Source organism: Pseudomonas sp. AO-1, from assembly GCF_019775695.1.
In the GTDB taxonomy this organism is placed as follows: Bacteria; Pseudomonadota; Gammaproteobacteria; order Pseudomonadales; family Pseudomonadaceae; genus Aquipseudomonas; species Aquipseudomonas parakoreensis.
This window is the reverse complement of record NZ_CP079947.1, coordinates 5,033,227-5,143,741: the sequence shown is the minus strand read 5'-3', so window position 1 is coordinate 5,143,741 and position 110,515 is coordinate 5,033,227. Positions and strand designations below refer to the sequence as shown.

110 protein-coding genes, 1 tRNA gene and 1 pseudogene (2 of these 112 running past the window's edge) are annotated in these 110,515 nt (G+C 60.5%); 60 read left to right on the top strand and 52 right to left on the bottom strand.

Going from position 1 to position 110,515, the window contains the following annotated elements:
• Both KVQ82_RS23385 and KVQ82_RS23380 read right to left on the bottom strand, forming a co-directional pair.
• Nucleotides 1–360 carry the 5' portion of a COG3650 family protein gene (locus KVQ82_RS23385; RefSeq protein WP_222016121.1) on the bottom strand. Its footprint begins 294 nt before the window's first position, so the window shows 360 of its 654 coding nt (coding positions 1–360); it begins with the start codon at nt 358–360; its stop codon lies beyond the left edge, outside the window.
• 59 nt (nt 361–419) lie between these two features.
• Entirely contained in the window at nt 420–1,019 is a 600-nt protein-coding gene (locus KVQ82_RS23380) for a short chain dehydrogenase (RefSeq protein ID WP_108181892.1), read from the bottom strand.
• Between the two features lie 104 nt (nt 1,020–1,123).
• On the opposite strand from KVQ82_RS23380, the gene KVQ82_RS23375 reads away from it, so the two are divergent.
• Nucleotides 1,124–2,038, top strand: a complete 915-nt coding sequence (locus KVQ82_RS23375; RefSeq protein ID WP_222016119.1) for a LysR family transcriptional regulator — start codon at nt 1,124–1,126, stop codon at nt 2,036–2,038.
• Between the two features lie 172 nt (nt 2,039–2,210).
• Here KVQ82_RS23375 and KVQ82_RS23370 read toward each other — a convergent pair whose 3' ends face one another.
• Genes KVQ82_RS23370 through KVQ82_RS23355 form a run of 4 tightly spaced genes read right to left on the bottom strand, consistent with a single transcriptional unit; the run spans nt 2,211 to nt 4,660 of the window.
• Complete coding sequence (locus tag KVQ82_RS23370) at nt 2,211–2,687, bottom strand: DoxX family protein (RefSeq protein ID WP_222016118.1); 477 nt, start codon at nt 2,685–2,687, stop codon at nt 2,211–2,213.
• Nucleotides 2,684–3,442, bottom strand: a complete 759-nt coding sequence (locus KVQ82_RS23365) for a DUF2063 domain-containing protein (protein ID WP_222016116.1) — start codon at nt 3,440–3,442, stop codon at nt 2,684–2,686. Before KVQ82_RS23365 ends, KVQ82_RS23370 begins: the two co-directional genes overlap by 4 nt.
• Nucleotides 3,439–4,326, bottom strand: coding sequence for a DUF692 domain-containing protein (locus KVQ82_RS23360; RefSeq protein ID WP_222016114.1), 888 nt, complete (start codon nt 4,324–4,326; stop codon nt 3,439–3,441). Before KVQ82_RS23360 ends, KVQ82_RS23365 begins: the two co-directional genes overlap by 4 nt.
• Before the next feature lie 25 nt (nt 4,327–4,351).
• Nucleotides 4,352–4,660 (bottom strand): DUF2282 domain-containing protein, encoded by a 309-nt coding sequence (locus KVQ82_RS23355; protein WP_007969475.1) that lies wholly within the window; start codon nt 4,658–4,660, stop codon nt 4,352–4,354.
• Between the two features lie 215 nt (nt 4,661–4,875).
• Between KVQ82_RS23355 and KVQ82_RS23350 the strand changes: the two genes are divergently transcribed.
• Nucleotides 4,876–6,249 carry a DUF2599 domain-containing protein gene (locus KVQ82_RS23350; RefSeq protein WP_222016113.1) on the top strand — a complete coding sequence of 458 codons (1,374 nt, stop codon included), beginning with the start codon at nt 4,876–4,878 and terminating at the stop codon, nt 6,247–6,249.
• A 30-nt stretch (nt 6,250–6,279) separates the two neighbouring features.
• Nucleotides 6,280–7,518 (top strand): DUF2599 domain-containing protein, encoded by a 1,239-nt coding sequence (locus KVQ82_RS23345; RefSeq protein ID WP_222016111.1) that lies wholly within the window; start codon nt 6,280–6,282, stop codon nt 7,516–7,518.
• Nucleotides 7,519–7,676: 158 nt separating this feature from the next.
• On the opposite strand, the gene KVQ82_RS23340 is transcribed toward KVQ82_RS23345, so the two are convergent.
• From KVQ82_RS23340 to KVQ82_RS23320, 5 genes are all read right to left on the bottom strand, one after another.
• Complete coding sequence (locus tag KVQ82_RS23340) at nt 7,677–8,378, bottom strand: ABC transporter ATP-binding protein (protein ID WP_003222380.1); 702 nt, start codon at nt 8,376–8,378, stop codon at nt 7,677–7,679.
• Nucleotides 8,379–9,146: a high-affinity branched-chain amino acid ABC transporter ATP-binding protein LivG gene (gene livG / locus KVQ82_RS23335; protein WP_007969480.1), complete on the bottom strand. Its 768-nt coding sequence runs from the start codon at nt 9,144–9,146 to the stop codon at nt 8,379–8,381. It abuts the gene before it with no gap.
• Nucleotides 9,143–10,399: a high-affinity branched-chain amino acid ABC transporter permease LivM gene (locus KVQ82_RS23330; RefSeq protein WP_047292126.1), complete on the bottom strand. Its 1,257-nt coding sequence runs from the start codon at nt 10,397–10,399 to the stop codon at nt 9,143–9,145. The genes livG and KVQ82_RS23330 overlap by 4 nt, the downstream gene beginning before the upstream one ends.
• Nucleotides 10,396–11,319 carry a high-affinity branched-chain amino acid ABC transporter permease LivH gene (gene livH / locus KVQ82_RS23325; protein WP_027614381.1) on the bottom strand — a complete coding sequence of 308 codons (924 nt, stop codon included), beginning with the start codon at nt 11,317–11,319 and terminating at the stop codon, nt 10,396–10,398. The genes KVQ82_RS23330 and livH overlap by 4 nt, the downstream gene beginning before the upstream one ends.
• A 230-nt stretch (nt 11,320–11,549) precedes the next feature.
• On the bottom strand, nt 11,550–12,677 hold the full coding sequence (locus KVQ82_RS23320) for a branched-chain amino acid ABC transporter substrate-binding protein (protein WP_047292128.1): 1,128 nt from the start codon (nt 12,675–12,677) through the stop codon (nt 11,550–11,552).
• A 351-nt stretch (nt 12,678–13,028) separates the two neighbouring features.
• On the opposite strand from KVQ82_RS23320, the gene KVQ82_RS23315 reads away from it, so the two are divergent.
• Entirely contained in the window at nt 13,029–13,334 is a 306-nt protein-coding gene (locus tag KVQ82_RS23315) for a DUF2288 domain-containing protein (protein WP_123586963.1), read from the top strand.
• Between the two features lie 295 nt (nt 13,335–13,629).
• Here KVQ82_RS23315 and KVQ82_RS23310 read toward each other — a convergent pair whose 3' ends face one another.
• Nucleotides 13,630–15,828: a hypothetical protein gene (locus tag KVQ82_RS23310; RefSeq protein ID WP_222016109.1), complete on the bottom strand. Its 2,199-nt coding sequence runs from the start codon at nt 15,826–15,828 to the stop codon at nt 13,630–13,632.
• 197 nt (nt 15,829–16,025) lie between these two features.
• On the opposite strand from KVQ82_RS23310, the gene KVQ82_RS23305 reads away from it, so the two are divergent.
• On the top strand, nt 16,026–16,922 hold the full coding sequence (locus KVQ82_RS23305; RefSeq protein WP_161794905.1) for an NAD(P)-dependent oxidoreductase: 897 nt from the start codon (nt 16,026–16,028) through the stop codon (nt 16,920–16,922).
• Here the strand turns inward: KVQ82_RS23305 and KVQ82_RS23300 are convergent.
• Nucleotides 16,813–19,095, bottom strand: a complete 2,283-nt coding sequence (locus KVQ82_RS23300; protein WP_222016107.1) for a bifunctional diguanylate cyclase/phosphodiesterase — start codon at nt 19,093–19,095, stop codon at nt 16,813–16,815. The genes KVQ82_RS23305 and KVQ82_RS23300 overlap by 110 nt on opposite strands.
• A 147-nt stretch (nt 19,096–19,242) precedes the next feature.
• A complete protein-coding gene (locus KVQ82_RS23295; protein WP_041070557.1) occupies nt 19,243–19,611 on the bottom strand; it encodes a YkgJ family cysteine cluster protein in 369 nt (122 codons plus the stop codon).
• 301 nt (nt 19,612–19,912) lie between these two features.
• Between KVQ82_RS23295 and KVQ82_RS23290 the strand changes: the two genes are divergently transcribed.
• The gene (locus tag KVQ82_RS23290) at nt 19,913–21,262 is read left to right on the top strand and encodes an MFS transporter (RefSeq protein ID WP_222016105.1); all 1,350 of its coding nucleotides are present in this window, start codon (nt 19,913–19,915) and stop codon (nt 21,260–21,262) included.
• A gap of 186 nt (nt 21,263–21,448) precedes the next feature.
• Here the strand turns inward: KVQ82_RS23290 and rapA are convergent, their stop codons facing one another.
• Entirely contained in the window at nt 21,449–24,295 is a 2,847-nt protein-coding gene (rapA, locus tag KVQ82_RS23285) for an RNA polymerase-associated protein RapA (protein ID WP_108181901.1), read from the bottom strand.
• A gap of 253 nt (nt 24,296–24,548) precedes the next feature.
• Between rapA and KVQ82_RS23280 the strand changes: the two genes are divergently transcribed.
• The 3 genes from KVQ82_RS23280 (at nt 24,549) to ccoM (ending at nt 25,426) form a co-directional block, all read left to right on the top strand.
• On the top strand, nt 24,549–24,890 hold the full coding sequence (locus KVQ82_RS23280; RefSeq protein WP_003222394.1) for a hypothetical protein: 342 nt from the start codon (nt 24,549–24,551) through the stop codon (nt 24,888–24,890).
• A gap of 19 nt (nt 24,891–24,909) precedes the next feature.
• Nucleotides 24,910–25,164: a hypothetical protein gene (locus KVQ82_RS23275; RefSeq protein ID WP_131669914.1), complete on the top strand. Its 255-nt coding sequence runs from the start codon at nt 24,910–24,912 to the stop codon at nt 25,162–25,164.
• 148 nt (nt 25,165–25,312) lie between these two features.
• Nucleotides 25,313–25,426, top strand: coding sequence for a cytochrome c oxidase subunit CcoM (gene ccoM / locus KVQ82_RS31835; protein ID WP_041070550.1), 114 nt, complete (start codon nt 25,313–25,315; stop codon nt 25,424–25,426).
• Nucleotides 25,427–26,381: 955 nt separating this feature from the next.
• Here ccoM and KVQ82_RS23270 read toward each other — a convergent pair.
• The 3 genes from KVQ82_RS23270 to KVQ82_RS23260 all read right to left on the bottom strand — a co-directional run bounded on the left by KVQ82_RS23270 (nt 26,382) and on the right by KVQ82_RS23260 (nt 29,094).
• Entirely contained in the window at nt 26,382–27,857 is a 1,476-nt protein-coding gene (locus KVQ82_RS23270) for an inorganic phosphate transporter (RefSeq protein WP_007963152.1), read from the bottom strand.
• 375 nt (nt 27,858–28,232) lie between these two features.
• On the bottom strand, nt 28,233–28,433 hold the full coding sequence (locus KVQ82_RS23265) for a hypothetical protein (RefSeq protein ID WP_003222398.1): 201 nt from the start codon (nt 28,431–28,433) through the stop codon (nt 28,233–28,235).
• Between the two features lie 481 nt (nt 28,434–28,914).
• On the bottom strand, nt 28,915–29,094 hold the full coding sequence (locus tag KVQ82_RS23260) for a hypothetical protein (protein ID WP_142579987.1): 180 nt from the start codon (nt 29,092–29,094) through the stop codon (nt 28,915–28,917).
• Between KVQ82_RS23260 and pcaR the strand changes: the two genes are divergently transcribed.
• The 11 genes from pcaR to pcaC all read left to right on the top strand — a co-directional run bounded on the left by pcaR (nt 29,083) and on the right by pcaC (nt 40,163).
• Nucleotides 29,083–29,925: a pca regulon transcriptional regulator PcaR gene (gene pcaR / locus KVQ82_RS23255; RefSeq protein WP_041070522.1), complete on the top strand. Its 843-nt coding sequence runs from the start codon at nt 29,083–29,085 to the stop codon at nt 29,923–29,925. The two genes, KVQ82_RS23260 and pcaR, sit on opposite strands and share 12 nt — an antisense overlap.
• Nucleotides 29,926–30,219: 294 nt before the next feature.
• Nucleotides 30,220–31,566: an MFS transporter gene (locus KVQ82_RS23250; RefSeq protein ID WP_086792080.1), complete on the top strand. Its 1,347-nt coding sequence runs from the start codon at nt 30,220–30,222 to the stop codon at nt 31,564–31,566.
• Nucleotides 31,567–31,829: 263 nt separating this feature from the next.
• A complete protein-coding gene (locus tag KVQ82_RS23245; protein ID WP_041070518.1) occupies nt 31,830–32,687 on the top strand; it encodes a CoA transferase subunit A in 858 nt (285 codons plus the stop codon).
• Nucleotides 32,687–33,466 (top strand): CoA-transferase subunit beta, encoded by a 780-nt coding sequence (locus KVQ82_RS23240; protein WP_222016103.1) that lies wholly within the window; start codon nt 32,687–32,689, stop codon nt 33,464–33,466. Before KVQ82_RS23245 ends, KVQ82_RS23240 begins: the two co-directional genes overlap by 1 nt.
• On the top strand, nt 33,463–34,668 hold the full coding sequence (gene pcaF / locus KVQ82_RS23235) for a 3-oxoadipyl-CoA thiolase (RefSeq protein ID WP_222016102.1): 1,206 nt from the start codon (nt 33,463–33,465) through the stop codon (nt 34,666–34,668). Before KVQ82_RS23240 ends, pcaF begins: the two co-directional genes overlap by 4 nt.
• A 37-nt stretch (nt 34,669–34,705) precedes the next feature.
• Entirely contained in the window at nt 34,706–35,410 is a 705-nt protein-coding gene (pcaH, locus tag KVQ82_RS23230; protein WP_222016100.1) for a protocatechuate 3,4-dioxygenase subunit beta, read from the top strand.
• 1 nt (nt 35,411) lies between these two features.
• Nucleotides 35,412–35,978, top strand: a complete 567-nt coding sequence (pcaG, locus tag KVQ82_RS23225; RefSeq protein ID WP_047292153.1) for a protocatechuate 3,4-dioxygenase subunit alpha — start codon at nt 35,412–35,414, stop codon at nt 35,976–35,978.
• A gap of 271 nt (nt 35,979–36,249) precedes the next feature.
• Nucleotides 36,250–37,545 (top strand): MFS family transporter, encoded by a 1,296-nt coding sequence (locus KVQ82_RS23220; RefSeq protein WP_041070509.1) that lies wholly within the window; start codon nt 36,250–36,252, stop codon nt 37,543–37,545.
• A 46-nt stretch (nt 37,546–37,591) separates the two neighbouring features.
• Nucleotides 37,592–38,956, top strand: a complete 1,365-nt coding sequence (locus KVQ82_RS23215) for a 3-carboxy-cis,cis-muconate cycloisomerase (RefSeq protein ID WP_222016098.1) — start codon at nt 37,592–37,594, stop codon at nt 38,954–38,956.
• 12 nt (nt 38,957–38,968) lie between these two features.
• On the top strand, nt 38,969–39,760 hold the full coding sequence (gene pcaD, locus KVQ82_RS23210; RefSeq protein ID WP_222016096.1) for a 3-oxoadipate enol-lactonase: 792 nt from the start codon (nt 38,969–38,971) through the stop codon (nt 39,758–39,760).
• Nucleotides 39,761–39,770: 10 nt separating this feature from the next.
• Complete coding sequence (pcaC, locus tag KVQ82_RS23205; RefSeq protein ID WP_041070503.1) at nt 39,771–40,163, top strand: 4-carboxymuconolactone decarboxylase; 393 nt, start codon at nt 39,771–39,773, stop codon at nt 40,161–40,163.
• A 92-nt stretch (nt 40,164–40,255) separates the two neighbouring features.
• Here pcaC and KVQ82_RS23200 read toward each other — a convergent pair whose 3' ends face one another.
• From KVQ82_RS23200 to emhA, 5 genes are all read right to left on the bottom strand, one after another.
• Nucleotides 40,256–41,062, bottom strand: coding sequence for a methyltransferase domain-containing protein (locus KVQ82_RS23200; protein WP_222016094.1), 807 nt, complete (start codon nt 41,060–41,062; stop codon nt 40,256–40,258).
• Between the two features lie 284 nt (nt 41,063–41,346).
• On the bottom strand, nt 41,347–42,606 hold the full coding sequence (locus tag KVQ82_RS23195; protein ID WP_222016093.1) for an OprD family porin: 1,260 nt from the start codon (nt 42,604–42,606) through the stop codon (nt 41,347–41,349).
• 437 nt (nt 42,607–43,043) lie between these two features.
• Nucleotides 43,044–44,504, bottom strand: coding sequence for an efflux RND transporter outer membrane subunit EmhC (gene emhC / locus KVQ82_RS23190; protein ID WP_108181911.1), 1,461 nt, complete (start codon nt 44,502–44,504; stop codon nt 43,044–43,046).
• A complete protein-coding gene (gene emhB, locus KVQ82_RS23185) occupies nt 44,501–47,650 on the bottom strand; it encodes an efflux RND transporter permease subunit EmhB (RefSeq protein ID WP_041070495.1) in 3,150 nt (1,049 codons plus the stop codon). Before emhB ends, emhC begins: the two co-directional genes overlap by 4 nt.
• Nucleotides 47,651–47,653: 3 nt before the next feature.
• Nucleotides 47,654–48,808, bottom strand: a complete 1,155-nt coding sequence (gene emhA, locus KVQ82_RS23180; RefSeq protein ID WP_041070493.1) for an efflux RND transporter periplasmic adaptor subunit EmhA — start codon at nt 48,806–48,808, stop codon at nt 47,654–47,656.
• A 267-nt stretch (nt 48,809–49,075) separates the two neighbouring features.
• Here emhA and emhR point away from each other — a divergent pair, with 267 nt between their 5' ends.
• Nucleotides 49,076–49,708, top strand: a complete 633-nt coding sequence (emhR, locus tag KVQ82_RS23175; protein ID WP_008080104.1) for an efflux system transcriptional repressor EmhR — start codon at nt 49,076–49,078, stop codon at nt 49,706–49,708.
• A 217-nt stretch (nt 49,709–49,925) separates the two neighbouring features.
• Here the strand turns inward: emhR and KVQ82_RS23170 are convergent, their stop codons facing one another.
• Genes KVQ82_RS23170 through KVQ82_RS23160 form a run of 3 tightly spaced genes read right to left on the bottom strand, consistent with a single transcriptional unit; the run spans nt 49,926 to nt 52,498 of the window.
• Entirely contained in the window at nt 49,926–50,975 is a 1,050-nt protein-coding gene (locus KVQ82_RS23170; protein ID WP_108181913.1) for an alkene reductase, read from the bottom strand.
• Nucleotides 50,976–51,005: 30 nt separating this feature from the next.
• On the bottom strand, nt 51,006–52,172 hold the full coding sequence (locus KVQ82_RS23165; protein ID WP_003222434.1) for an MFS transporter: 1,167 nt from the start codon (nt 52,170–52,172) through the stop codon (nt 51,006–51,008).
• A gap of 5 nt (nt 52,173–52,177) precedes the next feature.
• Nucleotides 52,178–52,498 carry a helix-turn-helix transcriptional regulator gene (locus KVQ82_RS23160; protein ID WP_003222436.1) on the bottom strand — a complete coding sequence of 107 codons (321 nt, stop codon included), beginning with the start codon at nt 52,496–52,498 and terminating at the stop codon, nt 52,178–52,180.
• A gap of 169 nt (nt 52,499–52,667) precedes the next feature.
• On the opposite strand from KVQ82_RS23160, the gene KVQ82_RS23155 reads away from it, so the two are divergent.
• Nucleotides 52,668–53,246: an ACP phosphodiesterase gene (locus tag KVQ82_RS23155; RefSeq protein WP_222016091.1), complete on the top strand. Its 579-nt coding sequence runs from the start codon at nt 52,668–52,670 to the stop codon at nt 53,244–53,246.
• Between the two features lie 125 nt (nt 53,247–53,371).
• On the opposite strand, the gene KVQ82_RS23150 is transcribed toward KVQ82_RS23155, so the two are convergent.
• Both KVQ82_RS23150 and olsB read right to left on the bottom strand, forming a co-directional pair.
• A complete protein-coding gene (locus KVQ82_RS23150; RefSeq protein WP_222016089.1) occupies nt 53,372–54,163 on the bottom strand; it encodes a 1-acyl-sn-glycerol-3-phosphate acyltransferase in 792 nt (263 codons plus the stop codon).
• Nucleotides 54,163–54,918 (bottom strand): L-ornithine N(alpha)-acyltransferase, encoded by a 756-nt coding sequence (gene olsB, locus KVQ82_RS23145; protein WP_007963187.1) that lies wholly within the window; start codon nt 54,916–54,918, stop codon nt 54,163–54,165. The genes KVQ82_RS23150 and olsB overlap by 1 nt, the downstream gene beginning before the upstream one ends.
• A 153-nt stretch (nt 54,919–55,071) precedes the next feature.
• Between olsB and KVQ82_RS23140 the strand changes: the two genes are divergently transcribed.
• From KVQ82_RS23140 to KVQ82_RS23120, 5 genes are all read left to right on the top strand, one after another.
• On the top strand, nt 55,072–55,953 hold the full coding sequence (locus KVQ82_RS23140) for an acyl-CoA dehydrogenase family protein (protein WP_222016087.1): 882 nt from the start codon (nt 55,072–55,074) through the stop codon (nt 55,951–55,953).
• A gap of 137 nt (nt 55,954–56,090) precedes the next feature.
• Entirely contained in the window at nt 56,091–57,170 is a 1,080-nt protein-coding gene (locus KVQ82_RS23135) for a serine hydrolase (RefSeq protein WP_222016085.1), read from the top strand.
• Entirely contained in the window at nt 57,167–57,472 is a 306-nt protein-coding gene (locus KVQ82_RS23130; RefSeq protein ID WP_222016083.1) for an amidase, read from the top strand. Before KVQ82_RS23135 ends, KVQ82_RS23130 begins: the two co-directional genes overlap by 4 nt.
• A 143-nt stretch (nt 57,473–57,615) precedes the next feature.
• The gene (locus tag KVQ82_RS23125) at nt 57,616–58,206 is read left to right on the top strand and encodes a YceI family protein (RefSeq protein WP_222016081.1); all 591 of its coding nucleotides are present in this window, start codon (nt 57,616–57,618) and stop codon (nt 58,204–58,206) included.
• 1 nt (nt 58,207) lies between these two features.
• A complete protein-coding gene (locus tag KVQ82_RS23120; RefSeq protein ID WP_041070472.1) occupies nt 58,208–59,365 on the top strand; it encodes a phosphatidylserine/phosphatidylglycerophosphate/cardiolipin synthase family protein in 1,158 nt (385 codons plus the stop codon).
• A 104-nt stretch (nt 59,366–59,469) separates the two neighbouring features.
• On the opposite strand, the gene bglX is transcribed toward KVQ82_RS23120, so the two are convergent.
• Entirely contained in the window at nt 59,470–61,761 is a 2,292-nt protein-coding gene (gene bglX, locus KVQ82_RS23115) for a beta-glucosidase BglX (protein WP_222016079.1), read from the bottom strand.
• Nucleotides 61,762–62,019: 258 nt separating this feature from the next.
• Here bglX and KVQ82_RS23110 point away from each other — a divergent pair, with 258 nt between their 5' ends.
• The 4 genes from KVQ82_RS23110 (at nt 62,020) to KVQ82_RS23095 (ending at nt 65,504) form a co-directional block, all read left to right on the top strand.
• Nucleotides 62,020–62,628 carry a LemA family protein gene (locus tag KVQ82_RS23110; protein ID WP_007963199.1) on the top strand — a complete coding sequence of 203 codons (609 nt, stop codon included), beginning with the start codon at nt 62,020–62,022 and terminating at the stop codon, nt 62,626–62,628.
• 13 nt (nt 62,629–62,641) lie between these two features.
• On the top strand, nt 62,642–63,394 hold the full coding sequence (locus tag KVQ82_RS23105; RefSeq protein ID WP_041070468.1) for a YgcG family protein: 753 nt from the start codon (nt 62,642–62,644) through the stop codon (nt 63,392–63,394).
• A 33-nt stretch (nt 63,395–63,427) separates the two neighbouring features.
• Nucleotides 63,428–64,045, top strand: coding sequence for a TPM domain-containing protein (locus KVQ82_RS23100; RefSeq protein WP_222016077.1), 618 nt, complete (start codon nt 63,428–63,430; stop codon nt 64,043–64,045).
• Nucleotides 64,046–64,286: 241 nt separating this feature from the next.
• Nucleotides 64,287–65,504: an SAM-dependent methyltransferase gene (locus KVQ82_RS23095; protein ID WP_222016075.1), complete on the top strand. Its 1,218-nt coding sequence runs from the start codon at nt 64,287–64,289 to the stop codon at nt 65,502–65,504.
• Nucleotides 65,505–65,642: 138 nt separating this feature from the next.
• Here the strand turns inward: KVQ82_RS23095 and KVQ82_RS23090 are convergent, their stop codons facing one another.
• Nucleotides 65,643–66,533, bottom strand: coding sequence for a DMT family transporter (locus tag KVQ82_RS23090; protein WP_222016073.1), 891 nt, complete (start codon nt 66,531–66,533; stop codon nt 65,643–65,645).
• Between the two features lie 292 nt (nt 66,534–66,825).
• Between KVQ82_RS23090 and KVQ82_RS23085 the strand changes: the two genes are divergently transcribed.
• The 3 genes from KVQ82_RS23085 to KVQ82_RS23075 all read left to right on the top strand — a co-directional run bounded on the left by KVQ82_RS23085 (nt 66,826) and on the right by KVQ82_RS23075 (nt 68,263).
• On the top strand, nt 66,826–67,407 hold the full coding sequence (locus tag KVQ82_RS23085; protein WP_047292206.1) for a DJ-1/PfpI family protein: 582 nt from the start codon (nt 66,826–66,828) through the stop codon (nt 67,405–67,407).
• A gap of 13 nt (nt 67,408–67,420) precedes the next feature.
• The gene (locus KVQ82_RS23080) at nt 67,421–67,732 is read left to right on the top strand and encodes a ribbon-helix-helix domain-containing protein (protein WP_047292209.1); all 312 of its coding nucleotides are present in this window, start codon (nt 67,421–67,423) and stop codon (nt 67,730–67,732) included.
• Between the two features lie 186 nt (nt 67,733–67,918).
• Nucleotides 67,919–68,263: a YegP family protein gene (locus KVQ82_RS23075; protein WP_041070456.1), complete on the top strand. Its 345-nt coding sequence runs from the start codon at nt 67,919–67,921 to the stop codon at nt 68,261–68,263.
• A gap of 136 nt (nt 68,264–68,399) precedes the next feature.
• Here the strand turns inward: KVQ82_RS23075 and KVQ82_RS23070 are convergent, their stop codons facing one another.
• Together KVQ82_RS23070 and KVQ82_RS23065 are read right to left on the bottom strand one after the other, a co-directional pair.
• Nucleotides 68,400–69,284: a dihydrodipicolinate synthase family protein gene (locus KVQ82_RS23070; RefSeq protein ID WP_222019438.1), complete on the bottom strand. Its 885-nt coding sequence runs from the start codon at nt 69,282–69,284 to the stop codon at nt 68,400–68,402.
• Between the two features lie 22 nt (nt 69,285–69,306).
• A pseudogene (locus KVQ82_RS23065) lies at nt 69,307–70,088 on the bottom strand (aldolase).
• A gap of 106 nt (nt 70,089–70,194) precedes the next feature.
• Here KVQ82_RS23065 and KVQ82_RS23060 point away from each other — a divergent pair.
• Nucleotides 70,195–70,737 (top strand): helix-turn-helix domain-containing protein, encoded by a 543-nt coding sequence (locus tag KVQ82_RS23060; protein WP_003222480.1) that lies wholly within the window; start codon nt 70,195–70,197, stop codon nt 70,735–70,737.
• Between the two features lie 88 nt (nt 70,738–70,825).
• On the opposite strand, the gene KVQ82_RS23055 is transcribed toward KVQ82_RS23060, so the two are convergent.
• Complete coding sequence (locus tag KVQ82_RS23055; protein WP_222016071.1) at nt 70,826–71,845, bottom strand: DUF4917 family protein; 1,020 nt, start codon at nt 71,843–71,845, stop codon at nt 70,826–70,828.
• 153 nt (nt 71,846–71,998) lie between these two features.
• On the opposite strand from KVQ82_RS23055, the gene yiaY reads away from it, so the two are divergent.
• On the top strand, nt 71,999–73,147 hold the full coding sequence (gene yiaY / locus KVQ82_RS23050; RefSeq protein WP_145593373.1) for an L-threonine dehydrogenase: 1,149 nt from the start codon (nt 71,999–72,001) through the stop codon (nt 73,145–73,147).
• Between the two features lie 144 nt (nt 73,148–73,291).
• Here the strand turns inward: yiaY and KVQ82_RS23045 are convergent, their stop codons facing one another.
• Entirely contained in the window at nt 73,292–73,780 is a 489-nt protein-coding gene (locus KVQ82_RS23045; RefSeq protein WP_222016069.1) for a DMT family transporter, read from the bottom strand.
• 77 nt (nt 73,781–73,857) lie between these two features.
• On the opposite strand from KVQ82_RS23045, the gene KVQ82_RS23040 reads away from it, so the two are divergent.
• The 8 genes from KVQ82_RS23040 (at nt 73,858) to KVQ82_RS23005 (ending at nt 79,684) form a co-directional block, all read left to right on the top strand.
• The gene (locus KVQ82_RS23040; RefSeq protein ID WP_222016067.1) at nt 73,858–74,769 is read left to right on the top strand and encodes a LysR family transcriptional regulator; all 912 of its coding nucleotides are present in this window, start codon (nt 73,858–73,860) and stop codon (nt 74,767–74,769) included.
• 22 nt (nt 74,770–74,791) lie between these two features.
• Nucleotides 74,792–75,526: a hypothetical protein gene (locus tag KVQ82_RS23035; RefSeq protein ID WP_222016065.1), complete on the top strand. Its 735-nt coding sequence runs from the start codon at nt 74,792–74,794 to the stop codon at nt 75,524–75,526.
• 37 nt (nt 75,527–75,563) lie between these two features.
• Complete coding sequence (locus tag KVQ82_RS23030) at nt 75,564–76,280, top strand: hypothetical protein (protein WP_222016063.1); 717 nt, start codon at nt 75,564–75,566, stop codon at nt 76,278–76,280.
• Nucleotides 76,281–76,285: 5 nt separating this feature from the next.
• On the top strand, nt 76,286–76,702 hold the full coding sequence (gene fos / locus KVQ82_RS23025; protein ID WP_041070434.1) for a fosfomycin resistance glutathione transferase: 417 nt from the start codon (nt 76,286–76,288) through the stop codon (nt 76,700–76,702).
• A gap of 60 nt (nt 76,703–76,762) precedes the next feature.
• Nucleotides 76,763–77,401, top strand: coding sequence for a LysE family translocator (locus tag KVQ82_RS23020; protein WP_041070432.1), 639 nt, complete (start codon nt 76,763–76,765; stop codon nt 77,399–77,401).
• A gap of 77 nt (nt 77,402–77,478) precedes the next feature.
• On the top strand, nt 77,479–78,828 hold the full coding sequence (locus KVQ82_RS23015) for a bifunctional diguanylate cyclase/phosphodiesterase (protein WP_222016061.1): 1,350 nt from the start codon (nt 77,479–77,481) through the stop codon (nt 78,826–78,828).
• A gap of 118 nt (nt 78,829–78,946) precedes the next feature.
• Nucleotides 78,947–79,105, top strand: coding sequence for a KGG domain-containing protein (locus KVQ82_RS23010; protein ID WP_080963245.1), 159 nt, complete (start codon nt 78,947–78,949; stop codon nt 79,103–79,105).
• Between the two features lie 75 nt (nt 79,106–79,180).
• The gene (locus KVQ82_RS23005; RefSeq protein ID WP_222016058.1) at nt 79,181–79,684 is read left to right on the top strand and encodes a DUF4142 domain-containing protein; all 504 of its coding nucleotides are present in this window, start codon (nt 79,181–79,183) and stop codon (nt 79,682–79,684) included.
• Between the two features lie 117 nt (nt 79,685–79,801).
• Here the strand turns inward: KVQ82_RS23005 and KVQ82_RS23000 are convergent, their stop codons facing one another.
• Complete coding sequence (locus KVQ82_RS23000) at nt 79,802–80,212, bottom strand: low affinity iron permease family protein (protein ID WP_222016056.1); 411 nt, start codon at nt 80,210–80,212, stop codon at nt 79,802–79,804.
• 187 nt (nt 80,213–80,399) lie between these two features.
• Between KVQ82_RS23000 and tam the strand changes: the two genes are divergently transcribed.
• Entirely contained in the window at nt 80,400–81,170 is a 771-nt protein-coding gene (gene tam, locus KVQ82_RS22995) for a trans-aconitate 2-methyltransferase (protein ID WP_222016053.1), read from the top strand.
• A 128-nt stretch (nt 81,171–81,298) separates the two neighbouring features.
• Here tam and KVQ82_RS22990 read toward each other — a convergent pair whose 3' ends face one another.
• The 5 genes from KVQ82_RS22990 to KVQ82_RS22970 form a co-directional block, all read right to left on the bottom strand.
• The gene (locus KVQ82_RS22990) at nt 81,299–82,027 is read right to left on the bottom strand and encodes a bifunctional 2-polyprenyl-6-hydroxyphenol methylase/3-demethylubiquinol 3-O-methyltransferase UbiG (RefSeq protein ID WP_222016051.1); all 729 of its coding nucleotides are present in this window, start codon (nt 82,025–82,027) and stop codon (nt 81,299–81,301) included.
• 459 nt (nt 82,028–82,486) lie between these two features.
• A tRNA-Gly gene (locus tag KVQ82_RS22985) sits at nt 82,487–82,560 on the bottom strand.
• A gap of 159 nt (nt 82,561–82,719) precedes the next feature.
• A complete protein-coding gene (locus KVQ82_RS22980; protein ID WP_198758606.1) occupies nt 82,720–83,604 on the bottom strand; it encodes an alpha/beta fold hydrolase in 885 nt (294 codons plus the stop codon).
• Nucleotides 83,605–83,920: 316 nt separating this feature from the next.
• Nucleotides 83,921–84,613 carry a pseudouridine synthase gene (locus KVQ82_RS22975; RefSeq protein ID WP_222016049.1) on the bottom strand — a complete coding sequence of 231 codons (693 nt, stop codon included), beginning with the start codon at nt 84,611–84,613 and terminating at the stop codon, nt 83,921–83,923.
• Between the two features lie 33 nt (nt 84,614–84,646).
• Nucleotides 84,647–84,877 (bottom strand): cysteine-rich CWC family protein, encoded by a 231-nt coding sequence (locus KVQ82_RS22970; RefSeq protein WP_041070414.1) that lies wholly within the window; start codon nt 84,875–84,877, stop codon nt 84,647–84,649.
• Nucleotides 84,878–85,235: 358 nt separating this feature from the next.
• Between KVQ82_RS22970 and KVQ82_RS22965 the strand changes: the two genes are divergently transcribed.
• Together KVQ82_RS22965 and KVQ82_RS22960 are read left to right on the top strand one after the other, a co-directional pair.
• A complete protein-coding gene (locus KVQ82_RS22965) occupies nt 85,236–85,499 on the top strand; it encodes a hypothetical protein (protein WP_041070412.1) in 264 nt (87 codons plus the stop codon).
• A 179-nt stretch (nt 85,500–85,678) separates the two neighbouring features.
• Complete coding sequence (locus tag KVQ82_RS22960) at nt 85,679–86,077, top strand: hypothetical protein (RefSeq protein WP_222016047.1); 399 nt, start codon at nt 85,679–85,681, stop codon at nt 86,075–86,077.
• A gap of 66 nt (nt 86,078–86,143) precedes the next feature.
• On the opposite strand, the gene KVQ82_RS22955 is transcribed toward KVQ82_RS22960, so the two are convergent.
• Nucleotides 86,144–87,256, bottom strand: coding sequence for an enoyl-CoA hydratase/isomerase family protein (locus KVQ82_RS22955; RefSeq protein ID WP_222016045.1), 1,113 nt, complete (start codon nt 87,254–87,256; stop codon nt 86,144–86,146).
• 132 nt (nt 87,257–87,388) lie between these two features.
• Here KVQ82_RS22955 and ung point away from each other — a divergent pair, with 132 nt between their 5' ends.
• On the top strand, nt 87,389–88,081 hold the full coding sequence (ung, locus tag KVQ82_RS22950) for a uracil-DNA glycosylase (protein ID WP_007963257.1): 693 nt from the start codon (nt 87,389–87,391) through the stop codon (nt 88,079–88,081).
• Between the two features lie 159 nt (nt 88,082–88,240).
• Here the strand turns inward: ung and KVQ82_RS22945 are convergent, their stop codons facing one another.
• From KVQ82_RS22945 to KVQ82_RS22925, 5 genes are all read right to left on the bottom strand, one after another.
• Nucleotides 88,241–89,275 (bottom strand): AbrB family transcriptional regulator, encoded by a 1,035-nt coding sequence (locus KVQ82_RS22945; protein ID WP_222016043.1) that lies wholly within the window; start codon nt 89,273–89,275, stop codon nt 88,241–88,243.
• The gene (locus KVQ82_RS22940; RefSeq protein ID WP_041070400.1) at nt 89,268–90,782 is read right to left on the bottom strand and encodes a tripartite tricarboxylate transporter permease; all 1,515 of its coding nucleotides are present in this window, start codon (nt 90,780–90,782) and stop codon (nt 89,268–89,270) included. Before KVQ82_RS22940 ends, KVQ82_RS22945 begins: the two co-directional genes overlap by 8 nt.
• A 1-nt stretch (nt 90,783) precedes the next feature.
• Nucleotides 90,784–91,242 carry a tripartite tricarboxylate transporter TctB family protein gene (locus KVQ82_RS22935; protein ID WP_041070398.1) on the bottom strand — a complete coding sequence of 153 codons (459 nt, stop codon included), beginning with the start codon at nt 91,240–91,242 and terminating at the stop codon, nt 90,784–90,786.
• A gap of 58 nt (nt 91,243–91,300) precedes the next feature.
• Nucleotides 91,301–92,278, bottom strand: coding sequence for a tripartite tricarboxylate transporter substrate binding protein (locus KVQ82_RS22930; protein WP_041070529.1), 978 nt, complete (start codon nt 92,276–92,278; stop codon nt 91,301–91,303).
• 94 nt (nt 92,279–92,372) lie between these two features.
• The gene (locus tag KVQ82_RS22925; RefSeq protein ID WP_222016041.1) at nt 92,373–93,665 is read right to left on the bottom strand and encodes an OprD family porin; all 1,293 of its coding nucleotides are present in this window, start codon (nt 93,663–93,665) and stop codon (nt 92,373–92,375) included.
• A 237-nt stretch (nt 93,666–93,902) separates the two neighbouring features.
• Here KVQ82_RS22925 and KVQ82_RS22920 point away from each other — a divergent pair, with 237 nt between their 5' ends.
• A complete protein-coding gene (locus tag KVQ82_RS22920) occupies nt 93,903–94,574 on the top strand; it encodes a response regulator (RefSeq protein ID WP_041070394.1) in 672 nt (223 codons plus the stop codon).
• Complete coding sequence (locus tag KVQ82_RS22915) at nt 94,567–95,952, top strand: sensor histidine kinase (protein WP_222016039.1); 1,386 nt, start codon at nt 94,567–94,569, stop codon at nt 95,950–95,952. Before KVQ82_RS22920 ends, KVQ82_RS22915 begins: the two co-directional genes overlap by 8 nt.
• Before the next feature lie 50 nt (nt 95,953–96,002).
• Here the strand turns inward: KVQ82_RS22915 and KVQ82_RS22910 are convergent, their stop codons facing one another.
• Both KVQ82_RS22910 and KVQ82_RS22905 read right to left on the bottom strand, forming a co-directional pair.
• Nucleotides 96,003–96,824, bottom strand: coding sequence for an HDOD domain-containing protein (locus tag KVQ82_RS22910; RefSeq protein ID WP_145593349.1), 822 nt, complete (start codon nt 96,822–96,824; stop codon nt 96,003–96,005).
• A gap of 35 nt (nt 96,825–96,859) precedes the next feature.
• The gene (locus KVQ82_RS22905; RefSeq protein ID WP_222016037.1) at nt 96,860–97,801 is read right to left on the bottom strand and encodes a folate-binding protein YgfZ; all 942 of its coding nucleotides are present in this window, start codon (nt 97,799–97,801) and stop codon (nt 96,860–96,862) included.
• Between the two features lie 149 nt (nt 97,802–97,950).
• Between KVQ82_RS22905 and KVQ82_RS22900 the strand changes: the two genes are divergently transcribed.
• Nucleotides 97,951–98,205 carry a succinate dehydrogenase assembly factor 2 gene (locus KVQ82_RS22900; RefSeq protein WP_007963266.1) on the top strand — a complete coding sequence of 85 codons (255 nt, stop codon included), beginning with the start codon at nt 97,951–97,953 and terminating at the stop codon, nt 98,203–98,205.
• On the top strand, nt 98,189–98,641 hold the full coding sequence (locus KVQ82_RS22895; protein WP_222016035.1) for a protein YgfX: 453 nt from the start codon (nt 98,189–98,191) through the stop codon (nt 98,639–98,641). The genes KVQ82_RS22900 and KVQ82_RS22895 overlap by 17 nt, the downstream gene beginning before the upstream one ends.
• On the opposite strand, the gene nadB is transcribed toward KVQ82_RS22895, so the two are convergent.
• Nucleotides 98,610–100,226 (bottom strand): L-aspartate oxidase, encoded by a 1,617-nt coding sequence (gene nadB, locus KVQ82_RS22890; protein WP_086792017.1) that lies wholly within the window; start codon nt 100,224–100,226, stop codon nt 98,610–98,612. The two genes, KVQ82_RS22895 and nadB, sit on opposite strands and share 32 nt — an antisense overlap.
• A 558-nt stretch (nt 100,227–100,784) precedes the next feature.
• Between nadB and rpoE the strand changes: the two genes are divergently transcribed.
• The 4 genes from rpoE (at nt 100,785) to KVQ82_RS22870 (ending at nt 104,596) form a co-directional block, all read left to right on the top strand.
• Nucleotides 100,785–101,366, top strand: coding sequence for an RNA polymerase sigma factor RpoE (gene rpoE / locus KVQ82_RS22885; protein WP_003172477.1), 582 nt, complete (start codon nt 100,785–100,787; stop codon nt 101,364–101,366).
• A gap of 30 nt (nt 101,367–101,396) precedes the next feature.
• On the top strand, nt 101,397–101,984 hold the full coding sequence (locus KVQ82_RS22880; RefSeq protein ID WP_041070379.1) for a sigma-E factor negative regulatory protein: 588 nt from the start codon (nt 101,397–101,399) through the stop codon (nt 101,982–101,984).
• An 8-nt stretch (nt 101,985–101,992) separates the two neighbouring features.
• Complete coding sequence (locus KVQ82_RS22875; RefSeq protein WP_222016034.1) at nt 101,993–102,955, top strand: MucB/RseB C-terminal domain-containing protein; 963 nt, start codon at nt 101,993–101,995, stop codon at nt 102,953–102,955.
• A gap of 210 nt (nt 102,956–103,165) precedes the next feature.
• On the top strand, nt 103,166–104,596 hold the full coding sequence (locus KVQ82_RS22870) for a DegQ family serine endoprotease (RefSeq protein WP_047598084.1): 1,431 nt from the start codon (nt 103,166–103,168) through the stop codon (nt 104,594–104,596).
• 80 nt (nt 104,597–104,676) lie between these two features.
• On the opposite strand, the gene KVQ82_RS22865 is transcribed toward KVQ82_RS22870, so the two are convergent.
• Entirely contained in the window at nt 104,677–106,110 is a 1,434-nt protein-coding gene (locus tag KVQ82_RS22865; protein ID WP_041070373.1) for a M48 family metalloprotease, read from the bottom strand.
• Nucleotides 106,111–106,208: 98 nt separating this feature from the next.
• On the opposite strand from KVQ82_RS22865, the gene KVQ82_RS22860 reads away from it, so the two are divergent.
• Both KVQ82_RS22860 and KVQ82_RS22855 read left to right on the top strand, forming a co-directional pair.
• Nucleotides 106,209–106,448, top strand: a complete 240-nt coding sequence (locus KVQ82_RS22860) for a sulfurtransferase TusA family protein (RefSeq protein WP_007963279.1) — start codon at nt 106,209–106,211, stop codon at nt 106,446–106,448.
• 32 nt (nt 106,449–106,480) lie between these two features.
• Entirely contained in the window at nt 106,481–107,551 is a 1,071-nt protein-coding gene (locus tag KVQ82_RS22855; RefSeq protein ID WP_027614463.1) for an AI-2E family transporter, read from the top strand.
• A 94-nt stretch (nt 107,552–107,645) separates the two neighbouring features.
• Here the strand turns inward: KVQ82_RS22855 and KVQ82_RS22850 are convergent, their stop codons facing one another.
• Both KVQ82_RS22850 and KVQ82_RS22845 read right to left on the bottom strand, forming a co-directional pair.
• Entirely contained in the window at nt 107,646–108,119 is a 474-nt protein-coding gene (locus KVQ82_RS22850) for a peroxiredoxin (protein WP_108181946.1), read from the bottom strand.
• A gap of 10 nt (nt 108,120–108,129) precedes the next feature.
• Entirely contained in the window at nt 108,130–108,690 is a 561-nt protein-coding gene (locus tag KVQ82_RS22845; RefSeq protein ID WP_007963284.1) for a glycine cleavage system protein R, read from the bottom strand.
• A 325-nt stretch (nt 108,691–109,015) separates the two neighbouring features.
• Here KVQ82_RS22845 and dapA point away from each other — a divergent pair, with 325 nt between their 5' ends.
• Nucleotides 109,016–109,894, top strand: a complete 879-nt coding sequence (dapA, locus tag KVQ82_RS22840) for a 4-hydroxy-tetrahydrodipicolinate synthase (protein WP_047292292.1) — start codon at nt 109,016–109,018, stop codon at nt 109,892–109,894.
• Between the two features lie 17 nt (nt 109,895–109,911).
• Nucleotides 109,912–110,515: the 5' portion of an outer membrane protein assembly factor BamC gene (bamC, locus tag KVQ82_RS22835; protein ID WP_041070366.1), read on the top strand. Its footprint extends 512 nt past the window's final position; the window shows 604 of its 1,116 coding nt (coding positions 1–604); the start codon lies at nt 109,912–109,914; its stop codon lies off the right edge, out of view.

Below are 110,515 nucleotides of genomic sequence, written 5' to 3'. Positions count from 1 at the left end.
GATCAACAGTTTGAAGTTCGGGTCATCGCAAGCGGTGCCGGAACGTTCGACGCGATACAACTGACCGAGGTCGAGGCGGTCGCCGGCGATCTTCCCGCGTACATCGGCAAACAGCTTGCTCTGCTGATCGGCGAGGGTCGCAGCCTCTTGCAGCACGCTGGTGCCGCCGATGTCATTGACCACGTACTGACGCTGTTCGCCACACGGCTGGAACACCAGCTTGCCGTCGGCTGCGGTCAACTGCCCCTGCATCCGGGATTGCCCGACATGGGACGCACTTTCGCGCGGGCCATCGAGCAATTGGCAGGCGGCGAACAATGGCAGCAGGGCAACAACGATCAACGAACGGGCAACACGCATCTTCGGCTCTCCAGACAAGTGCCGCCACGTTACGCAGGCTGACCGTTGATCACAAGGGTTTAGCCCACGTGAAAGGTCTGACCGGTTTGCAGGCCTTCGACACTCTTGGCGTAGGCCAACGCTACATCGGCTGCCGGAACCGGCTTGTAGCCACGGAAGTACGGGGCGTAGCTGCCCATGGCTTCCAGCAGCACGGTGGGGCTGATGGAGTTGATGCGCAGGCCACGCGGCAACTCGATGGCGGCCGCTTTGACGAAGCTGTCCAGTGCACCGTTGACCAATGCCGCCGAGGCGCCGGTACGGATCGGGTCGTGGCTGAGCACGCCGCTGGTGAAGGTGAACGAGGCGCCGTCGTTGGCATATTCGCGGCCGATCAGCAGCAGATTGACTTGGCCCATCAGCTTGTCTTTCAGGCCCAGGGCGAAGCTGTCAGCGTTCATCTCGCCGAGTGGGGCGAAGGTAACGTTGCCGGCGGCGCAGATCAGCGCGTCGAACTTGCCGGTTTGCTCGAACAGTTTGCGAATCGATGCGCTGTCGCTGATGTCCACCTGGAAGTCGCCGCTGCTGCGACCAATGCGGATCACTTCGTGACGCTGGCTCAGCTCTTTATCCACGGCCGAACCGATGGTGCCGGCGGCACCGATCAACAGAATCTTCATGGGACTGTTCCTCAATGGGTTGAACGAGGTTTCAGTCTAGAGTGGTTTTTTCTGCGGATAAGCGCACTAATAGGCAACCTTTGGTTTTCAAATGGAAACAATCCATGAGTGAAATGGATGATCTCGCGGCGTTCGCGGTGTTGATCGAGGCCGGCAGTTTTACCTTGGCAGCGCAACAGTTGGGTTGCAGCAAGGGCCAGTTGTCCAAGCGCATCAGTCAGCTGGAAGCTCAGTTTTCCGTGGTGTTGCTGCAACGCACCACGCGCCGCTTGAGCCTGACAGCGGCGGGCGCCGCATTGTTGCCGCAAGCCCAGGCGCTGGTGGTGCAAGTGGAGCGGGCACGTCAGGCGCTGGCGCGTTTGAAAGACGACATGGCCGGTCCGGTGCGGATGACAGTGCCGGTGTCGCTGGGGGAAACGTTTTTCGACGGCTTGCTGCTGGAGTTCTCGCAGAAGTATCCAGAGGTGCAGATCGAGCTGGAGCTGAACAACCACTATCGCGACCTGTCCCGGGACGGCTTCGATCTGGCGATTCGCTCCGAGGTGGCCAATGACGAGCGGTTGGTGGCCAAACCCCTGCTGGCGTGGCAGGAGTTGACCTGCGCCAGCCCGATATACCTTGAACAATTCGGCGCACCGCTGACCCCGCAGGAGCTGGCCGAACACCGCTGCCTGCTCAACAGTCATTACAGTGGCCGTGAAGAATGGCTGTATCACCAACAGCACGAATTGCTCCGGGTGCGGGTGTCGGGGCCGTTCGCCAGCAACCATTACAACCTGCTGAAGAAAGCCGCCCTGGCCGGCGCCGGTATCGCACGGTTGCCGTCGTATCTGTTGCAAACGGAACTCGCTGACGGCCGGTTGCGCTGGCTGTTGCGCGATTTTCAGACGCGCCGGATGCCGATGTATCTGGTGCACCCGTACCAAGGTGGGTTGCCCAAACGCACGCAGGTGTTGGCGGATTATCTGATTGGCTGGTTCAAACGCAGCGGCGAGGCGCTGGATCGCCTGGCGCATTGACCACGATGCCTGTGATATCCCTGATGTCCCTGATGTCCCTGATGTCCGTGATACCTGTGATACCCGTGTAGGAGCTGCCGAAGGCTGCGATCTTTTGATCTTGAAAATCAAAAGATCGCAGCCTTCGGCAGCTCCTACAGAGACATCAGAGACGACAGGGACATCAGAGACATCAGCGTTTGCAGTATTTGGCGATCAGGTGATCAATCGACAATCTGCCCGGCCCGGTCGCCATCAGGTACAGCAACACCGCCGCCCAAGTGCCATGGGTCGGGTAGGCATCGGGATAGACGAACACCTCGATGACCAGCGTCATGCCCAGCAGCGCCAGCGCCGAAAACCTCGTGGCGAAGCCGATCAATATCAGCACCGGAAAAAAGTGTTCGGCGAACGCTGCCATGTGCGCGGCGATTTCCGGTGACAGCAACGGCACGTGGTATTCGCTCTGGAACAACGGAATCGTCGAGTCCGCCAAGCGTGGCCAGCCGAGTTGAAAGCTGCCATCGACCAAATCGATGGCCAGTCCCTCGACCTTGGTCTGCCCGGACTTCCAGAACACCGCGGCAATCGAGAACCGTGCGATGCAGGCGATCAGGCTGTGGGGAATCTTTTCCATTAGCCCGATGGCGCGAGTGATGAGGTTGTTCATGGCGATACCTTGTTGTTCAGGTCGGTGATGGCATGGTGGCCGATCAGCAGGGCGAGGGTCTGCGGCAGATCGAAGGGCGGGCTGTCTTGCGCCGCTTGCAGCAGCGGTCGGTGATGGAGCAGATGGTGGATGAATACGCTGGCGCCGTGATCGAGGGCAAAGACCTCGACCTCCAGACCGTTGCGCAGCACCAGTGCGTGTTGCCCTTGATGGATATCGATACCCGCCAGGGTGGTGTCTTGCTGATGCGCGGCCCAGATCGAAACCACTGCGTAGGCGGAGTCGAGCAGGTGCAGCGAGGGGTGCAGGGCGATGTGCAGTTCGGCCAGCGTTTGCGGTTCGGCCAGTGCTGCACTGATCTGTTGCGCACTGACCGTCGCGGCATCGGCGGCGTGATAAGCGCGGGTGCGCAAGCGTTCGAGCCGTGCGACATCGGCCAGATACGGCACCCCGGCCGCCGGTTCGAATGCATCAATGAAGTCCGCCAGTCCGTCACCATAACGGCTCATCAACGGACTGTGCGGCGGCTGCTGCTGGATGAAAATGCTGGCCATGCCGCGAAAGAATTCCTCGCCGACCAATTGCTGCACCACCGGATAACTGTCGGCCAGCGCGTTGATCAACGAACCTTGCACGTTATTGCGATACACCAGGAATCGGCTGGCAGGATCGGCCCCGTTGGCGCTGCACAGGCCAGCGGGGCAGGGCCGGCGAGTGTCGAGCAGGGCGGCGCTGAAGTCGGCTTGAGTGCTCATGGCTGACTCCTTGCGTGCCGCAGCAACGCTTCGGCCTGCTGCGCCTCGGCCAGCAGCACGTTGAACGTCGGGAGGTGATTGTCCCGTTCGATCAAGGTTGCCACCGGGCCAACACGTTCGAGTGCCTGTCGGTATAACGCCCAGACGGCATCATCAACCGGCGCGCCGTGATCATCGATCAGCAAGCGGTCGCCGAGGCTGTCGGCGTCTTCGGCGAACCCGGCCAGATGAATCTCGCCAACCGCGTGTAAGGGCAGTGCATCAAGGTACGCCAGTGGATCGCGTTGATGATTGATGCACGAGACGTAGACGTTGTTGACGTCGAGTAGCAGACCGCAGCCGCTGCGACGGATCACCTCGGCGATGAACGCCGGCTCGTCGATGGTCGAGCGCTCGAACCCAAGATAGGTCGCTGGATTTTCCAGCAGCATCGGGCGCTTGAGGGTGTTCTGCACCTGGTCGATATGCGCGCAGACACGGTCAAGCGTCGGCGTGTCATACGCCAGCGGCAGCAGGTCATTGAGGAACACCGGGCCGTGGCTCGACCAGGCCAGGTGTTCGGAAAAGGCTTGCGGTTGATAACGCTCGATCAGTGTTTGCAGGCGTTGCAGGTGTTGCAGATCCAGTGGTCTTTCGGCCCCGATCGACAGCCCGACGCCGTGCAGCGACAGCGGATACTGCTCGCGGATCAACCCGAGAAAATGATGAAACGGACCGCCGTCGACCATGTAGTTTTCGGCGTGGACTTCGAAGAAACCGATGTCCGGTCGGGTGCCGAGCACTTCACGAAAGTGCCCGGTCTTGAGTCCCAGCCCCGCGCGGGGCGGGAGCCCGCAGAGGGCTGCCCGAGTGCGCGGTGGGACAGGTTCGTTGAGGGTGAACATGAGCGTCACTCGGGCAGGTCGTGGATCAGGACTTGGCTTTGAAGGCTTCCATCTGACCGAAGCCGGTCGGCGAGGTTTTGCTCTCGGTGGTGGTGCAGGTGCCTTTTGGCACGAACTTCCAGGAGTTGGCCTGGTAATCCATTTTCGCGGTGCCGGCACATGTGGTGCCTGCGCCCGCGGCGCAATCGTTGTGACCCTTCATGGCCACACCGAAGCATTTTTCCATGTTGCTGTTGTCGGCGGCATTGGCGCTGGAAACGGCAGTCATGCTCAGGGCGGAACCAAGAGCCAGAACCAGTGCAGCGGCGGACAGGGTGCGAGTGGTAGCAGTCATGATGTTTCTCCAGAATTGAGCTTGGGTTTTACAAGCGAAGTGCGCTTGCTTACCCCACTAGAGAACGCCCATGGCGATGCGTTACAGCGCCACCGAAATTTTTCAGAAAAAAATGCAAAACCCTGTAGGAGCTGCCGCAGGGGATTTCTGTGGTTGCGCGTCTATAGTCATTGCAACGGCCCCTGTCACAGGCCGATTTACCAGGACGGTATCTCATGACGAAGGATCGCTCAGCCCGCGCTGTGCTATTGCGCACGGCTTCATCTTTTACGCTCGCCTGCACGCTGCCCCTGCTGTCTGGCACGGTTTGCGCGCAGACGCAGATTGATCCGCTGGACACGCTCAAGCGCATCAATCACAACTACAACACCCTCAAGGACAGCTGTCAGGAACCGGATACCGGCGCCGCGCGCGGGCTGTATTACTGCAGCGGCGTGACCCTGCGCATGGTCAATGACGGGCCCTTCAATCCGTGGGATTACAGCCCTTATGCAATCAAGATCGGCGCGACGTCCTACTCGTGGATTCGCAAGGATCTGAGCACGCGCATTCTCATTCACCCGGCCGGTTTCATCCTGCGCACACCCACCGATGCAGCGGCGCTGAAGCTGCCGGTCAAGGAGCAAGGCTTCACCTGCATCTATGCGTTTGATGGCGGTACCGGGCCGGAGCGCAAGTGGTATGGCTGCGGCTTCTTCGACAGCCGCGAACCGCCGCGTGCGGCGCAAGGCACGCTGAACAACCGCAATGCCGCACTGGCCTACGGCACTTGTGCCGAGGCGGGTGTCACCACCGCCGAGCAGTGGACGCAGAAATACACCGGGCTGATGAAGGGGCCGATCCAGTACAGCCAATGTTCGTGGAACGCGGAAAAACCCAGCGACTGGCACGCGATGATCCGCGTGCATGAGTCGCGCCCGAACACCACCAACAGGGACCCCTTTGCCTTCAGTGCCCAGGTCAACGAGTTCATGTTGAAGAACGCCACCGCGAGCAACGACGGCAGCGAAAACATGAAGTACATCGATGCCTTTATCTACAACGTCAACAGCACGCAGAACTTCGCCACTCGCGGAGATCAGGCGCCACCGAAACCGGAGAACGGCTTGAACAGCGCGCGCAATTTCCAGAAAAAACTTCAGGCCCAGGGCTACAGCGTGCCGATCCTGCGCCTGGATTTCACCCAGCCTGCGGAGCGGCGTTTCAGCTATGTCGCCGCCGATCAGGCGATCGCCGAGATGGTGGTGGGTGGCGCCCCGGCGCCGCAATACATCGCCTCCGCCAACTGGGTCAAACGTTACGATCCCGGCACCCGCAAGGATGAATGGAGCCTGAGCGTTGTGCCCACGGCAGCGGGGCGCGCCTTGCCCGGTGAGCAGGTCGACGCTCTTTACGATCAGTTGTTCGCCCTCAAGGGGCCGGACAGCAACTGGCGCGACAACGAAAAGTCCGCTGGCAGCATGCGTCAGCAACTGCGCTGCGTGCTGGTCAATTACCGCAACAAGACGCCATGGAACCTGGAACCGTTCCGGCCGGCGTTGTCGGACAGCGAGACTCGCGCCGCGGGTTGCAACCCGGTCCCGCGTTGAGTGTGTTGGCTAATCAAGGAGATGCAAGCCATGAAGAAACGTTTGAACAGGATCGCCCCGTTGCTCGTGTTGCCGCTGTTGGTGCATGCGGCATGGGCCAATGCCGAGTCATGCGACGAGACGCTGAGGAAGGTGGAAAAGCTCTATAACAATACCGTCGACAGTTGCGGGCAGGACCCCGCATCGGACTGCTCGGGGCTGCTGGTGCGCGGCACGCACCGGGCCGATCCGGCCAAGGGGCAAAAGTGGGACGTGTGGAACCCCAGTCCGAAAGCCGTGGAGCTGGGCACGTTTGCCGCCTCGTTCATGCGCGCCGACGGCATCAGTTATGAAGACCCTGGCATGAGCACGCAGAACGGCTACCTGATTACGCCCCGGGATCTGGTGAAAGACCCCGAGACGCCGGTGCATGTCTATTGCGCGTTTCCCAACGATGCCTGGACCGACTTTCGCAACGATCGTGGCTGTGGCGACAACAAGAACACTGCCCCGACCGAGGCAGTCTGCCAGGCCATGAAGCCACCTATCACGAGTCCGAATGCCTGGGTGGCGCACTTCACCCAGTACAACAACAATCGCCAGCAGGACCAGTTACAGTGCGGTTTCAACATGCGCAATCCGATGAGCAGCAAGGAGCGGGTCGACGCCTTCCGCAATTTCATGGGCGCGCGCAAAGTCATCAACAGCCGTGAGTTTCAGACTCAGACGGAGCTGCGCCTGGGCAATCCGAAAACCGATGAACTGCCGATTCTGGCGTTTTTCTACAGCGATCAGCGCGGCTTGAATGATGCCTTGGCCAATCAAAAGGATTACAAGGCCAAGACCGGCAAGGATCGCAACATCATCAAGATCGACTTCCCGAGAACGCCGGTGGCCAAGGCCTCTTTCTCGTGCATCCAGACCTCGACCCCGACAGAACCGAAATTCTGCGACAAGTACATCGAGTCCAGCACCTGGGTACAACGTCCCGATCCGAAACTGGGGCCGAAGACCTGGTCGCTCTCGGTAGTGCCGACCGCGTGCGGGCGGGCAATCAAGGACGACCAGACCGACCGGATGTTTGCCGAGCTGTACAACAAGCACAAGGACGATGCGCAATGGCGCGAGTACAGCGTCAATGGCGGGTCGTTGCGGCGGCAGATGGTTTGTCATCTGGCGGCAACCTACGAGGGCAAGCCAGTGCGCAACAAGCCTGAGTGGAACCTTGAACCGGCCCGGCCGTATGTCGATCAGGCGACGGCGGTGGCGCAGTACTGCAACCCGTACTGACATCGCTTCCCTGTAGGAGCTGCCGCAGGCTGCGATCTTTTGATCTTGCTTCTAAAAGGCAAAGTCAAAAGATCGCAGCCTGCGGCAGCTCCTACACGGGGGATGTGTGAGGTATAAAAAAACGGCCCGAAGGCCGTTTTTCTGTTCAGCGAAAAGCCTCAACCGCCGAGGTACGCCTCGCGCACTTTCGGGTCGGTGAGCAGCGCTTCACCGGTACCTTGCATGACCACGCGGCCGTTCTCCAGAACATACGCACGGTCGGCGATTTTCAGCGCCTGGTTGGCGTTCTGCTCGACCAGGAACACCGTTACACCGTCCTTGCGCAGTTGTTCGATGATGTCGAAGATCTGCTGGATGATGATCGGTGCCAGGCCCAGCGATGGCTCGTCGAGCAGCAGCAGTTTCGGCTTGCTCATCAGCGCGCGGCCGATGGCGAGCATTTGCTGTTCGCCGCCGGACATGGTGCCGCCGCGCTGGTTGAAGCGTTCTTTCAGGCGCGGGAACAGGCCGAGGACCTTGTCCATCTGCTCCTGATAGTCGCCCTTGTCGGTGAAGAAACCGCCCATCGACAGGTTCTCTTCAACGGTCAGACGGGCGAACACCCGACGACCTTCCGGCACCACGGCGATGCTCTTGCGCATGATCTGCGACGAGTCCTGGCCGACCAGTTCCTCACCCATGTAGCGGATGCTGCCGCTGTGCGCCTGCGGCGAACCGCAGAGCGTCATCAGCAGCGTGGACTTGCCGGCACCGTTGGCGCCGATCAGGGTCACGATCTCGCCCTGACGGACTTCGACGTTGACGCTGTGCAGGGCCTGGATCTTGCCGTAGAAGGTGGAAACGTTTTCGAACTGCAGCATTTACGCTTCCCCCAGGTAGGCTTTGATCACTTCAGGATTGTCGCGGATCTGTTCCGGCGTGCCATCGGCCAGCGGCGTGCCCTGGTTGATCACGACGATGTGGTCGGAAATGCTCATGACCAGTTTCATGTCGTGTTCGATCAGCAGCACGGTCACGTTGTGCTCTTCACGCAGCACGCTGATCAGCGCCTTGAGGTCTTCGGTTTCCTTCGGGTTCAGGCCGGCGGCCGGTTCGTCGAGCATGAGGATCCGCGGACGGGTCATCATGCAGCGGGCGATTTCCAGGCGCCGTTGCTGACCGTAGGCCAGGGTGCCGGCGGTACGGTTGGCGAACTCTTTCAGGTTGACCTTTTCCAGCCAGTACTCGGCATATTCCATGGCCTCGCGTTCGCTCTTGCGGAACGCCGGGGTCTTGAACAGGCCGGACAGGAAGTTGGTGTTCAGGTGACGGTGCTGCGCGATCAACAGGTTCTCGACCGCCGTCATGTCCTTGAACAGCCGCACGTTCTGGAAGGTGCGGACCACGCCCTTGAGGGCGATTTTGTGCCCCGGCAGACCCTGGATGGGCTCGCCGTCGAGCAGGATGCTGCCGCCCGATGGCTGGTAGAAACCGGTCAGGCAGTTGAACACGGTGGTCTTGCCCGCGCCGTTCGGCCCGATCAGCGCCACCACTTGCTTCTCCTTGACGGTCAGGGCCACGCCATTGACCGCCAGCAAGCCGCCGAAGCGCATGCTCAGGTTTTCGACTTTCAGGATCTCGCGGCTCATTTTCGCAACTCCATGTGTGGGCGTTGCATCGGCAGCAGACCTTGTGGACGCCAGATCATCATCAACACCATCAGCGCGCCGAACATCAACATCCGGTATTCGCTGAATTCACGCATCATTTCCGGCAACAGGATCATCACCACGGCCGCGAGAATCACGCCCAGCTGCGAGCCCATGCCACCCAGCACAACGATGGCGAGGATGATCGCCGACTCGATGAAGGTGAACGACTCCGGTGTCACCAGACCCTGACGGGCGGCGAAGAAGCTGCCGGCGAAACCGGCGAAGCTCGCGCCCAGGGTGAACGCCGACAGTTTGATCACGGTCGGGTTGAGGCCAAGTGCGCGGCAGGCGATTTCGTCTTCACGCAGCGCTTCCCACGCACGGCCGATCGGCATGCGCAGCAGACGGTTGATGATGAACAGCGCCGCCAGTGCCAGCAATAGAGCAACCAGGTACAGGAAAATCACCTTGTTGATCGAGTTGTATTCGAGGCCGAAGTACTCATGGAAGGTTTGCAGGCCTTCCGCCGCTTTGCGTTCGAAGGTCAGGCCGAAGAACGTCGGTTTCTCGATGTTGCTGATGCCGTTCGGACCACCGGTGATATCGGTCAGGTTACGCAGGAACAGACGAATGATTTCGCCGAAACCGAGGGTCACGATCGCTAGATAGTCACCGCGCAGACGCAACACGGGGAAGCCCAGCAGGAAGCCGAACGTCGCCGCCATCAGGCCGGCAATCGGCAGGCAGATCCAGAAGCTCAGGCCGTAGTAGTGCGACAGCAGCGCGTAGCTGTAGGCGCCGACGGCGTAGAAACCGACGTAACCCAGATCGAGCAGGCCGGCCAGGCCCACCACGATGTTCAGGCCGAGGCCGAGCATCACGTAGATCAGGATCAGCGTGGCGATGTCCACCGCGCCACGCGAGCCGAAGAACGGCCACACCAGCGCACCCAGAATCAGCGCAATGATGATGTAGCGTTGCGTGGTCGGCAGGGTCAGGAAGTTGCTGGCCTTGGCCGGGATCAACGGCAGGCCCGGCGAGGATTTCCACGCCTTGCTGATCTGCTGGTTGAACAGCACCCGCAGGAACATCAACACCGAGCAGATGGCGATGGTCGCCAAAATGGCCGGGCTGGTGCCGTGCACTTCGAGGTTGATGCCGACGATGGTCAGTTTCAGACCGAGTACCGGGTAGGCCACGGCCCACACCAGCAAGGCACTGAACAGTGCCTGTTTAAGATTCCTAGTCATACTTTCTCAACCTCCGGACGGCCCAGAATGCCGGTCGGACGGAACAACAGCACCAGAACCAACAAGCCGAAAGCCACGACGTCCTTGTACTGGTCGCCAAAGATATCGGCGCCAAAGGCTTCCGCCACCCCAAGCACCAGCCCGCCGAGCATGGCGCCGGGGATGCTGCCGATCCCGCCGAGTACCGCAGCGGTGAAGGCCTTGAGGCCGACGAGGAAACCGGCGTTGGGGTTGATCACGCCGTACTGCATGCTCAGCAGCACAGCCGCAACGGCCGCCAGCGCAGCACCGATGACGAAGGTCAGGGCGATGATGTTGTTGGTGTTGATGCCCAGCAGGTTGGCCATCTTGATGTCTTCGGCGCAGGCGCGGCAGGCGCGACCCAGGCGAGAGCGGGAGATGAACAGCGTGAGGCCGAGCATGGCGACCAGGGTCACCACGAACACCACGATTTGCATGTAGGAAATCAGCACTTCATGTGCGCCACCTGGCCCGATGGAGAAGTTGCCGGGGATCAGGTTGGGGATGGATTTGTCCTTGGAGTCTTGCGCGAGCAGAACCGTGTTCTGCAGGAAGATCGACATACCGATCGCGGAAATCAGCGGGATCAGACGGTTGCTGCCGCGCAGAGGGCGGTAGGCGATCCGTTCGATGCTGTAACCGTAGGAACTGGTGACGACGATGCTCGCGATGAACGCGGCGGTCATCAACAGCGGGACGTTGTCGATTCCCATCATGGCCAGCCCGGCGATGGCGATGAACGCCACGTACGAACCGATCATGTACACCTCGCCGTGGGCGAAGTTGATCATTCCAATGATGCCGTAAACCATCGTATAGCCGATGGCGATCAGGGCATACGTGCTGCCAATGGTCAGGCCATTAACCAGCTGTTGGAAGAAGTGATAGATGTCAGGCATTACAACGCTCCTAAAAACCTGATACGCATTTCACTGGTGGAGTCATTTTCCCGCCCGGCCCCGTGGATCTTTATCCACTTCGAATCCGGGTTTTGCCAGCGAACCGCTGATGACGGTTTTGAGATTTTCAGGTGGGGAGACTGGCGGATCACGCCAGCGCGGCCCATACATTCGTAAAACAAAGCCCACGGCACGCCGTGGGCTTTATTGGCAGTCAGTCAGGGCGCGCCTTACTGAGGCGAAACTTCAGTTTTCGGTTTGCCGAAGTGCCACTCGTAAACCACAAATTTGAAGTCCTTCAGGTCGCCCTTGGCGTCGAAGCTCAGGTCGCCGGTAGGGGTCTTGAAGGTGCCGGCGTGAATGGCTTCGGCCACTTTGGCCGCGTCTTCGGATTTGGCTGCCTTGATGCCTTCGGCAATCACTTCAACCGCCGAGTAGGAAGGGAACACGAACGGGCCGCTCGGGTCTTCTTTCTTCGCCTTGAAGGCATCTGCCAGGGCAACGTTGGCCGGATCCTGGTCGAAGGATTTCGGCAGGGTCACCAGCAGGCCTTCGGAGGACTCTTTGGCGATCTGCGAAATGGAGTCGTTACCCACGCCTTCCGGACCCATGAACTTGGCTTTCAGGCCTTTTTCCTGGGATTGACGCAGGATCAGACCCAGTTCCGGGTGGTAGCCGCCGTAGTAAACGAAGTCGACGTTGGCTTGTTTGAGCTTGGCGATCATCGAGGAGAAGTCTTTGTCGCCGGCGTTGACGCCTTCGAACACGGCGACTTTCACGCCTTTCTTCTCAAGAGTCGCCTTGACGGCGGTGGCGATGCCTTCACCGTATTGCTGTTTGTCGTGCAGTACGGCAACGATTTTCGGCTTCACGTGATCGGCAATGTAGTTACCGGCGGCAGGGCCCTGGGCGCTGTCCAGACCGATGGTGCGGAAGACCATTTTGTAACCACGGGCGGTGATGTCCGGGCTGGTGGCAGCCGGGGTGATCATCACCACGCCTTCGTCTTCGTAGATGTCCGAAGCAGGCTGAGTGGAGCTGGAGCACAGGTGACCAACCACGAACTTGACGCCGTCGTTGACGACCTTGTTCGCGACCGCTACGGCTTGTTTCGGATCGCACGCGTCATCGTATTCAACGGCTTCGAGTTTCTTGCCGTCGACGCCGCCCTTGGCGTTGATCTGCTCGATGGCCATTTTCGCGCCACTGAACTGCATGTCGCCGTATTGGGCTACAGGACCGGTTTTAGGGCCGGCGATACCGATCTTGATGGTGTCAGCGGCGAACGAATGGCTGGCAACCCCGGCCAGAACCATAGCGGCAAACAGTTTGGAAATCTGCTTAGTAGCCTTAGTCATAGTGCTCCACTCTTACTGTTGTAATTTTTTTGAGTTCTGGCGCCGTAGCAGCAGAACCGGGTCAGATATCTTGGCGATACCCTCCGGAAATGCCCCCGGCAACTGTACCGGTACAGTGTAGAGCGCCGGTTGTTGGCCTGGGAAGCAGGCGCCGAGGGACAAAACTTGGGGGTGTCGCATTTTTGAATGAAAAAGACAGAATTGCGGCGGGGCTTTCGCGGGCATATATCCCAAACACCAGCATTCCTTGGCGTTCCTGCTCTTTTCGTTCGGTGAAGCCATTTGCAACCGGGTTTTTCTGCCGGACCACCGACGTTATCATTCGCGTCGATTTCTTTTCCGGACAGTCCCATGAATCAAGAACCTAGCACCCTCTATGCCAAGCTGCTTGGTGAAACAGCATCTATTACCTGGAAAGAGCTGGAGCCGTTCTTTGCCAAGGGTGCCCTATTGTGGGTCGACCCGGCTCTGGATTTGATCGCCGCCGCCGAGGCCGTGGCCTCGGATGATGGCGAGAAAGTCGCCGCCTGGCTGGCCGAAGACAAGGTCGCCAAGCTGTCTGAAACGCGGGCGCTGGATATTTTCGAGCGTGATCCACAGCTGTGGGCGGTGGTGGTGAGTCCGTGGATTCTGATCCAGGAAAGGGCGGCCATTTGAGACTGGGCACCTTTATGGTGCGCCTGGCCAGCAGCGAAAAGTGTGTAGCCGAGTAGCGTGATGGCACGTTGCCGTAGAGAAAGGCCACAAGCGTGGGTGGCCTCACGGTGACGTAAACGTAACGGGAACAGTTTATTGAGCAGCCGGAGGGCTGCTTAATTGTTTCTGGATGTTGGAAGGGCTGCAATCTGCAGTGAATGTGCCGGCCCCTTCGCGAGCAAGCTCGCTCCCACAGGGGAACGCATTTCAAATGTGGGAGCGAGCCTGCTCGCGAAGGGAGCGACTCGGTCTTCTATCAGACCGAGTAAGTCTTCCCGGTATGGTTATTCAGGGAAATAACCTTGGTCTTGCCGATCCGGTGACGGTAGATCTCGCGCAGGTACTTGATCGACTTCTTCACGCAATCGCGCGACAGGCGAATGTCGTTGATCGAAACAAACTTGTCCTTGTCGTTGATCAGCTCGCGGTACTTCTTCTCGTACATCGGCTTGATCGCGTACCAGTTGGTGTCGAGGATCTTCGCCGGGTTTTCGAACTCGTTGAGCAGGTCGTCGATGCGGTCTTCGTCGAACTCTTCATTAATGATGAAGTCGAGGATCGAGTTGTCCAGGGTCTCGTCGAAACGGTACGGGGTCTTGGCGAAGCAACGCTTGATGAACGCCACGATCAGGGTCAGGAAGTCGTCCGACAGGCACGGACTCTTGGCGATCAGGGTGGTCAGCGACAGGTTGGCCGACGCACCGATCACCAGCGCATAACGCTTGAGTGTGGTGTTGGGGAACAGGCTGTTGAGGTGGGTCTTCAACCGGTTCAGATCCATGTAGGACAGCTTGTAGTCTTTCGGCAACGAAACGATCGACACCACCGACGAGCAGTTCTTGAAGAAGTGCAGGTCGTGCAGCGCGGCGGCGTCGTAGCCGGAATTCTTGTACTGCTCCAGCGACGCGCGATAGCGCTTGGATTCGATTGGCAGCAGGCTGATGCCTTCGATCGCTTGGGTGACCTTGTTGAAGTGCGGCAGGTCGATCGAGCGGAAGAACAGATCGTCGATGTTCAGGCGCTGCGGCTCTTTGTCGAATACCTTGAACTTGTCGCTGCTCGGCGGCGGGGTTTCCGGCACCACCGATTCGGCGTAGGCAATCGCCACCGGGCCGGCCAGGCTCATGAACAAGTCGTTGGCATCCAGGCGAATTGTTTCGCCGATGTCGATGCCGGCGCGACGGAAGTAGTTCTGGTCGTAGTCGGTGGTCACCGCCTGCGCCGTCAGAATGTTGAAGATCTGCTGGGAGATGTACTGGTTGGCGTGCTTCTCCATCGCATTGACATCAATGTTCTGGATGTTGCCGTCATCGCTCTCTTCGGCGTAACGCATGATGTCGTTGGAGATCAGCATCATCGCGTTCCAAGGACGAATACGGCCCATGACGCTGGCTTCGCTGCTGTCTTCATTGGCGAAGTTGTAGGAGAAATCCCATTCTTCCGACAGGTATTTGCACAGCAGGCGGCCGGCGTTGATGTGCAGCGCCTCGGACATTTCGCTGCGGTGATCGGAAATGTTCGGCAGCACGCAGATGCCGCTGGTGAAGATCGGCTCGAACACGAACGAATGCCCGCTCTTGCCGTCATGTTCGTCCATCGGCTTGGTGTCGAACGTCTTGTTCATGTACGAGTGCTGCTGGGCCAGGCCGAACTCCGAAGCCATGCCCGAACCGGTACCGCCGCCGGCACTGAAGATCGAGAAGTACAGGCGCGACTGGTTGGCCTTGATGCCGCAGCTGTCGATCAGGTACGAGTGGATCATTTTCCAGTCAGGGCTGGAGAAACGCTGGGTGTCCTTGTTGAGGATGATCTTGGCCAGGTATTGACCGAGGATCGGCGCGTTACCGGCGCCACCGGCATGGACTTCGGACAAATCCATGATCTTCATTTTGCTGTAGTCACGCAGAAAGCCGCTTTTCTCGCCCTTGCGCGAGAACCGGATGCGCCCGGCGATGTCCTTGTCGAGGTCGCCGAGCATCACCAGCGGTTCGACCAGGAACACCGGTTTGCTCGACTTGTTCGGGCCGATCCGCAGATTCTGCTTGATCCACTGGGCCGGGCTGTAGCCCTTGTCGGCCAGACGCCGGTCAGCGGCGCGGTCTTCGTTGTTGAATTCGTTGAGGTAGAACTTGCGCGCGTTGTACACCAGCTCCGCGACGTCGAGGGCGATGTTCGAGCCGCAGCGACCGAGGCCGATCAGGCATACCGACGGGAATTCCTGGTCGTTGTGCTGTTCGTTGTCGCCTTCCAGATGCGGCGGGCGCGGGAACACTAGATCGCGCAGCCCGTCCAGGTTGTCGAGGATGCGGTCGGTGTTGGTTTCGGTGTAATACAGATATTGCTGAGTGCCCAGCGGGCGCGAAGGAGGCAATGGCTTCATCGGAGCCGGGCTGTTCGCCGCAGGGCTCAGGGGCAGATCGGATACCGCAGTGGCCGGATTGTTTTTAGAAGTCATTGTGCGCCATATACCTGGACAGGGTTGGCTCGGCGACCGTTGTCATCGAGCCTCACGGAAAGAGGATCTCGCGTCTTTGACTGCGCGTATTTGGCCCGGGCGTCAGGGGCTTGGCCTGATCGTCGCGCGGGGGAATCCTTTCCTGATCGTTCATGAATCGGCCATTATTCGGTGATCTTTAATCGAAAAGAGGCAAAATGATGTCAACGCTACCTTCGTTGGGCTTTGCCGGAATCGGCCTGATGGGCTTGCCGATGTGCCACCGTTTGCTGGCGGCGGGCTACCCGTTGACCGTGTGGAACCGCAACCCGGCCAAGTGCGCGCCCCTGGTTGAAGCTGGCGCCCGGCAGGTGGCGACTCCAGCCGAGCTGTGCGAACACGCGGACGTGGTGATGCTGTGTCTGGCCGATACGGCGGTGGTGCGCGAGGTGGTGTTTGGCACTGGCGGCGTTGTTGAAGGTGCGAAAAACGGCCAGTTGCTGGTGGACTTCTCCAGCCTCGAACCGACGGCTACGCGCGAGATGGCCGCCGACCTGGCAGGCAGAACCGGCATGGCCTGGCTTGATTCACCGGTGTCCGGCGGCGTGGTCGGTGCCGAGGCGGGCAGTCTGGCGATCATGGTAGGTGGTGCGGTGACGGATCTGGATCGGGTGCGCCCGGTGCTGCTCAGCCTCGGTCAGCGTGTCACGCACATGGGGGGCATCGGCGCCGGGCAGGTGACCAAGGCCTGCAACCAGATGATTGTTGCCTGCAACGCGTTGGTGATTGCCGAAGTGGTGGCGCTGGCCGAGCAGGCCGGAGTCGATGCGCGCCTGATTGCCGAGGCGCTGGCCGGTGGTTTTGCCGATTCGAAACCGCTGCAGATCCTCGCCCCGCAAATGGCCGAAAGCCGTTTTGAACCGGTGAAATGGCACGTGCGCACGTTGCTCAAGGATCTCGATACGGCGGTGAAATTCTCCCGCGAACAAGGCTCGGCTACGCCGATCAGCGGATTGGCCGCACAACTGATGCGCTTGCATGGGGCGCAGGGTTTTTTGCAGAAGGATCCAGCGACTCTGGTACACATGTACCGCGCGCCAGACTCAGTGGATTGACCGCATGCGCGTGTTTGCGCTGATTGATTTCCTCGAGCACCGGACGGAGTTCATCCAGTGGCACCGGGCGGCTGAGCAGATAACCCTGAATGAAGTCGCAGCCCGAACGTTCGAGAAACTCGTATTGCTCCAGGCTTTCCACGCCTTCGGTCACCACCTGCAAGTGCAGGGTGTGGGCCATGACGATGATCGCCTGGACGATCTCCATGTCGGCGGTCGCCGCAGGAATGTCGAGAATGAACGAGCGGTCGATTTTCAGCGTATTGAGCGGCAGACGTTTGAGGTAGGCCAACGATGAGTATCCGGTGCCGAAGTCGTCGATCGACAGCGATACGCCGAGGGCCCGGATCTGCCGCAACAGCACCAGCGTGTTGGCGATGTTGCCCATCAGTGCGTTTTCGGTGACTTCCAGCTCCAGCCGTTCCGGCGCGACGCCAGCGCTGCGCAGTGCACTTTCGATTTCGTTGGCCAGTTCTTCCCGGGCGAGGTTGAGCGGTGAGCAGTTCCAGGCGATTTTCAGTTCGTTGCAGCCGTGGCGCGTCAGTTCGCCGAGGTCGGTGCAGGCGCGGCGAAGCACCCAGTTGTCCAGTTCGGCGATCAGGCCGTTGGTTTCGGCAATCGCGATGAAACGGTCCGGGGCCAGCAGGCCATGCACCGGATGCTGCCAGCGAATCAACGCTTCGAGTTTGGTCACCCGGCCGGTTTTCAGTTCGAAGATGGGTTGGTAATACAGCGTCAGCCCGTGGTCTTCACGCAAAGCCTGGCGCAGTTCTTCTTCCAGTTGCAGTTCGAGGCTGGCGCGGGTCTTCATGTTCGAACTGAAAAAATGCAGGCCGTTACGCCCGGCACCCTTGGACTGATACAACGCCAGATCGGCGTGCTTGAGCAGTTCTTCGCAGCTGGTGCCGTCGTTGGGGAACAGGCTGATACCGATGCTGGTGGTCATCACCATACGACGTCCGGCCAATTCGATCGGCTCCTTCATTTTCTGCATGATCCGTTGCGCCATGCTGCGCGCTTCCTCGCGGTCGTGCAGGCCGATCAGGATGCAGAACTCGTCACCGCCAAAGCGTGCGACCACGTCTTCATGGCTGCGCACCGAGCCTTTGATGTGGTTGGCGATGACTTTGAGCAGGGCGTCGCCGGCGTCATGGCCGAGGCTGTCGTTGATCCGCTTGAAGTGGTCGATGTCGAGAAACATCACCGCGAGCATGCCGCCTTCGCTGGTTTTCTGGCTGAGTTTCTCGGCGAAGATCTGGTTGAAACCGCGACGGTTGATCAGGTTGGTCAGGGCGTCGTAATTGGCCACTTGTTGCAGCGACATCCGAGCCTGATCGAGCTGGCTGAGCAGGGCATTGACTCGGCGCAGATCCTGCTCCTTGCTTTGCAGTTTCTTGTCGGCAAGTGCCGCGCTGATCGCGCTGCCGAGAATCAACAGTGTGATCAGCGCGATGGTCAGGCCCAGTTGCAGGTGATTGGTTTCGGCACTCAAGATGGGCGTGGCGCCTTCGGGCAACACCAGATGCAACGCGGCCATCCCGGTGAAATGCATGCTGATGATGCCGGCGCCGAGGATGATCGCGGCGGTGTATTTGAACAGTTGATGAAAACGCCCACTGCCTTCACGCAAGTAACCGGCGACCCACAGCGCGGCGAAACTGGCGCTGATCGCAATCACGATCGACAGGCAGAACAACAGCGGCTCGTAATAGGCGGTGGCCACCGAGTGCATCGCCGCCATGCCGACGTAATGCATGCCGGCGATGCCCAAGCCAATGACGATGGCGGTTTTCAGGTAATGCACCCGTGAGGGATGGGGCACGCTCAGGGTGTGCATCGCCAGCCACGAAGCGAGCAGGGCGATCACCAGGGAAAACAGGGTGGTGGCCAGTTCGTAATGGATTTCGACCGGTGTCTGGAACGCCAGCATGGCAATGAAGTGCATCGCCCAGATACCGCCGGCCAGGCAAGTGGCGCCGATCCAGCGCCAGACCCGTTGTGAGCCCGGGTCTTCGGCATGGCCGACCCGCTCGGCCATGTCGAGGGTGGCAAAACTCGCGGCGCAGGCGACCAGATAAGCCACCAGCACCAGCAAGGGATTGTGTGTGCAATCGAGAATGACCTGCCCGCCGTCCGGCAGCTCGGTAACAAACTGCAAACCAAGCCACTCCATAGCATCCCCGTCTCTGAAGTCGTCCCTTCTGCGTCAGAAACGCAGGCGAATGAGAGGAGTATAGAGGCCGTTTTTATCGTGCAAGCGATAGTGGCATATTGGCGCCAACCATTTCGGCATGAGCCTCATAGCGATTGGCGCTATGCGTCAGGCGCTCTGGTCGTAGGGGATCTGATTCCAGTCCTTCTCAAGGGGCGGCAAGCCGAAGCGGGCGCGGGCCTTGTCGCAATCAACATTCTGTTCGCCGTTCTCCCAGGACGATTCGAATTCGCGGCAGGGGCTGGAGCGCTGCTCATAAATCGAGCACTGCACCTGACTGCCCACCTCGCCGACCAACGCCGTACAACGCGGTGACTTGCAGTCGGTGCCGTTCATCGCCACCCGGCTGGGGCTGATCTGCGTCACCAGCTCATCGGGCACTGTGCCGCCGGAGGAGGCGCATTCACCCCAGAAAAAAGACACGCGAAAATGGGAACAGCAGGCACCGCAATTCAGACACGGACTGACTTCGGACATTAGGAGGGCATCAAAGGGGTTGATCGGCGAATCCGGACGGATCCGGCGGCTATTCTAGGCTTCGCCATGAACTTGGGAAGGGGGGCGCGAAAGTATTTTTTTGTAGCCGGGTTTTGCCGCTAAACCCCCGGTTTACGGGGGATTGCTGCGTTATCAAGGGCTTACGTTTCTTTACAGTGCCATGGCTCATTATCAGCTTGACGAATGATCACAGACAGCTACGCACCGCCTGTCTAGATTGCAGGTTCCGGGCTCGGATGCGTCGGCAGTGAAGCCCTCATAACAATAAAGAGACGGACCCATGCAGAACTCGACCCAAGCGGCGAATGCCTGGCGCATTCTGTTCCTGTTGTTCCTTGCCAACCTGTTCAACTTCTTCGACCGCACCATTCCGGCGATCATTATCGAGCCGATCCGCATGGAGTGGCACCTCAGTGACTTTCAACTGGGGATCGTCGGTACCGCGTTTACCCTGGTTTATGCGATTGCCGGTCTGCCGTTAGGCCGCATGGCCGACACTGGCTCGCGCAGCAAACTGATGGGCTGGGGCCTGGCGACCTGGAGCGCACTGACGGCGGTCAACGGTCTGGTTGGCAGTTTCTGGAGCTTTCTGCTGGTGCGCATGGGGATCGGCATTGGCGAAGCCAGTTATGCACCGGCCGCCAACTCGCTGATCGGCGACCTGTTCCCGGCGCACCGCCGGGCGCGGGCCATGGGCATTTTCATGCTCGGGCTGCCCTTGGGATTGTTGCTGGCGTTCTTCACCATCGGTGCGATGGTCAAGGCGTTCGACAGCTGGCGTGCGCCGTTCTTTATCGCGGCGGTGCCGGGGCTGATCCTCGCGGTATTCATGTTCTTCATCAAGGAACCCAAGCGCGGCGCGGCGGAAACCGTGCAGGTGTCCCAGGATAAAGTCGACAGACCGATCCGCCGTGTCCTCGCCGTGCCGACATTCCTGTGGCTGGTGATGGCAGGCTTGTGTTTCAACTTCGCCACCTATGCCTGCAACTCGTTTCTGGTGCCGATGCTGCAGCGGTATTTCCTGATGCCGTTGCAGGACGCGGCGGTGGCAACCGGGGTGATTGTGGGGATCACCGGGTTGATCGGCCTGACACTCGGCGGCTGGATCGCTGACAAGATTCATCAGCGAGTCGCCAACGGCCGGCTGCTGTTTGCCGGCTTCAGTCTGATCATCTCGACCCTGTGCACGGCGTGGGCGTTGCACGCCGGACGGGTCGAGATTGGCGTGTTCGTCGCGGTGTTCAGCGTCGGCTGGCTGTTTGCCTATAACTTCTACACCTGTGTGTACACGGCGATTCAGGACGTGGTTGAGCCGCGCCTGCGAGCGACGGCAATGGCGTTGTTCTTCGCCGGGCTGTACTTGCTCGGCGGCGGATTGGGGCCGGTGGTGGTGGGGGCCTTGTCCGATCACTTTGCCAAGTCGGCGATGCTTTCGGCGGGGGCTGAGCAGATGACCGAGGCGTTCAAGGCTGTCGGGCTGCATGACGCGATGTATCTGATTCCGGTGGCGCTGTTCTTGACCATGGTGTTTCTGTTTCTGGCCGCGCGGTGTTTTGTGCGGGATGCGCAGCGGATGAAGGAGGGGTTGGTGGCAGTGGTTGAGCCTGATGTTTCTGTGGCGACTGCATGATTGCTATCGCTGGCAAGCCAGCTCCCGCAGTGACCGAGTCACACGCATAATTTGTAGACACTCCAAACCCTGTGGGAGCTGGCTTGCCAGCGATGGGGCCATCAGAATCAGCTGATAAATACCAGCCAAACAAAAAGGCCCGCATCACTGCGGGCCTTTTCATTTACAGCGGTGGGGCAGGGTGGTTTAACCCGCCACCAACACCCGAATCGCTTCCAGACGCAGCGCCGCTTTATCCAGCATCGCCAGACCCTGTTCACGCTGCTGGCGCAACGCATCGAGTTCGCTGTCGCGCACGGTCGGGTTGACCGCTTGCAACGCGGTCAGGCGCGCCAGTTCTTCTTCGGTGTCGGCTGCCAGACGGCGCCGGGCCTCGGCCACGCGCTCGGCGTGACGCGGAGTGACCTTGTCTTCACCCGCGTTGATCCGTGGCGTCAGCTGATCGCGCTGGGCCTGGATGAACTTGTTGGCGCTGGCGCGAGGTACGCTTTCCAGTTGATCGTTGAGGGTTGCGAACGAGACCCGTGGCGACAGGTCGTTACCGTTGGCATCGAGCAGGCAGCGCAAGGCGGCCGGCGGCAGGTAGCGGCCCAGTTGCAGCGAACGTGGGGCAACCACTTCGCTGACATAGAGCAGTTCCAGCAGCACGGTGCCCGGTTTCAGTGCCTTGTTCTTGATCAGCGCGACGGCGGTGTTGCCCATCGAACCGGACAGCACCAGGTCCATGCCGCCCTGCACCATCGGGTGTTCCCAGGTGATGAACTGCATGTCTTCGCGCGACAGCGCCTGGTTGCGGTCGTAGGTGATGGTCACACCTTCGTCGTCGCCCAGCGGGAAGCTGGCGTCGAGCATCTTCTCGCTCGGCTTGAGGATCAGGGCGTTTTCCGAGTGGTCTTCGCTGTCGATGCCGAACGCATCGAACAGGGTTTCCATGTAGATCGGCAGGGCGAACTGGTCGTCCTGTTCAAGGATCGCCTCGACCAGCGCATCCCCTTCGCCAGCACCGCCGGAGTTGAGTTCCAGCAAACGGTCGCGTCCGGTGTGCAGCTCTTGTTCCAGACGCTCGCGCTCGGTGCGGGCCTCGTCAATCAGTGCTTGCCACTCGCCGTCATCGGCTTCTTCGAGCAGCGGCAGCAGGCGCGGGCCGAACTGATGCTGCAAGGCGTTGCCGGTCGGGCAGGTGTTGAGGAACGCGTTCAATGCTTCGTGGTACCACTGGAACAGGCGCTCTTGCGGGCTGGTTTCCAGGTACGGCACGTGCAGTTCGATGATGTGCTTCTGGCCGATCCGGTCGAGACGACCGATGCGCTGCTCGAGCAGGTCCGGGTGCGATGGCAGATCGAACAGCACCAGGTGATGAGCGAACTGGAAGTTGCGACCTTCACTGCCGATTTCCGAGCAGATCAGCACTTGCGCGCCGAACTCTTCGTCGGCGAAGTAGGCGGCGGCGCGGTCACGCTCAAGAATGTTCATGCCTTCATGGAACACCGTGGCCGGAATGCCGGAACGCACGCGCAGGGCGTCTTCCAGGTCCATCGCGGTTTCGGCGTGGGCGCAGATCACCAGCACTTTGGTGCGCTTGAGCATTTTCAGCTGATCGATCAGCCACTCGACGCGCGGGTCGAATTTCCACCAGCGCTCTTCTTCGCTGGCGTCCGGCTGGGCCTGGAAGCTGACTTCCGGGTACAGCTCGGCGTGATCGCCCAGCGGCAGTTCGAGGTATTCGTCCGGGCATGGCAGCGGGTAAGGGTGCAGTTTACGCTCGGGGAAACCCTGCACCGCGGCGCGGGTGTTACGGAACAGTACGCGGCCGGTGCCGTGGCGGTCGAGCAGCTCACGCACCAGACGGGCGCTGGCTTCGCTGTCGCCATCGTTGACCGCGGTCAGCAGGGCTTCGCCTTCGTTGCCGAGGAAACCGTGGATGGTCTTGTGCGCTTCGGGCGACAGGCGTCCCTTGTCGAGCAGCTCCTGCACGGCTTCGGCCACCGGGCGATAGTTCTCGCTCTCGGCGCGGAAGGCGGCCAGGTCGTGGAAACGGTTCGGGTCGAGCAGGCGCAGACGGGCGAAGTGGCTGTCCTGACCGAGTTGTTCCGGGGTCGCGGTGAGCAGCAGCACGCCGGGAATCACTTCCGCCAGTTGCTCGACCAGCGCGTACTCCGGGCTGACCTTGTCTTCGTGCCACACCAGGTGATGGGCTTCGTCGACCACCATCAGATCCCAGCCGGCGGCGAACAAGGCGTCCTGCGCCTTCTCGTCGTCGACCAGCCACTCCAGGGCAACCAATGCCAGCTGGGTGTCTTCGAACGGGTTGGTGGCATCGCTTTCAATGAAGCGTTCTTCGTCGAACAGCGCGACCTGCAGGTTGAAGCGGCGGCGCATTTCCACCAGCCACTGGTGCTGCAGGTTTTCCGGCACCAGAATCAGCACGCGATTGGCGCGGCCCGAGAGCAGTTGGCGATGGATCACCAGACCGGCTTCAATGGTTTTCCCCAGGCCCACTTCGTCTGCCAGCAGAACCCGTGGCGCGATGCGGTCGGCGACTTCACGGGCGATGTGCAACTGGTGCGCGATCGGTTGCGCACGCACGCCGCCCAGGCCCCAGAGCGAGGACTGCAATTGGCGGCTGGTGTGTTCCAGGGTGTTGTAGCGCAGGGAGAACCATGGCAGCGGGTCGATCTGTCCGGCGAACAGACGGTCGCTGGCCAGACGGAACTGAATGAAGTTCGACAGCTGGGTTTCCGGCAGGGTGACGGCTTCGTTCTGCCCGTTGAGACCGTGATAGACCATCAGCCCGTCGACATCGTCGACTTCGCGCACGGTCATCTTCCAGCCTTCGAAGTGAGTAATGGTGTCACCCGGCGAGAACCGAACGCGGGTGAGGGGCGCATTCCGTAGCGCGTACTGGCGGGTTTCGCCAGTGGCCGGGTAAAGCACGGTCAACAAGCGGCCGTCCTGTGCCAGAACGGTGCCTAAACCAAGCTCTGCTTCGCTGTCACTGATCCAGCGTTGCCCCGGTTGATACTGCTGCGCCATGCTGCCTGACTCCCACCTTGAAAAAGCGGGCTATCTTAACGGAATGCAGGCCTCCAGACCAAAGGTTTACGAGTGTAGGAGCTGCCGAAGGCTGCGATCTTTTGATCTTCGGGAACGCTTGCGTTCTACGGTGTTCCATTAAAGATCGCAGCCTGCGGCAGCTCCTGCAGTGCCAACCCGATCACAGATTTGCGACGGATGGCTCAAGGCGCCTTTGCCGCAGCCGATAGCCTGCTGACAGGAGACCCTTTATATGCTGCCACCGATGCTCCCCCTGAGCGCTGTGCCGATCACTTCCCAGCAGGATCCGATTCGCCAGCGGCCGGACATTCCTCCGGTGGTGCCGGTGCAGGAAAGCTCCAACGAAAGCACGATCGACCTGCAAAAGCGCGACCCGGAAGAGGACCGTCTGCTGGCGCGCGAAGAACAGCGCCGTCAACAGGAACGCGATCGGCGCCGTCGCGAAGCCGATGAAGACCCGGAGGAGCATCTGGCCGTGCCGGGCACCGAGCTCAATGCCGACAACACCGTGCCGGTGGTGCCGCTGATGGAAGACCAGCCGCGCCAGGGCTTGTGGGTCGATATCGAGATCTGAGTCCGCCGATTTACACGAATTGTTGTCGGGTGCTGGTGTCAGGCTGCATGATTGGCGCAGCCCTGCCGCTGATGCGGCAGTTGTGTTTTCTTCAAGTGATGCGCTGAACGCCATGAGCCAAGATGAAAAACTGATCGACCTCGGCACTGAACGCGCCAAGCGTGTGCATGATCTCAACGAAAAGCGCCTGAACGAAGTGCGCAAGGCTTTCGAGCAGGCCATGCCGTTGGGAAAAACCCAGAAAAAGCCGAAAAAGAAACCGAAAAAGCGTTGATCTTCCCCTGCATCCTTTGATGCAGGTCAGTTATTTTCCCGCCTTTAGCCTCTGTGTTGACCGGACTTGATCCTGGTCAATTTCTGCGCCTGCGCGATTGGTTAACTTAGCTCCATCGCAGCAAAGCAGGGGCCAGGAGGCCACAGTCATGTTTTTCGATAACGTGGTGTTTGCCGGGGTTCTGACCGTAGGTCTCATGGTTCTGTTTTTTGCAGGGTTTGGATTTTTTATCTGGAAGGACGCGCATAAGCGCAAGAAGTAGTCCTTTCTGGATTGAATGAGCACGCAAGGCATTTTGGGCGACTTCGGTTGCCCTTTTTTTTTGTGTTCTTGGCGGCCTTTGGGCCGACCATGTTGTGGGTTGTTGGGTGTGAATATCCGTTGCTGCGGGTGTTGCTTATTACGGTTCCGCCCTTACGGCGGGTCACTTTGGCAAACGCCCCAAAGTAACCAAAGGGCTTTACCCTGACGTTCGGCCCTCGCTTAGGCTCGGGTTCCTTCGCTGCGGGATTCATCCGGGGGCAGCGCCTACGGTTTGCTTCGCTGCACCTCCTCTCGCTGTGTTTGGCTGCGCCAAACGGTCGCTGCGCTCCCACCCCCGGATAAATCCCTCCACTCAGCCTGCCGACGGGCCCTGAGATCAAAAGCTTTACTCGAGCTAACGCTCATCGTGTTGAGTGGGGCGGCTTCGCCGCATGGGGTGTGCACGAATAAAGTTGTGGGAGCTGGCTTGCCAGCGAAGGCGGCCTGATAGCCGACCAATTTCTAACTGAAAACACTCAATCCCCTGTAGGAACTGCCGAAGGCTGTGATCTTTTGATCTGGCTTTGGCTTTGGCTTTGGCTTTGGCTTTGGCTTTTGATGTGGCTTTTGATCTTCAGCCCCTTCGGCAGGCCGAGCGTAGGTGTCCATCCGGGGGGGGAGGCGCGCAGCGCCATGCGGCGAAGCCGCATGCATCGAGAGGAGGTGCAGCGAAGCAAACCGTAGGCGATGCCCCCGGATGGACACCGTAGCGAGGGAACACTGAGCCTAAGCGAAGTGCCGTTCGCCGGGGCAAAGCCTTTTGGGTTACCTTTTCGGCGTCTGGAAAAGGTGACTCGCTGTAAGAGCGAAACCGCCAGCAGCCGTTACCGCAGCAACGGATATGCTCACAAATCCAAACCCAAAAAAAAGGCGCGATCCTTACGAATCACGCCTTTCTCATGTGCAGCGGTCTATCAGCTACCCAACGCTTTGGACGCCAACCAGAACAACCCGGCCGACAGCGCCACCGTCGCCGGCAAGGTCAGAACCCACGCCAGCAGGATAGTGCGAACAGTCCCGCCTTGCAGGCCGCTCTTGTTGGCGACCATGGTGCCGGCCACGCCCGAGGACAGCACGTGAGTGGTCGATACCGGCAGGCTGAAGATGTTGGCCATGCCGATCAGACTCGCGGTGGTGATCTGCGCCGACATGCCCTGGGAATAGGTCATGCCTTGCTTGCCGATCTTCTCGCCGATGGTCAGTACCACGCGTTTCCAGCCAACCATGGTGCCCAGGCCCAAGGCCAGCGCGACCGCCAGAATCACCCAGAACGGGGCGTATTCGGTGGTGGTGGTCAGGTCTTTGCGCAGTTTGTCCAGGTCAGCCTTTTCACGCGCTTCCAGGCCTGGCAGCTTGCCGACTTTCTTCGCAGTGTCGTCCAGGCACAGCAGGTAGCGGCGCACTTCGATGCGGCTTTCCGAGGACAGCGAATGGTAGTCCGCTACACCTTTAAGCGTATCGAGCAGGGCGTTGATGGTCGGTTCGGTCTGCTGCGGGTTGCAGCGGAATTTCTCCGGCAGGTCGCCTTCAACGCTTTTGCCCAGGGCCAGGAATTCGCCCAGGGAATCAGCATTGCGCTTGTAGAACTGGCTCAGGTGCAGGGTCGCATCACGGGTGCGTTCGATCTGGTAAGTGGTGCTGCTCAGGTCGAGGACGAACTGCGCAGGCACGATACCGATCAACACCAGCATGATCAGGCCGATGCCTTTCTGGCCATCGTTGGAGCCGTGCACGAAGCTCACGGCCATGGCCGAGATCACCAGGACCAGGCGGTTCCAGAACGGCGGATGTTTCTTGTCGTCGATCTTGCGGCGCTGTTCCGGGGTCTTGTGCATCTTCGACAGCGGGCGCCACCACTTCAGGCCGATCAGGATCAGCGCGGCGATCAGGAAGCCGGCCATTGGCGAGAACACCAGCGAGGCGCCGATATCGATCGCTTTCTGCCAGTTCACACCGTCGGCCAACGGGATGTTGTTGATCAGGGCGTTGGCCAGGCCAACGCCAAGGATCGAACCGATCAGGGTGTGGGAACTGGAGGCCGGGATACCGAAGTACCAGGTGCCCAGGTTCCAGGTGATCGCCGCGGCGAGCAACGAGAACACCATTGCCAGGCCATGGCCGGTGTTCACATTGATCAGCAATTCTACCGGCAGCAGGTGAACAATGGCATACGCCACGCCAACGCCGCCCAGCAACACGCCGAGGAAGTTGAACACACCGGAGAAGAACACCGCCAGGTGAGGCGGCATGGCTTTGGTGTAGATAACAGTGGCTACCGCGTTAGCGGTGTCATGAAATCCATTGATGAACTCGAAGGCGAGGACAAACGTCAGGGCGAGCAAGAGGCTCACAAGCACCCAAGCATCCAGTCCGCTGAATAAATCGATCATGAAGGTTTTCTGACCCGGTCATAAGGGGGCGCGATTATGCCAGAAAAGACTGGAAATCGATCCCCTACCTGCTCATCGGTAGCAATCAATGTCGAATTAAATTGTTGCAAGGTGCAAAGCCCGAGCGTGTTGCAGGGTTTTTCAAGTGTTTGATTATCTTGAAAAAACCTTCAGGCAGCAGGCGTTCCGTCGAGTGCGCGAGGGCCTCAAACGCTTGTGTGAAATATCTCTGAAACGAGTCAGACACGCTCCTTTCCCGCGCAACACGGGGGAGGTGGCCGCTGCCCGCGGGTAGCGGGCGCGCAAGGCATTGTCGGGTCACCGCGCTTGTAGCCGGTGGCGACGCAGACCCTCGAAAAACTCACAATCGCCGGTTCATGGCTCTTCGGTTTTGAGTTCTTCTTCCATCTTTTTCAGTTCTTGCTGGAAAACCTGATCCTGAACAGTGGGGCGTTTACGCCATGCTTTGCGTTCCGGTTCCGGTTGAGCGGCGTAGGTGGTGACTTCCCCGCCGTAAACTTCCTTGTAACGTTGTTCCTGGCGCTCAAGTTCCGCGCGCAGTTCGTCTTTCGTCACAGTGCTACCTGTTTGAGTTGAGATGAATGTCTGGTGAAACGCACGGCAACGAGTCGATTGAGCGCGTCCACCGAAAGGTCATGCCCGTAAAGGCATTGGAGTTATCGGCAGGGCGGTCAAGACTTCCATGTTGCAGGCGGCTGCGACACCAGATTAAAACTGACGCAGCATCAGTTGCCTGTTCAGCGGGCGCTGTCGTTGCATGAGTCATGCGCGTCAGCGCTGGCCGGAGCTGTCGGCGATTGGCATCGCTTCGGCAGGTGGCGGCTTCGGTGAATAAAACCGGCCCCACTGAGAGGCATTATAGCGGTCGATTCGGGATTGACTATCTTTGCCAAATTAAAAACGGTTCCGGATGTGTGATTGTTTTTGTGACTGACAATTTTTATCGCTAGTTGAAATCCGCTGAAACCTTTATGCGCTCAGTGTTGTGTTTCTGACGCCATTAAGTCGAACAACTAACGCACGATGGAAAGTTGGATTAACCCGCTCCATGGTCGATCAGGCAAACCATGAAGAGCCTGTGCCGCGGATTGCGATAATCGGTCGACGGTTCGATAATCGCCCAATCTTGGCGTCCCGGTCCTTGTGCATTTGCCGGCGAGCCGCTTGTATAGCCATTGATCCGCGCCGCAAAAAAGGACAAGAAATGAACGATCAAATGCGCAACTCCTTCACCTCCGTGGCGCCGCCGATCGTCGCGTCGCCAGCCAAGCGTATCCAGGCGCTGACCGGCGATCCGGATTTCATGACCTCGCTGGCCCGTGGCCTTGCGGTGGTGCAGGCGTTTCAGGAGCGCAAGCGGCACCTGACCATCGCCCAGATCAGCCATCGCACGGAAATTCCCCGCGCCGCCGTGCGCCGTTGTCTGCACACCTTGATCAAACTGGGTTACGCCACCACCGATGGCCGCACGTACTCGTTGTTGCCCAAAGTGTTGACCCTCGGCCACGCATATCTGTCGTCGACGCCGCTGGCGGTCTCGGCCCAGCCGTACCTCGACCGCATGAGCGAGCAACTGCACGAAGCCTGCAACATGGCCACGCTCGAAGGTGACGACATTCTGTACATCGCCCGTTCGGCAACCACACAACGGCTGATCTCGGTGGATCTGTCGGTGGGCGGGCGTCTGCCGGCCTATTGCACCTCGATGGGCCGTATCCTGCTGGCGGCGCTGGACGACACTTCGTTGCGCGAATACCTCGACCATGCCGAACTGGTGGCCAAGACCAGCCGCACCCTGCATACCCCGGAAAGTCTGCTCGCATGCCTGCAGGAAGTGCGGCAACAGGGCTGGTGCATCGTCGATCAGGAGCTGGAGCAGGGCCTGCGCTCGATTGCGGTGCCGGTCTACGACGCGTCGGGCCAAGTGGTGGCGGCGCTCAACGTCAGTACCCACGCCGGCCGCGTCAGCCGCACCGAGCTGGAACAACGCTTCCTGCCGGGCCTGCTCAGCGCCAGCCGCGACCTCAGCGCACAACTGTTCGCCTGATGAAGCTGTTCGATAAACGCACAGTGTTGCGTTTATCGAATTGACGCTAAAACCCTCGGATCATTAATGTCGCGGCAGCGTCATCCGGCGCCGATATGAATGAGCCTGCCGGATTGTCGACTCCCATAATAATGACAAGAGGCAACTCACCATGCGCATGCTCCCCGACTGTCTCAGCTCCGTTCCCTGTTGCCGGATTCACCGCAACGCCTGATCCCGACCTTCTATTCTTGTGACCGTGCCGCTCTCTGGCCGGCCGCCGTTCGACTGCGTTTTTTGCGTGGAATAAAAATAATGAACCAGCCTCAGTCCGCTGTAGGTAACTGCCTCGACGTGCAGACCTTCATCAATGCCCAACCGATCTCGCGCTATCAGTGGCGGGTGGTGATCCTGTGTTTCCTGATTGTGTTTCTCGATGGCCTCGACACAGCGGCGATGGGCTTTATTGCCCCTGCGCTGTCTCAGGATTGGGGCATCGACCGCGCCAGCCTCGGCCCGGTGATGAGTGCCGCGTTGATCGGCATGGTCTTTGGCGCTCTGGGTTCGGGCCCTCTGGCGGACCGTTTCGGGCGCAAAGTGGTACTGGTCGGCGCGGTGCTGCTGTTCGGCGCTTTCAGCCTGGCCTCGGCCTACAGCACCAACGTCGAGCAATTGCTGGTGCTACGTTTTCTGACCGGTCTCGGCCTGGGCGCCGGCATGCCCAACGCCACCACGCTGCTCTCGGAATACACCCCGGAGCGCAAAAAGTCATTGCTGGTGACCAGCATGTTCTGCGGCTTCAACCTCGGCATGGCCGGCGGCGGTTTCATCTCCGCCAAATTGATCCCGGCGTTCGGCTGGCACAGCCTGCTGCTGATCGGCGGGATCCTGCCGCTGATCCTCGCGGTGGTGCTGCTGTTCTGGCTGCCTGAGTCGGCGCGTTATCTGGTGGTGCGCAATCGCGGCACCGACAAAGTGCGCAAGACCCTGTCGCCAATCGATCCGGTCGCCGTGGCCCAAGCCTCGAGTTTCAGCGTTCCGGAGCAGAAAACCGTCAAGGCGCGCAACGTCTTCGCGGTGATTTTCTCCGGCACTTACAGTGTCGGCACTTTGTTGCTGTGGCTGACCTACTTCATGGGCCTGGTCATCGTCTATCTGCTGACCAGTTGGCTGCCGACCCTGATGCGTGACAGCGGCGCGAGCATGGAGCAGGCGGCGTTTATCGGCGCGCTGTTCCAGTTCGGCGGGGTGTTGAGCGCGGTCGCTGTCGGCTGGGCGATGGACCGCTTCAATCCGCACAAGGTCATCGGCACGTTCTACCTGCTGGCCGGGGTGTTTGCCTACGCGGTGGGGCAGAGCCTGGGCAATATCACATTGCTGGCGACCCTGGTGCTGGTGGCGGGGATGTGCGTCAACGGTGCGCAATCGGCGATGCCTTCGCTGGCGGCGCGGTTTTATCCGACGCAGGGACGCGCGACCGGAGTCTCGTGGATGCTCGGGATTGGCCGCTTTGGCGCGATTCTCGGGGCGTGGATGGGCGCGACGTTGCTGGGGTTGGGCTGGAACTTCGAACAGGTGCTAACGGCGCTGGTGATTCCGGCGGCGTTGGCGACCACGGCGGTGGTGATCAAAGGTGTGGTCAGTCATGCGGATGCGACCTGATATTTCGATGTAAAGCGAAAAGTTCGCAGCCTTCGGCAGCTCCTACATGTGAACGCGTAACCCTGTAGGAGCTGCCGCAGGCTGCGATCTTTTGGCGGTCAACACGGAACGATAGGGTGATAACAATCCGTTCGATAAACGAACACTCAGTCGATTATCGGATTGTTTGGCGATTTTCAGCGGCTTAATCTGCAGTGACTCCGGCGCTGAACCTCGCGCCTTTTTCTCACTGGCGATTCACTACAAAAACGGGAGCCTGCTCCATGGCTGAGATCCTTTCGCTGCACGACGCGGTGAAGCAATTCGTCAACGACGGCGACACCGTCGCGCTCGAAGGCTTCACTCACCTGATCCCTACGGCGGCGGGTCATGAAATCATTCGTCAGGGCAAGAAAGATCTGACCCTGGTGCGGATGACGCCTGACCTGATCTACGACCAACTGATCGGTGCCGGTTGTGCACGCAAGCTGATCTTTTCCTGGGGCGGCAACCCCGGTGTGGGTTCGCTGCACCGCCTGCGCGATGCAGTCGAGAAGCAATGGCCGCATGCCCTGGAAATCGAAGAACACAGCCACGCCGACCTGGCCAACGCCTACGTTGCCGGCGCTTCCGGCCTGCCGTTCGCAGTGCTGCGAGCCTACGCCGGTTCCGACCTGCCGAAGGTCAACCCGCTGATCAAATCCGTGACCTGCCCGTTCACCGGTGAAGTGCTGGCCGCGGTGCCGTCGGTGCGTCCGGACGTGACCGTGATCCACGCGCAGAAAGCCGACCGCCAAGGCAACGTGCTGTTGTGGGGCATTCTCGGGGTGCAGAAAGAAGCCGCGCTGGCAGCCAAGCGCTGCATCGTCACGGTCGAAGAAATCGTCGACAACCTCAACGCGCCGATGAACGCCTGCGTGCTGCCAACCTGGGCCTTGAGCGCGGTCTGCCATGTACCCGGCGGCGCGCATCCGTCCTACGCCCACGGTTACACCGAACGCGACAATCGTTTCTATCAGGCGTGGGATCCGATCGCCCGCGACCGTGAGACGTTTACCGCGTGGATCAACGAATACATCCATGGCTGCGCTGACTTCAGCGCGTTCCAGGCCAAGTTGGCCGCTGCTTCGGAGGCCAAGTAATGACTTACACCACCAATGAAATGATGACCGTCGCGGCGGCCCGGCGCCTGAAGAACGGCTCGGTGTGCTTCGTCGGCATCGGCCTGCCGTCGAAAGCTGCCAACCTCGCGCGCCTGACGTCGTCGCCGGACGTGGTGCTGATTTACGAATCGGGCCCGATTGGCGCCAAGCCAAGCGTGCTGCCGCTGTCGATCGGTGATGGCGAGTTGGCGGAGACCGCCGACACCGTCGTGCCGACCGGTGAGATTTTTCGCTACTGGCTGCAGGGCGGACGCATCGATGTCGGTTTTCTCGGCGCGGCGCAGGTCGACCGTTTCGGCAACATCAACACCACTGTGGTCGGCGATTACCACGCGCCGAAAGTGCGTTTGCCGGGTGCCGGTGGCGCGCCGGAAATCGCCGGTTCGGCGAAGAGCGTGTTGATCATTCTCAAGCAGTCGGCGCGTTCGTTCGTCGACAAGCTCGACTTCATTACCTCGGTCGGCCACGGCGAGGGCGGCGATTCGCGCAGGCGTCTGGGCCTGCCGGGTGCCGGCCCGGTCGGGATCATCACCGACCTGTGCATCATGGAGCCGGAAGCGGGCACCCACGAATTCGTGGTCACCGCCCTGCATCCGGGCGTGACCCGTGAACAAGTGGTCGCCGCCACCGGTTGGGCCATTCGCTTTGCCGACAACGTGGAAACCACGGCGGCACCGACCGAGACCGAACTGACCGCGCTGCGCGATCTCGAAGCGCGCACCGCCGCCGCCCACGGCCAGGCACCGGGAGAAGCATGATGCGTGACGTGTATATCTGCGACGCAATCCGTACGCCCATCGGCCGTTTCGGCGGTGGACTGGCCGCCGTCCGTGCCGACGATCTGGCCGCTGTGCCGATCAAGGCGCTGATGGAACGCAATCCGTCGGTTGACTGGAATGCAATCGATGAAGTGTTCCTCGGCTGCGCCAACCAGGCCGGCGAAGACAACCGTAACGTGGCGCGCATGGCGCTGTTGCTGGCCGGTCTGCCGGAGAGCGTGCCGGGCGTGACCCTCAACCGTCTGTGTGCTTCGGGCATGGACGCGGTTGGTACTGCGTTCCGTGCCATTGCCAGCGGCGAGATGGAGCTGGCGATTGCCGGTGGCGTCGAGTCGATGTCCCGCGCGCCGTTCGTGATGGGCAAGGCGGACGCAGCGTTCTCGCGCAACATGAAGCTGGAAGACACCACCATCGGCTGGCGTTTCATCAACCCGCTGATGAAGGCCCAGTACGGCGTCGATGCGATGCCGCAGACCGCCGACAACGTCGCCGACGACTATAAGGTGTCGCGCGCCGACCAGGACGCGTTCGCCCTGCGCAGTCAGCAACGCACGGCTGCTGCACAAGCGGCGGGCTACTTTGCCGAAGAAATCGTCGAAGTGCGGATCGCCCACAAGAAGGGCGAAACCGTGGTCAGCCAGGATGAGCATCCACGCGCCGACACCACGCTTGAAGCGTTGGCCAAATTGAAGCCGGTCAACGGCCCGGACAAGACGGTTACCGCTGGCAACGCGTCCGGCGTCAACGACGGTGCTGCTGCGCTGATTCTCGCGTCTGCCGAAGCGGTGAAGAAACACGGCCTGACCGCCCGCGCCAAAGTACTCGGGATGGCCAGCGCCGGCGTTGCGCCGCGCGTCATGGGAATCGGCCCGGTACCGGCGGTGCGCAAACTGATCGAGCGCCTCGGCGTGGCGGTCAGCGATTTCGATGTGATCGAACTCAACGAAGCCTTCGCCAGCCAGGGTCTGGCGGTGCTGCGTGAATTGGGTCTGGCCGACGATGCGCCGCAGGTCAACCCGAACGGTGGCGCGATTGCCTTGGGCCATCCGTTGGGCATGAGCGGCGCACGACTGGTGCTGACTGCGTTGCATCAGCTGGAAAAGACCGGCGGCCAGAAAGGTCTGGCGACCATGTGCGTCGGCGTCGGGCAGGGTCTGGCCCTGGCCATCGAACGCGTCTGACGCAGCGCGTCGACTGATAAGAACAGAGGAAAGCGAAATGACTGACAAGCCTGGCTACCGTCGTCCGCAGGAAGGCACCCAGCCTGAATACCTGCACCCGACGTATCAATCCACCAACCTGCGCTCGCCGTCCAAGCCGTTGGTGTTTCTGCCGCATTCGTTGTCGGAGATCACCGGCCCGACCATCGGTGCCGAACATGTCGCCGACAAGGACAACGACCTGACCGCGCAGCACGACGGCGAGCCGTTGGGCGAGCGCATCATCATTCACGGCCGTGTGCTCGACGAAAACGGTTTGCCGGTGCCGGGGATTCTGGTGGAGATCTGGCAGGCCAACGCCGCCGGTCGCTACAACCACAAGCGCGACCTGCACGACGCACCGCTGGACCCGAACTTCACCGGCACTGGCCGCACCGTGACCGACGCCGATGGCTGGTATCAGTTCCAGACCATCAAGCCCGGCGCCTATCCGTGGGGCAACCACCACAACGCGTGGCGTCCGGCGCACATCCATTTTTCGCTGTTCGGGCCGAGCATCCTCACCCGTCTGGTGACGCAGATGTACTTCCCCGGCGACCCGCTGCTGGCCTACGACCCGATCTACAACTGCGTGCCGGACACCTCCGCCAAGGAACGTCTGATCGCCGCTTTCGATCTGGAAAAAACCATTCCGTCCTACGCCCTCGGCTATCGCTGGGACATCGTCTTGCGCGGCCGCGACGCCACGCCGATGGAGAAATAAGATGACGCTGACTGCCACCACGTCCCACACCGTCGGGCCGTACTACCACATCGGCCTGACCTGGCTGAATCGCGAAAACCTCGCGGTCGAACAAACCCTCGGCGAGCGCGTGGCGATCACCGGCCAAGTGGTTGACGGCAACGGCGATGTGGTCAACGACGCGATGCTCGAAGTCTGGCAGGCCAACGCCGCAGGCAAGTACGCGCACCCGGAAGACGAGCAGGACAAACCGCTGGATCCGCACTTCGAAGGTTTTGGCCGGGTGCCGGTGGACGCCGAAGGGCGCTTCCGTTTCACCACGATCAAACCAGGCACGGTCGAGGGCCTGAAGGGCACGACCCAGGCGCCGCATCTGGTGGTGCTGGTGTTTGCCCGTGGCTTGGTCAAGCACTTGCTGACGCGCATCTACTTTGAAGGTGAGCCGGCGAACGTCAATGATCCGCTGCTCGAATGTGTGCCGGCCGAGCGCCGCGCTACGTTGCTGGCGAAGCCGGATGCGGCGGGTGTGTATCAGTGGAATGTGATTTTGCAGGGCACTGAGGCGGAGACGGTGTTCTTCGATTATTGATCGCACCTCATTCCAGTGGAGTGAGTTTGTGGTGAGGGGATTTATCCCCGATGGGCTGCGAGGCAGCCCCAAGACCGGAGTTCACGGTGAAACTGACACACCGCGTCTGCCGGATTTGCGAGTGCTGCGCACTCGATCGGGGATGAATCCCCTCGCCACAAAAGCCCTCTTTCAGAAGAGGGGCTGTGTAATGCCTAGTGGATGTATCTGTGGAACGGGACTGTTGCGAAGTGTGTCTAGACTCTCACCTGTCCCTTCAGAGTAAAAAACAATGACAACTACCACCGCTCATTACACCGGCGAGGAGCGCAGCAAGCGCATCTTCGCCATTGTCGGTGCCTCGTCCGGCAACCTGGTCGAATGGTTCGACTTCTACGTCTACGCCTTCTGCGCGATCTATTTCGCTCCGGCGTTTTTCCCCTCCGACAACCCCACGGTGCAACTGGTCAACACGGCCGGGGTGTTCGCTGCCGGGTTTCTGATGCGCCCGATTGGCGGCTGGATCTTCGGGCGGCTGGCGGACAAGAAGGGCCGCAAGACCTCGATGATGATTTCGGTGCTGATGATGTGTTTCGGCTCCCTGCTGATCGCCTGCCTGCCGACTTACGCCAGCATCGGCGTCTGGGCACCGCTGCTGTTGCTGTTCGCGCGTCTGCTGCAAGGCCTGTCGGTAGGCGGCGAGTACGGCACCACCGCGACCTACATGAGTGAAGTCGCACTCAAGGGCCAGCGTGGCTTTTTCGCCTCGTTCCAGTACGTGACATTGATCGGCGGCCAACTGCTGGCGGTGTCGCTGGTGGTGATCCTGCAACAGTTCCTCAGTGAAGATGAGCTGCGTGCCTACGGCTGGCGGATTCCGTTTGTGGTCGGTGCGGTGGCGGCGGTGATTTCGCTGTTCCTGCGTCGCTCCCTGAAAGAAACCACCAGCAAGGAAATGCGCGAGAACAAAGATGCCGGCAGCATCCGCGCACTGTTCCGTGATCACAAAGCCGCGTTCATCACCGTGCTGGGTTACACCGCCGGTGGCTCGTTGATTTTCTACACCTTCACCACGTACATGCAGAAGTACCTGGTGAACACCGCCGGCATGCACGCCAAGACCGCCAGCTACATCATGACCGGCGCGCTGTTCCTGTATATGTGCATGCAGCCGCTGTTCGGCATGCTTGCCGACAAGATCGGCCGACGTAATTCGATGCTCTGGTTCGGCGCGCTCGGCACGTTGTTCACCGTGCCGATCCTGCTGAGCCTGAAAAGCATCAGCAGCCCGATTCTGGCCTTCGTGCTGATCACCGTGGCGCTGGCGATCGTCAGTTTCTACACCTCGATCAGCGGCCTGGTGAAAGCCGAAATGTTCCCGCCGGAAGTCCGCGCCCTTGGCGTCGGTCTGGCCTATGCGGTGGCCAACGCGATCTTCGGCGGTTCGGCGGAATACGTGGCCCTGAGCCTGAAAGCCGGGGGCATGGAAAACGCCTTCTACTGGTACGTCACGGTGATGATGGCGGTGGCGTTCCTGTTCAGCCTGCGCCTGCCGAAACAGGCGGCGTACTTGCACCACGATCTGTAAACCGATGTGCGCGGGCCGCATAGGCCCGCGCCGGCAAGGACTGTTTATGACTCAGCGACCGGGCAATCAATTGTTCGATGCCTACTTCACGGCCCGCGATATGCGCGAGGTGTTCTGCGATCAGGGCCGGGTGCAGGCGATGCTCGATTTCGAAGCGGCGCTGGCCCGGGCCGAGGCGCGGGTCGGGGTGATTCCGGCGTCCGCTGTCGCGCCGATTGCCGCCGCCTGCGACGCCGGTCTGTATGACTTCGCGGCGCTGGGCGAGGCGATTGCCACGGCCGGCAACTCGGCGATTCCACTGGTCAAGGCCTTGGGCAAGCAGATCGCCGCGCGCAGTGCCGAGGCCGAGCGCTATGTACATCTGGGCGCCACCAGTCAGGACGTGATGGATTCCGGGCTGGTCCTGCAATTGCGGCAGGCGCTGGAGCTGATTGAAAGCGATCTGGCAGCGCTCGCCGATTCGCTCTCCACCCAAGCCAAACGTCATGCGACGACGCCACTGGCCGGGCGCACCTGGCTGCAGCACGCCACGCCCGTGACCCTCGGGATGAAGATTGCCGGTTGGCTCGGCGCGGTAACCCGCAGCCGTCAGCGTCTGCGCGAACTCAAGCCGCGGCTGCTGGTGCTGCAATTCGGCGGTGCTTCCGGCACCCTCGCGGCGCTCGGCGAGCAAGCGCTGCCGATCGCGCAGGCGCTGGCCGAAGAGCTGCAATTGGCCTTGCCTGAACAACCGTGGCACACCCAGCGTGATCGCATCGTTGAGTTCGGCGCGGTGCTTGGTTTGATCGCCGGCAGCCTCGGCAAATTGGGGCGCGACGTCAGTCTGTTGATGCAGACCGAAGCGGCGGAAGTGTTCGAGCCGTCGGCGCCGGGCAAGGGCGGTTCGTCGACCATGCCGCACAAGCGCAATCCGGTCGGCGCGGCGGTGTTGATCGGCGCGGCGACGCGGGTGCCGGGGCTGGTCTCGACGCTGTTCAGCGCCATGCCCCAGGAGCACGAACGCAGCCTCGGTCTGTGGCATGCCGAATGGGAAACCCTGCCGGAGATCTGCTGCCTGGTGTCCGGTGCGCTGCAACAGGCGCGCCTGCTGGCCGATGGTCTGGAAGTCGACGCCGAACGCATGGCGCGCAATCTGCAATTGACCCAAGGCCTGGTGCTCGCCGAAGCGGTGAGCATCGTCCTCGCCCAGCGTGTCGGCCGCGACACCGCGCACCATTTGCTCGAACAATGCTGCAAACGCGCGGTCGCCGAACAGCGCCACCTGCGTGCGGTACTTGGCGACGAGCCGCAAGTGACCGCCGAACTGAGCAGCACCGAACTGGATCATCTGCTCGACCCCGCGCATTACCTCGGCCAGGCGCAAACCTGGGTCGAGCGCGCGGTGGCCGAACACAACGCATTGTCTGTCTGAAAGGAGAGGGCTGTGGCTTTCGTTCAACTCGCCGATGGCGAACTGCATTACGTCATTGAAGGCCCGGTCGATGCGCCGGTGCTGGTGCTGTCCAACTCGCTGGGCACCGACCTGCACATGTGGGACGCGCAGATGCCGGCGTTCACCGAGTACTTCAGAGTGCTGCGTTTCGACACCCGTGGTCACGGTCAATCCCTGGTGACGCCGGGGCCGTACAGCATCGAGCAATTGGGCCACGATGTGCTCGGCTTGCTCGATGCGCTGCACATCGAGCGCGCACATTTCTGCGGACTGTCGATGGGCGGGTTGATCGGTCAGTGGCTGGGGATCAATGCCGGCCACCGTCTGCACAAACTGATCGTGTGCAACACCGCGGCGAAGATTGGCGATCCGTCGGTGTGGAATCCACGCATTGACACCGTGCTGCGTGATGGCCCGGCGGCGATGGTCGCCCTGCGTGATGCGTCGATTGCCCGTTGGTTCACCCCGGACTTTTCCGCGGCCAATCCGGCTGCAGCGAAGAAGATCACCGACATGCTCGCGGCCACTTCGCCTGAAGGTTATGCGGCCAATTGCGCGGCGGTGCGCGACGCCGATTTCCGCGAGCAGCTGGCGTCGATCAACCTGCCGCTGCTGGTGATTGCCGGCACCGAAGATGCGGTGACGCCACCGTCCGGTGGGCATTTCATTCAAGAGCATGTGCGCGGCGCCGAGTACGCCGAGTTCCATGCCGCGCACCTGTCCAACGTGCAGGCGGGTGCCGCATTCAGTGATCGTGTGTTGGCGTTTCTGAACGCTCAGTGAGGAAGTTTTTGTGGACGAGAAACAACGTTATGACGATGGCATGCAAGTACGCCGTGCGGTGCTGGGCGATGCACATGTCGATCGCAGCCTGACCACGCTGACCGAGTTCAACTCGGAATTTCAGGAGATGATCACCCGTCACGCCTGGGGCGACATCTGGACCCGCCCGGGCCTGCCGCGGCATACCCGCAGCCTGATCACCATCGCCATGCTGATCGGGATGAACCGCGAAGGCGAACTGAAACTGCATTTGCGCGCAGCGGCGAACAATGGCGTAAGCCGGGGCGAGATCAAGGAAGTGATCATGCAGAGCGCGATTTATTGCGGGATTCCGGCGGCCAATGCGACGTTCCATCTGGCGGAGTCGGTGTGGGATGAGCTTGGGATTGAGTCTCGGGAGTAGGCATCAGAATCAACAGATCGCAGCCTGCGGCAGCTCCTACAGGGGAGTGCATTCCAATGTAGGAGCTGCCGCAGGCTGCGATCTGTTGATCTTCAAACCCTGACGACAATGAAAATCCGCTTGAACGGAAACAGCGTCTGCCCGTTTTTCTCCGGCGGATAATACTCATGCACGCGCATCAGGAAGTGATAGATAAACCGCGCCTGCTCCTGTGACGTCAGCGCCTGCATCACCGGTCGCAACGCCGAGACCTTTACCCAGTCGTACACCGGCGACTTGCCGTCCACCACTTGCAGTTGCTCGGTTTCCCAGATGTCCAGCGACGTGGTCAGCGGCGCCAGCAAGCGGTAGTAATCCTCCAATGCCAACAACGGCCGCGCGGCCATGCGCTGGCGCAACTCCGGTGTGCCGATGGGGGTGTGTCCCGGTCCGGCATCGTCGAGGGTGTCGAGCATCAGTCGATACCACAAGGCATCGCGCCAGTCCGGCATGTGTGCTGCCAGACAGCCACCGGGCTTGAGATGACCGAGCAGGCGCGGCAGCCGTTGTTGATGATCGCCAATGAAATGCAGCACCGCCGCCGCGAGCAGCAGGTCGGCGGGTTGCTCGGGGTGCCAGTCGAGCAAGTCGCACTCTTGCCATTGGGCGTTGATCGGCAGACATCGGGCCTGATCAAGCATCTGCCGTGAGCTGTCGACGCCCAGCAACTGCGCTCGCGGCCAGCGCTCGGCCAGCAACTGCGTGGCAATGCCGGTGCCGCAGCCCAGGTCATAAATGCGTTTGGGGTCGTGCAGATCGATACGGTCGAGCAATTCGTTGACCGGGCGCTGGCGTTGACGAGAAAACTGCTGGTAGGCCTTGGCGTCCCAGTCGGGTGTTGCGTTGAGACGAGTGATCATGAGGTGGTCCTCCGATGATCAGCAGTGTCTTCCGATGACAATCTGGCCAAATCTTGAGGACCAACAACTTTGGATAGCGGAAGCGGGGAGGGTGTGGCACCTGAGTCCTTCAGGTGTTTCCTACTCTACCCGAGGCTTAGTGAAGTGCCACAGATCCTGACGGATGGCTCCCTGATATCCCTTTCCCTGCAGGAGCTGCCGCAGGCTGCGATCTTTTGATCTTGAAAAAGCAAAAGATCGCAGCCTGCGGCAGCTCCTACAGGTAATCCGGGGCGATTTTCGAATCAGAGCAGGCTGATCGGATAGCTGATGATCAGGCGGTTCTCGTCGAACTCGTTGTTGCTGAAGTCGCGGCGCATGGTCGAGTTGCGCCAGCGCACGTTGAGGTCGCGCAGGGTACCGCTTTGCACGGTGTAGCCCAGTTCCGATTCGCGGCCCCATTCCTTGCCGTCGGTGATGGTTCCGGTGTGCACGTTGTCGCCGCTGATGTAGCGGTTCATCAGGGTCAGGCCGGGGATGCCCAGGGCGGCGAAGTTGTAGTCGTGGCGCACCTGCCAGGAACGTTCCTGGGCGTTGTCGTAGCTGGAGTTGTAACTGTCGTTGGCCAGGGTGCCGCCGCTGGTGCCGTTGACGCGCATCCAGGCGCTGTCGCCGGTGAGTTTTTGCAGACCGACATAGAAGGTGTTGCCGCCGTAGCGGGCCGAGAACATCCCCGACCAGGTCTTGTTGTCGAGTTCGCCGGCGCGGGCGCTGCCGTCATCCTTGCCGTAGAAGAAGCCGAGGTTGGCGCCCAGCGTCCAGTTACCGAGTGGCTGGCTGTGAGTCAGATTGACGTATTGCTGGCTGTAGATGTCTTTGAGTTCAGCGTTCCACAGACCGATCTGTGTGCGTTTTTCGTTGAACTGGTATTCACCGCCCTGGAAGTTGAAGCGATCAGAGGTGAACGCCGCTTTGCCGAACATCGACATGTCGCTCATGCTGCTGTCGTCGCGCGGGCTGTTGGCGCGGAACTGGCCGCCGTAGAGGGTCAGGCCGTTGATCTCCTTCGAGGTGATCTGGCCACCACGGAAGGTTTGCGGCAGCGAACGACCGTCGTCCGAACGCAGGATCGGCAGCACTGGCATCCATTCGCCGACCTTGATTTCGGTCTGCGATAGCTTGGCCTTGAACGCGACGTTGGTGCGACCGAAGTTGTCCGCCGGACGCCCGTCGTGATCCAGCGGCAGCAGTTGCGTGCCGCCGGTGCCTTTACCGCCATCGAGTTTTACCGAATACAGACCGAGCACGTCCATGCCGAAACCGATGGTGCCCTGGGTGAAACCGGATTTGGCGTCGAGGATGAAGTTCTGCGTCCATTCTTCAGCCTTGCCCTGCGCCTTGGTCGGGTTGGTGAAGTTACGGTTGATGTAGAAATTGCGCAGATTCAGGTTAGCGCTGGCGCCCTCGATAAAACCGGCTTCTTCGGCGGCGGCGGGCAGGGCGGCGCCAGTCAGGGCCAGGGCGATCAGGCCGGGGAGTGCGTACGGCGCAGTGGGATGAGTCATCGCAGGGTCTCTTGTTATTTTTTTGGGGACGAACGGGTTCGCTGCAGCCACTTTGGGGCGAGCACGACATTGCAGATCAGGAATGGAGCGGCGGCGATCAGCCGGGCGGGGCAGGGCGCGGGAGCATGGTATCGAACCTGTTGTTATTGGTTTTGTGGAGCGAATGGTGCGGGGGGCGGATGTTTTGATTCAATTGGTAAAAGCGGGTTCTGGGCGATTATCGAACGCAAGATTCAGTTGGATTTCAGGGTGCCTGTGAAGGCCTCATCGCTGGCAAGCCAGCTCCCACAAGGATCTTCAGTGAACACATATTTTGCGGACCCCTGAAAACCTGTGGGAGCTGGCTTGCCAGCGATGGGGCCAGTGCAGGCACCTAAACTTTTCCTGAGGCAACAAAAAGCCCACCAATCGGTGGGCTCCTTGTATTCAACCGATGATCAGAACAGCTTCATCTTCGGTGCTTCTTCTTTCAGCGGTTCGTTCTGCGCGGTCTGCGCATTCCAGCCACCACCCAGGGCCTTGTACAGGTTGACTGCACTGGTCAGCTGCGCGAGGCGGTCGGTGATCAGTGCCTGTTGCGCGCTGAACAACTGACGCTGGGCGTCGAGGAAGGTCAGGTTGCTGTCGACACCGATGCGGTAACGACGCTCGGCCAGGCGGTAGTAATCCTGGTTGGCCGCGACGAAGTCACGCTGCGCTTGCAACTGCTCGGTGTAGGTCTGGCGTGCGGCCAGGCCGTCGGCGACTTCCTGGAAGGCGGTCTGAATCGACTTCTCGTAGTTCGCCACGCCAATGTCCTTCTGGATCTTGGCGTAGTCGAGGCTGGCGCGCAGGCTGCCGGCGTTGAAGATCGGCAGGTTGATCTGCGGCTGGAACAGCCATGTGCCCGAACCACCTTTGAACAGACCGGACAGGTCCGGGCTCAGGCTGCCCGCATTGGCGGTCAGGCTGATGCTCGGGAAGAACGCTGCACGGGCGGCGCCGATGTTGGCGTTGGCCGCTTTCAGGTTGTACTCGGCTTGCAGGATGTCCGGACGACGTTGCAGCAGATCCGAAGGCAGGCCGGCCGGTACGTCGCTGAGCAGATCATCCGACAGCGGTTTGGCCGCTTGCAGATTGGCCGGGATGCCGGTGCCGAGCAGCAGGGTCAGGCTGTTCTCGTCCTGAGCCACCTGACGGGTGTACTTGGCCAATTGTGCCCGGGCGTTTTCCACCGAGGTGCGCGACTGCGCCAGGTCCAGCGCCGAGGCCACACCGACTTCGTTGCTGCGGCTGGTCAGCTTGTAGCTTTCTTCGAAGGCACCGAGGGTGTCTTGCGTCAGCTTGAGCAGTTCCTTGTCGGCCTGCCAGGTCATGTAGGCGTTGGCCACACTGGCCACCAGACTGATCTGGGTGCTGCGACGCGCTTCTTCGGTGGCGAAGTATTGTTGCAGCGCTTGTTCGCTCAGGCTGCGCACCCGACCGAACAGGTCGAGTTCGTAGGCGCTGATGCCGACGGTCGCGGTGTAGGAGCTGCTGATGTTCGCTTCACCGGTCTGCGACGCACGGGCCGGAACCCGCTGACGACTGCCGCTGGCATTGGCCGAAACCGCCGGGAACAGATCCGCTCGCTGGATGCGGTATTGAGCCGCATAAGCGTCGATGTTCAGCGCCGCGACACGCAGGTCGCGGTTGTTTTCCAGTGCCACCTGGATCAGCTGCTGCAGGGCCGGATCATGGAAAAACTGCTTCCAGCCCTGCTCGGCAGCGGCTTGCGCCGGCGCCTGGGCCGGCGAATAGGCCGGCCCTTGCGGGTACTGACCTGCGACAGGAGCCTCAGGCTGCTGATAATCGGGGATCAGCGAGCAACCGCTCAGCACGAAGGCGGCGACTGCGATGGAGAGTAGCGACTTGCTCATTGGCCAGCCTCTTTAGGAGTTTCAGTCGTCTCGTCCGGATCGGCGATTTTGCGCTGGCCCATGGACGAAACCGTGACGAAGAACAGTGGGACCCAGAAGATCGCCAGGATCGTGGCCGTGAGCATACCGCCAATCACGCCGGTACCGATCGCATGCTGGCTACCCGAACCTGCACCCGTGGAGATCGCCAACGGTACTACACCGAGAACGAACGCCAGCGAGGTCATGATGATCGGTCGCAGACGCATGCGGCACGCTTCGATCGCCGCATCGCGCAGACTGCGTCCTTGCTCGTGCAGCTCTTTGGCGAACTCGACGATCAGAATGGCGTTTTTAGCCGCAAGACCGATGGTCGTCAACAGACCCACCTGGAAGTACACGTCGTTGGACAGCCCGCGCAGGCTGGTGGCCATCAGCGCGCCGATGATCCCCAGCGGTACCACGAGCATCACGGCGATCGGAATCGACCAGCTCTCGTACAGCGCCGCCAGACACAGGAACACCATCAGCAGCGACAAGGCATACAGCGCTGGCGCCTGCGAGCCGGACAGCCGTTCCTCATAGGACAGACCGGTCCAGGAGATACCGACACCGGCCGGCAGCTTCTTGGCAATCGCTTCGACTTCGGCCATCGCTTCGCCGGTGGAGTAACCCGGCGCCGGAGAACCGAGGATCTCCATCGCTTCCACACCGTTGTAGCGCGCCAGTTTCGGCGAACCGTAGATCCACTCGCCCTTGGCGAATGCGGAGAACGGCACCATGGTCCCGGCGCTGTTGCGCACGTACCACTTCTTCAGGTCTTCCGGGCTCATGCGAGCGCCAGCCTGACCTTGCACGTACACTTTTTTCACCCGACCGCGGTCGATGAAGTCGTTGACGTAGCTACTACCGAAGGAGATCGACAGCGTGCTGTTGATGTCGGAAATGCTCACGCCCAGGGCGCGGGCCTTCGCATCGTCGATTTCCAGGTGGTATTGCGGCTCATCGTTCAGACCGTTCGGACGCACCTGGTAGAGCACCTTGCTCTGTGCAGCCATGCCGAGGAATTGGTTACGCGCTTCCATCAGTTTTTCGTGACCGATACCGGCGCGGTCCTGCAGGAACACGTCGAAACCGGTCGCGTTACCCAGCTCCAGTACCGCTGGCGGGGCGAAGGCAAACACCATCGCGTCGCGGAAGCTGAAGAAGTGCTGCTGGGCGCGCTGGGCCAGGGCAAACACGCTGTTGTTCGAATCACGCTCGTGCCACGGCTTGAGCATGATGAACGCCAGACCCGAGCTCTGCCCACGACCGGCGAAGTTGAAGCCGTTCACGGTGAACACCGAGGACACCGCTCCCGCTTCTTTCTCCAGCAGATACGAACGCATTTCGTCGATCACGACCTGGGTCCGTTCGGCACTGGAACCCGCCGGGGTTTGCACTTGGGCGAACAGTACGCCCTGGTCCTCTTCCGGCAGGAACGCAGTCGGAATGCGGGTGAACAGCCAGATCATGCCGACCACGATCAACAGGTAGGCCAACAGATACGGCGCCTTGCGCTGCAGGATGTTGCCGACGCCGCGCTCGTAGCTGCGCACGCTGCGGTCGAAGTTGCGGTTGAACCAGCCGAAGAAGCCTTTTTTCGGCGTGCCGTGCTCGCCTTTCGGGATGGCCTTGAGCATGGTCGCGCAGAGCGCCGGGGTGAAGATCAGCGCAACCAGCACCGACAGGGCCATAGCCGAGACGATGGTGATCGAGAACTGACGGTAGATCACACCGGTGGAACCGCTGAAGAACGCCATCGGCAGCAATACTGCCGACAGCACCAGGGCGATACCGACCAGAGCGCCCTGGATCTGACCCATGGACTTCTTGGTCGCTTCTTTCGGTGACAGGCCTTCTTCGGCCATCACCCGCTCGACGTTTTCCACCACGACGATGGCGTCGTCCACCAGCAAGCCGATGGCCAATACCATACCGAACATGGTCAGGGTGTTGATGCTGAAACCGGCAGCCGCGAGGATGCCGAACGTGCCGAGCAATACCACCGGCACGGTCATCGTGGTGATGACGGTGGCGCGGAAGTTCTGCAGGAACAGGAACATCACCAGGAACACCAGCGCGATCGCCTCGACCAGGGTTTCAACCACACCCTTGATCGATTCGGTCACCACTGGCGTGGTGTCGTACGGGAACACCACTTCCATGCCTTGCGGGAAGAACGGCTTGAGTTCGTCAATCGTCTTGCGCAGCGCCTTGGCGGTGTCGAGGGCGTTGGCGCCGTTGGCCAGTTTGACCGCCAGACCGGACGACGGCTTGCCGTTGAACTGCGCCGAGATGGTCGAGTTTTCACCACCCAGGCCGACGTCGGCGACATCGCCGATGTGCACTTGCGAACCGTCCTGGTTGACCTTCAGCAGAATCGCCTTGAACTGCTCGGCAGTCTGCAGACGGGTCTTGCCGATGATCGTGGCGTTCAGTTGCTGGCCTGGCAGCGCCGGCAAGCCGCCGAGCTGACCGGAAGACACCTGAACGTTCTGCGCCGAGATCGCGCTGCTGACATCAGCCGGGGTCAGGTTGTACTTGTTCAACTTGGCCGGATCGAGCCAGATGCGCATCGCGTACTGGGCACCGAAGACCTGGAAGTCACCGACACCGGCAGTCCGCGAGATCGGGTCCTGCATGTTCGACACGATGTAGTTGGACAGGTCGTCCTTGGTCATGCTGCCGTCACGCGATACCACGCCGATCACCAGCAGGAAGTTCTTCACTGCCTTGGTCACGCGGATACCCTGTTGCTGCACTTCCTGCGGCAGCAGCGGGGTGGCCAGGTTCAGCTTGTTCTGGACCTGAACCTGCGCGGTGTCGGAGTTGGTGCCTTGCTCGAAGGTCGCGGTGATGGTCATGCTGCCGTCGGAGTTACTTTCCGAGGACACATAACGCAGGTTGTCGATACCGTTGAGCTGCTGCTCGATCACCTGGACCACAGTGTCCTGCACCGTTTGCGCCGAAGCGCCCGGGTAGGTCACGGAGATCGCGATGGCCGGCGGTGCAATGCTCGGGTACTGGTTGATTGGCAATTTCAGGATCGATAGTGCCCCGACCAACATGATCACCAGGGCGATTACCCAGGCGAAAATCGGACGGTCGATAAAAAATTTCGACATGAGTTACTCCCCTTTGCCGCCGGCGGCTTTGTCAGCTGCTTGAGCGGGGGCCGGGTTCTTGGCTACGTTGGTCGCTTCGGTCGGGTTGACCTGGGCACCTGGGCGAACGTATTGCAGGCCTTCGGTGATCAGACGATCGCCGGCTTTCAGGCCATCTTCGATCAGCCACTGGCTGCCGACGGTGCGGCTGGCCTTGAGCTGACGCAGCTCGACCTTGTTGTCCGGGCCGACAACCAGTGCGGTCGGGGTGCCCTTGAGGTCACGGGTCACGCCTTGTTGCGGCGCCAGAATGGCCGCGGCGTTGACGCCGGCCTGCAACTGGGCGCGGACGAACATGCCGGGCAGCAGGGTGTGATCCGGGTTCGGGAACACGGCGCGCAGGGTCACGGAACCGGTCGTTGGATCAACCGACACTTCGGAGAATTCCAGTTTGCCGTCGAGCTTGTACTGGCTGCCGTCTTCCAGGGTCAATTTGACCGCTGCCGAGTTGTCGCCAGCCTTCTGCAGGCGACCGCTTTCCAGCTCGCGGCGCAGTTCCAGCAGTTCAACCGAGGACTGGGTGACGTCGACATAGATCGGGTCCAGTTGCTGGATCGTCGCCATCGCGTCGGCCTGACCATTGCTGACCAGCGCACCTTCGGTCACCGCAGAACGGCCAATACGACCGGAGATCGGCGCGTAGACCTTGGTGTATTTCACATTGATCTGCGCGCTTTGCAGCGACGCTTCCGATTCCATGCGGTTGGCCACGGCGGTGTCGTATTCCTGACGGCTCACGGCCTGCTCGTCGACCAGTTGCTTGTAGCGGTCGGAGATCGACTTGGTCGAACGCAGATTGGCTTCGGCGCTTTTCAAGGTCGCTTCATAGACTGCCGGATCGATCTGGTACAGCTGCTGACCGGCTTTGACGTCGGCGCCTTCCTTGAACAGGCGCTTGAGAATGATGCCGTTGACCTGTGGCCGGACTTCAGCGATGCGGTACGCACTGGTGCGCCCCGGCAGTTCCGACGTGAGGGTGAACGCTTGTGGTTGCAGGGTGACGACGCCGACCTGAGGAGGCGGAGCGGCCGGGGCCGCTTCTTCCTTTTTACATCCGCTGAGCAGCGATGCCAGGGCGACGGCAGTGACCAGAGCGGTAACAGCTGGCTTGAATTGCATGAAGATCCTCGGGTCAGGCGCGCAAAATGCGCACAAGAAGTGTGGAAGGGTAAAAAAATCGGGTCGGGTGGATAAGTAGCTTGCTAAGGAATATACTTACGTTCATGGTTGTTTGTAAATAGCTTGGCGTCGTACCCACCCTGTTACAAAATGCGTCGCAAGGTTTGAAATTGTAGGCCGGGGAGCCGATTCGTGAGAAATCGGCCCCCTCTTTATTCAGCGGATATTCAGCCATCCCTGAAACATCCTGTTTGAGGTTTTACTGCCATGGTCCGTCGTACCAAAGAGGAAGCTCAGGAAACGCGCAGCCAGATTCTCGAAGCGGCCGAGAAAGCGTTTTATGAAAGGGGCGTGGCCCGCACGACCCTGGCGGATATCGCGACAATGGCCGGCGTTACGCGCGGTGCCATTTATTGGCACTTCAGCAACAAGGCCGATCTGGTGCAGGCGATGCTCGACAGCCTGCACGAACCGCTGGATGAATTGGCCAAGGCCAGCGAGAGCGAGGATGAACTCGATCCGCTGGGGTGCATGCGCAAGCTGTTGATCCATCTGTTCCATCAGGTTGCCCTGGATCCGAAGACCCGTCGCATTAACGAGATTCTGTTTCACAAGTGCGAATTCACCGATGAAATGTGCGATCTGCGCCAGCAGCGCCGCACGGCCAGTCTCGATTGCAATCTGCGCATCGGACTGACCCTGCGTAATGCGGTCAATCGCGGCCAGTTGCCGGAAGATCTCGACACTGCCCGCGCGGCCATCAGCATTCATGCGTATATCGATGGCCTCCTGTATGGATGGCTATTGGCGCCGGACAGCTTTGAGCTGCATGCCGAGGCCGAGCGTTGGGTCGATACAGGGTTGGATATGCTGCGCCTGAGCCCCAGCCTGCGCAAATGAAACAAAATGCGTAATTGACACAGGTTATGTCAATTGGCCTGCTTTTACAGACGCCCGAACCGCGAGTTTAAACGTAGCGAGCTACGGATTTTGTAGGGATTTTGTGTCGTCCCTGTGAACGAATGTTAGCTGCCCCGTACCGGACGCCCAAGAAAAAGCCCCCGGCTCTCACGAGTCGGGGGCTTTTGCGTTTCGGCTGCTTTGTACTGAATAACGTTTACAGCGTCGGGTAGTCGATGTAACCGACCGGGCCCTTGCCGTAGAACAGCTCTGGGCGCGGATCGTTCAGCGGGGCATCGGCCTTCAGGCGCGCCGGCAGGTCCGGGTTGGCAATGAACGGTACGCCGAACGCCACGGCGTCAGCCTTGCCTTCAGCCAGCCACGCATTGGCGCTGTCTTTGGTGAAACGCTCGTTGGCGATGTACGCACCGCCGAAAGCTTCTTTGAGCTGTGGACCGAGGCTGTCGGCGCCTTCTTTCTCGCGGGAGCAGATGAAGGCGATGCCACGTTTGCCCAGCTCGCGAGCCACATAAGTGAAGGTCTCGGCCAGATTGTCGTCGCCCATGTCGTGGGAGTCGGCGCGGGGTGCCAGGTGCACGCCGACACGGCCGGCGCCCCAGACGTCGATCGCCGCGTCAGTCACTTCCAGCAGCAGGCGCGCACGGTTCTCCAGGGAGCCGCCGTAGTTGTCGGTACGCTGGTTGGTGCTGCTTTGCAGGAACTGGTCGAGCAGGTAGCCGTTGGCGCCGTGGATTTCCACGCCATCGAAACCGGCGGCTTTGGCGTTCTCGGCGCCGGTACGGTAGGCGTCGACAATCTCGGCGATTTCAGCGGTTTCCAGCGCGCGCGGGGTCGGGTAGTCGGCCAGTGGGCGCACCAGACTGACGTGACCTTTGGGCTGGATGGCGCTCGGCGCGACCGGAGCTTCACCGTTGAGGTACGACGGGTGCGAGATGCGGCCGACGTGCCACAGTTGCAGAACGATCTTGCCGCCGGCAGCGTGCACGGCTTTGGTCACGTTGGTCCAGCCGCGCACCTGGTCGTTGGACCAGATACCCGGGGTGTCCGGGTAGCCGACGCCCATCGGCGTCACCGAAGTGGCTTCGGACAGGATCAGGCCAGCCGACGCGCGCTGTACGTAGTATTCAGCCATCAGCGCGTTCGGCACGCGGCCTTCGTCGGCGCGGCAGCGGGTCAGCGGAGCCATGATGATGCGGTTGGACAGCTCGAGGTCGCCCAGTTTGATCGGATCGAAAATAGTTGCCATGTGTACAACCCTCGTCAGTGAAGTGGTTAATCAGTGGGTAGCAGGGGCCAGGCCGGCATCGCCGTTCTGACGGAAAGTGATCAGGGTCACCAGCAGCGCGAGCACGGCCAGCGCGGCGGCGGCCAGGGGCACGCTGGTCAGGCCGAAACCGTGGGCGATAACGCTGCCGCCGACCCAGGCGCCCAAGGCGTTGCCGATGTTGAAAGCGCCGATGTTCAGGGTGGACACCAGATTCGGGGCCGCCTTGCCAAAGGTCACCACGTTGACTTGCAGCGCCGGGACGGCGGCAAACGAAGCGGTGGCCCAGAGGAACAGGGTGATCTCCGTCGGGATCAGCGCGACGCTGGTCCAGCTCAGCACGGTGGAAACCACCGCCATCGCCACGAACACGCCGATCAGGGTGGCGCCGAGACGCTTGTCCGCCAGTTTGCCGCCAATGATGTTGCCCACCGTCAGACCGAGGCCGATCAGCAGCAGGGTCCAGGTCACGCCTTTTGGCGAGACACCAGTGACATCACCGAGCAGCGGCGCGACGTAGGTGAAGAGGGTGAACATCGACGCGGCGAACAGTGCGGTCATGCTCAGCGACAGCCAGATGCCGGCGCCTTTGAGGGCGGCGAGTTCGGCGCGCATGTCGAGTTTTTCCTCGTCACGTTTGGCCGGCAGGAAGCGGATCAGACCGATCAGCGCCACGACACCAATCACGGTCACCGCCCAGAAGGTCGAACGCCAGCCGGCTTCCTGACCCAGCGCCGTGCCCAGTGGCACGCCAAGCACGTTGGCCAGGGTCAGGCCGGTGAACATCAGCGCCACGGCGGATGCGCGCTTGTTTGGCGCGACCAGCCCGGCAGCTACCACAGAACCGATACCGAAGAACGCACCGTGGCACAGCGCGGTGACGACACGGGCAAACATCAGCACGTTGTAGTCACTGGCGATGGCACACAGCAGGTTACCGACGATGAAAATCCCCATCAGCGCTACCAGTGCGGCCTTGCGTGGCAGTCTGGCGGTGGCCAGTGCCATGAACGGCGCACCGATGGCCACGCCCAGGGCGTAACCGGTCACCAGCCAGCCGGCGCCGGGAATCGACACACCGAGGTCGGCCGCCACATCGGGCAACAAACCCATGATGACGAACTCGGTGGTGCCGATGGCGAAGGCACTCAAGGCCAGGATGAGTAGCGAGAGGGGCATTTGAATCAATTCCTTGTGGGAGCGCTGAGCTCTTTGACGATGGCGTCGAGGAACGCCTGGATCACGTCCTCGTTGCGTTTGAAGAAGTGCCACTGGCCGGCTTTCTGGCTGCTGATCAGGCCTGCACGTTGCAGGGTCGCCAGGTGGGCGGAGACGGTCGACTGCGACAGGCCGCAGCGTTGATCGATCTGCCCGGCGCAGATGCCGTACTCGTGGTTGTGAATCTGCTCAGGAAACTGGGCTTTGGGGTCTTTCAGCCAGATAAGGATGTCTCGCCGTACTGGGTGTGCCAGGGCTTTTATTATTTCGTCGAGGTCGAGGTTCATGGCTTTGTGCTCGTGATGTGTAGCGCTATATCGCGATGAGGCGAACTTTAAATCGGTATTTCGCGATATACCAATATGAATTTGATCTGACGTCCGCATAAATCGGTATATCGGGTTATAACGATACGTGTGTTGTAACGATGAAAGCGCGCAGTGCTAAGCTGCGCCCATGAACTATCTCGCACATTTACACCTCGGAGGCCAGCTCCCCGAGCAATTACTCGGCAGTCTGTATGGCGATTTCGTCAAAGGACGCCTGCAAGGGCAATTTGCGCCGCAGATCGAAGCGGCGATTCAGCTGCATCGGCGGATTGATGTGTTCACCGATCGCCACCCCGTGGTGGACATCGCCCTCGGGCGTTTCACCGCGACCCGGCGGCGCTACGCGGGGATTGTCCTCGATGTGTTTTTCGACCATTGCCTGGCGCGGGACTGGACGCTGTACGCCGATCAGCCGCTGGAGGACTTCACCCGCGACGTGTACCGGGTGCTGTCGAATGAACGGCAATTGCCCGAACGCCTGGCGAAGATCGCACCGCACATGGTTGCCAATGACTGGTTGGGTTCGTATCAGGCGTTTGAAGTGCTGGAGCAGGTGCTGCGCGGGATCTCCCGGCGCCTGACCCGGCCGGAGGAACTGGCGATGGCGATGCAGGAGTTGCGGTGTTTGTATGAGCCGCTGAGTGAGGATTTCGCGTTGTTCTACCCGCAATTGCAAGACTTCGCACAATCCTCAACAACACCCTGAATCCCTGTGGGAGCTGGCTTGCCAGCGATGGCGTCGGCACATTCAACATTCGTGTCGGCTGGTCTACCGCTATCGCTGGCAAGCCAGCTCCCACAGGGGCCGAGGGTGATTTTAGCGGTTGTATTTCAGGCGGCGATGGCCGGGCGCATCGGGGATTTTTGCTTTTCCGGAATCGCGCCAAACAACGCCTTCTGCACCGCCTGCTGCGCTTCGAACGCCAGTGCCGCACGCTCGCGGCCCTGACAGGCGATCGGCTTGAGCAGATGCACTTCGACATCGGCGCAATCATTGCTGAACAGCCGCATCAGGTGCGACAGCAAATCATCGTCACCAATGAACGGCGCCAACGCGTCGATTTCGCCATTGCGCAGATAACGGATCGCCACCGGTTGCAGCATCACCTCCGAATCAATCGCCGCCGACAGCAGGCGACCATGAAAGGTGCGCAGCGAGCGGCCATCGGTGGTGGTGCCTTCCGGGAACATCAGCAACGGATGTTGCGTTTGCAGGTGACGGGTCATCTGTTTGCGGATCAACTGGCTGTCGCCCGAGCCGCGACGGATAAACAGACTGCCGGCCTTCGCCGCCAGCCAGCCGGCCACCGGCCAGGTGCGCACTTCGGCCTTGGACAGAAACGACAGCGGCGTGAGCATGCCCAGCAGCGGAATGTCAGTCCATGACACATGATTGCTGACCCACAGCATCGGCTGCTGCGGCAACTCGCCGTGCACCGTTACGCGAAAGGGCAGGGCATTGCTCAAACGTGCCATGAAGAAACGCGACCAGCGCTGCCGACGTTGCATCGAGTGCGCCAGGCCCAGACGTTCGAATATGTCGAACACGCTGGCCATGGTCAGGCCCAGTGTCACCACCAGCAGCACTCGCGCGATTCGCGCGTACACCCGCAGCCGGCTCATCACACGGCCGCCTTGAAGTGCTTGGCGTAACGCGGGCAGAGTTCGTCGCGCTTGAGCAGGATGAACACGTCGGCGACCTGGAAGTCTTCGTCCCAGCACGGCTCGCCGCAGATCTTCGCGCCCAGGCGCATGTAGGCCTTGAGCAGCGGTGGCATTTCGGCGATCACGTTCGACGGAATGTCCAGCGACGGCAACGGATTCTTCGGTTCGGCGCGCAGGTGTTCGGTGCACAGGTAGCGTTCGCGCAGACGCTGCATGATCGCGTGAGCCTGCACGCCGCCGTCCTGCATCGGGATGCTCGCGCAACCCATCAGGTAGCTGTAGCCGCCCTGATTCAGCACTTCGGCCAGTTCACCCCAGAGCACGGCGATGGTGCCGCCGTTGCGGTAGGCCGGATCGACGCAGGTACGGCCGATTTCGAGGATCGGACCTTGCAGGTGCGCCAGGCCATGCAGGCTGAATTCTTCTTCGCTGTAGAACTTGCCCAGGCTGCTGGCGGCGGTGTGATCGAGCAAGCGGGTGGTGGCGACCAGACGCCCGGTGTTCAGGTCACGCACGCCGATGTGGCTGCAGTGAACATCATAGTCATCCATGTCCAGACCCAGTTCCGCGCCTTTCAGCTTGGCGTTGAATTCGCCGCTGAAGACGCTGAAGCGCAAGGCCTGGGCTTGCTGCAAGGCCTCGGCGCCGATCAGGCGTTCGGCTTGCAGGCGGCGTTCATTGCCGGTGTCGCTGATGCGGGCGATCTGAGTCATTTGAATCTCCGTACGGGCCTTGAACCCGTCGTGGGTTGCAGCCGATCGACTTTCTTTATGCAGCCATGTTGTGCAAAGTCAGGCTATGTAGCCCCGGTGTCATCACCGTGAACGTTTGGTGATGCTTGTATGACAGCCCTCAAGGAGCCTCTTATGCCCTGGCCCAGCCTGCTCGAAAGCCATGAACGCCTGCCCGCCGTGACTGATCTGGCGGAAGGTTTCGCTACCTTGCTGCATCAATTGGGCAACGTGACGCCGTTCGAACTGGCGGTGGCCGGAGGGCGGCGCATGGCGACGCCGGGGCTGGCGTTTCTGGTGGGGTATCAGGCGGCGTTGCGCATGCTTTGGCCGAGCGCGCCGCCGAGTCTTGGCGCGTTGTGTGCGACCGAACAGCGCAGCCTGCGCCCGGCGGACATGCAGACCCGGCTCAGCGATTTGCGCTTGAGCGGGCGCAAGGATTTCGTCACCGCCGGGGACGCGGCGGACTGGCTGTTGATCGCCGCGCGCAGTGAAGAGCCCGGTGAAAAACCGCGTCTGAGTCTGGCGGTGGTCTATCCCGGCGAGCCCGGCGTGCGTGTGGAAAAGCTCCCGGCGCTGCCGCTGATGCCGGACATCAGCCACGGTCGTCTGCACCTGGACGGCGCGTTGTGCGAGTTGCTCGCGGGGGATGGCTGGGATGCTTATGTGAAGCCGTTCCGCAGCCTGGAAGATGTCTATGTGTTGAGCGCGATGACCGCGTGGCTGTATGGCGTCGGTCAGGACAGTGGCTGGTCGCAGCCGCTGCTGTTGCGTTTGCTGGCGCTGCTGGCCGGCTGTGCGGAAGCGAGTCGCCAGCCGCCGAACAATCCGGCCGGACACGTGTTGCTGGGCGGGTTGTTTGCGCAGTTTGATGCGCTGAAGAACGAGATCGATCAGGCGTTGGCCGAGGGCAACCCGGAGTGGGCGCAGATGTGGCAGCGTGATCAATCGGTGATGCAATTGGCGGCCGCCGCGCGGGCCAAGCGCTTGGCCAAAGCCCTGCACATTCCGCTGTAGGAGCTGCCGCAGGCTGCGATCTTTTGATCTTTAAATGCACAATCAAAAGATCGCAGCCTGCGGCAGCTCCTACAGTGATCGGGAGATTGTCATTTTTCTGGGCCATGATCTTTGCACCCGTCCGTTGAGATTTTTCCATGATCAAAGGCCTGTCCCTGTTCCTGCTGCTGATCAGCTTCACGGTCCAGGCCGAGCAATGGCCGGATGAACAATGGCCAACGGGCGCAAAAAACAGTGGCGCAGCAGTCGAGGCATTAGAGGCCTATGCCTTCCCACCCCGCGACGACGACACCCGCCAGGGCATCCGCACCGACGCCTTGCTGGTCATTCGCGACGGTCAGGTTATCTACGAACGCTATGCCGGTCCGACCCGTGCCGAAACCCCGCACCTGACCTGGTCGATCAGCAAGAGTCTGATGGCCACGGTGCTTGGCGTGGCGTATGGCGAAGGCTTGTTCAAACTGGATGATCCCGTTTCAAAGTTTTATCCGGCGTTGGAAAAACACCCGGCGATCACCATGGCGGACCTGCTGCACTGGGCTTCCGGTCTGGACTGGCAGGAAGATTACGAATACGCCCCGCTGAAATCCTCGGTGGTGGCGATGCTCTACACCCGTGGGCAGCGCGACATGCCCGCGTTCACTGCCGATCACGACGCCTACGCGCCGCCGGGGCAGGCGTTCCGTTATTCCAGTGGCGACAGCAATCTGCTGGCGGCGGCGCTGAAGAACATGGTCGGCCCCGAGCGTTATCCCGACTATCCGTGGACGGCGCTGTTCGAGCCGTTGGGCATTCGCCATGCCGTGTGGGAAACCGATGCCGGCGGCACGTTTGTCGCGTCCTCTTACGCGTATCTCACCGCCCGTGATCTGGCGCGGGTTGGCCTGTTGATGCTGCGCGACGGACGTTGGCGCGACCGGCAATTACTGCCCAAGGATTGGGTGGCCTTCAACCGAACTGCTTTTACCGGCTACAAGGCGCATCAGGACGAAGCGGTGCCCGGCGGCCAGTGGTGGCTCAATCGCCCGGCGGATGGCGCCGCCGCGCCATGGCCCGACGCGCCGTCCGACACCTTCGCCGCCCTCGGTCATTGGGGGCAGGCGCTGTATGTGGTTCCCAGCGAGAACCTGCTGATCGTGCGTTACGCCGATGACCGCGACGGCAGCTATCGCCACAACGAATTGCTCAAACGCGTGCTCCAGGCGGTGCAGCCATGAAGCTGTTGAAGCGGGTGTTGCTGCTGGCGCTGATCGTGCTGCTCGGCTGGATCTGGCTCGAACGCGACAATCTGTGGGCGTTCCCCGACATCATCAGTGCGTACACGGCCAAGGAATATTGTTCGTGTCGCTACGTGATGAACAACCAGGCTGAATATTGTCGGGGTTATGTGAAACAGTGGCTGCCGACCAGCGGTTTTACCGATGACAGCGCGAGCAAAACCGTCACCGTCAGTGGCATGGGCCGCAGCAATCGCGCGCAGTGGCTGGGTGAACGGCAAGGCTGTCGTTTACAGCCTTGAAAGATCGCAGCCTGCGGCAGCTCCTACAGGTTTTGCATTCCTTGTAGGAGCTGCCGCAGGCTGCGATCTTTTGATCTTGATGTTTGCAATAAACCTATGGGCGGTTAATGTTCGTGCAGGTTTATCGCCCCCACGAGTATTCAATGTTCAACCGCTCCCTCTATACAGCCTTCGCCAGTCTGCTGCTGGCCGCCGCCGCGCTGCCGGCGCAGGCCAACTGGTATCTGGATGGCGAGTCGTCGCGGCTGTCGTTCGTCAGCACGAAAAACGCCCACATTTCCGAAGTGCAGCGCTTCCTGGTGTTGCACGGCAAGGTCGATCCGGATGGCCGCGCCGAAGTCGAAGTCGAGCTGGATTCGATCAACAGCGGCATCCCCCTGCGCGACGAGCGCATGCGCAAGGAGCTGTTCCAGATCGAGCAATTCCCCGAAGCGACCATCAGCACCCGGATCGACCTGCGCCCGATCAACGATCTGGCCCCCGGCGCGCAGCTGGAATTGCGTTTGCCACTGACCGTCAACCTGCACGGCAAGCAACATGAATACCCGGCGCAGTTGCTGGCAACCCGCCTCGATGACCGGCGTTTTCAAGTGGTGACCCTGGAACCGCTGGTGATCAACGCCGAGGATTTCGACCTGGTGCCGGGCCTGGAAACCCTGCGTAACCTCGCTGGCCTGTCGGCCATCAGTCTGTCGGTGCCGGTGGGTGCGGTGCTGATTTTCACGGCGCGCTGACATGCGCGGCGCGGTGTTCCCGTGGCGGGACGGCAACCGCTTCGAACTGTTGATTGACGGCCCGCAATTCTTCCCGCGCATGCTGGTGGAAATTGCCCGCGCCGAAGAACAGGTCGAACTCGAGTTGTATCTGGTGGAGGCGGGCGCCTGCGCCGAAGCCGTGGTGCAGGCGCTGGTGCAGGCTGCCGAGCGCGGGGTGCGGGTACGCTGCCTGTTCGATGACTACGGCAGCCTCGCGTTTACCCTGCACCTGCGTCAGCGCCTGATCAAGGCCGGGGTTGAACTGCGTTTTTACAATCGCCTGAGCTGGCGGCGTTGGGTCGGCAACTTTTATCGCGATCATCGCAAACTGTTGCTGGTTGATCAGCGTCTGGCGGTGGTCGGCGGCACGGGTGTCACCGATGAGTTCTGGACGCCGGGTCAGGACAGCAGCGAATGGCATGAAGTGATGGTGGAAATCAGCGGTCCGCTGGTGCTCGACTGGCAAGTGCTGTTCGACCGTCAATGGATCGCCAATCGCCATCGTCGGGCCTGGAAACCTTCGGCGCATGTCGGCCTGCCACGCTTGCCCAAGGTTCCGGACATGGGCGAGGGCATGGGCCGCGTGGCCTACGCCGATGCCCGCCAGCATCGCGACATTCTGCAGTCGCTGTTCCGCGCCTTGAACAGCGGACAGAAACGCATTTGGATGGCCACGCCTTACTTCCTGCCGACCTGGAAAATCCGCCGCTCGCTGCGCAAGGCCGCTGCCCGGGGTGTCGACGTCCGATTACTGCTGACCGGGCCGCGCACCGATCACCCGTCGGTGCGTTACGCCGGGCATCGCTACTACCCGCGCCTGCTCAAGGCCGGGGTGCAGATCTTCGAGTATCAGCCGTGTTTCCTGCACCTGAAAATGGTGCTGGTGGACGAGTGGGTGAGCATCGGATCGTGCAACTTCGATCACTGGAATCTGCGCTTCAATCTGGAGGCGAATCTGGAGGCACTGGACCCGTCGTTGACGGCAGCGGTGGTGCAGAGTTTCGAGAAGGACTTCGGCCTGAGTCAGCAGGTCAGTCTGGAGGAGTGGCAGCGCCGGCCGCTGTGGCGGCGGGTGAAGCAGCGGATCTGGGGCTGGGTGGATCGGCTGGTGGTCAACATTCTCGACAGACGCGGATAAGGCAAAAGCAAGATCAAAAGATCGCAGCCTGCGGCAGCTCCTACAGGGTGCACACCCTCCCAATGTAGGAGCTGCCGAAGGCTGCGATCTTTTGCTTTTAACGGTTACAGCAACTCAAAGCTCTGCTGCGTCACATCCTGCGAATCCAGGCCGATCTGCACGTTGAACTTGCCAGGCTCGGCCGCGTACTTGAGCTGGGCGTTGTAGAACTTCAGGTCATCCTCGGTGATGGTGAAGTGCACGACTTTCTGTTCGCCGGCCTTGAGCATGACTTTCTGGAAGTTCTTCAGTTCTTTCACCGGACGAATCATCGAGCCGGTGACGTCCTGAATGTACAGCTGCACCACGGTTTCGCCGTCACGTTTGCCGGTGTTTTTCAGGGTGACACTGGCGTCGAGCTTGCCGGTGGCGTTCAGCGTGGTTGACGACAGCGCCATGTCGCTCAGGGCGAATTGGGTGTAGCTCAAGCCGTAACCGAACGGGAACAGCGGGCCCGTGGTGTCATCGAAATACTGCGAGGTGTAGTTGCCCGGTTTGCCCGGCGTGAACGGCCGGCCAATGCTCAGGTGGTTGTAGTAGGTCGGGATCTGGCCCACGGAGCGCGGGAAGGTCACCGGCAGTTTGCCCGACGGGTTGTAGTCGCCAAACAGCACGTCGGCGATGGCGTTGCCGCCCTCGGTGCCGCTGAACCAGGTTTCCAGAATTGCATCAGCCGACTGGTTCTCTTCGAGGATGGTCAGCGGCCGGCCGTTCATCAGCACCAGTACCAGCGGTTTGCCGGTGGCTTTCAGGGCACGGATCAACTCGCGCTGGTTTTCCGGGATGTTCAGGTCGGTGCGGCTGGAGGACTCGTGGGACATGCCACGGGATTCGCCAACGGCGGCGACGATCACGTCGGCGTCCTTGGCCGCTTTCACCGCCTCGTCGATCAGCACGTTGGCCGGGCGCGGGTCATCGACCACTTCCGGAGCATCGAAGTTGAGGAAATTCAGGTAATCCAGCACTTTTTTGTCGCTGGTGATGTTGGCGCCACGGGCGTAGATCAGGTTGGCCTTGTCGCCCATCACCGAGCGCATGCCGTCGAACAGCGTGACCGACTGCGCCGGTTTACCCGCAGCGGCCCAACTGCCCATCATGTCGATAGGTGCCTTGGCCAATGGACCGACCAGCATGACTTTCGCGTCTTTCTTCAGCGGCAGGGTGTCGTTCTGGTTCTTCAACAGCACCAGGCTGCGACGTGCCACGTCACGGGCTTCCGCGCGGTGCAGACGGCTTTCGGCGTAAGTGTCGGCCGGGTCATCCTCGGCCTTGCCGATACGCAGGTACGGGTCCTTGAACAGGCCCATGTCGTATTTGGCGGCGAGCACTTCGCGCACCGCGTTGTCGATGTCTTTCTGTTCGATCTCGCCGGACTTGAGCAGCCCCGGCAGCTCTTTGCCGTACAGGGTGTCGTTCATGCTCATGTCGATGCCGGCCTTGATCGCCAGCTTCGCCGCTTCACGACCGTCGGCGGCCACGCCGTGCTTGATCAGTTCGAAGATCGCTCCGTGGTCGCTGACGGCCAGGCCCTTGAAGCCCCAGTCCTTGCGCAGCAGGTCGTTCATCAGCCAGGTGTTGGCGGTGGCCGGAATGCCGTTGATCGAGTTCAACGCCACCATCACCCCGCCGGCACCGGCGTCGATCGCCGCGCGGTACGGTGGCAGGTAGTCCTGGTACATCTTCACGGGGCTCATGTCGACGGTGTTGTAGTCGCGACCACCCTCGACCGCGCCATACAGGGCAAAGTGCTTGACGCTGGCCATGATGCTGTCGGCGGCGCTCGGGGTATCGCCCTGATAGGCCTTGACCATCACTTTGGCGATGCGCGAAGTCAGATAGGTGTCTTCACCAAAGCCCTCGGAGCTGCGGCCCCAGCGCGGGTCACGGGAGATGTCGACCATTGGCGCGAAGGTGATGTCGAGGCTGTCGGCCGCGGCTTCCTTGGCGGCAACGCGCCCGGACTGGCCGATGGCGTCCATGTCCCAGCTCGACGCCAGGGCCAGCGGAATCGGGAAAATCGTACGATGACCGTGGATCACGTCGTACGCAAAAAACATCGGAATCTTCAGGCGACTGCGCATCGCCGCGTCCTGCATCGGACGGTTTTCCGGGCGGGTGATCGAGTTGAACGTACCGCCGATGTTGCCGGCGGCGATCTCTTTGCGGATCAACTCGCGGGGCATTTCCGGGCCGATGCTGATCAGGCGCAACTGGCCGATCTTTTCATCGAGGGTCATTTGCTTCATCAGATTGCTGATGAACGCGTCCTTGTTTTCCAGGGGTACCGGGGTCGTGGCGGCCAATACTTGATGACTGGCCAGGCTGACGAACAGGCCCAGCAAACACAGCTTCTTCATGAATATTTTTCTCGAGGGCCCAAACGGCAATGCAATGCCGGCCAGCCAAAAGTTAGGGAGCGACTATTGTTGTTCGGGTGCAGGCTCAAAATGACCGAGCCAAAAACGCCCGCCGACCGTCGGCAGCGTTTGCGCAGGGCCTCTTTTTAGCCCATCGGCCCGTTGCAATCCAGTGGCGCGGCCGATTATGCCCCAACCGCCGATGCAGAAGGTTTCACGGTCGGTTTTTTATGAAATACGCCAGGGAGCATCACTTTGATGAATGTCAGTCCAACCTACCGCTCGCGTCTGCAGGTCGCCACGTTGCTGGTGCTCGCCACCTTGTTGACCGCGTGCGGCATCAACAATATCCCGACCCTCGACGAACAGGCGAAAGCCGCCTGGGGCCAGGTCCAGAACCAGTACCAGCGCCGTGCCGACCTGATCCCCAACCTGGTGGAAACCGTCAGAGGCTACGCCAAGCATGAGGAAGCGACCCTGACTGCCGTGGTCGAGGCGCGGGCCAAGGCGACGTCGATCCAAGTCGATGCCAGCACCCTCGACAACCCGGAAAAACTCAAGCAGTTCCAGCAGGCACAGGATCAGTTGAGCGGTGCCCTGAGCCGGCTGATGGTGGTGTCCGAGCGTTATCCCGACCTGAAAGCCAACCAGAACTTCCTCGCCTTGCAGTCGCAGCTCGAAGGTACGGAAAACCGGATTGCCGTGGCGCGGCGCGATTTCATTCTGGCGGTGCAGAAATACAACACCGAGATCCGCACGTTTCCCGGGCGCCTCTGGCATAGCGTGATGTACAGCGATCTGCCAATTCGCGAAACCTTCGAAGCCACCACCCCCGGCGCGGAAAAGGCCCCGGAAGTGAAGTTCTGACCCGAGGTTATTCATGCGTGTGTTGAAGATAGGCCTGGTGCTGATGCTGTGGCTGTTCGCCGTCAGCGCCCGGGCCGAGTTGACGTTCCCGGCGCTGAGCGGGCGAGTGGTGGACGAGGCGCAGATGCTCGAGCCCTCGGTGCGCGCCCAGTTGAGCCAGCAGTTGCAGGCGCATGAGCAGGCGACCGGCGAGCAACTGGTGGTGGTCACGGTGCCCGATCTGCAGGGCACCACCATCGAAGACTACGGCGTACAACTGGGCCGGCACTGGGGCATCGGCCAGAAGGACAAGAACAACGGCGCGCTGCTGATCGTCGCCCGGGACGAGCGCAAGCTGCGCATCGAAGTCGGTTACGGGCTGGAAGATCGGCTGACCGATGCACAGAGTTCGGTGATCATTCATCAAGTGATCACCCCGGCGTTCAAGGCCGGCAATTTCAGCAAGGGCATCAGCGATGGCGTCGCGGCGATGCTGGTGGTGCTCGGCGGCAATCCGCTGGACGAACCATCGACGGTGTACGAGTCGAGCGGTGACCCGCAAAACGATTTTGTCTCGCGTCATCCGCTGTTGTTCGTTTTTCTGGTGGTGTTGTTCATCCTGACCGTGTTTGTCTGCCAGATGCTCGGTATCCTTCCCGCCGGCCGTGGCGGCTCCGGAGGCGGGGGCGGTTTCGGCGGTGGTGGATTTGGCGGTGGCGGTGGAGGCGGGGGCTTCAGCGGCGGCGGGGGCAGTTTTGGCGGCGGCGGATCGTCCGGCGGCTGGTGAACACACAACAATAATGATCAGGCACTTTTCGACATGGCATTACTGACCGAACACGAACAACGCAAAGTCGCCGAGGCGATCGCCCGGGTCGAGCGCGACACCGACGCCGAACTGGTAACGGTGCTGGCGGCGCGCGCCGATGACTACGCATACATCCCGTTGCTGTGGGCCAGCCTGCTGGCGTTGCTGGTGCCGGGCATCGTTCACTACCTGAGCGGCTGGATGACGATGCGCAGCCTGTTGCTGGTGCAATGGGGGCTGTTTATCGTCCTGTGCCTGCTGTTTCGTCTGCCGAAAGTCACCACCCACCTGATCCCGCGCCGTGTGCGGCACTGGCGCGCGTCGAATCTTGCGCGGCGCCAGTTTCTCGAACAGAACCTGCACCACACCGTCGGCAGTACCGGGATGCTGATCTTTGTCTGCGAGGCCGAGCGCTACGTGGAAATTCTGGTGGACGAGGGGATTTCCCGGCGGCTGGACAACAACAGCTGGGACGCGATTGTCGCCGCGTTCACCGAGCAGGTGCGGCAGGGACGCACGCTTGAGGGGTTCATCACCTGCATCGAGGCCTGCGGTGAGTTGCTCAAGGTGCATGTGCCGGTGACGCAGGTGAGGAATGAATTGCCCAATCGTTTGATTGTGCTGGGTTGAGTCAGTCAGGTGGCGAGGGGATTTATCCCCGATCGGCTGCGCAGCAGTCGCAAAAACTGTGCATCTGATTTGACTGGCCGTACATAAAGGGCAGCGTCGCGCCTTGTCGGGGATAAATCCCCTCGCCACAAGGTTGGGTGTCATGGATTTTGCCGTTGGGTAAATAAGAGCGTGTCCCCAAGCACCGTCCACCCTAAAATACCCGCCATTCCCGATTTCGCCCGTCCGAGGCCGCTTTTCCATGTCCGTTACCGCTCCCTCCCTCAAGCCCACACCAGATCACCACGCCCAGTTCATCGAGCTGCTGCAAACCAGCCTCGAACAGAACGGCTTCATCAAGCTGGTGCTGGCCAAGTACGTGGGCGAAGAGGTGGATCTGCAGCGGATCATCATCAAAGCGGTGACGGTCAAGGCGCAGCCCAACCTGTCCTTCGTTTATCGCTACAAGACCCGCGACATCACCAAGAACCTGCCGCTGAGCGAAGGCGTGGCGGTGATTGCCGAGCTGTTGCCGGCGGCGTTCAAGAATGCGCATTTGCTGACTGTGACCGACGAAGCCCAGCTCGAATACAGCAAAAAGGGCAAGCCTTCGCTGTTCAAGAGCAAACCTCAGCAATTGCGTGAAGCACCGTCCGCCGAGCACAACCGTGAGAAAAACCGTTTTCTGGACTTGAGCCGACCGTTCCTCAAGGACCTGGGTGTGACCAACGCGCAGCATGAGCTGATCCCGGCGATGTCGCGCAAGTGGAAGCAGATCAACAAGTTCATCGAAGTCTTCAGCCACGCGCTGACCTCGTCACCGCTGGCGCTGGACAAACCGGTGCGGGTCGCGGATTTCGGTTCGGGCAAGGGCTACCTGACGTTCGCGATTCACGATTACCTGCGCAACACACTCAAGGCCGAGGGTGAAGTCACCGGCGTCGAGCTGCGCGAGGAGATGGTCAACCTGTGCAACGCCGCCGCAGCGAAACTGGAACACCCGGGCCTGGTGTTCAAGTGCGGTGACGTGCGCAGCGTGGCGCCGAGCGAACTGGACGTGATGATTGCCTTGCATGCGTGTGACATCGCCACCGACTACGCGATCCACACCGGTATCCGCTCCGGCACGTCGATCATCATGTGTTCGCCATGCTGCCACAAACAGATCCGCCTGCAGATCCAGAGCCCGGCACTGCTCAAGCCGATGCTGCAATACGGTCTGCACCTGGGCCAACAGGCGGAAATGGTCACCGACAGCCTGCGTGCGCTGTTCCTCGAAGCCTGTGGTTACGAGACCAAGGTGTTCGAGTTCATCTCGCTGGAACATACCAACAAGAACAAGATGATTCTCGCGGTGAAGCGCGCCGAGCCGGTGGACCCGGCCCAGCTGCTGGTGAAGATTCAGGAACTCAAGGACTTCTACAACATCAGCGAGCACTGTCTGGAAACCCTGCTGCGCGCCGACGGCTTCCTCGCCTGACACCCGATACTGATCCGACACGAAACCCTGTAGGAGCTGCGGCACGCTGCGATCTTTTGATCTTAAAGGCAACATCAAAAGATCGCAGCGTGCCGCAGCTCCTACAGGGGCATGCGCTCGTCATTCGAGGGGCGGTGGTCATGCAGTGGCCGGTTGGGCAGGACGCACAGCGGTCTTGCGCCCGAGCATCACGGTCGCGATGACCCCGCAGGCAAACACCCAGGTAATCGATTCCACATGTTCCCCAAAGAACAACGCCGAAAACGCGATGGTGAAAAAGATCTGCAGCAACTGGATCTGACTGACTCGCGCAATCCCGCCCATCGCCAGCCCGGCGTACCAGGCGAAAAAGCCGAGAAACTGCGAGAACAGCGCCACGTAGCCGAACGCCCACCAGGTCTTGGCTGACACCGCGCCATGATGCTGCAGCGCCAGGTACAACACCGGGCCGATCAGCAGCGGCGTCGACAGCACCAGCGCCCAGCAGATCACCTGCCAGCCGCCCATTTCCTTGGCCAACCGGCCACCCTCGGCATAGCCCAGACCACCCACGGCAATCGCGCCGAGCATCAGCAAGTCGCCGGCCTGAATGCTGCCGGCCCCGGTGTACAACGCGTAACCGAGCACCAGCGCACTGCCCAGTGCGGCGCAGGCCCAGAAGGCTTTCGACGGGCGTTCATGGGACAGCCACGCCGCATACAGCGCGACACACAGCGGCTGCAAACCGTTGACCAGCGCGCCGTGGGACGCCGGCAAGGTCTGCATGGCCCACGCCGACAGCACCGGGAAGCCGAGAATCACCCCGGCGATCACCAGGCTCAGGCCTTTGATCTGCTGCCAGCTCGGCCACTTCTCGCGTCGCCATAACAAGAGGGCTGCCGCCGGAATCGCCGCGAACAGCGCACGGCCCAAGCCATTGAGCAGCGGATGCAGTTCCTGCACCACGATCCGGGTGAAGGGCAGAGTCAGGCTGAAAATCACAACCCCGAGCAGGCCGAGGGCCATGCCGGTGTTTTCGCGCGAGGACATGTGAGTGACCAGAATTGAAGGTGACAGGGAAGTGACTTCATCTAGCCATAAACCGTGGAGTCCGGGCTGTTACAGCTAGGCACAGAGTTATCCATACAGTTCGCGGTAACCCCTGTAGGAGCTGCCGAAGGCTGCGATCTTTTGATCCTCGCTTTTAACAGCAAGATCAAAAGATCGCAGCCTTCGGCAGCTCCTACAGGGGACAGGTCGTAGTAGCCGGTTGTTACCCGCCCCAACGGATAAGGTCTACCTTGAAGACTCCTGCAAGCCCATTCCCAGAGGAGTCCTCCCCATGGCCGCGAAAAAAATCCTGATGCTGGTCGGCGATTACGTCGAAGACTACGAAGTGATGGTGCCGTTCCAGGCCCTGCAGATGGTCGGCCACACCGTGCACGCCGTGTGCCCGGACAAGGCCGCCGGCAAGACCGTACGCACCGCGATCCATGACTTCGAAGGCGACCAGACCTACAGCGAGAAACCCGGGCACCTGTTCGCCCTCAACTTCGACTTCGCCAAGGTCGCCGAGGCCGATTACGACGCGCTGCTGATCCCCGGCGGACGAGCGCCGGAATACCTGCGCCTGAACGATAAAGTCCTGGAACTGGTGCGTGCCTTCGACAAGGCCGGCAAGCCGATTGCCGCAGTCTGCCACGGCGCGCAACTGCTGGCGGCGGCGGGCGTTCTCGAAGGACGCGAGTGCAGCGCCTATCCGGCCTGCGCCCCGGAAGTACGGCTGGCCGGTGGCACGTTCATCGATATCCCGGTGACCGACGGCCACGTTCAAGGCAATCTGGCCACGGCACCGGCCTGGCCGGCGCATCCGAACTGGCTGGCCGGTTTCCTCGGCCTGCTCGGCACCCAGATCACCCTGTAACGAGGATTCGCCGATGTGCGAGCTCTACGTCAAGGCCGACCCGATTCTCTACGAATCCCGCTCGCGCTCACTGCGTATCTGCGGCGTGGTGACGACGTTGCGCCTGGAAAACCAGTTCTGGGACATCCTCAGCGAAATCGCCGAAGTCGATGGCATGACCACCAACCAGTTGATCGCCAAGCTGTATGAGGAGGTGATGGATTATCGCGGCGAGGTGGTGAATTTTGCTTCGTTCCTGCGGGTGAGTTGTACGCGCTATCTGAGTCAGCGGCGGGGGACGGAGCCGCAGTTGTCGGTGGTGCGAGCAGTGGTGAAACAGTCCTGACCGAGTTGACCCCATCGCGGGCAAGCCCGCTCCCACAGGTTTCTCTGGTGCTCACAAATTTTGTGATCGCTGACGAACTCTGTGAGAGCGGGCTTGCCCGCGATGGGGCCGGTACAGGCGACAGAAATCTTGGGCTGGTCTTTACTCATTGGCGCAAAACCTTTCAACCGCCAAGGAGAATCGAGCATGTCCGGATGGTACGAAGTGAGCAAAAGCAGCAACGGCCAGTTCAGGTTTGTGCTGAAGGCCGCCAACGCCGAAACCATTCTCACCAGCGAGCTCTACACCACTCGTGCGGCAGCCGACAGCGGTATTGCTTCGGTGCAGACCAACAGCCCGCTGGATGAACGCTACGAGAAAAAGACCACCAAGGATGGTCATCCTTACTTCAACCTCAAAGCCGCCAACCACCAGATCATCGGCAGCAGCGAGTCCTACTCCAACGACGCCGCGTGCGCCAAAGGCATCGCCAGCGTCAAGGCCAACGGGCCGAGCAAAGTGATCAAGGACAAGACCCTGCCGGTGCTCTGAATTCCCTCTCAAATTTCACACAGCTCCTGTGGGAGCGGGCTTGCCCGCGATGAGGGCCTATCATTCAGCATTGATGTTGACTGATACACCGCTATCGCTGGCAAGCCAGCTCCCACAGGTAATTGTGTGTGTGAGATCAACGCAGGGTCTTGAGGATTGCTTTTAGCTGAGCTTGCCCAGCTTCGCTCAACGGAAACACCGGCAAGCGCGGATCACCAACCTCCAGCCCCGTCTCCCGCAGTCCGGCCTTGACCGTCGCTGGCAAACCGCCCTTGAGGATGAAATCCAGCAGCGGCAACTGGCGATAGAACAGCTCGCGTGCGCGTTCCAGATCACCGGCCAGCGCAGCCGCATACAGATCCAGATTCAGCTGCGGGATCAGGTTCGGCGCGGCGGTGCACCAGCCTTTGGCCCCGGCGGCAAACGCCTCCAGCGCCAATGGGTTGCAGCCGTTGTAGAACGGCACCTGGCCTTCACCGAGCAATTGCAGCTTGTGCATGCGCTGAATGTCGCCAGTGCTCTCCTTGACCATGGTCACGTTTTCCACGCCATTGACGATGCGCAGAATCAGCTCGACCGACATGTCGGTGCCGCTGGTGGCCGGGTTGTTGTAGAGCATGATCGGCACGCCGATGCTGTCGCCGATGGCGTGGTAATGGGCGAGGATTTCCGCTTCTGTGAGCTTCCAGTAGGAGGCGGGCAACACCATTACCACATCGGCGCCGTGGGCTTCGGCGAAGCGCGCGCGGCGCACGGCTTTGGCGGTGGTCAGGTCGGACACGCTGACGATGGTCGGCACCCGTTTGGCGACGTGCTGGATGCTGAACTCGGCGACTTGATCCCATTCGGCGTCGCTCAGATAGGCGCCTTCGCCGGTGCTGCCCAGCGGGGCGATGGCGTGAACGCCGCTGTCGATCAGGCGATCGATGGATTGGCCGAGGGCCGGCAGATCGAGGCCTTCGCCGTTGGCGTTGAACGGGGTGATGGTGTAACCGATGATGCCGTGAATATTGGACATGATGAGTCTCCGGAAAAAGCTGAAATCAGTTCAGGCAATCGGCGTGTTGGCGCAGGTTCTGCCGGGCGTAGTAGTTGAAAGCGGCGGCGTGGCGTTTGGGTTTCGACACCCAGTCATGGGCTTCGCGCCCCAGCGCCGGAATGATCGGTTTGATCGTACCGGCGGCCATTGCCAGCAGTTGAAGTCTGGCGGCGCGCTCGATCAGTTGGGCGATGACACAGGCCTCTTCGATCGTGCCGCCGGTCGACAGCTGGCCGTGGTGCGACAGCAGAATGGCGCGCTTGTCACCCAGCGCGCCGGCGATCAGTTCGCCTTCTTCGTTGCCCACCGGCACGCCCGGCCAGCCCTCGAGAAACGCACAGTCGTCGTACAGCGGGCACAGGTCCATGTGGGAAATCTGCAGCGGCACTTCCAGCATCGACAATGCAGCAATGTGGGTCGGGTGGGTGTGGATGATGCATTTCACGTCCGGCCGGGCGCGGTAGACCCAGCTGTGGAAACGATTGGCCGGGTTGGCCATGCCGTGGCCTTCGAGCACTTCCAGGTCTTCGTTGACCAGCAGCAGATTGCTCGCGGTGATTTCATCGAAACCCAGGCCAGTTGTTGAGTGTAATAGGTCCCCGGTTGCGGGCCGCGAGCGGTGATCTGTCCGGCCAGACCGGAGTCATGACCGCTCTCGAACAGGATCCGGCAGGTCAGCGCCAGCTTTTGCCGGTCAGTCCACGTATTATCCGCCAGGCTTTTTTGCATTTGGGTCAGCGCTTGCTTGACCAGTTGTTCTTTAGGTAGTGCTAATGTCTTGGCCATGTCTGTGTCCTTTGGGTGATTGCAAATGACACTAAAGAGCCTATATGACACAAAGTGTCATAAGCAAGCATCAATCGTCGTTTCCTTGATGGAATAACTGCTGCGCATGTCTATCCGTTTGAAATTGTTGAGAAAAAAACTTGGGGTAACGCTTGAGGCACTGGCCGAAAAATCCGGCATGACCAAGAGTTATCTGTCGAAAGTCGAGCGCGGGTTGAACACCCCGTCGATTGCGGCCGCGCTGAAACTGGCAAAGGCGCTGAACGTGAAGGTCGAGGAATTGTTCTCCGAAGACAACGTCAGCCTCGACAGTTACAGCCTGGTGCGCAGCCACGAACGCCAGTCACTGGCGGCCAACGATCAGAGCCCGGGGTATGCGGTGCTGGCGCATCAGGTGAGCGAACGCAACCTGCTGCCATTCATCATCTACCCGCCGAGCGAATTCACCGACAAGACCTTCAAGGAGCACTTGGGCGAAGAATTTCTGTTCGTCCACGAAGGGCAGGTGGAAGTGGATTTCATGAACGAACGGGTGCTGCTGGAGCGTGGTGATGCGCTGCACTTCAACGCGCAGAAGCCGCACCGGATCAGGTCGGTGGGCGAGGTGCAGGCGCAGTTGCTGGTGGTGGTGCACAGCAGCGAAGAATGAACCTTAAAATCAAAAGATCGCAGCCTGCGGCAGCTCCTACGCCGATCTGTGTAGGAGCTGCCGCAGGCTGCGATCTTTTGATCTTGCTTTAAACCTCGACCGGCACCGAAAGCTTCGGATCCCCCAACGCATGCGTCTTCGCATCAAAAAAACGCAACTCGATCCCGGTGCCCTCGAACACCTTCGCGTAATGGCGCTTCTGATGCTGAATGAACGCCGCACTGCGCGGATAGATCGAGATCGCCACGCTTGCCGGTTTCGCCAGGCGCAGCGCCCTCACGATATGCGCATCCTGCTCGCCCAAGGCATGACCGAAGATGCACAGGTTATCCGCGTGCCCCAATAACTGTTCATAACAGAACGACAGATAATCCGAACTGCGGATGGTCTTGAGCTTGTCCGCGCTCGGCCCTTCGGTGACGAACAGCGGCACGTCGTCGAGCGTCTTGATCGTGTTGTTGATCGCAAAACTGCCGAGCAGGGTGCCCTCGGTCGAGGTCAGTTTGCGCGCGGTGCCGTCCTGATTGCGCACCAGATGCAGACCGCCGTGCAGGTACAGCAGACGCGGTTTGGGGCTGGCGCTTGCGCTCAGATCGAAACGGGCGTCGGGGCCGTTGAACAGGTCGTCGATGGCCTCGCTGCGGTGCTGGATCGCCCAGTGGTTGAGCAGGTCGTAGTTGGTGGTGAATACCGTGCGGTAGCGCGCCAGTTCCTCATTGAGCGTGACCAGGGTCGAGGCCTGTACCAGCCGCCACGGAATGTGTACGGCGTGCACGGTATTGATCAGTGCTTCCTTGATCGCGTAATAGCGATTGCGCGGTGCCGCCGAGCTGACGGCCAGCGCCTTGTTGACCCGACTGGTGGTTTTCAGTGCACCGAGCACCTGCTCGAAGCTGCGCGTCTGCATCGCATCGAACACGCTCAGCTCCGACGGGCTCAGCGGTTTCTCTTCCACCGTGCGCGCGTTTTCGAACAGCGAGTCGTAGCCGAAGTCGTCCCACACCGCGCGGCTGGCGCCATTGCCCACCAGCAGACCACTGAAGTCAGTGGTGGTACGCAGGACGCTCCAGTCTTCGAGGGTGGCGTCGACATCCAGATAATCGGTCATTGCGTGGGCAGTCTCAAAACAAAGGGCGGATGGACGGCGACTTTATCACGAGCGGGCGTTGAGCCAGATCAACATCGGCCGTGACCGATCAGTCGATCCTGTGCACATCCGCCGGATCGGAGCATTCGATTCGGCCCCAGTCAGGAGACGCGCATGAGCAGCACCTTTTTCATTCCAGCCGTAAACATCATGGGCAATGGATGCCTCGATGAGGCCATGGTTGCGATCCGCAACTATGGGTTTCGCAAGGCGCTGATCGTCACCGACGCGGGGCTGGCCAAGGCTGGCGTGGCGACCATGGTCGCCGAGAAGCTGGCGATGCAGGACATCGACTCGGTGATCTTCGATGGCGCCAAACCGAACCCGAGCATCGCCAACGTCGAATCCGGGCTGGCGCTGCTCAAGGACAGTCGTTGCGATTTTGTGGTGTCGCTGGGCGGCGGCTCGCCCCATGACTGCGCCAAGGGCATCGCCCTGTGTGCGACCAACGGCGGGCAGATCCGCGACTACGAAGGCGTCGATCAATCGAGCAAGCCGCAGTTGCCGCTGATCGCCATCAACACCACCGCCGGCACCGCCAGCGAGATGACCCGTTTCTGCATCATCACCGACGAATCGCGTCACGTGAAAATGGCCATTGTCGATCGCAACGTGACGCCGTTGCTGTCAGTCAACGACCCGGCGCTGATGGTCGCCATGCCGAAAAGCCTGACTGCCGCCACCGGCATGGACGCGCTGACCCACGCCGTCGAAGCTTACGTTTCGACGGCGGCCAACCCGATCACCGATGCCTGCGCGCTGAAGGCCATGACCCTGATCAGCAACAACCTGCGCCTGGCCGTGCGGGACGGCAGCGACCTCGCGGCGCGGGAGAACATGGCTTACGCGCAGTTCCTCGCCGGGATGGCGTTCAACAACGCATCGCTCGGCTACGTGCATGCGATGGCCCACCAGTTGGGCGGTTTCTACGATCTGCCTCATGGCGTGTGCAACGCCGTGCTGCTGCCGCATGTGCAGACGTTCAACGCACTGGTCTGTGCCGAGCGCCTGACTGACGTCGCCCACGCCATGGGCGCGGACATTCGTGGTTTCAGCGCGGAGGAGGGCGCTCAGGCGGCGATCAATGCGATCCGCTGTTTGGCCAAGGATGTCGATATTCCCGGCGGCCTGCGCGAACTCGGCGCCAAGCTCAGCGACATCCCGGTGCTTGCCACCAACGCACTGAAAGACGCGTGCGGCCTGACCAACCCACGGGCGGCGGATCAGCGGCAGATCGAGGAGATTTTCCGTAACGCGTTTTGAGAGGCGCCGTCCTGATATGTTCAGCAGAGCTCACTGGCCCCTTCGCGAGCAGGCTCGCTCCCACAGTTGAAATGCGATCACTGTGAGAGCGAGCCTGCTCGCCAAGACTGACTCGTCAACACCACAAAACCATGAGCTCTCAGATCAGCCAACCGCTGCCACATTCCGCTCAAACACCCCACCAAACTGAATCAACACCACCCCGCCAATCAGCAGCAACGCGCCCAACACCCGCGACGCCGTCAGCTGTTTCTCCACCAGCCCAAACAACCCGAAGTGATCCAGCAGCATCGACGCAATCACCTGGCCGGCCAACGCCAGCGCAACAAACCCCGACGCGCCGAGCTTCGGCAGCAACATCACCGCCAGCGCCACAAAGCACACGCCGAACGCACCGCCAGCCCACATCCACAACGGTGCCTTGCTGATAAACCCCAACGACGGCAGCGGCAGGCGCAGCGCCAGAATCACCGGCAACAACACCAACACACTCACCAGCAACGAGGCCAGGGTTGCCCACAGCGGATGGCCGAGGCTCCGCGCCAGATTGCTGTTGATCGCACTTTGAAACGGCACCACCGCCCCGGCAAACGCGGCCAGCAGCAACAGGCCGGCCCACTGCAACGTACTCATGATCACACTCCAACAGGTTTTGCTGGACTCTAGAGTATTCGTCGCGCAGATTTAAATTCCGTTTTGTCATCCAGAACATGCACAAGATGAATGATCTGCGCCGTATCGATCTCAACCTGCTGGTGATCCTCGATGCCTTGCTCAGCGAGCAACACGTCACCCGCGCCGCCGAGCGGCTACACCTGAGTCAACCGGCCGTCAGCCATGCGCTGGCGCGTCTGCGCGACGTGCTGGGCGATCCGCTGCTGGTGCGCGCCGGTTCGACGCTGGTGCCCACGGCGCGGGCGCTGGAACTGGTCGCGCCACTGGCCGAAGCGCTGGCCCAGGTGCAATCACTGCTGGCGCCGAACACGTTCGATCCGGCCACTGCGCGGCGGACCTTTCGCGTGGCGATGTCCGACTACGGCGCGGCCATCATCCTGCCTGGACTGATCCGCACCTTGCGCCGCGAGGCACCGGGCATCGACCTGCAGATCAGCCATGCCAGCCGCGAAGGCATGCTGGAGGGGGTGCTCAACGGTGACATCGATGTGGCCGCCGGAGTGTTCCCGGAAATGCCCAACGAATTGCGCAGCACGTTGCTGTTTGAAGAGCGCTACGTCTGCCTGCTGGATCGCTGCAGCTTGCCGGCCGACGGCGTACTGGATTTGCCAACCTATCTGTCGCGCCCGCACGTCTTGCTGGAAATGCGCGGCAGCGGCACCCCGGAAATCGAACGGGCCCTGACCGCATTGCGCGAACGCCGCCGCGTCGCCATCAGCCTGCCGCACTGGAACGTCGCGCCACAGTTGATCAGCGGTACGGATCTGATTCTCACCGTGTCGTCGCGCAGCGTGCGCGAGATTGATCAGCAGGAGCTGATTGTGCTGCCGCCACCGTTCGAGATTGCGCCGTTCACGTTTGTGCTGGCGTGGCACAAGCGCCGTGGTGGGGATCAGGCGTTGAACTGGTTGAATCGCCGGATTGAGGAGGGGATAGTGCGCAGCTGAAAACGTTATCAAGGAGTGGGGTGTGACAGTGAAGTCTGGATGGATCGGCTGGGTGGCCCTGAGTGGGTGGTTGATGGCGGGGCAGGTGTTGGCTGATTGCGTGCCAACACCGATGGCAGGAGATCTGGATCTTTCTGTCTGCAAGGAGTGGCCTGCATATCCAGGATTAACCATCAACGCCACTGCACAGTTTAAGCGCGGATCCCCATCTGATGACCCAGAAGCGCTGAGTACCTACGATTTCGACTTGTCCGTTCTGGACACCGCTCAATCGAAGCCCATTGCGACTTATAACAAAGCGGCTGCATTTGTATTGGATGGCGTCAGTTTGCGAGAAATAACGCTCGATACGGCTCGCTACACACTGACTACCGATCTTCGTGCCTTTGGCGTACGTGCGTTATCCACTAACGGATCCCGGATCAATCCGATGGAAGAAAACCTGCTTTCGCTCTACGTGAAAGAGGGCGAAAAATTGCGCCCGGTATTGGATAAATTAGTGGTTTATCGGTATGGCGGCGAGTGGGATGGTGACTGCGAAGGCGAGCGATATGAGATTTCAAGAACAGTAGAAATCGCTAAAACGAGCTCTCACGGCTATGCAGATCTGATTGTCAAAACCTTGGAGAAAGACACAACAAGTGTGGGGACGGGAGACGCATGTAAAACTGAAACCACTGACAACAAACCCGTTTTGACAACATTGCACTACGACGGAAAATCCTACGTTTTGCCAAACGGTTTCCAAGGCCTGTAACCCGCCAGCCATACACAACAGCTATCAAGGAAGAACCATGCTCAACCCCACCAGACTCCTGCTCGCCCTCGGTTTGCTGGCCATCACCACCCAGGCCCACGCCGCCTGCACCACCCAGAGTTTCGACGGCAAATCCATGTCGCGTTGCAACGTATGGCCGGCGTATCCGAGTCAGGCGATTTCGGTCAAATCCACCTACCTCGCCGACTCCGGTGGCGACGATGCCGGGGCGTTCGATCTGGAGCTGGCGCTCCTCAATGCGAGCAACGCCAAACCCATCGCCACTTACCATAAACCGGGCGCGTACAACTCCGATGCCGTGCGTCTGGAGGATGTACGCATCGATACGGCGCGTTACCGTTTGACCCCGGACGTCCGGGCTTTTGGGCTGCGGGCGAAATTCGCGCACAGTTCCCACGCCATCCCCTACGAAAAAACCGATCTGGCGCTGTATGTGCGTGAGGGGGACGAACTGCGTCCGGTGCTCGAAGGGCTGGTGGTGTACAAGAACCATGGTGAATTCACCAGCAAGTGTGAGGGCTATAACCGAAAAATCCGCCGCACCGTCGAGATCGGGCCTGCGATTCACCATGGTTTTGCCGATCTGATCGTCACCACCAGTGGCAGCAAAATGAAAAACACCCAATCTGGCAATCAGTGCGTATCGAAAACCACCGAGTTGAAGAAAAAGCAGGTCACCCTGACGTACGATGGCCAGCAGTACGCCGTCCCCGAAGACCTCAGAGGTTACTGATCCCGATGCTCACTGGCCTCAATCACCTGACCCTTGCCGTCAGCGACTTGCCGCGCAGTCTGGCGTTCTACCGTGACGTGCTGAATCTGCGTGTAGAAGCCACGTGGGACGCCGGCGCCTATCTGTCGCTGCCGGGGCTGTGGTTGTGCCTGGCGCTGGATGCGCAGCGCCGCGGCGAGCCGTCCGTCGACTACACGCATTACGCGTTCAGCCTGGCTGAGGCGAATTTTTCGTTGTTCGTGCAAACGCTAAAAGCGGCGAACGTGCGAGAGTGGCGTGACAACCGCAGCGAAGGTGCTTCGTTCTACTTCCTTGATCCTGATGGCCACAAGCTCGAAGCGCACGTCGGCAATTTGGCCTCGCGACTGGCAGCCTGTCGGTTGAAACCGTACTCGGGGATGCGTTTTTACGACGAGTCATGATCAGGCGTCGCAGGCTGATATAGACTGGCCATCATTTGTACTGGCGACAGCAGGTTTTTCATGACTCCATCGCTGCTAATGGCCGTTCTGGCCTCTGGTTTCATTTACGGCATCACACCCGGGCCGGGCGTTCTGGCGGTGTTCGGCATCGGCGCGGCACATGGCCGTCGGGCCGGGGCGGGGTTTCTTTGCGGGCATTTGCTTGGTGATGTGGTCTGGTGCAGTACCGCGCTGATCGCCATCGTCGGCGCCCGGGAAATCGGCAGCACGGCTTTTGACGTGCTCGGCGTACTCAGCGGCGTGTACCTGTTCTGGCTTGGCTGGCGCGCAGTGCGCGCCCAGCGGCGCAGCGATGATCAGCCGCAGGGCGCTGCGCGTCAGCCGTTCTGGCACGGAATCCTGTTTGGTTTGACCAATCCCAAGGCCTACCCGGTGGCGGTGGCGACGTTTACCGCGTTGCTGTCGAGTCGTGCCGAACTGCTCAACTGGTCGATGCTGCCGGCGCTGATCGCCCTGAGCTTCCTTGGCGGTTTGCTGGCCTACGCTATTCTGATCGGCGTGGTTGGCGCCCGCCGCGTACGCACGCTGTATCAGCGCCACGAGCTGATGATCACGCGTTTATGTGGCGTGATGTTCATCGGTTTTGCCATAAACGCACTGGTGCACGCACTACCGGGATTGCTGCCGAACGAGGCTTGAAATTGTGTGCAGGGATGCTTGATCAAGGGCAAGGATGGTTGAACAGTGCTGCATTGTCCGGACACCCACGCTGAACCATGGAAAGCCGAAACTCCGCGCCGTTGGCGAGTTATATGGACCTGTTGCTGGATGCCGTCTGTGCGGTGGACAGGCAGGGCCGTTTCGTTTTTGTCAGTGCCGCCTGCGAGCGCATTTTCGGTTATACGCCTGACGAGTTGATCGGCCGGCCGATGATCGAACTGGTGCATCCGGCCGACCGCCAGCGCACGTTGGAAGCGGCCAGTGACATCATGGGCGGTGAACCGAAACACAACTTTGAAAACCGCTACGTGCGCAAGGACGGGCGCATCGCGAACATACTGTGGTCGGCGCGCTGGTCGGAGGTCGATCAGCTGCGCATCGCCGTGGCCCGCGACATCACCGAGCGCAAGCAGGCGGAATCGCGTCAGGCTGCGCTGTATGCGATCTCCGAAGCGGCGCATGTCGCCGAAGACTTGCTGGCGCTGTTCAAACGTATTCACCTGATCATCGGCGAATGGCTGCCGGCGCTGAATTTTTCCGTAGCGCTGTACGACGAGCACTGTGCGCAGCTGAATTTCCCCTATCACGTTGATGATCACGAATTGCAGCCCGAGCAACCGGGCACCGTCACCTGGCGTTTGTGTGCGCAAGTCATCCGCAGCGGTCAGCCGATTCTGCTGACGCCCGACAGCCCCGACGCCTCATCCGATTTCGCGGCGCTGGTGGCGGGGCAGGATTCACCGTGCTGGCTCGGTGTGCCGCTGAATTCGAAAAACGGCACCATCGGTGCGTTGATCGTCAAAAGCCTGCCCGGCGGCGAACGTTACACCGAACAGGACAAGGAACTGCTGCAATACGTCTGCGCCCAGGTCGCCACCGCCATCGAGCGCCAGCAACTGTACGCGCGGCTCAAGCGCATGGCGCAGTACGATCAATTGACCCAGTTGCCCAATCGCGGATTACTCAAAGACCGTCTCAAGGCTGCACTGGCCGGCGCCCGGGACGCGTCGGGAAACATGGCGTTGCTGTACGTCGATCTGGATCGCTTCAAACAGGTCAACGACACCTTCGGCCACGCGGTCGGCGACATGCTGTTGCAAACTGTGGCGAGTCGGCTCAAGGGCTGCGTACGCGATACCGATACCGTGGCGCGCATTGGTGGCGACGAATTCGTGGTGCTGCTGCACAGTATCCACGCCGCTGAAGACGCCGACAGCGTGGCCGAAAAAATCCGCCAGGTGCTTGTGCAACCCATGCGGCTGGACGGTCACAACCTGCACATCGAGCCTAGCATTGGCGTGGCTCGTTATCCCGAACATGGCAGCGAGGAGCAGCAACTGTTCCGGCATGCCGACCAGGCGATGTACGCCGCCAAACGCCTCAATCATCGGCTGGTTGATATCTGAACCGGTGCGCGCCGTTCGTCGCGGCGCGGGCAACTTTTCTAAACCTTTGGCAGCCTGGCAATTCTCAATCTAGGCGGGCACCTGCTCGCCAACGATCAACACCAAGAGGAAGAGAATCATGCCTAATTCAAGAAACTCCAACTCGGGAAACTTCGCCAACGATCGAACGAAGGCCTCTGAAGCCGGTCGCAAAGGTGGGAAAACCACCACCACGACAGTCGACAAAGAGCCTGCGAAAGCCGAAATGGGCCGCAAGCCAGCTCAGAAGTCGAAGTAGTCGGCGAGGTTGTTTTGATTGAGAGGCGGGGGCGCAAGCCCCCGCTTGAATTTGCAGAGATAGGAGGGCGCGACCATGAGCCGGATGGCCACGCAGATACGTCATTTAAGTGTTGCCACCCTGTTGGGTTTGTTCGCTGGCACGGCATTCGCCCAGTCGCCTGCCGACTTCATCAACGATGCTTCTGCCAAAGGCATGGCCGACATCGAAGCCAGCCGTCTGGCGCACCAGAAATCCGAATCCAAAGAGGTCAAGGATTACACCATCGTGGTGATCAATGACCGCACCACGGCCAACCAGCATCTGGCGAAGATCGCCAAGAAACTCGATCTGCCGGTTGCACCCCGTGAAGAAATCGCCGACAAGGCCAAGAGCATGATCCCGCAGGTCAAGGACGGTGAAACCTTCGACCAGGCCTACGCCGCCAGCCAAGTGAAAGCGACCGAAGAGGCCATCCAGCAGATCCAGCAGGAAGCGCAGTCGACCGATGTGCCGGAAATCAAGGCGTTTGCCGACGAGACACTGCCAAAACTGCAACACCATCTGCAAATGGCCCGGGCGCTGCAAGCCAGCCGCTGAGTTCGGATTTAACCAATTTCTGTGGCGAGGGAGCTTGCTCCCGCCGGGCTGCGTAGCAGACCTCTTCAGGGCTACTGAAACTCTCTCGCCGCAAAATTTGACCTGCCAGCAACGGTTTCAGCAGTCATTCAAATCCTGCTTCGGCTTGCTCTTCTCCCCCAGCCCTTCAAGATCGAATACCTCGCTTTCCCCCAGGCTGCGGTAATGCCTGCGCAGCGCCTCCAGTTGTTTGAGATCCAGCGATTCCAACCCGAGCATCGCGTTCTGTGCTTCCTTGTTCACCCGCAGCAACTCATCAAGTTTCAGGTGCAGGATGTCGGTATCGCGGTTTTGCGTGTTCTGGATCAGGAACACCATCAGAAACGTGATGATCGTGGTCGAGGTGTTGATGATCAGTTGCCAGGTGTCATTGAAATCAAAAATCGGCCCACTCAACCCCCACAGAAAAATCAGGATCAACGCGCCCATGAACGTTTTCGGGCTGCCGGCCCAAAGGGCCAGGGTCTGGGAGATTTTGGCGAATTTCATTGCGGTGTTCCTTATTGGGAGAGCTTGAAATTCAGACATCCGGGATGCGATGAAAATTCTACTTACAACTGAAACCTGCCAATCATTGCGAGCAACCAGACACTCTTGGCAATAAGCCTCTCTGGAACTGCCCGCAGCGCTGCCTGTATGGTGACGAACCGCTGGAATGTCACGACAGGAGAACGCAATGAGTTGGTCCGCCAGACAATACGTCGCTTTTGAAGATGAACGCACCCGCCCGGCCCGTGATCTGCTGGCGGCGATTCCCACGGTTCAGGCGCGATCGGTGGTCGATATCGGTTGCGGCCCGGGTAACTCCACCGAGCTGCTGGTGCAGCGTTTTGCGCAGGCGCAGGTCGGTGGTCTGGACAGCTCGGCGGACATGATTGACGCGGCGCGCAAGCGCTTGCCTGACGTGCGGTTCGAAGTCGCGGAAATCGATAGCTGGGCGGATCAAGGGCCGTTCGATGTGATCTTCGCCAATGCCGTGCTGCAATGGGTGCCGGATCACGCGACGTTGCTGCCGGCGTTGGCGGGTAAGCTGTCGGACGGAGGCAGCCTGGCGATCCAGATGCCGGACAACCTCAACGAGCCTTCCCATCGGCTGATGCGCGAAGTCGCCGCCAATGGCCCATGGGCCGCCAAACTGGCTGGCGCCGCCGGGCAACGCACCGACATGGCGAGTGCCAGCGATTACTTATCGATGTTGCGTCCACACTGTTCGCGGGTGGATGTATGGCGCACCACCTATCACCATCAACTGCCGGGCGGGGCGGCGGGTGTGGTGGAGTGGTTCAAGGGCAGCGGCTTGATTCCGTTCTTGAACCCGCTGACTGAAGAGGAGCGGGCGCAATACCTGCAGCAGTATCTGGCGGCGGTGGCCAAGGCCTATCCGGCGTTGCCGGATGGCTCGGTGCTGTTGCCATTTCCGCGGTTGTTTATCGTCGCGACTCGCTGAAGCCAGCCTTCAGCCACCTGTAGTGAGGGGATTTATCCCCGATGGACCGCGCAGCAGACCCTTTAAGCGGGTGCTGCGCACCCATCGGGGATAAATCCCCTCGCCGCATATTGTTTGTTCAGATCAGATCAGCGCTGCACCGCCACCAGCATCATCATCGGCCGCTCCCGCTCTTCAGCCAGCGCCGGTTGCGCGGCCACCTCTGCATCGCTCGGCCCCCATTCGTTGACATGGCGGATGGCAAAACCTGCCGCGATCAACGCATTCAACAGCGTGCCCATCGTGCGGTGCTGCTTGATCACCCCGTCCGCCAGCCAGTGGGTCACCCGCTCGCCTTCCATCTGATAACTGTCCAGCGGCCAGCGCTTGTGGCCATCGCCGTCGACCAGCCAGCCAGGATTGCGTGGGGCCATGAAGATCGGATGTTCGATGGAAAACACAAAATGCGAACCCGGTTTCAACGCCGCGTACAGATGAGCGAACAGCCCGGACAGATCTTTGATGTAGTGCAGTGCCAGCGAACTGTAGGCCAGATCGAAACGGCAGAGCGGCAGGTCGAGATGCTCAAGGTCGGCGCGCTCATAGCGGATGTTCGCTGCCGTAGTGGTTTCGCGCGCGCGCTCGAGCATTTTTTCCGAGACATCCAGCCCCAGCACCTGAGCGGCGCCGTGCTCGCTGGCCCAGCGGCTGAACCAGCCATAGCCGCAGCCGAGGTCGACCACATTCAAGTCATGCATCGATGGCAGCAACGCTTTGAGCGCCGGCCACTCCGGCGCGGCATCGAGGCCGCCGATGGAGCGGTTCATCTGGCTGTAGCTGTGGAAAAATTCGGGGTCGTCGTAGATGTTTTGCGTCATGGGGGAAGTGCTCTTTTGAGTTCGGTCATCAGCGGCACAGTGGCCGCGCCATGGAGTCCCTCGAAAGTGAGAACGCGTATTCGTCGATGGCCGCGCAGGGGGAGGGTGGTGGGTGATGGGGAAATGCTAGCGGGTCGTGGGGACGGTGAGAACCGTCGGTGTATGCTTCTCGGGGATATGGTAGTCAATCTTGTCGACAGCAGCCTTGTAGAGGCGTCCAGAATTATCCTTCACGAGCAGATCGACATGCAGGTCTTTGCCAAGCTCTAGCTTAAGCGTTAGTAACAATCAAAGCGTAAAGAGGGCTGGTGCATCTGCAATAAACGGTGCGTTGCATAATGGTTCGGTGCCGACCAAGTAGCCGACCTCAAATCCCGGACACAAAAAAACCGGCCTTGTAGGCCGGTTTTTTCTGTTCCTGCATCCCCCGTCATAACCACGACGTGAGACCTGATTGAGTGGAGCGGGTAGAGGGAATCGAACCCTCAACTAAAGCTTGGGAAGCTTTCGTTTTGCCACTAAACTATACCCGCTCAGAGCGGCTGACTTTGTACCAGAGTCGGGCGCGAATTTGAAGTTTTTCTTTTCCTCGCAGCGCGTTACAGCATTGAAAACGGTCATTCGCGGGCGAATCCGCAGGGCCATCGATACTGGTTTTTCAGCCCCACAGACCCGCTCGCGACGACACTTTTTCAAATGGCCAGTGCATGGTGATCCTGAACGAACGCATAACGCGTTCGGCTCGTTTGCTGTGACGGTTTCAGGAAGCCAAGCAGGGCGTTCTGGCTATCGCGGCACGCAGCCTTGTGCTCCATGTCGAGGAAGTGCCCAGTAGCCTGCAGCGTGGTGAAGGTGCTGTGCGCCACGTGGTTGCCGAATATCCGGGCGTCTTCGGCGGCGGTGTATTCATCCCATTCGCCGTTGAGGAACAGCACCGGCACGTTGATCTTCTTCGCCGCATTCAAATAGCACTGACGGTCGCTGTGCAACACGTCGTTGATGTGAAAGTGCATCTGCCCGTATTCGTGCTCGGCCAGGCTGCTGACGTGGCGATAGTTGAAGCGCTTGAACAGTGACGGCAGGTGTTTGCCAATCGTGTTGTTGACCAGGTGCCCGACCCGATCGCCATCGCGCTGGCCAAGGTAGTCGACACCGCGCTCCAGGTAATCAAGCATGTGTGCGTTGATCACTGGCGAGAACGAGCTGATCACAGCTTTTTCAATGCGCCGGGGCTGGTGGGCCAAGGCGACCAGGGTCGCCGCGCCGCCCCAGGAAAACGACAGCACATGTTCTGCGCTGAAGTGATCGATCAGCTCCAGCAGGAGCTGCCCTTCGACTTCCTTGGTCAGATGTTTCTCGTGACGGTTGTGAATTTTCGACCTGCCCGCGTAGGGCTGGTCATAGCAAACCACGTTGAATTGCGGGTGCAGATTTTTCACGGTTTGAGCAAACGACGCAGTCGTGGCCATCGAGCCGTTGACCAGGATGATGGTCTTTTCTGCGGCGTCTGCGCGATAGAACTCCGTGTAAACCCGATACTGACCCTGTATATCCAGCACAGCGATTTCTGGCCTCATGTCATAAGACTCCTGGCAAGCAAGCGGGTATGCGCGCAAATAGAGATTGCACGAGCTTTGTGACAGGTAGGCATACGCCTGGAATTTACTTGGCCCATGTCGATCCATGACTGCGGTCGACGGGTGTTGTTATTGGCGGGCAGTCTGCCGGCTGAGGCGCAACCCGGAGGGCTGACGACCGGCAAAAAGTTTCTTGGATGTATGTTGTGACTAATCGGTCACAATTTGGCCGACGTCCTGATTCAAGCAGTGGGATGGGGATCGCGCAAGTGCCGTTGGTAAATTGTTCGACAACTTCTGCTGAGCGGTCGCCGGCTTAGAACAAATGAATCTCTTCGGTGCGCAAAGCGCGGTACTCGCCCGGTTTTAGCGCGTTATCGAGCGACAGCGCGCCCATGGATTCGCGGTGCAGGCGCAACACTTTGTTGTTGAAATGACCAAACATGCGTTTTACCTGATGGTAGCGACCTTCGACGATACTGAGGCGCGCCGCTTTCGGGCCCAGCACTTGGAGTTGCGCCGGTTGCGTGGTCAGGTTTTCGAAGGCGAAGTAGAGGCCCTCGGCAAACGTGATCGCGTATTGCGGCCCGATCTCTTGTTCGGTTTCGACGTAATAGACTTTTGGCAGTTTGGTCTGTGGCTGGGTCAGACGCCGTGACCAACTGCCATCGTTGGTGATCAGCATCAGCCCGGTGGTGTTGAAGTCCAGGCGCCCGGCGATGTGCAGGTCGTCCTTGTCCGGTTCATGGATCAGATCGAGCACGGTCGGGTGCTGCGGATCGCGGGTCGCACTGACGCAGCCAGGCGGTTTGTGCAGCATGAAGTAGCGCGCCGGTTTACCGACTTGCAGTACCTGCTCATCGACTTCGACGCGGCTGAACTCCAGCACTTCGCTGTGCGGGTCGCTGACGACTTTTCCGTCGATCCGCACGCGCTTTTCCACCAGCAACAGGCGAACCTGCTGACGGTTATAGCGGGGCAGGTTGCTGAGGAAACGGTCGACGCGCATGGTCAGAAATCGGCGGACAAAGGGCCGCGCATCTTACGTGATCGGCCGCGCCGCTGCTTGCAGCTGCGCCTCGACCTGCGCGCAGCGCGGGCACAGACAGGATTTGTCGCGCAGCGCCGCTGGCAGCGCCTCGAGGACTGCAGGATCAATGCTCACGCCGTAGCACCAGCAGGCTCGGTCAGCGGTTCGCGGGTCGGCAAGGCTGCAATCATTGCGTGCGCCGCAGGCCGGGCAGAGGTCGGGTTTAGTGTCGGAATCAGGCATAGGACGAGTGAGGCATTTCCGCGCAGGTGCGATTACGGCCGGTTTGCTTGGCCCGTTACATCGCATGATCGGCCCGAGACAGCAGGGTATGCAAGGTGTCATGAGCATGTACGGTGGTGGCATCGATGTATTCCCGGACATTACGCAGGCTAACTGTGGAAGCGAGCCTGCTCGCGAAAGCGGTGGGTCAGCCAACGTAAATGTCGTCTGACACTCCTTCTTCGCGAGCAGGGGGGCAGTGTGACTGACGCCGCTGATCTGAAGCCTTTCCGCGCCCGGCACTTGCCCCGGACCTGACAGTCAAAACTGTGTCGGCTGCGCTGTCTTGCTGCAGCCGCAGGTCTTTCAGGAGGCCGTCATGAGTACTTCAAAACTGTTGCGCCGGGTGCTGCTGGGAGCAGTGCTCGGCCTGGGGCTGTCCGGGTGTTATTACTACGCCGGTCCTTACGATGCTTACCCTGCCACTTACTACTATCCCGGCTATTACTCACCGTATTACTACGGCGGTTATTACGGCCCGCGCTATTACGGTGGCGGGCACTATTACTACGGCGGTCACGGCTATCGCGGCGGTTATGGACGCGGTTACCACGGCGGCGGCTATCACGGTGGGCACCACTGATCGGCGGCTGAATGACAGCGTTTTCCAAATGAACAGGATTTCATCAATCACATGTTTCAACTTGTTACGAAAGCGCACCAGATTCGGAAAACGCTGTCAGATAATTCGTCAGTCACCGAATAACCGACTGATGCCTGCCAGCGTCGCTGGTGTGGCTACCCGCGGTCCAGGAGGCCGCCATGTATCGACGAATTCTTCTACTTGCTGCGATGATGTTTTCCGTTGCCGGTTGCGCTCCTTACTCCTACGCAGACAGTTACTACAGCTCGGAGGTCTACACGTCACCCGCTCCCGCGTACTACAACACTGGCGGCACGTATTACAGCGGTGGCAGCACGTATTACTCGGCACCGCGCTACTACCAGGCGGCCCCGCGTTACTACCAGCCAGCGCCACGTTACTACTCGGCGCCGCGCTACTACCAACCAGCGCCGCGCTACTACGAAAGCCGTCGCTGGCACGACAACGATCGCGGGCGCTGGGACGGGCACCGCGGCGGGGGTTGGGATCGGGATCGTGGTGGCCGTGATCATCACGGTAACCGGGGCGACCACGACGGGCGAGGCGGTCGCTGGTAATCATCCGCAAACAAAAAAGCGGCGCATTGAGCGCCGCTTTTTTTGTGCCTGCGATTTGCCGGGCAGTCAGTAAACCGTCAAATCCGCCAACGGATGCCGACCTTCCCACACCTTGTGAAAATGCGCCTCGACCACCGCCTCCGGGACGTTATTGATGTCCGGCCAATGCCAGTGCGGCTTCTGATCCTTGTCGATCAGTCGCGCGCGAACCCCTTCACTGAACTCCGGATGCCGGCAGCAGTTGAGGCTCAGGGTGTATTCCATCTGAAAGACTTCGGCCAGCGACAGGTAGCGGGCGCGGAGGATCTGTTCCCAGACCAGATGCGCGGTCAGCGGCGAGCCTTCGCTCAGGGTTTTCGCGGCGCGGGCGATCAGCGGGTCGTTGCTGTCGCGTTGCAGGCTGATGGCTTTCCAGGCGCAGGTGACGTCGCTGACGTCGAGCAGTTCGTCGATCTGCTGGCGGCGCGGCAACCACTGTGCCTCGGGCATCTGCCCGACGGCTTCCTGTTGCAGGGCTTTGAGCAGACTGTTGAGTTGCATGTCGGTTTGCTCCTGCCAGTTGAGTTGCAGCAGGCCTTCGATCAGTTGCGGTTGCTGCTCTTCAAGCAGAAAGCGGTCGGCCAGATCCAGATCGATCGCATCACGCCCGTTCATGTGCGCACCGGTCAGACCGAGGAACAAGCCGAGCTTGCCCGGCAACCGGGAGAGAAACCAACTGGCCCCGACGTCCGGATACAGACCGATGGTGATCTCCGGCATCGCCAGGCGACTGCTCGGCGTGACGATCCGCGTACTGGCGCCTTGCAACAGGCCCATGCCGCCGCCGAGCACGTAACCGTGGCCCCAGCAGATCAGCGGTTTGGGGTAGGTGTGCAGGCTGTAGTCCAGGCGGTATTCGGCGGCGAAAAACTGCGCGGCCAGTGGCGGCACTTCGCCGGGATGGGCGCGGCAGGCTTCCACCAGGCTGCGTACTTCGCCGCCAGCGCAGAATGCCTTGACGCCATTGCCGCGCAATAGCACGCAGACGATTTGTGGATCCTTGGCCCAGGCGTTCAGTTTGTCGCTCAGGGCGTTGATCATCGGCAGGGACAGCGCGTTGAGCGACTTTTCAGCATCCAGGCTGGCGATCCCGAGGCGGGCGCCGTCGCTGCCGGTGAGTTCTTCGAAGTGCAGATTCATCGTGACCTCGATCGGGAATTTGAACGATCAGTATGATCGCTGTGTGGGAAAGTGCCGGATCTGCGTCAGATCAATTGACAAGCGTGGTCGGCTTTCCTAGGGTTCGCCCCATTGTTTTTGCCGGGTATGACCATGACTGCTGACGACCGTATCAAACTCGAACCGAGCTGGAAGGAGGCACTGCGTGCTGAATTCGACCAGCCTTACATGGCAGAGTTGCGCAATTTTCTGCAGCAGGAGCGGGCGGCCGGCAAGGAGATCTATCCGCCGGGACCGCTGATTTTCAACGCGCTGAATTCGACGCCGCTGGATAAAGTCAAAGTGGTGATCCTCGGCCAGGACCCGTACCACGGCCCGGGCCAGGCCCATGGCTTGTGCTTCTCGGTGCAGCCGGGCGTGCCGGCGCCGCCATCGCTGGTTAACATCTACAAGGAGTTGAAGCGCGACCTGAACATCGACATCCCCAATCACGGCTACCTGCAGAGCTGGGCCGATCAGGGCGTGTTGATGCTCAACACCACCATGACCGTCGAGCGCGCCAATGCCAACGCGCACAAGGACAAGGGCTGGCAGTTCTTCACCGACCGGATCATCGAACTGGTCAGCGAACGCCAGCCGCACCTGGTGTTCATGCTGTGGGGCGCGCATGCGCAGAGCAAACAGAAGCTGATTGATGCGACCAAGCACTTGGTGCTGACCTCGGTGCACCCGTCGCCGTTATCGGCGTATCGTGGCTTCCTGGGCTGTGGGCATTTCAGCCGGACCAACAAGTTTCTTGAGCAGAATGGCGAAGCGCCAATTGAGTGGCGGTTGCCGCCGGTTTGATCGGTTGAGTAAATCTGTGGCGAGGGAGCTTGCTCCCGCTCGGCTGCGCAGCAGCCGCAAAACCTGTGATTTCGGTGTGCCAGAAGCACCCGGTTCAAGGTTCTCGGGTCTGCTGCGCAGCCCAGCGGGAGCAAGCTCCCTCGCCACAGTGACTCGGTATTACTCGGGATTACGATTCCAGTACTTGAACAACGGCTCCGCCAGAAACAGCACAAACAACAACCGCATCACCTGCATCGCCGTCACCAGCGGCACCGACAGTTGCAGGGTCTCCGCCGTCAAACTCATCTCGGCAATCCCCCCAGGCATCATCCCCAACGTCAGCGAACGCAGATCCAGATGGGTCAGCGCACTCAAGCCCAGTGCCGCCAGGGTGGCGATCAACATGGTCAACGCCGTGCCGATCAACGTACGCCCCATGAATGACGGCGCGCGCCGGAAGAACTGCCGATTGAAGTGACAGCCCAGCCCGCTGCCGATCAGCCACTGGCCAATCTGGCTGCCTCCGTCCGGCAGGCCAATGTGCAAATCCCAGGCAATGCTCACCGTGGCACTGACCAGCAACGGGCCGAACAGCCACGGATTGGGTTGACGCAAACGCTGCCAGAGCCAGGCGAGCAGGGCGCCTGTGGGAAACAGAATCGCCAGCCAGCGCCAATCGACGCTGCCGGCGTGGGAAATCGGCGTGCCGTCGCCCAGCAGATACTTGAACGCCGCCGGTACACACAACACTACCACCAGCACCCGCAGACTCTGCCCGGCCGCGACATGGCTGAGCAACGCACCGTTGCGCGCGCCGAGATTGACCATCTCTCCGGAGCCGCCGGGCATGCTCGAGAAAAACGCCGTGGCGCGATCTTCGCCGGTGCGGCGCATCAGCCACACGCCGACCACCGCCGACAGGCTGGTGACCAGCGCACCGAAGAAGATCAAACCGAAATGACTCAGCACCTGCTCCATCACCAGCGGGGTGAAGTGCAGGCCGATGCCGATGCCGACAATCCATTGGCCGCATTTGCGCCCGCCGGGGATTTCAGTAAGTTGCCACGGGGTCAGGCAGCGCACCAGGATGATCGCCAGCAACGAGCCGACCATCCACGGTAGCGGCCAGCCGATCTGGCTGGCGATAAAACCGCCAAGCAGACCGACCAGCGGGGTGGCCCACCAGCTTCTGAGGGACGTGCGATCAGACATCGGCGATGGCGCGTTGCGCTGCCGCACGTTTGCGCCAGATGCGGATGATCGGCATCAGCAGCATGATCCCTGTCAGTACCCAGACGCCGAGCGTGATCGGGCTCGACCAGAGGATTTCCAGCGCACCGTTGGAGATCGACAGGGCGCGACGCAGGTTCTGCTCCATCAGTTCGCCAAGAATGAAGCCCAGCAACAGCGGCGACAGCGGGAAGTCCAGCTTGCGCAGGATGTAGCCGAAGATGCCGATACCGATCATCAGGAACAGGTCGAACGTGGTGGCATGCACGGCATACACGCCAATCCCGGTGATGATGGCGATGACGGGCACCAACGCCCAATTGGGCACGGCGAGGATGCGGGTGAAGATGCGGATCATCGGGATGTTGAGGATCACCAGCATGACGTTGGCGATGAACAACGAAGCGATCAGGCCCCAGACGATGTCCGGTTGCTGTTGGAACAGCAGCGGCCCCGGAGTGATGTTGTACAGCGACAGGGCGCCGATCATCACCGCCGTGGTGCCCGATCCGGGAACACCGAGGGTCAGCATCGGCACCAGCGCACCGCAGGCCGCACCGCCAATAGCCGTTTCCGGCGCGGCGAGGCCTCGGGCATCACCTTCACCAAACTTGCCGCTGGTGCCGGCGATACGTTTCTCGGTCATGTAGGCCACGGCACTGGCGAGGGTCGCGCCGGCACCCGGCAACACGCCCATGATGAAACCCAGCACGCCACAGCGGACGTTGACCACGAATACCGAAGCCGCCTCCTTGAAGTTGAACATCATCCGGCCGGTGGCTTTCACCGCTTCCTGGCCGTGGTGGGTTTTTTCCAGCAGCAGGAGAATTTCGCTGATGGAAAACAGGCCCAGCACCAGCACCACGAACTGAATGCCGTCGGTCAGGTGAATGTTGTCGCCAGTGAAACGGTACACACCGCTGTTGGCGTCGATGCCCACGGTCGACAGGAACAGGCCGATCAACGCTGCAATAAACGTCTTCAGCGGACGATCACCGGCCATGCCGCCAAGGCAGACAATCGCAAACACCATCAGCACGAAGTATTCCGCCGGGCCGAAGGCAATCGCCCATTTCGCCAGCAGCGGGGCGAACAGCACCATGCCGCAGGTGGCAATGAATGCACCGATGAATGAGCTCCATGCCGACAGCGACAGCGCCACACCGGCCAGACCTTTGCGGGCCATCGGGTAACCGTCGAGAGTGGTCATCACGGTGGAGGCTTCGCCTGGAATGTTCAGCAGGATCGAGCTGATCCGCCCGCCGTATTCGCAGCCCAGATACACTGCCGCCAACAGAATCAGCGCCGACTCCGGCGGCAGGCCGAGGGCGAATGCGATCGGGATCAGCAGTGCCACACCGTTGATCGGACCCAGGCCCGGCAACAGGCCGACAACAGTGCCGATCAGTGTGCCGCACAGCGCGGTCACCAGGTTGTAGGGGCTCAGCGCAACGCCAAAACCCTGACCCAAATAGCCAAGAGTATCCATATCAGTTCTCCAGAACGCTGAGCAGGCCAAGGGGCAGCGGAACGTCCATCAAACGGTCGAACAGCAGGTAAAGACCGATGGCCATCAGGCTGATGATCGCCACGCTGGGCAACCAGCGACCGCCGTACAGGCGTGCCATCGGGATGCCGGTGATGACGCTGGCGATGATGAAACCCAGCGATTCAAATGTGCCGGCGAACACCAGCAGCAGGACGACGCAGATGCCGATCTTGATCAGGGTTTCGCGATCCAGCGGCGGTTCGTCCGCGCTGTGTTTGATGGGGGCCGGGCGGAACACCATGTACAGCAGCGCCAGGCCCATCAGGCCGAGCATCAGCAAGGGAAAGGCACGCGGGCCGACCGGTTCATAAGAAAAAGCCGCTTGATACGGCCACGCCATGAGCGCCAGGCCGACGCAGGCCAGCAACAGCACCGAGGCGAAAATGCGTTGTAAGAGCATGGGAAACTCCTGTGCCGAGGCCTCGATGCGCGAGGCCGCAGCCGCTAGACAGAGGCGATCACTGAATCAGGCCGAACTCTTTGGCCAGCACCTTGTAGTCCGCCACCTGCTTCTTCACGTAGGTGTCCAGCTCCGGGCCGGTCATGGCGAACGGGAACAGTTCACGCTGATCGCGCAGCTTGGCGAAATCGTCCGAGGCCAGCAGTTTGTCGAAGGCGTCTTTCCACCAGGCGTAGTCTTCGTCGCTGACTTTTGGCCCGAGGTAAAAACCGCGAACCACTGGCCAGACGATGTCGTAACCCTGCTCGCGGGCGGTCGGGATGTCTTTCATTTCCGGCTCGTCGAGGCGTTTGTCGGCGAATACTGCCAACAGGCGCATGTCACCGCTCTGGATGTGCGGCATGGAGTCGGAAATGTCGGTGCTGCCGACCTGGATGTGCCCGCCAAGCAGCGCGGTGGCAATTTCGCCGCCACCTTCGAGGGCGACATAACGCAGGTCACGCGGGTTGATCCCGGCAGCCTTGGCGATCAGGGCGGTTTGCATCCAGTCCTGGCTGCCGACGGTGCCGCCGGAGCCGATGACCACCGAGCTCGGATCTTTCTTCAAGGCTTTGACTAGATCGTCGAGGGTCTTGTAGGGCGAATCGCTTTTCACCGCGATGGCGCCGTAGCTGGTGCCGACGGCCGCGAGCCAGCGCACATTGGTCTCGTCGAAACGACCGAACTTGCCTTGCGCCAGGTTCAGCAGCGAACCGCTGGACCACGCCACCAGCGTGCCCGCATCGGCCGGACGCTGAGCGACGACCGCGTTGTACGCCACCGCGCCGACACCGCCGGGCATGTAGGTCACACGCATCGGCTTGGTCAGCAGTTTTTCATTGACCAGCGCGCTCTGCGCCAGTTTGCAGGTCAGGTCGAAACCGCCGCCGGGGGAGGCCGGGGCGATGCATTCCGGGCGCTTCGGTTCGGCCATCAGTTGGCCGGCGAACAGCATGACGCCAGCGGCCAGAGCAACTTTACGCAGTGATAAGTTCATTGGTTTCTCCACGGTCTTCTTGTTGTAGGGCTTTTTGCAGGAGCTGCCGCAGGCTGCGATCTTTTGATCTTCCAACCCGCAGCATTTCAATCAATTACCAAAGGGCAACGCTATAGCTCACCAGCAGACGCACTTCATCGGCATCGCGAGCGGAGTAGTTGGAACGGTAGGTGGCATTACGCAGGCGTACGGCAACGTCCTTCAAGGCGCCGCTTTGTACTACATATTTGATCTCGGTGTTGCGCTCCCACTCTTTGCCTTCATCGCCGTTCTTGAGCTTGATGTTGTCACCGCTCAGGTAACGACTCATGAACGACAGGCCGGGGATGCCGAGGCGCGCAAAGTCGAAGTCGTAACGCGCCTGCCAGGAGCGTTCCTCGGCGCCGGCGAAGTCGTTGATCTGCACGAAGTTGACCAGGTACGGGTCGCTGCCATCGACATACGGGAAGGCGCTGTCGCCGGACATGTGCTGATAACCGGCGCTGAACTTGTGGCCGCTCAGGGCGTAGCTGACCAGGCCATTGAGCGAGCGGTTGTCGATCTCGCCACCACGGGCCGCGCCCTGATCGTCACTGACGGCAAAGCGCAGGTCGGTGGCGAAGGTGCCCGGGCCCATCGGCCGCGAGGCGACCAGACCGAAGAAGTGCTGGTTATAGACTTCGTCGAGTTGGGCGAAATGGTAGCTGCCGGTGATCTTGTCGGTGAACTTGTAGTCCACGCCGGCAAAATCGAAATGCTTGCCGGCCACGGTGCCAGCGAAACGGCTGTTCTTGTTGTTGAGGGCAATGTCCTCGAAATCGGTGCTGTCGCGATCCTTGGCTTTCTCCAGACGCCCGCCGGTGAAGGTCAGGTTCTTGATCTCTTTGGAGGTCAGCAAACCGCCCTCGAAGGTCTGCGGCAGGATGCGCCCGTCGTTCGGTTTGAGGATCGGCAATTCAGGCATCAGGCTGCCGATTTTCAGTTCGGTGGCAGAGATTTTCACTTTGCCGGTCAGGCCGACCTTGGAATATTCGTCAGCGGCGCGCCCGTCATCGTGGGTCGGCAGCAGGCCAGTGCCGGTGCGATCCGGGCTCGAATCAAGTTTGACCCCCAACATGCCCAGCGCATCGACACCGAACCCCACGGTGCCGTCTGTGTAACCCGATTGCAGGTTGAGCATGAACCCTTGGGCCCATTCATCCCGCTTGCTTTGCTGGGCACTGGTGCCGTCGCGAAAGTCGCGGTTGAAGTACATGTTGCGGGTTTCGAAGGTGGCGGAACTGTCTTTGATGAAGTCGGCGTAGCTCAGCGGTGAAAAACCGGCGAGGGCGGCGGCACTGACGAGGGCGGTGTGGCTGAAACGCGAAGGGCGAGCGGGCGTGAAAGCCCTGGTCTGCAAGGACGGCATGCGCGGTGTACTCCGTTTATTGTTCTTATTGGTCGAAAACGCTTCGTGGCGTTTTTCGTAGCGCTGTGTGGCAGCAGCGACGGCAGTCGAAACTGTCCGTGACCGGACTCTAACGGCCCAACCTTTCGCTAACCTTTCAGCTGGATTTCGCGGTTTTCGGGCTTCACAGTGGCGGTTGCGGCTGTAAACTCCGCGGCAAAGAATGGCGTCGGCCATCCCTGAATGAGGTAAAGATCCATGCGTGTTCTGCTCGTCGAAGACCATTTGCAGTTGGCCGAAAGCGTCGCCCAGGCGCTCAAGAGCACCGGTCTGACCGTGGACGTGCTGCACGATGGCGTAGCCGCCGACCTGGCGCTGGGCAGCGAGGAATACGCGATGGCGATCCTCGATGTCGGCCTGCCGCGCATGGACGGGTTCGAGGTGCTGGCGCGCCTGCGCGCACGCGGCAAGAACCTGCCGGTGTTGATGCTGACGGCGCGCAGCGATGTGAAGGATCGCGTACACGGCTTGAATCTCGGCGCTGACGATTACCTCGCCAAACCGTTCGAACTGAGCGAGCTCGAAGCGCGGGTCAAAGCCCTGCTGCGACGCAGTGTGCTCGGCGGCGAACGCCAGCAGCGTTGCGGCGTGCTGGCCTATGATCTCGACACCCGACGTTTCAGCCTTGGCGAAGAATTGCTGACCCTGACCTCTCGCGAACAGGCCGTGCTCGAAGCATTGATCGCCCGCCCGGGACGGGTGATGAGCAAGGAGCAACTCGCCGCGCAAGTGTTCGGTCTCGACGAAGAAGCCAGCCCCGACGCCATCGAAATCTACGTGCATCGCCTGCGCAAGAAACTCGACGGCCAGCCTGTGGCGATCGTGACTTTCCGTGGCCTCGGTTACCTGCTGGAAAGCCGCGATGCATAAGCCCAGCAGCCTGCGCTGGCGGTTGCTGTGGAACCTCGCGTTGCTGCTGGTGGTGTTGATGCTCGCCAGTGGTCTGAGCGCGTACTGGAATGGTCGCGAAGCCGCCGACACGGCTTACGATCGAACCCTGCTGGCCTCGGCGCGAACCATCGCCGCCGGCCTCTCGCAGCGCGACGGCACGCTCAGCGCCGACGTGCCCTACGTAGCCCTGGACACCTTCGCTTACGACAGCGCCGGGCGGATTTACTACCAGGTCAACGACATCCATCAGAAGCTGATTTCCGGCTATGAAAACCTGCCCGGGCCACCACCCGGTACGCCGAGAACCGACGATTATCCGGCATTGGCGCGATTCTATAACGCGACCTATCGCGGGCAGAACGTGCGCGTGGTCAGCCTGCTCAAAGCGGTCACCGAGCCGAACATGAATGGCATGGCGGAAATCCGTGTCGCCGAAACTGACGAGGCGCGAGTCAGCATGGCCCGCAGTCTGGCGGCCGATACGCTGCTGCGTCTGGGCATGCTGGCGATCGGCGCCCTGTTGCTGGTGTGGTTTGCGGTGAGTGCCGCGCTGCGCCCGCTGGAGCGTTTGCGCACGGCGGTGGAGGAGCGTCAGCCCGATGATTTGCGGCCGCTGCCGCTGGTGGAAGTGCAACATGAATTGTGGCCGCTGGTGCGCGCGCTCAATCACTTCACCGAGCGCCTGCGTGGGCAGTTCGAGCGGCAGGCGCAGTTCATCGCCGATGCCGCCCACGAACTGCGCACGCCACTGGCGGCGTTGAAGGCGCGGCTGGAGTTGGGGCTGCGTTCCAGCGAACCGGAAACCTGGCGCACAACCCTGGAATCATCCGCGCAAAGCACCGATCGCCTGACCCACCTGGCCAATCAACTGCTGTCGCTGGCACGGGTGGAAAACGGTGCCCGGGCGATCGCCGAGGGCGGCGCGCAATTATTGGATCTGAGTCAGTTGGCCCGCGAACTGGGCATGGCCATGGCGCCTCTGGCCCACGCGCGCGGCGTCGCACTGGCGCTGGAGGCGGATGAACCGGTATGGCTGCGCGGCGAGCCGACGTTGCTCAATGAACTGTTGAGCAATCTGGTGGACAACGCCCTGGCGCATACGCCACCGGGCGGCAACGTGATTCTGCGGGTCGCGGCACCGGCGGTGCTTGAGGTTGAAGATGACGGGCCGGGGATTCCGCTGGAGGAGCGTGATCGGGTGTTTGAACGCTTCTACCGGCGCAATCAACAAGTGGCGGGTTCAGGGTTGGGGCTGGCGATTGTCGGAGAGATCTGCCGGGCGCATCTGGCGCAGATCACCTTGCATGATGGCGAGCAGGCCGGTTTGAAGGTTCGGGTGAGTTTTATTGCCGGGTAGCAGCCGAGAGGGCTTTTGTGGCGAGGGAGGAAGCTCCCTCGCCACGAGTATCAGTAAAACATCGTCCGCGACTCTTCCAGATCTGCACACAATTGTTCGTTCTCCGGATCGATCCCAAGCTTTCTGAATGCCGGCACACTGAGCGGATCAATCCGTGAAATCGGATGATCGCTGTCCTTGTGGCAATACAGGCTCGCCACCTGCACCAGATCGACGTAATCGATCTGTGCCGAGTCGCGCTTGAAATCCAGGTACAGCCCAGGCAGCTCCACCAGTTGCTCGGGAAATTCCCAGACCCGCAACAGCTTGTCGCCCAGCAGCGGGTGAATGTGGTCGATCACATGATTGAGGCTGACCGGATCCGACAGCAGTTCGTAGTGATCTTCGGCGTAAGTCAGGATCGGCAGCACGCCGATTTGATGCACAAGTCCGCCCAGCGCTGCCTGATCAGGTTTGAGTTGGGTGTGGCGGCGGCACAGGGCGTAGCTGACGCCGGCGATTTCCAGGCTCTTGCGCCAGACTTCGCGCATCTTCTGTTCGACCACGTCGGAGCGGGCGTGGAAGATCTGTTCCATCACCAGCCCGATCGCCAGGTTGCTGCTGTAGTTCACCCCCAGCCGGGTGATCGCGGTGTGCAGGTCGGTGACTTCCTGGGTTGCACGCAGCAACGGGCTGTTGACTACTTTGATCAGGCGCGCCGACAGCGCCGTGTCGCGGCCAATGACTTTGCTCAGATCGCTGACGCTGATCTCCGGATCTTCGGCGGCCTTGCGAATTTGCAGGGCCACTTCCGGTAACGTTGGCAGAACCAGGTCATCGTTATCGATGGCCTCAACCAAATCCTGTTGGACCTTATCCGCCAGCTCGCTCATGTAGATTCTCTAGGGTGTTGCAACAAAAGCTGCGATCAGCGCTGGATTTCGCGGTCGCGATCCAGTTCGTAGGGCAGGTCGAGCAAATGCAGGGCTGGCCCTTCGAGGGCGCCGAGGTGCAGATCACCCGCTTCGGCAGCTTCGGCCTGCAACACCGCCAGCAGTTCAATCTTTTCTGCGGCGCGGGCGGCAATCACCACTTCGCCGATGGCGCTGCTGTGGCTTGGGGCGAACAGCGGGGTGCCCGGCTCTGGCAGTTCAGTCGCGTCAAGTTCTACGCGATAGAGGCGACGCTTGAGCTTGCCCAGGTACTGCATGCGCGCGACGATTTCCTGTCCGGTGTAGCAACCTTTCTTGAAACTCACGCCGCCGACGGCCTGCAGGTTGAGCATCTGCGGGATGAACAGCTCGCGGGTGGTCGGCATGACCTGACCGATACCGGCGCGAATCTGCCCCAGCAGCCATTGGTTCAGCTCGCCTTCCGGCAGGGCGGCGACGAGTTTGGCCTTGATGGCATTGGCTTGATCGGCCGGTGTCCAGAGCTCGGCGCGATCCGCCGAGACGCGAATCGCGATCAGGCCTGCGTTGCGCACCACGCTGTCGGTTTCGCGCGGCAGGTCCAGACCCAGGCTGGCCAATGCGGCGTCGCCGTGCTCCAGGCCAAAACGCACCCAGGCGGCGCTTTCGTCGGTCAACTTGGATTTGGAGAATACGGCGTACTTTTTCAGATCTGCCAGTTGCGGCTCTAGCAGTTCGCTGGCCATCGCCAGTAGCACACCGTCACCTTCGAGCAGAATGCGGAAGCTCGACTGCATCCGGCCTTTTTGCGTGCAGCGTGCGCCAAGGCTGGCCTGGCTGTCGCTGAGGTAATTGATGTTGCAGGTCAATTGGCCTTGCAGGAATTTGCCGGCATCCGCGCCGCGAACCGCGAGTACGCCTTCATGAGACAGGGTGCAGAAAAAAGCAGAATCGGCCATGGTTCATCGCAGGGTAAAAAGTCTGGGGCACATCATAAGGGCGCGTTGTTGAAATGGGTAGTTGATAAAGGATCGGTGGTGCCCGACCAAAGCCGACTGTGCGACCCGCGCCGGGGCTGTATACTGCGCGCCTATTTGAGGAGGGCTCCATGGTCGAACAAGTTGAACTCAATCGCCTCTTCTGGCACAGCCGCCGCGGCATGCTGGAACTTGACGTGCTGCTGGTGCCGTTCGTGCAGGAGGTCTATCCGCACCTCAACCAGGTCGATCGCGACTTGTATGTCCGACTGCTGACCTGTGAAGACCAGGACATGTTCGGCTGGTTCATGGAGCGCAGCGAATCCGAAGACCCGGAACTGCAGCGCATGGTCCGGATGATCCTGGACCGTGTTCAGCCCAAGTAACACCTTCGAATGCCGCTGGCATGCCTCACGGCAGTTGCTGGCGGCGTATCTGTTGGCCCAGGCGTTCGCACTGGGCGTGTTGTTTCTCCTGTCGATTCCACTCTGGGCCAGTCTGCTCGGAGCTTTCGCCTGTCTGCTGCACGCCGCGTGGGTGCTGCCACGGCAGATTCTGCTGAAGCATCCGCAGGCCTTTAGCCGATTACGCCGCGACGCCGATGGCTGGCAGTTGTGGAATCAGGCGGGCGGCTGGCAAGCGGCGCAGCTGCGGCCCGATAGCCTGGCGTTGCCGTTGATCGTGGTGTTGCGCTTTCGTCTGCGTGGGGAACGGCGAGTGCGTTCGATCTGCGTACCGCGAGACTCGCAGGCGGCGGATGTGCACCGACGCCTGCGAGTGCGGCTTAAATTCAGCCGGCGTAGGTGGGCGGCACCAGAATAGTGTCGAGCGCTTCGGGCAGCAGGTTCGGATAGTCGAGGGTGTAATGCAGGCCGCGACTTTCCTTGCGCTCCATGGCTGAGCAGATCATCAGTTCGGCGACTTGCGCCAGATTACGCAACTCGATCAGGTCGCGGCTGACTTTATAGTTGCTGTAGAACTCGTCAATCTCGTCCAGCAACAGACGCACGCGGTGCTGCGCCCGTTGCAGGCGCTTGTTGGTGCGCACGATCCCCACGTAGTCCCACATGAAGCGGCGCAGCTCATCCCAGTTGTGGGCGATGATCACGTCTTCGTCGGAATCGGTTACCTGGCTGGCGTCCCACTCGGGCAGGGCGTTTGGCGCGGTGACGGCATCCAGTTGCGCAAGAATGTCCGCTGCCGCCGAGCGGGCATACACGAAGCATTCGAGCAGCGAGTTGCTGGCCATGCGGTTGGCCCCGTGCAAACCCGTGAAGCTGGTTTCGCCGATGGCGTACAGCCCCGGCACGTCGGTGCGACCGTGTTGATCGACCATCACGCCACCACAGGTGTAGTGCGCCGCGGGTACGACCGGGATCGGTTGCCTGGTGATGTCGATGCCGAAACCCAGGCAGCGCTCATAAACTGTCGGGAAGTGGCTTTTGATGAAGGCTTCAGGCTTGTGGCTGATATCGAGATAGACGCAGTCGACACCCAGGCGCTTCATTTCATGGTCGATGGCACGGGCGACGATGTCGCGTGGTGCCAGTTCGGCACGTTTGTCGAAACGCGGCATGAACCGTTCGCCATTGGGCAGCTTCAGGTGCGCACCTTCGCCGCGCAAGGCTTCAGTGATCAGGAAGCTCTTGGCTTGTGGGTGATACAGGCAAGTGGGGTGGAACTGGTTGAATTCCAGGTTTGCCACCCGGCAGCCCGAGCGCCAGGCCATGGCAATGCCATCACCGCAGGCGCCATCGGGGTTGCTGGTATAGAGGTATACCTTGGCGGCGCCGCCGGACGCGAGGATCACGAAACGCGCGCCGTAGGTATCGACTTCGCCGGTCGCGCGATTCAGCACGTAGGCACCGAGGCAACGCTCGCCGTCCAGGCCCAGACGACGCTCGGTGATCAGATCAACGGCAACCCGTTGTTCCAGCAGCTCTATATTGCTGCGCTCTCTGGCTTGGGCGAGCAGGGTGGTGAAAATCGCTGCGCCGGTTGCGTCGGCGGCATGGATGATGCGCCGATGGCTGTGGCCGCCCTCGCGAGTCAGGTGGAATTCGAAACCGCCGTCTTCGGTGCCGGACTGTTCGTCGCGGGTGAACGGCACGCCCTGGTCGATCAGCCACTGGATGGCTTCGCGGCTGTGCTCGACGGTAAAACGCACCGCGTCTTCATGGCACAGACCGCCGCCGGCGTTCAGGGTGTCATCGACGTGGGATTCGACAGTGTCGGTATCGTCCAGCACGGCAGCGACGCCGCCCTGGGCCCAATAGGTCGAACCGTTGGCCAGATCACCCTTGCTCAATACGGCAATGCGCAAATGACCCGGCAGGGTCAGCGCGAGACTCAAACCGGCAGCGCCGCTGCCAATCACCAGAACATCGTGTTGAAACTGTTGGCTCATTTCAGGATTCCGCTCAAAGCGACCCGGATCGGGGTTGGCGCAAGACAGCTGGATCGGCGAGTCAAGACAGCCACACAGCCCACTAGTATATAGAGGGGTGGAGCGGCACAATAGCCGGGCTTGTATGGCATTGTGAAACTACTGTGACGACAAAAGCCTGACGTTTCGTCGGACGTTTTTTTCGGTCGTTTTGGGAAAAGGCGACTGTATCGAGGATGAAACAGGCTTTTTCAGCGCACGGTCGTTCAATGTCGCGCCAGCATGGCTATAAATAATTGGAACTTTTGCCAGAGGCCCAAGATCAATAGACAGTTGCCAGAAACACGGGACAGTGTCGGCTTCAATGCAGAACCTGCGATTGGGTTTTTGCCGGCGAACCGATGACAAGATTATTCGCGCAGCCGGTTTATCCCGCGCTGCGTTTTTCGTGCGTGCCAAATCAGAGCCCGCAGGAAACTTGCCTGGAGGGGGAGAACTTTTGCGAAAAGCCCGAGTCTATGTTTGCAAGTCTGGTCGTTTAGTTATGCAAGCCTCCTCCATGCTTATCGAGGAGTGTTCATGCTAACCCAGGAAGAGGATCAGCAGCTGGTCGAGCGCGTTCAGCGTGGCGACAAGCGAGCTTTCGATCTGCTGGTGCTGAAATATCAGCACAAAATTCTCGGGTTGATCGTGCGTTTCGTGCACGACACCCATGAAGCCCAGGATGTGGCTCAGGAAGCCTTTATCAAGGCGTACCGAGCATTAGGAAACTTTCGCGGAGACAGCGCGTTCTATACGTGGCTTTACCGTATTGCCATCAACACGGCAAAAAACTATCTGGTTTCACGCGGCCGCCGGCCGCCGGATAGCGATGTAAGTTCTGAAGACGCAGAGTTCTACGACGGCGATCATGGCCTCAAGGATCTCGAATCACCGGAACGCGCGTTGCTGCGGGATGAGATCGAAGGCACCGTCCATCGAACCATTCAGCAACTGCCAGAGGATTTGCGTACGGCGTTAACTTTACGTGAATTCGATGGTCTGAGTTACGAGGACATTGCGAGCGTCATGCAGTGTCCGGTGGGTACCGTGCGCTCCCGGATTTTCCGCGCTCGGGAGGCCATCGATAAAGCCCTGCAGCCGTTGTTGCAGGAAAACTGAGACAGCGGCGACAGCCAAGAGAGGAACGCCATGAGTCGTGAAGCCCTGCAGGAATCGCTGTCCGCAGTGATGGATAACGAAGCGGACGAATTGGAATTGCGTCGAGTGATCAATGCACTGGACGATGTTGAAACCCGTGAGACCTGGGCTCGTTACCAGATCGCCCGGGCAGCCATGCACAAGGACCTGCTGCTTCCGCGTCTGGACATCGCTGCGGCAGTCTCTGCTGCGCTGGAAGACGAAACGGCTCCAGCCAAAGTATCCCGTGGTCCATGGCGTAACCTCGGTCGTCTGGCCGTTGCCGCTTCGGTGACCGTTGCCGTACTGGCCGGTGTTCGTCTGTACAACCAGGACGAAATCGCGGGTGTCGAGTTGGCTCAGCAGTCCAATCAGCCTTCGCTGGTAGCGCCACAAGCCAAAGGCCCGGCAGTGCTGGCAGGCTATAAGGAAAGCTCGGAAACCACCGGTCCGATGGCCAATGGCGTTCTGCAAGGTCAGCCAGGCTGGCATGATCAGCGTCTGCCAGGTTATCTGCGCCAGCATGCCCAGCAGGCTGCGCTGAAAGGTACTGAAAGCGCCTTGCCTTATGCGCGTGCAGCAAGCATGGAAAACCGTTAAGGAGGATCATGCGCGCCATACCTTTACTTTCGCTTCTGCTCAGTGGCTGGTTCGTTGTTCCAGCCCACGCTGATGAGGCCCAGGACTGGTTGAACCGTCTGGGCCAGGCCGAACAGCAGCAAAGCTTTCAAGGCACCTTCGTTTACGAGCGTAACGGTAGTTTTTCTACCCATAACATCTGGCATCGTGTCCAGAACGGTCAGGTTCGCGAGCGTCTTGTTCAACTGGACGGCTCGGCGCAGGAAGTGGTGCGCATTGATGGGCATACTCAATGTGTCAGTGGCACTCTGATTGCGGGGTTGGGAGACTCTTCCAACTCGACCGCTCGTGCGTTTGATCCCCAAAAGCTGAAAAATTGGTATGAGCTTGCCGTCATCGGCAAGTCGCGCGTGGCCGGGCGTGATGCGGTCATCGTATCGCTGACGCCGCGAGACCAGCATCGCTATGGTTTCGAGCTTCATCTGGACAAGCAGACCGCCCTGCCGCTTAAGTCATTGCTGCTCAATGACAAGGGGCAGTTGCTCGAGCGTTTCCAGTTCACCAGCCTCGATACCGCTGATGTTCCGTCGGATAAAGATCTGCAAGCTGGCACTGAGTGCAAGGCCGTTACTATTGATAGTGACAAGGCCTCTGCCGTGAAGACGGCTCAGGTCTGGCATTCCGACTGGCTCCCTCCGGGTTTCGTGCTAACCAGCAGCACCTCGCACAAAGATCCGGAAACCAAGACTCAAGTCAGCAGCCTGATGTATGACGACGGTCTGGCGCGTTTTTCGGTATTTCTTGAGCCGTTGAACGGTGCAACAGTGACCGATACCCGCACGCAGTTGGGGCCGACTGTTGCCGTTTCTCGCCGCCTCACCACGCCCGAGGGTGAGATGATGGTCACGGTGGTCGGAGAAATTCCAATCGGCACAGCTGAACGCATTGCTTTGTCGATGCGCAACGATGGCACTGCAACCAGCAAGCAGTGAGCTGATTTCAGTCATTTCCACCTCTTCGTCGAGACGTAGATGAAATGTTTGCTCAGCATTTTCATTTGCAAATCACCCGAAAGTTTTTTATAGGTCAGAGCCTCACGGCTCTGGCCTTGTCTGTTGTTCCCGGAACAAAAATACCGGCCCGCGGTTCCCGGTGTTCCTTGCTCCATATCGCTTAACCCTGCTCGTCGTAACGGGAGCTGTATGTCGATACTTAGCTTGAAGTCTTATCTCTCCATTTTCGCCACCGTGCTGGTGCTGGGTCAGGCTGTCCCCGCTGTCCAGGCGGCCGACCTGCCGGATTTCACCCAACTGGTTGAACAGGCCTCGCCTGCAGTGGTGAACATCAGTACCACGCAGAAACTGCCGGACCGTAAGGTGAATCAGCAGATGCCTGACCTGGAAGGCTTGCCGCCGATGTTGCGCGAGTTCTTCGAGCGTGGCATGCCGCCTCAGCAGCGTTCGCCGCGCGGCGACCGTCAGCGTGAAGCACAATCGCTGGGTTCGGGCTTCATCATTTCTTCGGATGGCTACATCCTGACCAACAACCATGTGATTGCCGATGCCGACGAAATCCTCGTGCGTCTTGCAGATCGCAGTGAAATGAAAGCCAAGCTGATCGGCACCGACCCGCGCTCCGACGTGGCCCTGCTGAAAATCGACGGCAAGGATCTGCCGGTGCTCAAACTCGGCAAGTCCCAGGACCTGAAAGCTGGTCAGTGGGTGGTGGCGATCGGGTCGCCGTTCGGCTTTGACCACACCGTGACCCAAGGCATTGTCAGTGCCGTCGGCCGTAGCCTGCCGAACGAAAACTACGTGCCGTTCATTCAGACCGACGTACCGATCAACCCGGGTAACTCCGGTGGCCCGCTGTTCAACCTGAACGGTGAAGTGGTCGGGATCAACTCGCAGATCTACACCCGGTCCGGTGGCTTCATGGGTGTGTCGTTCGCCATTCCTATCGACGTGGCGATGGACGTTTCCAATCAGTTGAAAAGCGGTGGTAAGGTCAGTCGCGGCTGGCTGGGTGTGGTCATCCAGGAAGTGAACAAGGATCTGGCCGAGTCGTTCGGTCTTGATAAGCCGGCCGGTGCGCTGGTTGCGCAGATTCAGGATGACGGTCCGGCAGCCAAGGGTGGCTTGCAAGTGGGTGACGTGATCCTGAGCATGAATGGTCAGCCGATCGTCATGTCCGCCGACCTGCCACACCTGGTTGGTGCGCTGAAAGCGGGCGCCAAAGCCAACCTTGAAGTGATTCGTGACGGCAAGCGCAAGAATGTCGAGCTGACTGTCGGCGCGATTCCGGACGAGGACAAAGAGCTGGCAGCGCTGCCGAAATCCGGCGCGGAAAGCAGCAGCAATCGCCTCGGTGTTTCGGTGGTCGAGTTGACCGCCGAGCAGAAGAAAACCTACGACCTCAAGGGCGGAGTGGTGATCAAGGAAGTTCAGGACGGTCCTGCGGCCCTGATCGGTCTGCAGCCGGGTGACGTGATCACTCACCTGAACAACCAGGCCATCGGCTCCACCAAGGAGTTCACCGAGATCGCCAAGGCACTGCCGAAGAATCGTTCGGTGTCGATGCGCGTACTGCGTCAAGGTCGCGCGAGCTTCATCACCTTCAAACTGGCTGAATAACCCGGTTGCGGTGAAATAAAAAACCGCCTCGAAAGAGGCGGTTTTTTTATGCCTGAAATTTTTATGTCGCTGATGAGAACTCAGCCCATCATGTCCTTGATCATGCGTTCCTGCTCCATCAGCTCGCGCTGGCGCGCATCGATCCGCGAGGACAGCGGGAAGTTGCTGCCCGCCTTGCGTTTGGCAAAATCGAGCTGCTGGATCGCCTGACGATAGTCCCCCACCAGCGCAAAGTATTCGGCGCGAGCCTGATGTAGACCGATGATATTGCCGGACAGGCCACGAGTTTCAGCGACCTGATACCACACGTCCGGATCGTTCGGACGAGATTTGAGCAAGCTGTCGAGGGCTTTTTCCGCGTCAGCGGTGCGATTCTGTTTCAGCAACAGATCGACGCGAACCTGATTCAGCGGGTAGTTGCCCGGATATTGCGTGAGCATCCGGTCCACCCGCGTTTGCGCATCCGGCAGGCGGTTGTTGGTGATGTCCAGGTCGATCTGCGCGAGGTTGTAGATGATCTCGTTGGGCGACTTGGCCAGTAACTGTTTGAGGTTCTCCCTGGCCTCATTGAGCTGACCACCCTTGATCTGCGCGATTGCCAGGCCATAGCGCGCCACGTCATTCTTCGGGTTCTCATCCAGTTGTGCGCGGAAGCGCTTGGCGCCCAGCCCCGGGGTTTCTTCGTAGATCAGCTGTACGCGGGCGCGGATCAGCTGATAGCGCATGCTGTCTTCGATGCCGCCCGCTGGCGCCTGTTCTGCGCGGTTACGGGTGTCGGCGATACGCGATTCGGTCACCGGGTGAGTCAGCAGAAATTCTGGCGGCTTGGCGTCGAAGCGGTATTGGCGCATCAGACGTTCGAACATGGTCGGCATTGAGCGCGGGTCGTATCCGGCCTTTTCCAGGTTGAGGATGCCAATACGGTCGGCTTCCTGTTCGTTCTGGCGCGAGAAGGTACGTTGCGATTGAATGGCTGCTGCTTGACTGCCGGCAATGGTCGCGATCCCGGCATCACCACCACCGGCAGCGGCAATCACGATGCCAGCCAGCAGCGCCGCCATCATCGGTACCTGCATCCGTTGCGAAGCTTCGACGCCACGAGCAAAGTGACGTTGCGACAAGTGAGCCAGTTCGTGAGCCAGTACCGAGGCATATTCGCCTTCGGTCTGCGCATTGAGGAACAGCCCGCCGTTGACCCCGACCACGCCACCTGGCGCCGCGAAGGCGTTGAGCTGCGGGCTGTTGATCAGGATAAATTCGAGGCGGCGGTCAGTTACCTGGCTGGTTTCCACCAGCTTGTAGACGCTGGACTCGACGTAGTCCTTGAGTTGCGGATCGTTGAGTTGTGCAACCTGACTGCGCAACATCGCCAGCCAGGCGCGGCCCAGCTGATATTCCTGTTGCGGTGAGACAATGGCAGAACTGGCGTCGCCAAGTGACGGCAGATCGTCGGCAAAGCCCGGTGAGGCGAGCAGGCAAGCGAGCGTCAACAGGGTAGGGCGCAGAAATGTCATGCACAAAGCCTTAGAAGACAAAGACCTTACTGTAGCCGGACACCGGGCCCGCGACCAGATATTCTAGGCCGCTCGACCATCTGAACCGGAGTGACGCAATGACTGACGCTGTAGCCCATGATTGTGAACTGGACGCCAGTGGCCTGAATTGCCCGTTGCCGTTGCTCAAGGCCAAAATGGAACTCAACAAGCTGCCCAGCGGCGCCGTACTCAAGGTGATCGCCACGGACGCGGGCTCGCAGCGCGACTTCCGCACCTTTGCGCGTTTGGCCGGTCATACGCTGCTGCGCGAAGAAGACGAAGCGGGCGTTTACCGTTACTGGTTGAAAAAAGCCTGAAATCCACCGCGTAAAAGACCTAGGGATTATTGATGTTCAAAGTGTTACGCGACTGGATTCAGCGCTACTTTTCCGACGAAGAAGCGGTGGTGCTGGCAGTGCTGCTGTTTCTCGCCTTCACCGCAGTGCTCACGCTCGGTGGCATGCTCGCGCCGGTACTGGCGGGGATGGTGCTGGCGTACCTGATGCAGGGGCTGGTGCTTGCTCTTGAGCGTATGCGCGTGCCTGGTGCGGCGGCAGTGGGCCTGGTGTTTGCTCTGTTCATGGGCGTGTTGCTGGTGTTTATCGTGGTGGTGTTGCCGCTGCTCTGGCATCAGTTGATCACGTTGTTCAACGAGCTGCCGGGCATGCTCGCCAAATGGCAGTCGCTGCTGCTGTTGCTGCCCGAGCGCTATCCGCACCTGGTCTCCGATGAGCAGGTGCTGCAGGCCATCGAAGCCGCGCGTGGCGAAATCGGCAAGTTCGGGCAGTGGGCGCTGACCTTTTCGCTGTCGAGCCTGCCCCTGCTGGTCAACATCATGATCTATCTGGTGCTGGTGCCGATCCTGGTGTTTTTCTTTCTCAAGGACCGGGCCATGATCGGCGAGTGGGTGCGCGGCTATTTGCCTCGCGAGCGGGCGCTGATTACCCGGGTCGCGCAGGAGATGAATCGGCAGATTGCCAACTACATTCGCGGCAAGGTCATCGAAATCGTGATCTGCGGCGGCGTGACCTACATCGCCTTCGTCGCCCTCGGCCTCAACTATGCGGCGCTGCTGGCGTTGCTGGTCGGGGTGTCGGTGGTCGTGCCGTACGTCGGTGCGGTGGTGGTGACCGTACCGGTGCTGCTGATCGCGCTATTCCAATGGGGCTGGAGCGATCAGTTCATTTATCTGATGGCGGTCTACGGAATCATTCAGACGCTGGATGGCAACGTGCTGGTGCCTTTGCTGTTTTCCGAGGCGGTCAACCTGCACCCGGTGGCCATCATCTGCGCGGTGCTGTTGTTTGGCGGGTTGTGGGGCTTCTGGGGCGTGTTCTTTGCGATTCCGCTGGCGACGCTGTTCAAGGCCGTGCTGGATGCCTGGCCGCGCAAGGAGCCTGTGGTGGCTCCATTGCTATGAAAGTAAAAAGATCGCAGCCTGCGGCAGCTCCTACAGGGAAACACATTCCAATGTAGGAGCTGCCGCAGGCTGCGATCTTTTGATCTTTTGATCTTCAGGCTTTATTCAGCGCCTGAGCTGCAGCCAGCACCGCATCCACATGCCCCGGCACTTTCACACCGCGCCATTCCTGACGCAGCACACCGTCCTTGTCGATCAGGAATGTGCTGCGATCGACGCCCAGGTATTCCTTGCCGTACAGCTTCTTCAGCTTGATCACGTCGAACAGCTGGCAGACGGCTTCGTCCTTGTCGCTGATCAGCTCGAACGGAAATTCCTGCTTGCACTTGAAGTTCTCGTGGGACTTCAGGCTGTCGCGGGAAATCCCGAAGATTTCCGTGTTGGCAGCCTGGAACGCCGCGTACTGGTCACGAAAACCCTGGCCTTCGGTGGTGCAGCCCGGGGTGCTGTCCTTCGGATAGAAGTAGATCACCACTTGCTTGCCCTTCAAGGCAGACAGACTGATGGTCTGCCCGCTGGTGGCAGGTGCTTCGAAATCCGCAACGGGTTGGTCGATGACAACGGCCATGAAAGCTTCCTTACATTGGGTTTTGTGGGCGCCAAGGCTCGATGAGGGCATCCAGGTTCATCGCGTCGGCGAAATCCAGGAACTGGTCGCGCAGCCAGCTGATCTGGGTGCCGGCCGGCAGTGTCACGGTAAAGGTGGCGTTGAGCATGGTGCCGCCGGTCTGCGGGGCCTGATAGGTATCGCAGGTCAGGTTTTCCAGCTCGACGTTGTGGTCCATGAAAAACTGGCACAGCTCATTGATGATGTCCGGGCGATACGCCGAGCTGACATAAGCTACATAAGGCAGCGCCTGCGGGCGATTTTCCAGCGCCGCACTGCGTACCACGTTGACGGTGAAGGCGTGGCGCTTGGCCAGGGTCGGCAGGCTGCCTTCGAGGCGGGCCAAGGCGTCCCAGCTACCGGAAATTTCCAGCACCAGGGCACTGCACTCGCCGTGGCGGGTCAGGCGGGACGTGACGACGGCGCAGCGATTTTCATGGCTGGCGCGGCACAGGACGTTAGTCAGCTCCATGGGGTTGGCGCCAAGGGCACTGATGACAAGGAATTGTTCGCGAACTGTGGGGGTGGACATGCAGCATTCCTAAAGCGATGAGCGGTCGGTAGGTCGATGGGCGTTGGCCGTCGGGATGCGTCTGCGCGTGCCCGTTCAGAAAGCCCCGGACCCTGGCTCGCCATTCGCTCCAATAAAGGCGGAACGTGCAGCTGCGACACTGGAACGGGGCCTGGGAGGCCGAAAGGGGAGGCTGGTACCCGGCGTACAAGCTGATCTGTACCGATCAAAGTCTGAAGGGTAGCGAAAACCGACGCCAAGGGGAATGGCGGCGCAGTACTTCGCTTGTGCAAGCATCTTGGCGCCAGTACCATTACCGCTCTCTTTTTCCGGCAGGAGCGGTTTCATGATTGCGGGCAGTATGGTGGCACTGGTCACTCCCATGGATGCACAAGGGCGTCTTGACTGGGACAGCCTCAGCAAACTCGTGGACTTCCATCTCAAGAACGGCACCCATGCCATTGTCGCGGTCGGTACTACCGGCGAGTCGGCAACCCTTGATGTAGAAGAACACATCGCCGTCATCAAAGCCGTGGTCAAACAGGTCGCAGGCCGCATCCCGGTGATCGCCGGTACCGGTGCGAATTCGACCCGCGAAGCCGTCGAGCTGACCCGCAACGCCAAGGAAGCCGGCGCCGACGCCTGCCTGCTGGTCGTGCCGTACTACAACAAGCCGACCCAGGAAGGCCTGTACCAGCACTTCAAGCACATTGCCGAAGCCGTCGACATTCCACAGATTCTCTACAACGTTCCCGGCCGCACCTCCTGCGACATGCAGGCCGAGACGGTGATTCGCCTGTCCACCGTGCCGAACATCATCGGCATCAAGGAAGCCACCGGCGACCTGAAACGCGCCAAAGCCATCATCGACGGCGTGAGCAAGGATTTCATCGTGCTGTCCGGCGATGATCCGACTGCGGTCGAGCTGATCCTGCTGGGTGGCAAAGGCAACATATCCGTAACAGCCAACGTCGCCCCGCGCGAAATGGCTGACCTGTGCGAGGCCGCGTTGAAAGGCGACGCCGATACCGCACGGGCAATCAATGAAAAACTGATGCCGTTGCACAAGGACCTGTTCATCGAAGCCAACCCGATTCCGGTGAAGTGGGCTTTGGTTGAAATGGGCTTGATGCACGAAGGCATCCGCCTGCCGCTGACCTGGCTGAGCGCTCCTTGTCATGAAACGCTTCGCACGGCCCTGCGCCAGTGCAGCGTCCTGGTTTAATTGAGGAAGTACAACGCATGAAGCGAATGGCCGGACTTTCCGCACTTGCCTTGATTATCTCCAGCACCAGTGGCTGCGGATGGGTCTGGGGCCCGGAAGGTTATTTCCGTGACCGTGGTAGCGATTACCTGGAAGCGCAACAGACTGCACCGATGCAACTGCCACCGAATGTCAGCACCTCCAAGCGCCTCGACCCGCTGTTGCCGATCCCGCGCAACGTGGCCGATGACACTGCCAAGGGCGAATACGTGGTGCCGCGTCCACAACCGCTGACCGCGATTGCCGATGCAACCGACTACTCGCTGCAGAAGAGCGGTGACTCGCGTTGGGTCGTGGCCCAGCACCCACCGGCCGAAGTCTGGCCAGTGGCGGTGCAGTTCTTCCAGGACAACGGTTTCCGTCTGGATGAACAGCGTCCGCAAACCGGTGAATTCACCACCACCTGGCAGCATTCTGACGAGCTGTCCGCCGCCATGGCCAAGCGCCTGAGCGCAGCGGGTGTCGGCGCCGACAGCGAAACCCGCGTGCGGGTGCGCATCGAGCCGGGCGTGCAGCGCAACACCAGTGAAATCTACGTGGTCAGCGCCGAGCGTCCTGCCGGCAGCACCGCTGACGTCGATT

What these genes read in the sequence shown, in the direction of transcription:
- KVQ82_RS23380 (WP_108181892.1), bottom strand. Translation starts at nt 1,019, where the DNA reads ATGAAGATTCTGTTGATCGGTGCCGCCGGCACCATCGGTTCGGCCGTG.
- KVQ82_RS23375 (WP_222016119.1), top strand. Translation starts at nt 1,124, where the DNA reads ATGAGTGAAATGGATGATCTCGCGGCGTTCGCGGTGTTGATCGAGGCC.
- KVQ82_RS23370 (WP_222016118.1), bottom strand. Translation starts at nt 2,687, where the DNA reads ATGAACAACCTCATCACTCGCGCCATCGGGCTAATGGAAAAGATTCCC.
- KVQ82_RS23365 (WP_222016116.1), bottom strand. Translation starts at nt 3,442, where the DNA reads ATGAGCACTCAAGCCGACTTCAGCGCCGCCCTGCTCGACACTCGCCGG.
- KVQ82_RS23360 (WP_222016114.1), bottom strand. Translation starts at nt 4,326, where the DNA reads ATGTTCACCCTCAACGAACCTGTCCCACCGCGCACTCGGGCAGCCCTC.
- KVQ82_RS23355 (WP_007969475.1), bottom strand. Translation starts at nt 4,660, where the DNA reads ATGACTGCTACCACTCGCACCCTGTCCGCCGCTGCACTGGTTCTGGCT.
- KVQ82_RS23350 (WP_222016113.1), top strand. Translation starts at nt 4,876, where the DNA reads ATGACGAAGGATCGCTCAGCCCGCGCTGTGCTATTGCGCACGGCTTCA.
- KVQ82_RS23345 (WP_222016111.1), top strand. Translation starts at nt 6,280, where the DNA reads ATGAAGAAACGTTTGAACAGGATCGCCCCGTTGCTCGTGTTGCCGCTG.
- KVQ82_RS23340 (WP_003222380.1), bottom strand. Translation starts at nt 8,378, where the DNA reads ATGCTGCAGTTCGAAAACGTTTCCACCTTCTACGGCAAGATCCAGGCC.
- livG (WP_007969480.1), bottom strand. Translation starts at nt 9,146, where the DNA reads ATGAGCCGCGAGATCCTGAAAGTCGAAAACCTGAGCATGCGCTTCGGC.
- KVQ82_RS23330 (WP_047292126.1), bottom strand. Translation starts at nt 10,399, where the DNA reads ATGACTAGGAATCTTAAACAGGCACTGTTCAGTGCCTTGCTGGTGTGG.
- livH (WP_027614381.1), bottom strand. Translation starts at nt 11,319, where the DNA reads ATGCCTGACATCTATCACTTCTTCCAACAGCTGGTTAATGGCCTGACC.
- KVQ82_RS23320 (WP_047292128.1), bottom strand. Translation starts at nt 12,677, where the DNA reads ATGACTAAGGCTACTAAGCAGATTTCCAAACTGTTTGCCGCTATGGTT.
- KVQ82_RS23315 (WP_123586963.1), top strand. Translation starts at nt 13,029, where the DNA reads ATGAATCAAGAACCTAGCACCCTCTATGCCAAGCTGCTTGGTGAAACA.
- KVQ82_RS23310 (WP_222016109.1), bottom strand. Translation starts at nt 15,828, where the DNA reads ATGACTTCTAAAAACAATCCGGCCACTGCGGTATCCGATCTGCCCCTG.
- KVQ82_RS23305 (WP_161794905.1), top strand. Translation starts at nt 16,026, where the DNA reads ATGATGTCAACGCTACCTTCGTTGGGCTTTGCCGGAATCGGCCTGATG.
- KVQ82_RS23300 (WP_222016107.1), bottom strand. Translation starts at nt 19,095, where the DNA reads ATGGAGTGGCTTGGTTTGCAGTTTGTTACCGAGCTGCCGGACGGCGGG.
- KVQ82_RS23295 (WP_041070557.1), bottom strand. Translation starts at nt 19,611, where the DNA reads ATGTCCGAAGTCAGTCCGTGTCTGAATTGCGGTGCCTGCTGTTCCCAT.
- KVQ82_RS23290 (WP_222016105.1), top strand. Translation starts at nt 19,913, where the DNA reads ATGCAGAACTCGACCCAAGCGGCGAATGCCTGGCGCATTCTGTTCCTG.
- rapA (WP_108181901.1), bottom strand. Translation starts at nt 24,295, where the DNA reads ATGGCGCAGCAGTATCAACCGGGGCAACGCTGGATCAGTGACAGCGAA.
- KVQ82_RS23280 (WP_003222394.1), top strand. Translation starts at nt 24,549, where the DNA reads ATGCTGCCACCGATGCTCCCCCTGAGCGCTGTGCCGATCACTTCCCAG.
- ccoM (WP_041070550.1), top strand. Translation starts at nt 25,313, where the DNA reads ATGTTTTTCGATAACGTGGTGTTTGCCGGGGTTCTGACCGTAGGTCTC.
- KVQ82_RS23270 (WP_007963152.1), bottom strand. Translation starts at nt 27,857, where the DNA reads ATGATCGATTTATTCAGCGGACTGGATGCTTGGGTGCTTGTGAGCCTC.
- pcaR (WP_041070522.1), top strand. Translation starts at nt 29,083, where the DNA reads ATGAACGATCAAATGCGCAACTCCTTCACCTCCGTGGCGCCGCCGATC.
- KVQ82_RS23250 (WP_086792080.1), top strand. Translation starts at nt 30,220, where the DNA reads ATGAACCAGCCTCAGTCCGCTGTAGGTAACTGCCTCGACGTGCAGACC.
- KVQ82_RS23245 (WP_041070518.1), top strand. Translation starts at nt 31,830, where the DNA reads ATGGCTGAGATCCTTTCGCTGCACGACGCGGTGAAGCAATTCGTCAAC.
- KVQ82_RS23240 (WP_222016103.1), top strand. Translation starts at nt 32,687, where the DNA reads ATGACTTACACCACCAATGAAATGATGACCGTCGCGGCGGCCCGGCGC.
- pcaF (WP_222016102.1), top strand. Translation starts at nt 33,463, where the DNA reads ATGATGCGTGACGTGTATATCTGCGACGCAATCCGTACGCCCATCGGC.
- pcaH (WP_222016100.1), top strand. Translation starts at nt 34,706, where the DNA reads ATGACTGACAAGCCTGGCTACCGTCGTCCGCAGGAAGGCACCCAGCCT.
- pcaG (WP_047292153.1), top strand. Translation starts at nt 35,412, where the DNA reads ATGACGCTGACTGCCACCACGTCCCACACCGTCGGGCCGTACTACCAC.
- KVQ82_RS23220 (WP_041070509.1), top strand. Translation starts at nt 36,250, where the DNA reads ATGACAACTACCACCGCTCATTACACCGGCGAGGAGCGCAGCAAGCGC.
- KVQ82_RS23215 (WP_222016098.1), top strand. Translation starts at nt 37,592, where the DNA reads ATGACTCAGCGACCGGGCAATCAATTGTTCGATGCCTACTTCACGGCC.
- KVQ82_RS23200 (WP_222016094.1), bottom strand. Translation starts at nt 41,062, where the DNA reads ATGATCACTCGTCTCAACGCAACACCCGACTGGGACGCCAAGGCCTAC.
- KVQ82_RS23195 (WP_222016093.1), bottom strand. Translation starts at nt 42,606, where the DNA reads ATGACTCATCCCACTGCGCCGTACGCACTCCCCGGCCTGATCGCCCTG.
- emhC (WP_108181911.1), bottom strand. Translation starts at nt 44,504, where the DNA reads ATGAGCAAGTCGCTACTCTCCATCGCAGTCGCCGCCTTCGTGCTGAGC.
- emhB (WP_041070495.1), bottom strand. Translation starts at nt 47,650, where the DNA reads ATGTCGAAATTTTTTATCGACCGTCCGATTTTCGCCTGGGTAATCGCC.
- emhA (WP_041070493.1), bottom strand. Translation starts at nt 48,808, where the DNA reads ATGCAATTCAAGCCAGCTGTTACCGCTCTGGTCACTGCCGTCGCCCTG.
- emhR (WP_008080104.1), top strand. Translation starts at nt 49,076, where the DNA reads ATGGTCCGTCGTACCAAAGAGGAAGCTCAGGAAACGCGCAGCCAGATT.
- KVQ82_RS23170 (WP_108181913.1), bottom strand. Translation starts at nt 50,975, where the DNA reads ATGGCAACTATTTTCGATCCGATCAAACTGGGCGACCTCGAGCTGTCC.
- KVQ82_RS23165 (WP_003222434.1), bottom strand. Translation starts at nt 52,172, where the DNA reads ATGCCCCTCTCGCTACTCATCCTGGCCTTGAGTGCCTTCGCCATCGGC.
- KVQ82_RS23160 (WP_003222436.1), bottom strand. Translation starts at nt 52,498, where the DNA reads ATGAACCTCGACCTCGACGAAATAATAAAAGCCCTGGCACACCCAGTA.
- KVQ82_RS23155 (WP_222016091.1), top strand. Translation starts at nt 52,668, where the DNA reads ATGAACTATCTCGCACATTTACACCTCGGAGGCCAGCTCCCCGAGCAA.
- KVQ82_RS23150 (WP_222016089.1), bottom strand. Translation starts at nt 54,163, where the DNA reads ATGAGCCGGCTGCGGGTGTACGCGCGAATCGCGCGAGTGCTGCTGGTG.
- olsB (WP_007963187.1), bottom strand. Translation starts at nt 54,918, where the DNA reads ATGACTCAGATCGCCCGCATCAGCGACACCGGCAATGAACGCCGCCTG.
- KVQ82_RS23140 (WP_222016087.1), top strand. Translation starts at nt 55,072, where the DNA reads ATGCCCTGGCCCAGCCTGCTCGAAAGCCATGAACGCCTGCCCGCCGTG.
- KVQ82_RS23135 (WP_222016085.1), top strand. Translation starts at nt 56,091, where the DNA reads ATGATCAAAGGCCTGTCCCTGTTCCTGCTGCTGATCAGCTTCACGGTC.
- KVQ82_RS23130 (WP_222016083.1), top strand. Translation starts at nt 57,167, where the DNA reads ATGAAGCTGTTGAAGCGGGTGTTGCTGCTGGCGCTGATCGTGCTGCTC.
- KVQ82_RS23125 (WP_222016081.1), top strand. Translation starts at nt 57,616, where the DNA reads ATGTTCAACCGCTCCCTCTATACAGCCTTCGCCAGTCTGCTGCTGGCC.
- KVQ82_RS23120 (WP_041070472.1), top strand. Translation starts at nt 58,208, where the DNA reads ATGCGCGGCGCGGTGTTCCCGTGGCGGGACGGCAACCGCTTCGAACTG.
- bglX (WP_222016079.1), bottom strand. Translation starts at nt 61,761, where the DNA reads ATGAAGAAGCTGTGTTTGCTGGGCCTGTTCGTCAGCCTGGCCAGTCAT.
- KVQ82_RS23110 (WP_007963199.1), top strand. Translation starts at nt 62,020, where the DNA reads ATGAATGTCAGTCCAACCTACCGCTCGCGTCTGCAGGTCGCCACGTTG.
- KVQ82_RS23105 (WP_041070468.1), top strand. Translation starts at nt 62,642, where the DNA reads ATGCGTGTGTTGAAGATAGGCCTGGTGCTGATGCTGTGGCTGTTCGCC.
- KVQ82_RS23100 (WP_222016077.1), top strand. Translation starts at nt 63,428, where the DNA reads ATGGCATTACTGACCGAACACGAACAACGCAAAGTCGCCGAGGCGATC.
- KVQ82_RS23095 (WP_222016075.1), top strand. Translation starts at nt 64,287, where the DNA reads ATGTCCGTTACCGCTCCCTCCCTCAAGCCCACACCAGATCACCACGCC.
- KVQ82_RS23090 (WP_222016073.1), bottom strand. Translation starts at nt 66,533, where the DNA reads ATGTCCTCGCGCGAAAACACCGGCATGGCCCTCGGCCTGCTCGGGGTT.
- KVQ82_RS23085 (WP_047292206.1), top strand. Translation starts at nt 66,826, where the DNA reads ATGGCCGCGAAAAAAATCCTGATGCTGGTCGGCGATTACGTCGAAGAC.
- KVQ82_RS23080 (WP_047292209.1), top strand. Translation starts at nt 67,421, where the DNA reads ATGTGCGAGCTCTACGTCAAGGCCGACCCGATTCTCTACGAATCCCGC.
- KVQ82_RS23075 (WP_041070456.1), top strand. Translation starts at nt 67,919, where the DNA reads ATGTCCGGATGGTACGAAGTGAGCAAAAGCAGCAACGGCCAGTTCAGG.
- KVQ82_RS23060 (WP_003222480.1), top strand. Translation starts at nt 70,195, where the DNA reads ATGTCTATCCGTTTGAAATTGTTGAGAAAAAAACTTGGGGTAACGCTT.
- KVQ82_RS23055 (WP_222016071.1), bottom strand. Translation starts at nt 71,845, where the DNA reads ATGACCGATTATCTGGATGTCGACGCCACCCTCGAAGACTGGAGCGTC.
- yiaY (WP_145593373.1), top strand. Translation starts at nt 71,999, where the DNA reads ATGAGCAGCACCTTTTTCATTCCAGCCGTAAACATCATGGGCAATGGA.
- KVQ82_RS23045 (WP_222016069.1), bottom strand. Translation starts at nt 73,780, where the DNA reads ATGAGTACGTTGCAGTGGGCCGGCCTGTTGCTGCTGGCCGCGTTTGCC.
- KVQ82_RS23040 (WP_222016067.1), top strand. Translation starts at nt 73,858, where the DNA reads ATGCACAAGATGAATGATCTGCGCCGTATCGATCTCAACCTGCTGGTG.
- KVQ82_RS23030 (WP_222016063.1), top strand. Translation starts at nt 75,564, where the DNA reads ATGCTCAACCCCACCAGACTCCTGCTCGCCCTCGGTTTGCTGGCCATC.
- fos (WP_041070434.1), top strand. Translation starts at nt 76,286, where the DNA reads ATGCTCACTGGCCTCAATCACCTGACCCTTGCCGTCAGCGACTTGCCG.
- KVQ82_RS23020 (WP_041070432.1), top strand. Translation starts at nt 76,763, where the DNA reads ATGACTCCATCGCTGCTAATGGCCGTTCTGGCCTCTGGTTTCATTTAC.
- KVQ82_RS23015 (WP_222016061.1), top strand. Translation starts at nt 77,479, where the DNA reads ATGGAAAGCCGAAACTCCGCGCCGTTGGCGAGTTATATGGACCTGTTG.
- KVQ82_RS23010 (WP_080963245.1), top strand. Translation starts at nt 78,947, where the DNA reads ATGCCTAATTCAAGAAACTCCAACTCGGGAAACTTCGCCAACGATCGA.
- KVQ82_RS23005 (WP_222016058.1), top strand. Translation starts at nt 79,181, where the DNA reads ATGAGCCGGATGGCCACGCAGATACGTCATTTAAGTGTTGCCACCCTG.
- KVQ82_RS23000 (WP_222016056.1), bottom strand. Translation starts at nt 80,212, where the DNA reads ATGAAATTCGCCAAAATCTCCCAGACCCTGGCCCTTTGGGCCGGCAGC.
- tam (WP_222016053.1), top strand. Translation starts at nt 80,400, where the DNA reads ATGAGTTGGTCCGCCAGACAATACGTCGCTTTTGAAGATGAACGCACC.
- KVQ82_RS22990 (WP_222016051.1), bottom strand. Translation starts at nt 82,027, where the DNA reads ATGACGCAAAACATCTACGACGACCCCGAATTTTTCCACAGCTACAGC.
- KVQ82_RS22980 (WP_198758606.1), bottom strand. Translation starts at nt 83,604, where the DNA reads ATGAGGCCAGAAATCGCTGTGCTGGATATACAGGGTCAGTATCGGGTT.
- KVQ82_RS22975 (WP_222016049.1), bottom strand. Translation starts at nt 84,613, where the DNA reads ATGCGCGTCGACCGTTTCCTCAGCAACCTGCCCCGCTATAACCGTCAG.
- KVQ82_RS22970 (WP_041070414.1), bottom strand. Translation starts at nt 84,877, where the DNA reads ATGCCTGATTCCGACACTAAACCCGACCTCTGCCCGGCCTGCGGCGCA.
- KVQ82_RS22965 (WP_041070412.1), top strand. Translation starts at nt 85,236, where the DNA reads ATGAGTACTTCAAAACTGTTGCGCCGGGTGCTGCTGGGAGCAGTGCTC.
- KVQ82_RS22960 (WP_222016047.1), top strand. Translation starts at nt 85,679, where the DNA reads ATGTATCGACGAATTCTTCTACTTGCTGCGATGATGTTTTCCGTTGCC.
- KVQ82_RS22955 (WP_222016045.1), bottom strand. Translation starts at nt 87,256, where the DNA reads ATGAATCTGCACTTCGAAGAACTCACCGGCAGCGACGGCGCCCGCCTC.
- ung (WP_007963257.1), top strand. Translation starts at nt 87,389, where the DNA reads ATGACTGCTGACGACCGTATCAAACTCGAACCGAGCTGGAAGGAGGCA.
- KVQ82_RS22945 (WP_222016043.1), bottom strand. Translation starts at nt 89,275, where the DNA reads ATGTCTGATCGCACGTCCCTCAGAAGCTGGTGGGCCACCCCGCTGGTC.
- KVQ82_RS22940 (WP_041070400.1), bottom strand. Translation starts at nt 90,782, where the DNA reads ATGGATACTCTTGGCTATTTGGGTCAGGGTTTTGGCGTTGCGCTGAGC.
- KVQ82_RS22935 (WP_041070398.1), bottom strand. Translation starts at nt 91,242, where the DNA reads ATGCTCTTACAACGCATTTTCGCCTCGGTGCTGTTGCTGGCCTGCGTC.
- KVQ82_RS22930 (WP_041070529.1), bottom strand. Translation starts at nt 92,278, where the DNA reads ATGAACTTATCACTGCGTAAAGTTGCTCTGGCCGCTGGCGTCATGCTG.
- KVQ82_RS22925 (WP_222016041.1), bottom strand. Translation starts at nt 93,665, where the DNA reads ATGCCGTCCTTGCAGACCAGGGCTTTCACGCCCGCTCGCCCTTCGCGT.
- KVQ82_RS22920 (WP_041070394.1), top strand. Translation starts at nt 93,903, where the DNA reads ATGCGTGTTCTGCTCGTCGAAGACCATTTGCAGTTGGCCGAAAGCGTC.
- KVQ82_RS22915 (WP_222016039.1), top strand. Translation starts at nt 94,567, where the DNA reads ATGCATAAGCCCAGCAGCCTGCGCTGGCGGTTGCTGTGGAACCTCGCG.
- KVQ82_RS22910 (WP_145593349.1), bottom strand. Translation starts at nt 96,824, where the DNA reads ATGAGCGAGCTGGCGGATAAGGTCCAACAGGATTTGGTTGAGGCCATC.
- KVQ82_RS22905 (WP_222016037.1), bottom strand. Translation starts at nt 97,801, where the DNA reads ATGGCCGATTCTGCTTTTTTCTGCACCCTGTCTCATGAAGGCGTACTC.
- KVQ82_RS22900 (WP_007963266.1), top strand. Translation starts at nt 97,951, where the DNA reads ATGGTCGAACAAGTTGAACTCAATCGCCTCTTCTGGCACAGCCGCCGC.
- nadB (WP_086792017.1), bottom strand. Translation starts at nt 100,226, where the DNA reads ATGAGCCAACAGTTTCAACACGATGTTCTGGTGATTGGCAGCGGCGCT.
- rpoE (WP_003172477.1), top strand. Translation starts at nt 100,785, where the DNA reads ATGCTAACCCAGGAAGAGGATCAGCAGCTGGTCGAGCGCGTTCAGCGT.
- KVQ82_RS22880 (WP_041070379.1), top strand. Translation starts at nt 101,397, where the DNA reads ATGAGTCGTGAAGCCCTGCAGGAATCGCTGTCCGCAGTGATGGATAAC.
- KVQ82_RS22875 (WP_222016034.1), top strand. Translation starts at nt 101,993, where the DNA reads ATGCGCGCCATACCTTTACTTTCGCTTCTGCTCAGTGGCTGGTTCGTT.
- KVQ82_RS22870 (WP_047598084.1), top strand. Translation starts at nt 103,166, where the DNA reads ATGTCGATACTTAGCTTGAAGTCTTATCTCTCCATTTTCGCCACCGTG.
- KVQ82_RS22865 (WP_041070373.1), bottom strand. Translation starts at nt 106,110, where the DNA reads ATGACATTTCTGCGCCCTACCCTGTTGACGCTCGCTTGCCTGCTCGCC.
- KVQ82_RS22860 (WP_007963279.1), top strand. Translation starts at nt 106,209, where the DNA reads ATGACTGACGCTGTAGCCCATGATTGTGAACTGGACGCCAGTGGCCTG.
- KVQ82_RS22855 (WP_027614463.1), top strand. Translation starts at nt 106,481, where the DNA reads ATGTTCAAAGTGTTACGCGACTGGATTCAGCGCTACTTTTCCGACGAA.
- KVQ82_RS22850 (WP_108181946.1), bottom strand. Translation starts at nt 108,119, where the DNA reads ATGGCCGTTGTCATCGACCAACCCGTTGCGGATTTCGAAGCACCTGCC.
- KVQ82_RS22845 (WP_007963284.1), bottom strand. Translation starts at nt 108,690, where the DNA reads ATGTCCACCCCCACAGTTCGCGAACAATTCCTTGTCATCAGTGCCCTT.
- dapA (WP_047292292.1), top strand. Translation starts at nt 109,016, where the DNA reads ATGATTGCGGGCAGTATGGTGGCACTGGTCACTCCCATGGATGCACAA.